Source organism: Microbacterium croceum, from assembly GCF_023091245.1.
Taxonomy (GTDB): domain Bacteria; phylum Actinomycetota; class Actinomycetes; order Actinomycetales; family Microbacteriaceae; genus Microbacterium; species Microbacterium croceum.
Window position 1 is genome coordinate 563750 of record NZ_JAHWXN010000001.1, and the last position, 113175, is coordinate 676924.

General features: G+C 67.7%; 109 protein-coding genes and 3 tRNA genes (2 of these 112 only partly in view). 54 read left to right on the forward strand and 58 right to left on the reverse strand.

The genetic code is table 11. From position 1 onward, the window contains the following. The 8 genes from KZC51_RS02615 to rpmH form a co-directional block, all read right to left on the reverse strand. Nucleotides 1-476 carry the 5' portion of a ParB/RepB/Spo0J family partition protein gene (locus tag KZC51_RS02615; RefSeq protein WP_247628465.1) on the reverse strand. 487 nt of this gene lie to the left of the window's left edge, so only the first 476 of its 963 coding nucleotides appear in the window; it begins with the start codon at nucleotides 474-476; its stop codon lies off the left edge, out of view. Further along, nucleotides 476-1402 (reverse strand): ParA family protein, encoded by a 927-nt coding sequence (locus tag KZC51_RS02620; RefSeq protein ID WP_247628466.1) that lies wholly within the window; start codon nucleotides 1400-1402, stop codon nucleotides 476-478. Before KZC51_RS02620 ends, KZC51_RS02615 begins: the two co-directional genes overlap by 1 nt. Nucleotides 1403-3039: 1637 nt before the next feature. Beyond that, entirely contained in the window at nucleotides 3040-3663 is a 624-nt protein-coding gene (gene rsmG, locus KZC51_RS02625; protein ID WP_247628467.1) for a 16S rRNA (guanine(527)-N(7))-methyltransferase RsmG, read from the reverse strand. A 34-nt stretch (nucleotides 3664-3697) separates the two neighbouring features. Continuing rightward, nucleotides 3698-4189, reverse strand: a complete 492-nt coding sequence (locus tag KZC51_RS02630; RefSeq protein ID WP_247628468.1) for a Jag family protein — start codon at nucleotides 4187-4189, stop codon at nucleotides 3698-3700. Beyond that, nucleotides 4186-5256: a membrane protein insertase YidC gene (gene yidC / locus KZC51_RS02635; RefSeq protein WP_247628469.1), complete on the reverse strand. Its 1071-nt coding sequence runs from the start codon at nucleotides 5254-5256 to the stop codon at nucleotides 4186-4188. The genes KZC51_RS02630 and yidC overlap by 4 nt, the downstream gene beginning before the upstream one ends. A 3-nt stretch (nucleotides 5257-5259) precedes the next feature. Further along, nucleotides 5260-5610 carry a membrane protein insertion efficiency factor YidD gene (yidD, locus tag KZC51_RS02640; RefSeq protein WP_247628470.1) on the reverse strand — a complete coding sequence of 117 codons (351 nt, stop codon included), beginning with the start codon at nucleotides 5608-5610 and terminating at the stop codon, nucleotides 5260-5262. Further along, on the reverse strand, nucleotides 5607-5963 hold the full coding sequence (gene rnpA, locus KZC51_RS02645) for a ribonuclease P protein component (protein ID WP_247628471.1): 357 nt from the start codon (nucleotides 5961-5963) through the stop codon (nucleotides 5607-5609). The genes yidD and rnpA overlap by 4 nt, the downstream gene beginning before the upstream one ends. Before the next feature lie 6 nt (nucleotides 5964-5969). Beyond that, a complete protein-coding gene (gene rpmH, locus KZC51_RS02650; RefSeq protein WP_045278552.1) occupies nucleotides 5970-6107 on the reverse strand; it encodes a 50S ribosomal protein L34 in 138 nt (45 codons plus the stop codon). Between the two features lie 318 nt (nucleotides 6108-6425). On the opposite strand from rpmH, the gene dnaA reads away from it, so the two are divergent. The 12 genes from dnaA (at nucleotide 6426) to KZC51_RS02710 (ending at nucleotide 19919) form a co-directional block, all read left to right on the forward strand. Continuing rightward, nucleotides 6426-7838: a chromosomal replication initiator protein DnaA gene (gene dnaA / locus KZC51_RS02655; RefSeq protein WP_141873581.1), complete on the forward strand. Its 1413-nt coding sequence runs from the start codon at nucleotides 6426-6428 to the stop codon at nucleotides 7836-7838. A gap of 495 nt (nucleotides 7839-8333) precedes the next feature. Next, on the forward strand, nucleotides 8334-9476 hold the full coding sequence (dnaN, locus tag KZC51_RS02660; protein ID WP_247628472.1) for a DNA polymerase III subunit beta: 1143 nt from the start codon (nucleotides 8334-8336) through the stop codon (nucleotides 9474-9476). A 73-nt stretch (nucleotides 9477-9549) separates the two neighbouring features. Next, nucleotides 9550-10773: a DNA replication/repair protein RecF gene (gene recF / locus KZC51_RS02665; RefSeq protein ID WP_247628473.1), complete on the forward strand. Its 1224-nt coding sequence runs from the start codon at nucleotides 9550-9552 to the stop codon at nucleotides 10771-10773. Further along, a complete protein-coding gene (locus KZC51_RS02670; RefSeq protein WP_247628474.1) occupies nucleotides 10766-11275 on the forward strand; it encodes a DciA family protein in 510 nt (169 codons plus the stop codon). The genes recF and KZC51_RS02670 overlap by 8 nt, the downstream gene beginning before the upstream one ends. Nucleotides 11276-11393: 118 nt before the next feature. Further along, a complete protein-coding gene (gene gyrB / locus KZC51_RS02675) occupies nucleotides 11394-13508 on the forward strand; it encodes a DNA topoisomerase (ATP-hydrolyzing) subunit B (protein ID WP_247628475.1) in 2115 nt (704 codons plus the stop codon). Between the two features lie 173 nt (nucleotides 13509-13681). Beyond that, nucleotides 13682-16243 carry a DNA gyrase subunit A gene (gene gyrA, locus KZC51_RS02680; RefSeq protein ID WP_247628476.1) on the forward strand — a complete coding sequence of 854 codons (2562 nt, stop codon included), beginning with the start codon at nucleotides 13682-13684 and terminating at the stop codon, nucleotides 16241-16243. Continuing rightward, nucleotides 16240-16644, forward strand: coding sequence for a DUF3566 domain-containing protein (locus KZC51_RS02685; protein ID WP_247628477.1), 405 nt, complete (start codon nucleotides 16240-16242; stop codon nucleotides 16642-16644). The genes gyrA and KZC51_RS02685 overlap by 4 nt, the downstream gene beginning before the upstream one ends. A 150-nt stretch (nucleotides 16645-16794) precedes the next feature. After that, the gene (locus KZC51_RS02690; protein WP_247628478.1) at nucleotides 16795-18060 is read left to right on the forward strand and encodes a sensor histidine kinase; all 1266 of its coding nucleotides are present in this window, start codon (nucleotides 16795-16797) and stop codon (nucleotides 18058-18060) included. Next, a complete protein-coding gene (locus KZC51_RS02695) occupies nucleotides 18048-18737 on the forward strand; it encodes a LuxR C-terminal-related transcriptional regulator (RefSeq protein ID WP_247628479.1) in 690 nt (229 codons plus the stop codon). The genes KZC51_RS02690 and KZC51_RS02695 overlap by 13 nt, the downstream gene beginning before the upstream one ends. Next, nucleotides 18734-19660: a DUF4097 family beta strand repeat-containing protein gene (locus KZC51_RS02700; RefSeq protein WP_247628480.1), complete on the forward strand. Its 927-nt coding sequence runs from the start codon at nucleotides 18734-18736 to the stop codon at nucleotides 19658-19660. The genes KZC51_RS02695 and KZC51_RS02700 overlap by 4 nt, the downstream gene beginning before the upstream one ends. Nucleotides 19661-19746: 86 nt before the next feature. Then, a tRNA-Ile gene (locus KZC51_RS02705) sits at nucleotides 19747-19820 on the forward strand. 26 nt (nucleotides 19821-19846) lie between these two features. Next, nucleotides 19847-19919: transfer RNA gene (locus tag KZC51_RS02710), tRNA-Ala, on the forward strand. Nucleotides 19920-20003: 84 nt separating this feature from the next. Here the strand turns inward: KZC51_RS02710 and KZC51_RS02715 are convergent. After that, nucleotides 20004-21281, reverse strand: coding sequence for a benzoate/H(+) symporter BenE family transporter (locus tag KZC51_RS02715; protein ID WP_247628481.1), 1278 nt, complete (start codon nucleotides 21279-21281; stop codon nucleotides 20004-20006). A gap of 84 nt (nucleotides 21282-21365) precedes the next feature. Here KZC51_RS02715 and KZC51_RS02720 point away from each other — a divergent pair, with 84 nt between their 5' ends. Further along, a complete protein-coding gene (locus KZC51_RS02720) occupies nucleotides 21366-22790 on the forward strand; it encodes an aminotransferase-like domain-containing protein (protein WP_247628482.1) in 1425 nt (474 codons plus the stop codon). A gap of 96 nt (nucleotides 22791-22886) precedes the next feature. Here the strand turns inward: KZC51_RS02720 and KZC51_RS02725 are convergent, their stop codons facing one another. Further along, nucleotides 22887-23198: a hypothetical protein gene (locus KZC51_RS02725; RefSeq protein WP_247628483.1), complete on the reverse strand. Its 312-nt coding sequence runs from the start codon at nucleotides 23196-23198 to the stop codon at nucleotides 22887-22889. Between the two features lie 106 nt (nucleotides 23199-23304). Then, nucleotides 23305-24132, reverse strand: a complete 828-nt coding sequence (locus KZC51_RS02730; RefSeq protein ID WP_247628484.1) for a helix-turn-helix transcriptional regulator — start codon at nucleotides 24130-24132, stop codon at nucleotides 23305-23307. Nucleotides 24133-24209: 77 nt separating this feature from the next. On the opposite strand from KZC51_RS02730, the gene ilvD reads away from it, so the two are divergent. Further along, nucleotides 24210-26114 (forward strand): dihydroxy-acid dehydratase, encoded by a 1905-nt coding sequence (gene ilvD, locus KZC51_RS02735; RefSeq protein ID WP_247628485.1) that lies wholly within the window; start codon nucleotides 24210-24212, stop codon nucleotides 26112-26114. Between the two features lie 69 nt (nucleotides 26115-26183). On the opposite strand, the gene KZC51_RS02740 is transcribed toward ilvD, so the two are convergent. Further along, the gene (locus KZC51_RS02740) at nucleotides 26184-26762 is read right to left on the reverse strand and encodes a helix-turn-helix domain-containing protein (protein ID WP_247628486.1); all 579 of its coding nucleotides are present in this window, start codon (nucleotides 26760-26762) and stop codon (nucleotides 26184-26186) included. A gap of 35 nt (nucleotides 26763-26797) precedes the next feature. On the opposite strand from KZC51_RS02740, the gene KZC51_RS02745 reads away from it, so the two are divergent. Then, nucleotides 26798-27802 carry a saccharopine dehydrogenase family protein gene (locus KZC51_RS02745; RefSeq protein ID WP_247628487.1) on the forward strand — a complete coding sequence of 335 codons (1005 nt, stop codon included), beginning with the start codon at nucleotides 26798-26800 and terminating at the stop codon, nucleotides 27800-27802. An 85-nt stretch (nucleotides 27803-27887) separates the two neighbouring features. Here KZC51_RS02745 and KZC51_RS02750 read toward each other — a convergent pair whose 3' ends face one another. Then, nucleotides 27888-28916, reverse strand: coding sequence for a LacI family DNA-binding transcriptional regulator (locus tag KZC51_RS02750; protein ID WP_247628488.1), 1029 nt, complete (start codon nucleotides 28914-28916; stop codon nucleotides 27888-27890). Nucleotides 28917-29107: 191 nt separating this feature from the next. On the opposite strand from KZC51_RS02750, the gene KZC51_RS02755 reads away from it, so the two are divergent. Continuing rightward, nucleotides 29108-35134: a GH92 family glycosyl hydrolase gene (locus KZC51_RS02755; protein ID WP_247628489.1), complete on the forward strand. Its 6027-nt coding sequence runs from the start codon at nucleotides 29108-29110 to the stop codon at nucleotides 35132-35134. A 139-nt stretch (nucleotides 35135-35273) separates the two neighbouring features. On the opposite strand, the gene KZC51_RS02760 is transcribed toward KZC51_RS02755, so the two are convergent. Then, nucleotides 35274-36389 (reverse strand): M24 family metallopeptidase, encoded by a 1116-nt coding sequence (locus tag KZC51_RS02760; protein WP_247628490.1) that lies wholly within the window; start codon nucleotides 36387-36389, stop codon nucleotides 35274-35276. A gap of 62 nt (nucleotides 36390-36451) precedes the next feature. Further along, nucleotides 36452-36901, reverse strand: coding sequence for a DUF1801 domain-containing protein (locus KZC51_RS02765; protein WP_247628491.1), 450 nt, complete (start codon nucleotides 36899-36901; stop codon nucleotides 36452-36454). Between the two features lie 147 nt (nucleotides 36902-37048). On the opposite strand from KZC51_RS02765, the gene KZC51_RS02770 reads away from it, so the two are divergent. Next, a complete protein-coding gene (locus KZC51_RS02770) occupies nucleotides 37049-37471 on the forward strand; it encodes an NUDIX hydrolase (RefSeq protein ID WP_247628492.1) in 423 nt (140 codons plus the stop codon). A 4-nt stretch (nucleotides 37472-37475) separates the two neighbouring features. On the opposite strand, the gene KZC51_RS02775 is transcribed toward KZC51_RS02770, so the two are convergent. Together KZC51_RS02775 and KZC51_RS02780 are read right to left on the reverse strand one after the other, a co-directional pair. Beyond that, nucleotides 37476-37997, reverse strand: a complete 522-nt coding sequence (locus KZC51_RS02775; protein ID WP_372491746.1) for an aminoacyl-tRNA deacylase — start codon at nucleotides 37995-37997, stop codon at nucleotides 37476-37478. Further along, on the reverse strand, nucleotides 37994-38494 hold the full coding sequence (locus tag KZC51_RS02780) for a DNA helicase (protein WP_247628493.1): 501 nt from the start codon (nucleotides 38492-38494) through the stop codon (nucleotides 37994-37996). The genes KZC51_RS02775 and KZC51_RS02780 overlap by 4 nt, the downstream gene beginning before the upstream one ends. A gap of 171 nt (nucleotides 38495-38665) precedes the next feature. On the opposite strand from KZC51_RS02780, the gene KZC51_RS02785 reads away from it, so the two are divergent. Both KZC51_RS02785 and KZC51_RS02790 read left to right on the forward strand, forming a co-directional pair. Further along, nucleotides 38666-39223 carry a peptidylprolyl isomerase gene (locus tag KZC51_RS02785; RefSeq protein WP_247628494.1) on the forward strand — a complete coding sequence of 186 codons (558 nt, stop codon included), beginning with the start codon at nucleotides 38666-38668 and terminating at the stop codon, nucleotides 39221-39223. Between the two features lie 21 nt (nucleotides 39224-39244). Further along, a complete protein-coding gene (locus KZC51_RS02790) occupies nucleotides 39245-40132 on the forward strand; it encodes a rhomboid family intramembrane serine protease (protein WP_247628495.1) in 888 nt (295 codons plus the stop codon). Between the two features lie 173 nt (nucleotides 40133-40305). On the opposite strand, the gene KZC51_RS02795 is transcribed toward KZC51_RS02790, so the two are convergent. Then, nucleotides 40306-40545 carry a cell division protein CrgA gene (locus KZC51_RS02795; protein ID WP_029264180.1) on the reverse strand — a complete coding sequence of 80 codons (240 nt, stop codon included), beginning with the start codon at nucleotides 40543-40545 and terminating at the stop codon, nucleotides 40306-40308. Nucleotides 40546-40637: 92 nt separating this feature from the next. Between KZC51_RS02795 and KZC51_RS02800 the strand changes: the two genes are divergently transcribed. From KZC51_RS02800 to KZC51_RS02810, 3 genes are read left to right on the forward strand one after another with little or no spacing between them, the layout of a single operon-like run. Next, the gene (locus KZC51_RS02800; protein WP_247628496.1) at nucleotides 40638-41432 is read left to right on the forward strand and encodes a class E sortase; all 795 of its coding nucleotides are present in this window, start codon (nucleotides 40638-40640) and stop codon (nucleotides 41430-41432) included. Between the two features lie 29 nt (nucleotides 41433-41461). After that, nucleotides 41462-41617, forward strand: coding sequence for a DUF5313 domain-containing protein (locus KZC51_RS02805; protein WP_247628497.1), 156 nt, complete (start codon nucleotides 41462-41464; stop codon nucleotides 41615-41617). Then, nucleotides 41614-42246 (forward strand): anthranilate synthase component II, encoded by a 633-nt coding sequence (locus tag KZC51_RS02810; RefSeq protein WP_247628498.1) that lies wholly within the window; start codon nucleotides 41614-41616, stop codon nucleotides 42244-42246. Before KZC51_RS02805 ends, KZC51_RS02810 begins: the two co-directional genes overlap by 4 nt. Before the next feature lie 3 nt (nucleotides 42247-42249). On the opposite strand, the gene pknB is transcribed toward KZC51_RS02810, so the two are convergent. The 7 genes from pknB to KZC51_RS02845 are packed head-to-tail and all read right to left on the reverse strand — an operon-like array spanning nucleotide 42250 to nucleotide 51131. Next, on the reverse strand, nucleotides 42250-43941 hold the full coding sequence (gene pknB, locus KZC51_RS02815; RefSeq protein ID WP_308194282.1) for a Stk1 family PASTA domain-containing Ser/Thr kinase: 1692 nt from the start codon (nucleotides 43939-43941) through the stop codon (nucleotides 42250-42252). 41 nt (nucleotides 43942-43982) lie between these two features. Then, the gene (locus KZC51_RS02820) at nucleotides 43983-45749 is read right to left on the reverse strand and encodes a protein kinase domain-containing protein (RefSeq protein WP_247628499.1); all 1767 of its coding nucleotides are present in this window, start codon (nucleotides 45747-45749) and stop codon (nucleotides 43983-43985) included. Further along, nucleotides 45746-47200, reverse strand: coding sequence for a peptidoglycan D,D-transpeptidase FtsI family protein (locus tag KZC51_RS02825; protein WP_247628500.1), 1455 nt, complete (start codon nucleotides 47198-47200; stop codon nucleotides 45746-45748). The genes KZC51_RS02820 and KZC51_RS02825 overlap by 4 nt, the downstream gene beginning before the upstream one ends. After that, nucleotides 47197-48582 carry an FtsW/RodA/SpoVE family cell cycle protein gene (locus tag KZC51_RS02830; RefSeq protein ID WP_247628501.1) on the reverse strand — a complete coding sequence of 462 codons (1386 nt, stop codon included), beginning with the start codon at nucleotides 48580-48582 and terminating at the stop codon, nucleotides 47197-47199. The genes KZC51_RS02825 and KZC51_RS02830 overlap by 4 nt, the downstream gene beginning before the upstream one ends. After that, on the reverse strand, nucleotides 48579-49886 hold the full coding sequence (locus KZC51_RS02835) for a PP2C family protein-serine/threonine phosphatase (RefSeq protein WP_247628502.1): 1308 nt from the start codon (nucleotides 49884-49886) through the stop codon (nucleotides 48579-48581). Before KZC51_RS02835 ends, KZC51_RS02830 begins: the two co-directional genes overlap by 4 nt. Before the next feature lie 7 nt (nucleotides 49887-49893). After that, the gene (locus KZC51_RS02840; protein WP_247628503.1) at nucleotides 49894-50418 is read right to left on the reverse strand and encodes an FHA domain-containing protein FhaB/FipA; all 525 of its coding nucleotides are present in this window, start codon (nucleotides 50416-50418) and stop codon (nucleotides 49894-49896) included. Then, nucleotides 50415-51131, reverse strand: a complete 717-nt coding sequence (locus KZC51_RS02845) for an FHA domain-containing protein (protein ID WP_247628504.1) — start codon at nucleotides 51129-51131, stop codon at nucleotides 50415-50417. Before KZC51_RS02845 ends, KZC51_RS02840 begins: the two co-directional genes overlap by 4 nt. Nucleotides 51132-51321: 190 nt before the next feature. Here KZC51_RS02845 and KZC51_RS02850 point away from each other — a divergent pair. Next, nucleotides 51322-51404 (forward strand) — tRNA-Leu (locus KZC51_RS02850). A 174-nt stretch (nucleotides 51405-51578) separates the two neighbouring features. Beyond that, the gene (locus KZC51_RS02855; protein WP_247628505.1) at nucleotides 51579-51884 is read left to right on the forward strand and encodes a hypothetical protein; all 306 of its coding nucleotides are present in this window, start codon (nucleotides 51579-51581) and stop codon (nucleotides 51882-51884) included. A gap of 40 nt (nucleotides 51885-51924) precedes the next feature. Here the strand turns inward: KZC51_RS02855 and KZC51_RS02860 are convergent, their stop codons facing one another. From KZC51_RS02860 to KZC51_RS02880, 5 genes are all read right to left on the reverse strand, one after another. Then, the gene (locus KZC51_RS02860; protein WP_247628506.1) at nucleotides 51925-52245 is read right to left on the reverse strand and encodes a low molecular weight protein tyrosine phosphatase family protein; all 321 of its coding nucleotides are present in this window, start codon (nucleotides 52243-52245) and stop codon (nucleotides 51925-51927) included. 63 nt (nucleotides 52246-52308) lie between these two features. Continuing rightward, nucleotides 52309-53409, reverse strand: coding sequence for an ABC transporter permease (locus tag KZC51_RS02865; protein WP_247628507.1), 1101 nt, complete (start codon nucleotides 53407-53409; stop codon nucleotides 52309-52311). After that, complete coding sequence (locus KZC51_RS02870; RefSeq protein WP_247630574.1) at nucleotides 53406-54050, reverse strand: ABC transporter ATP-binding protein; 645 nt, start codon at nucleotides 54048-54050, stop codon at nucleotides 53406-53408. The genes KZC51_RS02865 and KZC51_RS02870 overlap by 4 nt, the downstream gene beginning before the upstream one ends. A gap of 2 nt (nucleotides 54051-54052) precedes the next feature. Next, entirely contained in the window at nucleotides 54053-55177 is a 1125-nt protein-coding gene (locus tag KZC51_RS02875) for a peptidoglycan-binding domain-containing protein (RefSeq protein ID WP_247628508.1), read from the reverse strand. Nucleotides 55178-55183: 6 nt separating this feature from the next. Further along, a complete protein-coding gene (locus KZC51_RS02880) occupies nucleotides 55184-55819 on the reverse strand; it encodes a hypothetical protein (RefSeq protein WP_247628509.1) in 636 nt (211 codons plus the stop codon). 263 nt (nucleotides 55820-56082) lie between these two features. On the opposite strand from KZC51_RS02880, the gene KZC51_RS02885 reads away from it, so the two are divergent. Beyond that, complete coding sequence (locus KZC51_RS02885; protein ID WP_247628510.1) at nucleotides 56083-56691, forward strand: ScbR family autoregulator-binding transcription factor; 609 nt, start codon at nucleotides 56083-56085, stop codon at nucleotides 56689-56691. 57 nt (nucleotides 56692-56748) lie between these two features. On the opposite strand, the gene KZC51_RS02890 is transcribed toward KZC51_RS02885, so the two are convergent. Both KZC51_RS02890 and KZC51_RS02895 read right to left on the reverse strand, forming a co-directional pair. After that, nucleotides 56749-57141: a GreA/GreB family elongation factor gene (locus tag KZC51_RS02890; RefSeq protein ID WP_247628511.1), complete on the reverse strand. Its 393-nt coding sequence runs from the start codon at nucleotides 57139-57141 to the stop codon at nucleotides 56749-56751. A 290-nt stretch (nucleotides 57142-57431) separates the two neighbouring features. Beyond that, on the reverse strand, nucleotides 57432-57713 hold the full coding sequence (locus KZC51_RS02895) for a DUF3892 domain-containing protein (RefSeq protein ID WP_247628512.1): 282 nt from the start codon (nucleotides 57711-57713) through the stop codon (nucleotides 57432-57434). Between the two features lie 220 nt (nucleotides 57714-57933). On the opposite strand from KZC51_RS02895, the gene KZC51_RS02900 reads away from it, so the two are divergent. The 5 genes from KZC51_RS02900 (at nucleotide 57934) to KZC51_RS02920 (ending at nucleotide 62638) form a co-directional block, all read left to right on the forward strand. Further along, entirely contained in the window at nucleotides 57934-58869 is a 936-nt protein-coding gene (locus tag KZC51_RS02900; protein ID WP_247628513.1) for an ABC transporter substrate-binding protein, read from the forward strand. A 74-nt stretch (nucleotides 58870-58943) separates the two neighbouring features. Beyond that, nucleotides 58944-59909, forward strand: coding sequence for an iron chelate uptake ABC transporter family permease subunit (locus KZC51_RS02905; protein WP_247628514.1), 966 nt, complete (start codon nucleotides 58944-58946; stop codon nucleotides 59907-59909). Then, nucleotides 59906-60967 (forward strand): FecCD family ABC transporter permease, encoded by a 1062-nt coding sequence (locus KZC51_RS02910; protein ID WP_247628515.1) that lies wholly within the window; start codon nucleotides 59906-59908, stop codon nucleotides 60965-60967. The genes KZC51_RS02905 and KZC51_RS02910 overlap by 4 nt, the downstream gene beginning before the upstream one ends. A 31-nt stretch (nucleotides 60968-60998) precedes the next feature. After that, complete coding sequence (locus tag KZC51_RS02915; RefSeq protein ID WP_372491791.1) at nucleotides 60999-61790, forward strand: ABC transporter ATP-binding protein; 792 nt, start codon at nucleotides 60999-61001, stop codon at nucleotides 61788-61790. Further along, nucleotides 61787-62638, forward strand: a complete 852-nt coding sequence (locus tag KZC51_RS02920) for a siderophore-interacting protein (RefSeq protein ID WP_247628517.1) — start codon at nucleotides 61787-61789, stop codon at nucleotides 62636-62638. Before KZC51_RS02915 ends, KZC51_RS02920 begins: the two co-directional genes overlap by 4 nt. A 2-nt stretch (nucleotides 62639-62640) precedes the next feature. On the opposite strand, the gene KZC51_RS02925 is transcribed toward KZC51_RS02920, so the two are convergent. From KZC51_RS02925 to KZC51_RS02935, 3 genes are read right to left on the reverse strand one after another with little or no spacing between them, the layout of a single operon-like run. Next, a complete protein-coding gene (locus KZC51_RS02925; protein WP_247628518.1) occupies nucleotides 62641-63627 on the reverse strand; it encodes a hypothetical protein in 987 nt (328 codons plus the stop codon). Next, nucleotides 63624-64274: an RNA polymerase sigma factor gene (locus KZC51_RS02930; protein ID WP_247628519.1), complete on the reverse strand. Its 651-nt coding sequence runs from the start codon at nucleotides 64272-64274 to the stop codon at nucleotides 63624-63626. Before KZC51_RS02930 ends, KZC51_RS02925 begins: the two co-directional genes overlap by 4 nt. 43 nt (nucleotides 64275-64317) lie before the next feature. Further along, the gene (locus KZC51_RS02935; protein WP_247628520.1) at nucleotides 64318-64749 is read right to left on the reverse strand and encodes a hypothetical protein; all 432 of its coding nucleotides are present in this window, start codon (nucleotides 64747-64749) and stop codon (nucleotides 64318-64320) included. Nucleotides 64750-64994: 245 nt separating this feature from the next. Here KZC51_RS02935 and KZC51_RS02940 point away from each other — a divergent pair, with 245 nt between their 5' ends. Further along, a complete protein-coding gene (locus KZC51_RS02940) occupies nucleotides 64995-65795 on the forward strand; it encodes a siderophore-interacting protein (protein ID WP_247628521.1) in 801 nt (266 codons plus the stop codon). An 8-nt stretch (nucleotides 65796-65803) separates the two neighbouring features. Here KZC51_RS02940 and KZC51_RS02945 read toward each other — a convergent pair whose 3' ends face one another. From KZC51_RS02945 to KZC51_RS02955, 3 genes are all read right to left on the reverse strand, one after another. Continuing rightward, nucleotides 65804-65944 (reverse strand): hypothetical protein, encoded by a 141-nt coding sequence (locus KZC51_RS02945; RefSeq protein ID WP_247628522.1) that lies wholly within the window; start codon nucleotides 65942-65944, stop codon nucleotides 65804-65806. A gap of 96 nt (nucleotides 65945-66040) precedes the next feature. Continuing rightward, a complete protein-coding gene (locus tag KZC51_RS02950) occupies nucleotides 66041-67033 on the reverse strand; it encodes an Abi family protein (protein WP_247628523.1) in 993 nt (330 codons plus the stop codon). 175 nt (nucleotides 67034-67208) lie between these two features. Then, entirely contained in the window at nucleotides 67209-67544 is a 336-nt protein-coding gene (locus tag KZC51_RS02955; RefSeq protein ID WP_247628524.1) for a hypothetical protein, read from the reverse strand. Nucleotides 67545-67663: 119 nt separating this feature from the next. On the opposite strand from KZC51_RS02955, the gene KZC51_RS02960 reads away from it, so the two are divergent. The 5 genes from KZC51_RS02960 (at nucleotide 67664) to KZC51_RS02980 (ending at nucleotide 71452) form a co-directional block, all read left to right on the forward strand. Then, complete coding sequence (locus tag KZC51_RS02960; RefSeq protein ID WP_247628525.1) at nucleotides 67664-68671, forward strand: hypothetical protein; 1008 nt, start codon at nucleotides 67664-67666, stop codon at nucleotides 68669-68671. Then, complete coding sequence (locus KZC51_RS02965; protein WP_247628526.1) at nucleotides 68668-69057, forward strand: GntR family transcriptional regulator; 390 nt, start codon at nucleotides 68668-68670, stop codon at nucleotides 69055-69057. Before KZC51_RS02960 ends, KZC51_RS02965 begins: the two co-directional genes overlap by 4 nt. Nucleotides 69058-69103: 46 nt before the next feature. Next, nucleotides 69104-69349 (forward strand): hypothetical protein, encoded by a 246-nt coding sequence (locus KZC51_RS02970; protein ID WP_247628527.1) that lies wholly within the window; start codon nucleotides 69104-69106, stop codon nucleotides 69347-69349. Then, on the forward strand, nucleotides 69346-70326 hold the full coding sequence (locus tag KZC51_RS02975) for an SRPBCC family protein (RefSeq protein WP_247628528.1): 981 nt from the start codon (nucleotides 69346-69348) through the stop codon (nucleotides 70324-70326). The genes KZC51_RS02970 and KZC51_RS02975 overlap by 4 nt, the downstream gene beginning before the upstream one ends. A gap of 118 nt (nucleotides 70327-70444) precedes the next feature. Then, nucleotides 70445-71452: a LacI family DNA-binding transcriptional regulator gene (locus KZC51_RS02980; protein WP_247628529.1), complete on the forward strand. Its 1008-nt coding sequence runs from the start codon at nucleotides 70445-70447 to the stop codon at nucleotides 71450-71452. Between the two features lie 15 nt (nucleotides 71453-71467). Here KZC51_RS02980 and KZC51_RS02985 read toward each other — a convergent pair whose 3' ends face one another. The 5 genes from KZC51_RS02985 to KZC51_RS03005 form a co-directional block, all read right to left on the reverse strand. Further along, nucleotides 71468-72328 carry a carbohydrate ABC transporter permease gene (locus KZC51_RS02985; RefSeq protein ID WP_247630575.1) on the reverse strand — a complete coding sequence of 287 codons (861 nt, stop codon included), beginning with the start codon at nucleotides 72326-72328 and terminating at the stop codon, nucleotides 71468-71470. A gap of 14 nt (nucleotides 72329-72342) precedes the next feature. Next, nucleotides 72343-73380 carry a carbohydrate ABC transporter permease gene (locus KZC51_RS02990; protein ID WP_247628530.1) on the reverse strand — a complete coding sequence of 346 codons (1038 nt, stop codon included), beginning with the start codon at nucleotides 73378-73380 and terminating at the stop codon, nucleotides 72343-72345. 58 nt (nucleotides 73381-73438) lie between these two features. Next, nucleotides 73439-74707, reverse strand: coding sequence for an ABC transporter substrate-binding protein (locus KZC51_RS02995; RefSeq protein WP_247628531.1), 1269 nt, complete (start codon nucleotides 74705-74707; stop codon nucleotides 73439-73441). 133 nt (nucleotides 74708-74840) lie between these two features. Next, entirely contained in the window at nucleotides 74841-76049 is a 1209-nt protein-coding gene (manD, locus tag KZC51_RS03000; protein WP_247628532.1) for a D-mannonate dehydratase ManD, read from the reverse strand. Continuing rightward, on the reverse strand, nucleotides 76049-77413 hold the full coding sequence (locus KZC51_RS03005) for an ADP-ribosylglycohydrolase family protein (protein ID WP_247628533.1): 1365 nt from the start codon (nucleotides 77411-77413) through the stop codon (nucleotides 76049-76051). The genes manD (KZC51_RS03000) and KZC51_RS03005 overlap by 1 nt, the downstream gene beginning before the upstream one ends. A 166-nt stretch (nucleotides 77414-77579) precedes the next feature. Here KZC51_RS03005 and KZC51_RS03010 point away from each other — a divergent pair, with 166 nt between their 5' ends. Continuing rightward, complete coding sequence (locus tag KZC51_RS03010; protein ID WP_247628534.1) at nucleotides 77580-77903, forward strand: PadR family transcriptional regulator; 324 nt, start codon at nucleotides 77580-77582, stop codon at nucleotides 77901-77903. After that, nucleotides 77900-78904, forward strand: a complete 1005-nt coding sequence (locus KZC51_RS03015) for an LppA family lipoprotein (protein ID WP_247628535.1) — start codon at nucleotides 77900-77902, stop codon at nucleotides 78902-78904. The genes KZC51_RS03010 and KZC51_RS03015 overlap by 4 nt, the downstream gene beginning before the upstream one ends. 136 nt (nucleotides 78905-79040) lie before the next feature. Here the strand turns inward: KZC51_RS03015 and KZC51_RS03020 are convergent, their stop codons facing one another. Then, the gene (locus KZC51_RS03020) at nucleotides 79041-79529 is read right to left on the reverse strand and encodes a MarR family winged helix-turn-helix transcriptional regulator (RefSeq protein ID WP_247628536.1); all 489 of its coding nucleotides are present in this window, start codon (nucleotides 79527-79529) and stop codon (nucleotides 79041-79043) included. Between the two features lie 90 nt (nucleotides 79530-79619). On the opposite strand from KZC51_RS03020, the gene KZC51_RS03025 reads away from it, so the two are divergent. Beyond that, on the forward strand, nucleotides 79620-80405 hold the full coding sequence (locus tag KZC51_RS03025) for an SDR family NAD(P)-dependent oxidoreductase (RefSeq protein ID WP_247628537.1): 786 nt from the start codon (nucleotides 79620-79622) through the stop codon (nucleotides 80403-80405). 55 nt (nucleotides 80406-80460) lie between these two features. Here the strand turns inward: KZC51_RS03025 and KZC51_RS03030 are convergent, their stop codons facing one another. From KZC51_RS03030 to KZC51_RS03060, 7 genes are all read right to left on the reverse strand, one after another. Further along, complete coding sequence (locus KZC51_RS03030; RefSeq protein ID WP_247628538.1) at nucleotides 80461-81027, reverse strand: GNAT family N-acetyltransferase; 567 nt, start codon at nucleotides 81025-81027, stop codon at nucleotides 80461-80463. Nucleotides 81028-81253: 226 nt separating this feature from the next. Further along, the gene (locus KZC51_RS03035) at nucleotides 81254-82207 is read right to left on the reverse strand and encodes a sugar kinase (protein ID WP_247628539.1); all 954 of its coding nucleotides are present in this window, start codon (nucleotides 82205-82207) and stop codon (nucleotides 81254-81256) included. Next, the gene (locus tag KZC51_RS03040) at nucleotides 82204-82848 is read right to left on the reverse strand and encodes a bifunctional 4-hydroxy-2-oxoglutarate aldolase/2-dehydro-3-deoxy-phosphogluconate aldolase (RefSeq protein ID WP_247628540.1); all 645 of its coding nucleotides are present in this window, start codon (nucleotides 82846-82848) and stop codon (nucleotides 82204-82206) included. The genes KZC51_RS03035 and KZC51_RS03040 overlap by 4 nt, the downstream gene beginning before the upstream one ends. Continuing rightward, nucleotides 82838-84067: a D-mannonate dehydratase ManD gene (manD, locus tag KZC51_RS03045; protein WP_247628541.1), complete on the reverse strand. Its 1230-nt coding sequence runs from the start codon at nucleotides 84065-84067 to the stop codon at nucleotides 82838-82840. Before manD (KZC51_RS03045) ends, KZC51_RS03040 begins: the two co-directional genes overlap by 11 nt. A gap of 80 nt (nucleotides 84068-84147) precedes the next feature. Further along, nucleotides 84148-85542, reverse strand: coding sequence for an MFS transporter (locus tag KZC51_RS03050; protein WP_247628542.1), 1395 nt, complete (start codon nucleotides 85540-85542; stop codon nucleotides 84148-84150). Nucleotides 85543-85580: 38 nt separating this feature from the next. Beyond that, nucleotides 85581-86585: an L-idonate 5-dehydrogenase gene (locus KZC51_RS03055; protein ID WP_247628543.1), complete on the reverse strand. Its 1005-nt coding sequence runs from the start codon at nucleotides 86583-86585 to the stop codon at nucleotides 85581-85583. Then, entirely contained in the window at nucleotides 86582-88096 is a 1515-nt protein-coding gene (locus KZC51_RS03060; protein WP_247628544.1) for a mannitol dehydrogenase family protein, read from the reverse strand. The genes KZC51_RS03055 and KZC51_RS03060 overlap by 4 nt, the downstream gene beginning before the upstream one ends. Nucleotides 88097-88268: 172 nt before the next feature. Between KZC51_RS03060 and KZC51_RS03065 the strand changes: the two genes are divergently transcribed. Beyond that, nucleotides 88269-89210 (forward strand): LacI family DNA-binding transcriptional regulator, encoded by a 942-nt coding sequence (locus tag KZC51_RS03065; RefSeq protein ID WP_308194283.1) that lies wholly within the window; start codon nucleotides 88269-88271, stop codon nucleotides 89208-89210. Between the two features lie 148 nt (nucleotides 89211-89358). Here KZC51_RS03065 and KZC51_RS03070 read toward each other — a convergent pair whose 3' ends face one another. After that, nucleotides 89359-90162, reverse strand: coding sequence for an SDR family NAD(P)-dependent oxidoreductase (locus KZC51_RS03070; RefSeq protein ID WP_247628546.1), 804 nt, complete (start codon nucleotides 90160-90162; stop codon nucleotides 89359-89361). Between the two features lie 90 nt (nucleotides 90163-90252). Between KZC51_RS03070 and KZC51_RS03075 the strand changes: the two genes are divergently transcribed. From KZC51_RS03075 to KZC51_RS17600, 3 genes are all read left to right on the forward strand, one after another. Continuing rightward, nucleotides 90253-90858: a TetR/AcrR family transcriptional regulator gene (locus KZC51_RS03075; protein WP_247628547.1), complete on the forward strand. Its 606-nt coding sequence runs from the start codon at nucleotides 90253-90255 to the stop codon at nucleotides 90856-90858. Nucleotides 90859-91016: 158 nt separating this feature from the next. After that, nucleotides 91017-91142 (forward strand): hypothetical protein, encoded by a 126-nt coding sequence (locus tag KZC51_RS17595; RefSeq protein ID WP_281731703.1) that lies wholly within the window; start codon nucleotides 91017-91019, stop codon nucleotides 91140-91142. Between the two features lie 110 nt (nucleotides 91143-91252). Beyond that, nucleotides 91253-91387 (forward strand): hypothetical protein, encoded by a 135-nt coding sequence (locus KZC51_RS17600; protein ID WP_281731704.1) that lies wholly within the window; start codon nucleotides 91253-91255, stop codon nucleotides 91385-91387. Nucleotides 91388-91470: 83 nt separating this feature from the next. On the opposite strand, the gene KZC51_RS03080 is transcribed toward KZC51_RS17600, so the two are convergent. Further along, nucleotides 91471-92289 (reverse strand): shikimate 5-dehydrogenase, encoded by an 819-nt coding sequence (locus tag KZC51_RS03080; protein WP_308194284.1) that lies wholly within the window; start codon nucleotides 92287-92289, stop codon nucleotides 91471-91473. A 137-nt stretch (nucleotides 92290-92426) separates the two neighbouring features. On the opposite strand from KZC51_RS03080, the gene KZC51_RS17805 reads away from it, so the two are divergent. The 4 genes from KZC51_RS17805 (at nucleotide 92427) to KZC51_RS03100 (ending at nucleotide 99328) form a co-directional block, all read left to right on the forward strand. Further along, nucleotides 92427-95864 (forward strand): DUF7933 domain-containing protein, encoded by a 3438-nt coding sequence (locus KZC51_RS17805; RefSeq protein WP_247628548.1) that lies wholly within the window; start codon nucleotides 92427-92429, stop codon nucleotides 95862-95864. Between the two features lie 58 nt (nucleotides 95865-95922). Then, nucleotides 95923-97407 (forward strand): SpaH/EbpB family LPXTG-anchored major pilin, encoded by a 1485-nt coding sequence (locus KZC51_RS03090; protein WP_247628549.1) that lies wholly within the window; start codon nucleotides 95923-95925, stop codon nucleotides 97405-97407. A gap of 74 nt (nucleotides 97408-97481) precedes the next feature. After that, entirely contained in the window at nucleotides 97482-98378 is an 897-nt protein-coding gene (locus KZC51_RS03095; protein ID WP_247628550.1) for a class C sortase, read from the forward strand. 743 nt (nucleotides 98379-99121) lie between these two features. Next, nucleotides 99122-99328, forward strand: a complete 207-nt coding sequence (locus KZC51_RS03100; protein ID WP_247628551.1) for a cold-shock protein — start codon at nucleotides 99122-99124, stop codon at nucleotides 99326-99328. Between the two features lie 215 nt (nucleotides 99329-99543). On the opposite strand, the gene KZC51_RS03105 is transcribed toward KZC51_RS03100, so the two are convergent. Then, a complete protein-coding gene (locus KZC51_RS03105; RefSeq protein ID WP_247628552.1) occupies nucleotides 99544-100209 on the reverse strand; it encodes an HAD hydrolase-like protein in 666 nt (221 codons plus the stop codon). Between the two features lie 153 nt (nucleotides 100210-100362). On the opposite strand from KZC51_RS03105, the gene KZC51_RS03110 reads away from it, so the two are divergent. Beyond that, nucleotides 100363-100692: a response regulator gene (locus KZC51_RS03110; protein ID WP_247628553.1), complete on the forward strand. Its 330-nt coding sequence runs from the start codon at nucleotides 100363-100365 to the stop codon at nucleotides 100690-100692. A gap of 31 nt (nucleotides 100693-100723) precedes the next feature. Here KZC51_RS03110 and nucS read toward each other — a convergent pair whose 3' ends face one another. Beyond that, nucleotides 100724-101419 carry an endonuclease NucS gene (gene nucS, locus KZC51_RS03115; RefSeq protein WP_247628554.1) on the reverse strand — a complete coding sequence of 232 codons (696 nt, stop codon included), beginning with the start codon at nucleotides 101417-101419 and terminating at the stop codon, nucleotides 100724-100726. Between the two features lie 50 nt (nucleotides 101420-101469). Next, nucleotides 101470-102375, reverse strand: coding sequence for a GAP family protein (locus KZC51_RS03120; protein WP_247628555.1), 906 nt, complete (start codon nucleotides 102373-102375; stop codon nucleotides 101470-101472). Nucleotides 102376-102485: 110 nt separating this feature from the next. On the opposite strand from KZC51_RS03120, the gene KZC51_RS03125 reads away from it, so the two are divergent. Continuing rightward, a complete protein-coding gene (locus KZC51_RS03125) occupies nucleotides 102486-103691 on the forward strand; it encodes a histidine kinase (RefSeq protein ID WP_247628556.1) in 1206 nt (401 codons plus the stop codon). After that, on the forward strand, nucleotides 103688-104329 hold the full coding sequence (locus KZC51_RS03130) for a response regulator (protein ID WP_247628557.1): 642 nt from the start codon (nucleotides 103688-103690) through the stop codon (nucleotides 104327-104329). The genes KZC51_RS03125 and KZC51_RS03130 overlap by 4 nt, the downstream gene beginning before the upstream one ends. A gap of 3 nt (nucleotides 104330-104332) precedes the next feature. On the opposite strand, the gene KZC51_RS03135 is transcribed toward KZC51_RS03130, so the two are convergent. Further along, nucleotides 104333-105562 carry an MFS transporter gene (locus KZC51_RS03135; RefSeq protein WP_247628558.1) on the reverse strand — a complete coding sequence of 410 codons (1230 nt, stop codon included), beginning with the start codon at nucleotides 105560-105562 and terminating at the stop codon, nucleotides 104333-104335. Between the two features lie 60 nt (nucleotides 105563-105622). On the opposite strand from KZC51_RS03135, the gene KZC51_RS03140 reads away from it, so the two are divergent. Next, entirely contained in the window at nucleotides 105623-106684 is a 1062-nt protein-coding gene (locus KZC51_RS03140; protein ID WP_247628559.1) for a LacI family DNA-binding transcriptional regulator, read from the forward strand. A 37-nt stretch (nucleotides 106685-106721) separates the two neighbouring features. Here KZC51_RS03140 and KZC51_RS03145 read toward each other — a convergent pair whose 3' ends face one another. After that, nucleotides 106722-108215, reverse strand: coding sequence for a hypothetical protein (locus KZC51_RS03145; protein ID WP_247628560.1), 1494 nt, complete (start codon nucleotides 108213-108215; stop codon nucleotides 106722-106724). Between the two features lie 211 nt (nucleotides 108216-108426). Between KZC51_RS03145 and KZC51_RS03150 the strand changes: the two genes are divergently transcribed. The 3 genes in view from KZC51_RS03150 to KZC51_RS03160 are tightly spaced (each overlapping or abutting the next) and all read left to right on the forward strand, a layout consistent with a single transcriptional unit that may run on beyond the window. After that, nucleotides 108427-111375, forward strand: coding sequence for a Na+/H+ antiporter subunit A (locus tag KZC51_RS03150; protein WP_247628561.1), 2949 nt, complete (start codon nucleotides 108427-108429; stop codon nucleotides 111373-111375). Then, nucleotides 111375-111974 carry a Na(+)/H(+) antiporter subunit C gene (locus KZC51_RS03155; RefSeq protein WP_247628562.1) on the forward strand — a complete coding sequence of 200 codons (600 nt, stop codon included), beginning with the start codon at nucleotides 111375-111377 and terminating at the stop codon, nucleotides 111972-111974. Before KZC51_RS03150 ends, KZC51_RS03155 begins: the two co-directional genes overlap by 1 nt. Further along, nucleotides 111971-113175, forward strand: partial view of a Na+/H+ antiporter subunit D gene (locus KZC51_RS03160; RefSeq protein ID WP_247628563.1) — the 5' portion only. 349 nt of this gene lie beyond the right edge of the window; the window shows 1205 of its 1554 coding nt (coding positions 1-1205); its start codon is at nucleotides 111971-111973; the stop codon falls past the right edge of the window. Before KZC51_RS03155 ends, KZC51_RS03160 begins: the two co-directional genes overlap by 4 nt.

The window sequence follows — 113175 nt, forward strand, 5'->3', positions numbered from 1 at the left end:
GCCTCTTCCAAAGGGTTCAGCTCGGAGCGATGCAGGTTCTCGAGCAGCGCATCGCGCAGCAGATCCTCGTCGGCGGTCTCACGCACGATCGCGGGGATGGTCTCCAGACCGGCCTCCCGCGCCGCGCGGGTGCGCCGCTCCCCCATGATGAGCTCGTAGTCACCCTCGGAGTTCTTGCGCACCACCACGGGCTGGAGCACACCGAACTCGCGTACGCTGTGCACCAGCTCGGCGAGGTCCTCCGCATTGAAGTGGGTGCGGGGCTGTCGCGGGTTCGGCACGATCTTCTGCGGGTCGACCTGCACCAGATGGATGCCGGGAACTGCGGTCAGATCAGGATCCTCGGTCGGCGCCGTGGTCTCCGGCGACGGCCGCAGGCTCGCGCCGGGAAAGAACACGTCCACGGGACGCTCGGACTGATCGGCGGTCGGGATGAGAGCGCCGATTCCACGGCCCAATCCAGTGCGCTTCGCCATCATTTCTCCTTGCTCTGCGACGCTGTGCGCGCCGCGATCTCGACAGCGGCCTCGCGGTACGCGATCGCGCCGGCGGATTGCCCATCGTAGGCGATCACGGTCTGGCCGAAACTCGGGGCCTCCGACACCCGCACGGAGCGCGGGATGACGGTTTCGAGCACCTGAGTCGGGAAGTGGGTGCGGACCTCATCCGCGACCTGCTGCGCCAGCCGCGTACGCCCGTCGAACATCGTCAACAGGATGGTCGAGAGGTGAAGCGCCGGGTTCAGGTGCTTCTGGATCATCTGGATGCTGCCGAGCAGCTGGCTGAGCCCCTCCAGTGCGTAGTACTCGCACTGGATAGGGATGAACACCTCAGACGCTGCAGTGAACGCGTTGATCGTCAGCAGCCCGAGCGACGGGGGGCAATCGATGATCACGAAGTCCATCGGGCTCCCAGTGAGGTAGTCCTCCAGCGCGCGACGCAGTCGATGTTCGCGTGCCACCTGCGCGACGAGCTCGATCTCGGCGCCGGCCAGGTGGATCGTACTGGGCGCGCAGAACAGGTTCGGGTTCTCTGGGCTCTGCTGAATGATGTCAGCGAGGGGGAACTCGTCGATCAACACGTCATAGACACTGGGGATATCCGCACTGTGCGGAACACCGAGCGCTGTCGAGGCGTTGCCCTGGGGGTCGAGGTCGATCACGAGGACCTTGGCACCGAGCCCTGCGAGGGCTGATGCGACGTTGACCGCGGTGGTCGTCTTGCCGACGCCACCCTTCTGGTTGGACACCGTCAGCACGCGTGTGCCACCCGTGAACTCCACTTTGGCGGATTCCAGGGCACGCCGCCGGGCGGAGAGGTCTGCGAGTTCCCGCGCGAGCGGTGTATCCATACCGAACGATTCGTTCGAGGATGCCTTGTCGGACTGTTTCACGTGAAACATCCACTCCTTTCGGGGCCGCGTTCTACTCTAATCGCTGGGACGGACCATGATCGTCGGTCTTCCGTCCTGTCCATCGCATTGCTCCCTGACGCGCGCAGAGGATCGTCCCGTCTGCTCACGCCCCGCCCCACCCTCGGCGCCATTCACCCGCGCCTCCATTCCGATAGGAATCACCTGAAGACTGAGAGGGACACTGCCTCCGAGAAGGCGCGATTCGTGTTGCCGACGTGAGAGCGGGGTATGGACCGCCCGCCGAGCGTCGCGCACTGCGGACACCTCGTGCGATCGCCATGTCCCACACGACTTGCGCCCCGATGCCCAGAGGTGTTTCACGTGAAACGCACCTCTCTTGCGGAGGGCGTGATCGATCGCCCTCCGCTGGAGTGAACTGTATCGATCGCCGATCGGATGGTGTCCGCGCCTACTCAGGTAGCCCGACAGCGAGGAGGGTGTCTCACGTGACGCATCCTCTGAGCGGCCACGGCGTCGATGTCGTGTCTTCGCACCTGCGTTGCTCGTGATGTTGAGCTTGGCACCTCCAGCAGAGCTCACGGTTCCCTGGAGTCCGCCCCTCTCGGCAGCGCGCGCATCACGCTTCCGAGCGAGAACTGCGAGGGGAGACAGCCGGGATGAGCGGAGGAACCCGGCATCCATCAACGCCCGGCAGCCACTTTCTCGCCGACCTCGCGACGTCGAGAGAGGGTGTGTGCTGTGCAAGAGCTTCGGCATCGACGCCCCCGTACTCCCTGACCAGATCACGCAGTCCGCTTCGCGAAGCGCGTGGAGCATGTGTTTCACGTGAAACGCCCCGTCCTGCCTACCCGAGCCCTCACCCGAGACCGGCTCCCGGGCCTGTGGATGGATCTGTGGAGCAACGCCCATTCGGGACGGGACTTGCCGGCTCTCTCCTGCCATCCGCGCCCGCGTTTCCTATCAAACACAGGGAAGCCGACGACGATCCGCGTTCTGCACGACCTCGGACTACCTGTGGATAACGCCCTCAGTCAATGCATAGCCAGGTCATCAGTTCCCTGAGTGCTCGAGCCGCACTCCCGTGTTTCACGTGCAACACTCCACTGCCTCACGCCCCGCGAGTCACGCTCGATGCGGTCACCACACGGCGGTCGAACGTAACCGACCTCTCCTCGCGAGTGACCGTCTCACAACCACCCTCGAGAGCGGCCGCGTACCGCAACGAGGCGCACGCATCGTCTTTCCTCGGCGAGGGACCAACATCTCGACGCCCCGCTCCGCGCTTCCCTCAAGAGCACGTCAGCTCCCGCTACAGCCCCCACGAGGTGTTCGATACGGGTGAGTCTCAGTGAGCACGCCGCCATGCCCATGTTTCACGTGAAACCCATCTTCGCGCGCGGCCATCGTCGGACTCGACCCGCCACCCGAGTCAACCGATGTCGAACTACACGAGTGTCTCGCCACGGCCCCGAGGTCAAGACACGACCGAGGAACGATGGGGATACTCCCGAACTGAGCATCGCGAAGAGCGGCTGTTGCGGGCAGGGCTCCCTCTCCCCTGACAGGAGAAGCGCACCGAAGAGCAACGACAGAGGCGGGTACTCCATCATTGCCCTCACGCATCAGGGCACGAGGCATGTTTCACGTGAAACATGCGACGATAACTATCGAACGACAGCCCGGAGAACCCGGGTCGTCTCCGAGAGCACCCCATCGCCGAGAACCTCGACGCGCACATCTGACAACGTGAACTTCTTGATGGCCTTCTGCGCCGCCGCGATCTCGCTATCGACATTCATGCCCTTGAGCAGCGCGAGCTCTCCCCCGTCTTTCACCAGCGGGGCAGTCAGGGGGATGAGGGTACGCAACGCACTCACAGCTCTCGCTGTCACGACGTCGAATCCGTCGGGGCGGCGTACATCCTCAGCGCGGGCACGGTGAACCACCACGTTCTCCAGGCCCAGTGCCGTCACCTGCTCGTTGAGCCAGGTGACACGCCGCTCCATCGGCTCGATCAGGGTCCACTGCACATCTGGACGTGCGATGGCGAGCACCAAACCGGGAAGGCCGGCACCGGAACCGATGTCCGCCACAGATCCATGGAAGAGCGGAGCTGCGATCACACTGTTCAGGATGTGTCGCGTCCACAGTCGAGGAAGCTCGAGCGGTCCGATCAGACCGCGCTCCTCCCCTTCACGCGCCAGCGCATCCGTGAACTGTCGCGCCACGTCGATCCGATCTCCGAAGAGATCAGCGGCTATCCTCGGCTCCTTCTCGAGAACAGTCACGTGCGCACTCCCCGTTGATGTTTCACGTGAAACATCAACGTCGGCGAAGGACCGTGTGCCGGTCTGCACCCTCGCCGTAGGACTCCGACACCAGGCCACGGTCCGAGGCGATGTCGTGCACCAGCTTGCGCTCGTAACTCGACATGGCCGGCAGCGACGCCTGCGACGATCCCTCATCGAGCTTGACAGCCGCAGCATCGACCAGAGTCTCCAGCTGCCGACGGCGGATGTCGCGAGATCCGCCGATGTCGAGGATCAGACGAGAGAACGCACCGGTCTTGTTCTGCACTGCGAGGCGCGTCAGCTCCTGCAGAGCCTGCACCGTGTCGGGAGCAGAGAGGAGTGCGAGTCCGTCATCCTCCGCTTCGACCGATACGTAGGCGCGGCCCTGACGAACGTCGAGGTTCAGGTCGCCATCGATGTCAGCGATGTCGAGGAGTTCCTCGAGGTAATCCGCGGCGATGTCGCCTTCGTTCTCGAGCTGAGCCACCGTGGGTTCGACGCTCTCCGTCACGCTCTCGGTCATGAGGCGCTCCCCTTCTTCTTCGCACGCTTCTTGCCGACGGGCTGCTGTCGCTTCGGAGCCTCGGCCTTCGCCTTCTCGACTTCCTCGAGCTTGCGCTGCTGCTCCGCCTCGTACACCGACATAGGAACGACCTTGCCCGATGAGTCGATCGCCTTGCCCTTGCGGGCCAACCGCTCCTCGCGCGCCTTCGCCGCTTCAGAGCCGGGGGTCGGCATCTCGCGGATGACGAGGAACTGCTGTCCCATGGTCCAGAGGTTCGAGATGAACCAGTACACGACGACGCCGAGCGGGAAGAAGATGCCCGAGAAGATGAAGCCCAGGGGCAGCACGTAGAGCATGATCTTCTGCATCTGGTACGCCTGGCCGGTCTTGGCCTCGGGCGACAGGTTCTTCGAGATGATCTGCAGCTGGGTGAAGAACTGCGAACCGATCATGAGTACGACGAGCGTGACGAGGATGATGATCGCGGTCGTGTTACCGGTGTCGACGGCATTCCCGAGCGTCTCGTGCAGGGAGGCCACCCCGAAGAGCTTGGCGTCGTAGAACTGCTGGGTCAGCTCCGGGTTGAGCAGGCCCACTCCTCCGATGCTGTCCTTCGCGTGCTTGCTGACGTCGCTCAGCACGCTGAACAGTGAGAAGAAGATCGGCATCTGTACGAGCAGAGGCAGGCAGCTCGACATCGGCGTCGTGCCGTGTTTCTTGTACAGCGCCATGGTCTCGCGGCTCATGGCCTCACGAGAGAGCTGGTCCTTCTTGCCGCGATACTTCTCCTGTACTTTTCGCAGTTCAGGAGCAATTTCCATCATCTTTCGCTGGCTCTTGATCTGCTTCACGAAGAGCGGGATCAGAGCAGCACGGACCACGATGACGAGACCGACGATCGACAGTACCCACGTGAGTCCGGATGCCGCCGGCAGCCCGACCGCCGTGAGAAGCCAGTGCCAAGCGACGAGGATCAGCTCGACGACCCACTTCAGCGGCCACAGAATGGTGCCGAGCAGATCGAAGCCTCCCGCGGCGGGCGCGTCGCTGGGAGTTGTGCTGGCTAGTAGGAGATCAAGACCCACTGATCAGTCCTTTCGGGCAGGGACGACGAAACCGCGAGCAGTCAGGTCGTAGCGGAAGTGCTTGTGCGGCTGAACGTCATCGACGCCACCGCGAGACCAAGGGTTGCAACGAAGGATGCGCCAGGCCGAGACCAGCGATCCCCGCACAGCGCCGTGCTGTTGCACTGCACCTACAGCGTAGGCGGAACACGACGGGTAGTACGCACACACATCTCCATACAGAGGAGAGATCACCGTGCGGTATCCCGCGAGGAATCCCAGCACCAGGTTGCGCGGGATCAGCGGGATGCTCCGCAGCAGATCGCGACCCTGCAGATGCGCGTCGCCGATCGACGAAGCCGGAAGAGCCGTCATGTCGGTACCTCGGCAGGCGCCGGACTCAGTCGGCCGAGGCAGCGGTTCACATCCGCACTCAGTTCCGCATAGGTCGCGGTGGCAGACGCAGGAAGGGCACGGATGACGACATCCGTGCCCTCGGGGACGCGCGGCAGCGCCTCCGCGCAGACGGCTTTGAGCCGTCTGCGTACGGAGTTGCGCACCACGGCGTTCCCCACCTGCTTGCTGATGATGAAACCGAACCGTGCAACGGTGCTCTCGCCCGTCGACAACATCGAGGTCACGACGCGCGCCCCGCCACAACGGGATCCACGTCGAACGACCAGTCGATAGTCGCTCCCGCGGGTCAGCCGATACGGGCGGGCGAGCACAGCGGACTACGCGGAGAGCTCGGTGCGGCCCTTCGCGCGACGAGCGGCGAGGATGCCGCGGCCGGCGCGGGTGCGCATGCGAGCACGGAAGCCGTGCTTCTTGGCACGACGACGGTTGTTGGGCTGGAAGGTGCGCTTAGTCATGGAATCACTCCGGGAATGCTGCCACCGGGTTCACTGCGACCGGAGACATGGGGTACTGCCAAAAATGGCATAAGTCAACCAAGTAAGGGTACGTCTTGGTGGCGCGCAGAGCAAATCTGCGCGCTGAGGCATACGGCGTCCAGAGTGAACCGCACAGCCATTATCCACAACCCTCGTGCTCGGCGCGTGCACAACACGCTCGCGTGTTTTCAAGGGCAGGTTGCCGTTCGAGGCCCGGATGACTACCGTGGCAGAGCAAGTTATCCACAGGGGACCGCAGCATCGAGGACCCCTCACCGATCCCCCGCCCGGAGCGTCATGTCCACACCAGCCCAGCCCGACGTCCCGATCTGGACCACGGTGCAGGAGCTGCTGGAGTCTGATGATCGCGTCACTCCACAGCTCCAGGGCTTCCTCAGCCTCGCCGTCCCAGCCGGCGTGATGGCCGCGACCCTCTACCTCGAGGTTCCGAACGATCTCACCGCGGCGCAGATCAACAAGAGGCTCCGTCTTCCGATCATGGAAGCGCTCACCCACCTGGGCGATGAGGTCACGGCTTTCCGCGTCGTCGTCAATCACGAACTCGCCGAGCAGCCCACCGCTCCGATCCCCGTGTCCGAGTTCGGACGTCAGGACGGTGACTTCGCGCGGCAGGACCATGTGCGCGTCGAGTCCCCCATGGAACAGCCGACGCCGATGCGGCACGAGTCACGCCTCAACCCGAAGTACACCTTCGACAACTTCGTCATCGGTCAGTCCAACCGCTTCGCCCATGCGGCAGCCGTCGCCGTGGCCGAAGCGCCGGCCAAGGCGTACAACCCCCTCTTCATCTACGGAGACTCCGGTCTGGGCAAGACGCACCTCCTCCACGCCATCGGCGACTACGCGCAGTCCCTCTATCCGGGCGTCAAAGTGCGGTACGTGTCGAGCGAGGAGTTCACGAACGACTTCATCAACTCGATCGCGAACAACCGTGGCGCCGCGTTCCAGGCGCGCTACCGCGAGGTCGACATCCTCCTGATCGACGACATCCAGTTCCTGCAGGGACGTGCGGAGACCCAGGAAGCCTTCTTCCACACCTTCAACACGCTCCACGACCACAACAAGCAGGTGGTCATCACGAGCGATGTCGCGCCGAAGCACCTCACCGGTTTCGAGGACCGGATGCGCAGCCGCTTCGAGTGGGGCCTCATCACCGACGTGCAGGCACCCGACCTCGAGACGCGTATCGCGATCCTCCGTAAGAAGGCACAGAGCGAGGCCCTCCACATCCCCGATGAGGTGCTGGAGTACATCGCGACCGTCGTGTCCTCCAACATCCGCGAGCTCGAAGGCGCCCTGATCCGCGTCTCGGCTTTTGCGAGCCTCAACCGGTCGGCGCTCGACATCTCGCTCGCGCAGACGGTCCTGCGCGACATCATCGACACGGCGGAAGACAACATCATCTCGCCGACCGACATCATCACCGCCACCGCGCAGTACTTCAAGCTCACGGTCGACGACCTCTACGGATCGAGCAGATCGCAGCAGATCGCGACCTCGCGCCAGATCGCGATGTACCTGTGCCGTGAGCGCACGAGTCTGTCGCTGCCGAAGATCGGGCAGCTCTTCGGCAATCGCGACCACACGACCGTGATGTACGCCTACAAGAAGATCAGCGAACTCATGAAGGAACGGCGCTCGATCTACAACCAGGTCACGGAGATCACCACTCAGCTCGGTCGCCGCTGAGGGCTCGTCACACTCCCGCAGAGGGGGACACCGCATCCGTTCGGGTGGGGTGTCCCCCTTTTTGCCGACTTGACACGCCGACCGGGCCCCCGGTAAATGCGTCTATGCACATGTGGATAACTTGTGGATGAATGTTGAACGGCGACGCCCGGATGTGGGCCGATCACGCAAACCTGTGGATAACTCCGGGGAAGTCCCCAGGGGCCGGATCGTCCTCCACCCCCGGTTTCCTCAGGGATTCCACAAGTGACAAAGGTGTAGTTCCTTACTCCCGACAGCTATCCACCGAGTTATCCACAGAATCCACAGCTGTTAACACTGTTAAGGAGTTAACCCAGTTAAGGCGCGATCCGATCACCAGACAGTGTGAAAACCGGGATCCGAATCACAAATCCCTCGGGCGTAGGGATACCTGTGACTCTGGGGCTAGCATGGGAAGCCCTGCACAGGGACAGACGACGACACACGTCGAAGAATGACGACAAGGGAGCACCCGTGAGGTTTCAGGTCAACCGCGATGTCTTCAGCGAGGCAGTCTCGTTCGTCGTCAAGCTTCTGCCGCAGCGCAATCCCCAGCCGATCCTCGCCGGCGTCCTGATCGAGGCGGATGGCTCGGGACTCACACTCTCGGCCTTCGACTACGAGGCGTCGGCTCGCACGACCATCGAGGCGACAGTCGATACGCCCGGCACGATCCTCGTGCACGGCCGACTGCTGTCCGACATCGCGAGCCGGCTTCCGAACGCACCGATCGAGATCGCCGTCGAAGAAGACGGCGGCATCACCGTCACCTGCGGATCCGCCCGATTCACCCTTGCAGCGATGCCGGTCGAGGAATATCCCTCGATCCCGGAGGTCTCCGGCTCGTCGGGTGTCGTGCCGGCCGACGATTTCGCCACGGCGATCTCCCAGGTCGGTTTCGCCGCCTCCCGTGATGATGTGACCCCCGTTCTCACAGGTGTGCAGCTCGAGGTCTCCGGTCACAATCTCAGCCTCGTCGCCACCGACCGTTACCGGGTCTCTCTCCGGGATGTCCCGTGGGACGGCGAGACCGTCGAGACGACGGCGCTTGTTCCCGCGCGTACGCTGCTCGAGGTCGGAAAGACCTTCGGGCATGCGGGCACGATCCAGATCGCCTTCTCGGGTGCGGGCGATCGCGAGATCATCGCGTTCACCTCGGGTAACAAGACCGTGACTTCTCTGCTGATCAAGGGCAACTTCCCGCCCGTGCGCCGACTGTTCCCCGAGCAGACGGACCACTACGCGGTCATCAACACGGCAGACCTCGTCGAGGCCGTTCGCCGTGTCGCACTCGTGCTCGACCGCGCCGCCCCGCTGCGTTTCACGTTCTCGAGCGACAGTGTGACCATGGATGCGTCGGGCAGTGAGCACGCGCGTGCATCCGAATCGGTCGACGCGATCCTCCACGGCGGTGACGAGGTCACCCTCGGGCTGAACCCGCAGTACCTGATCGAAGCCCTCGGCGCGGTGAAGAGCGAGTTCGTGCGCGTGACCTTCACTTCGAGCGACAACGCCAACAAGCTGAGCCCGGTCCTCGTGACGAGCCAGACCTCGGTCGACCAGGCCGGCCTGGATTCCTTCAAGTACCTGCTGCAGCCGAACCTCCTCCTGCGCTGACACCGGTTCCTCGCCGGAGACGCTCCCGTCTCGTCGTGTGTCCAGTGTCAGACGCCGAAGGTAGGGTGAAACCGTGATTGTGGAGCACCTGAGTCTGGTCGATTTCCGCAATTACGCGACCGCAGATCTCGTGCTGCACCCGGGACCGAACGTGCTGGTGGGCCTCAACGGGCAGGGCAAGACGAATCTGGCCGAGGCGGTCGTGTTCCTTGCGACGCTCGGTTCGCATCGGGTGTCGTCCGATGCCCCGATGGTGCGCGACGGCCAGGAGTACGCGATCATCCGTGCCCGTCTCTCACACGGTGAGCGCCGAGTGCTGGTCGAGGTGCAGCTGAATCGTCAGGGGTCGAACAAGGCGCGCATCAACGGCTCCCTGTCGAAGACCAACGAGCTCCCCCGTTATGCCCATGTGGTGCTGTTCGCGCCGGAGGATCTGCAGATCGTGCGCGGAGATCCGTCGTCGCGTCGACGCTTCGTCGATCAGCTCCTCATCCAGCGCACGCCCCGGCTCTCCGCGGTTCTGGCCGATTACGATCGTGTGCTCAAACAGCGCAATGCGCTGTTGAAGTCGGCGAGGGCTCGCGGAATCAAGGGCGAGGCGCTGAGCACCCTCGACGTGTGGGACGACAAGTTGGTCGCGCTCGGCTCGGAGATCATCGTGGCTCGTCAGCGGCTGGCGGCAGATCTGCAGAAGCCGGTGGCCGATGCCTACGCGGCGATCGCCGGCGCGGATCATCAGCCGCAGCTCGAATGGGCGCTGTCGGTGCGCGGTGCAGACCCCGAAGAAGAGACAGGGCGCGTCGATGCCCAGGGCGATGCCGTGATCGAGACCTCCGGCGATATCGCCGAGATGTTCCGCGCGTCGCTCCTGGCCAAGCGCTCGAGCGAACTCGAGCGTGGCCTGACGCTCACGGGTCCCCATCGCGACGATCTGGTTCTGCGTGTGCGTTCTCTTCCCGTGAAGGGCTATGCCTCACACGGCGAATCCTGGTCAGTCGCTCTCGCACTGCGCCTCGCATCGGCGGAGCTGCTGCGCAGCGAGTCGCCCGCGGGCGATCCGGTGCTGATCCTCGATGACGTGTTCGCCGAGCTCGACGCCAACCGTCGCCAGCGATTGGCCGACCTCACCGCCGGCTATGAGCAGGTGGTGGTCACGGCGGCCGTGGAGGAGGATATCCCCGAGGTGCTGCACGCTCACGTGGTGCGCATCAGCGCAGGGACCATCAGCGACGACCGCAGTGTGTCGACCGGCGCGGCGACAGCGAACGTCACGGATCAGGAGGCGACGGATGAGTGACATCACCGTGGATGCCGCCGCGGCATCCGAAGCCCCCGAGACCGTCTCCACCTACCTGCGGTTGCGTGGTCTCAAGCCGAGCCCGAACTCGTGGAAGCGCAAGCGCCGCATCCGTGATGATGATGACAACGCCCCGTTCACCCCCGGTCGCGACCCCGGAACCCTCGGCGACGTGCTCGACAAGTTGAGCCGGGACTCCGGGTGGCAGACCACGCTCGCCCGCGAAGACCTGGTGCGTCAGTGGGCGGACCTCGCGGGGGCCGACACCGCGAAGCACTCGGAGCCGGTCTCGTTGGAGCGCGGTCTGCTCACGGTGAAGTGCGATTCGACGGCCTGGGCGAAGAACCTCCAGTACATGCGCGCGACCATCGTCACCGAGATCGGACGACGCTATCCGGATGCCGGCGTGGAGAACCTCCGCTTCATCGGACCGGACGTTCCCTCTTGGAAATGGGGTCCCAGAGCCGTCCCAGGGCGGGGTCCACGCGATACCTACGGGTAGGACACCATCGGCAGGGTCCCGACGGCTCAGAGGGCCACACGCGGCCGTTGAGCGGCATTCCACGATAAAACCCCGCTAGAATGGGAGTTCGTGATATCGATGTGGAGAATGCCCTCTGATGACGCCTGAATCCCCTGCTGACGAGACGGAATCCAACACCGAGGGAACGCCGGACCCTTCGATGGGCTCACAGACCCAGACACCGGCGGACGAGGGGACCCATTCCACGTCGATCTCCCCCAAGATCAAGCAGCCCGGCGAGTACGGTGCGGACTCCATCCAGATCCTGGAAGGCCTCGAGGCCGTCCGCAAGCGTCCCGGTATGTACATCGGTTCCACAGGTCCCCGAGGTCTTCACCACCTGGTCTACGAGATCGTCGACAACTCGGTCGACGAGGCGCTGGCCGGCTACGCCGACACCATCGTCGTCACGATGCTCGCCGACGGCGGCGTGCGCGTGGTCGACAACGGTCGCGGCATCCCGGTCGACCCGCACTCGTCCGATCCGACCAAATCGACCGTCGAGGTCGTGCTGACGATCCTGCACGCCGGTGGAAAGTTCGGCGGTGGCGCCTACGCCGTCTCCGGTGGCTTGCACGGTGTGGGTTCGTCCGTCGTGAACGCGCTGTCGACGCGTTTCGATGTGGAGGTCAAGCAGAAGGGCTTCGTCTGGCGGCACAGCTTCGCCAATGGCGGCACCCCGCAGCAGAAGCTCGAGAAGGGTGAGGCGACCGAGGAGACCGGCACGACGATCACGTTCTGGCCGGACGCCGAGATCTTCACCGAGACGATCGAGTTCGACTACGACACCCTGCGCACCCGCTTCCAGCAGATGGCGTTCCTGAACAAGGGGCTGCGCATCGACCTGCGCGACGAGCGCCCGCAGTCGGCCTACGAGATCGAGGTCGACGGACAGACCGTCACGAAGCAGCCGGGCGACGTCTTCTTCTACGAGCGCGGTCTGGTCGACTACGTCGAGTACCTGAACAAGGTGCGTCACGCCGAGGTCGTGAACGAGGAGATCATCGCGTTCGAGTCCGAGGACACCGCGCGCAAGATCTCGCTCGAGGTCGCGATGCAGTGGACGACCTCCTACACCGAGAACGTCTTCACCTACGCGAACACCATCAACACGCACGAGGGGGGAACGCACGAGGAAGGCTTCCGCGCGGCGCTCACCACTCTGGTGAACAAGTACGCCCGCGCCAACAACATCCTCAAGGAGAAGGACGACAACCTCTCCGGCGACGATGTGCGCGAGGGACTCACCGCGGTGATCTCCATCAAGCTGGGCGAGCCCCAGTTCGAGGGTCAGACGAAGACCAAGCTCGGAAACACCGAGGCCAAGGCGTTCGTGCAGAAGGTCGTGGGCGATCAGCTCGGCGACTGGTTCGACCGCAACCCCGCCCAGGCGAAGAACATCATCCGTAAGGCGCTCGACGCCGCGACCGCTCGTCTCGCCGCCCGCAAGGCGCGCGAGACCGCCCGTCGCAAGAGCGTGTTCGAGTCGGCGGCGATGCCGGACAAGCTCAAGGACTGCACGAGCAAGGACCCGTCGATCAGCGAGATCTTCCTCGTCGAGGGTGACTCCGCAGGCGGTTCGGCCGTGCAGGGACGCGACCCGCACACGCAGGCGATCCTGGCGCTGCGCGGCAAGATCCTCAACGTCGAGCGTGCGCGTCTCGACAAGGCGCTGGGCAACAAGGAAGTCCAGGCGATGATCCAGGCCTTCGGCACGGGCATCGGCGAAGAGTTCGACATCGAGAAGGCGCGTTACCACAAGATCGTGCTGATGGCCGATGCCGACGTCGATGGCCAGCACATCACGACGCTGCTGCTCACACTGCTGTTCCGCTACATGCGTGGACTCATCGAGGCGGGCTTCGTGTACCTCGCGATGCCGCCGCTGTACCGCCTGAAGTGGTCGAACTCGGCACACGAGTACGTCTTCAGCGACGCCGAGCGCGACGCCCTGCTCAAGCACGGCCTCGACAACGGCAAGCGCATCCCGAAGGATGCCGGCATCCAGCGCTACAAGGGTCTCGGTGAGATGAACCCGAAGGAGCTGTGGGAGACCACGATGGATCACTCCACTCGTACGCTCCAGCAGATCACCATCGAGGATGCCGCGGCGGCGGACGAGATCTTCAGCGTGCTGATGGGTGAGGACGTCGAATCCCGACGAGGCTTCATCCAGCGCAATGCCAAGGATGTCCGCTTCCTCGACATCTGATCCCCACCTACATACACACACGCGAATCGGAGGCTGCCGCCACGCACGACGTGAGGACGCAGGGATGCCGCGGAGCGAGCATCGGGAGGGGCCCGCGAAGCGGGAGGGTCCCCGCTCTGCGAGCGAAGCGGCATCCCGGAGTCCGGTAGCCAAGACAGAATCGAAACAGACACATGACTGACGAAGAACGCCCCGAGCCGGTACACGAACACGGCAAGATCGACCAGGTCGACCTGCAGTCGGAGATGCAGCGCAGCTACCTCGACTACGCGATGGCCGTGATCGTCGGCCGTGCGCTGCCTGACGTCCGTGACGGACTCAAGCCGGTGCACCGCCGCGTGATCTACGGCATGTACGACGGCGGGTTCCGCCCCGACAAGTCGTTCTCGAAGTGCGCTCGCGTGGTCGGCGAGGTCATGGGTCAGTACCACCCGCATGGTGACTCGGCCATCTACGACGCCCTGGTCCGCCTGGTGCAGCCGTGGTCGCTGCGCTACCCGCTCGCTCTCGGACAGGGGAACTTCGGCTCCCCCGGCAACATGGGTGCTGCTGCCCCGCGTTACACCGAGACCAAGATGGCTCCGCTCGCGCTCGAGATGGTGCGCGACATCGAAGAGGAGACCGTCGACTTCCAGGACAACTACGACGGTCAGACCCAGGAGCCCACGGTGCTCCCGGCGCGCTTCCCGAACCTGCTGGTCAACGGCTCGGTCGGTATCGCGGTCGGCATGGCCACCAACATCCCGCCGCACAACCTGCGCGAGGTCGCGGATGCGGCGCTGTGGGCGCTCGACAATGCCGGCATCACGCGCGAAGAACTTCTCGACGGTCTGATCCAGCGCATTCCGGGCCCGGACTTCCCGACCGGTGCGCAGATCCTCGGTACCAAGGGCATCCACGAGGCGTATCGCACCGGTCGCGGGTCGATCACCATGCGCGCGGTCGTCAACGTCGAGGAGATCCAGGGCCGTACGTGCCTCGTGATCACCGAGCTGCCGTACCAGGTGAACCCCGACAACGTGGCCGTGAAGATCGGCGATCTGGCCCGCGACGGCAAGATCACCGGCATCGCCGACATCCGCGACGAGTCCTCCGACCGTACCGGTCAGCGTCTGGTCGTCGTGCTCAAGCGCGACGCCGTCGCGAAGGTCGTGCTCAACAACCTGTACAAGCACACGCAGCTGCAGGAGAACTTCGGCGCGAACATGCTCGCGATCGTCGACGGCGTTCCGCGTACGCTCGCGATCGACGGCTTCATCTCGCACTGGATCTCGCACCAGATCGAAGTGATCGTGCGCCGCACCGGCTTCCGGCTGCGCAAGGCCGAGGCCCGGATGCACATCCTGCGGGCGTACCTGAAGGCGCTCGACGCCCTCGACGAGGTCATCGCTCTCATCCGCCGCTCCCCCACGGTCGATGACGCCCGCTCGGGTCTGAAAGCCCTGCTCGACATCGACGACGATCAGGCAGATGCCATCCTCGGCATGCAACTGCGTCGCCTCGCTGCCCTCGAGCGTCAGAAGATCCTCGACGAGGCGAGCGAACTGGAGAGTCAGATCGCGGACTTCAAGGCGATCCTCGCCGACGAGTCGCGTCAGCGCACCATCATCCGCGAAGAGCTCACGGCGATCGTGGACCGCTTCGGCGACGATCGTCGCACTCACATCCTGCACGGCTTCGACGGCGACGTCTCGATGGAAGACCTCATCGCCGAAGAGGAGATGGTCGTCACCGTCACGCGCGAGGGCTACATCAAGCGCACGCGCAGCGACAACTACCGCTCCCAGCACCGTGGCGGCAAGGGGGTCAAGGGCGCGCAGCTGCGTGCGGATGACATCGTCGAGCACTTCTTCGTGACGACGACGCATCACTGGCTGCTGTTCTTCACCGACAAGGGCCGTGTCTACCGGGCGAAGACCTACGAGGTGCCTGAGGCCGGCCGCGACGCGAAGGGCACGCACGTCGCCAACCTGCTCGCGCTGCAGCCGGACGAGAACATCGCGCAGGTGCTCGACATCCGTGACTACCAGGTCGCCGAGTATCTGGTGCTGGCGACGCGAGAGGGCCTGGTCAAGAAGACCCGTCTCGACGCGTACGACACCAACCGTCAGGGCGGCGTCATCGCCATCCGTCTGAACGACGAGGACGAGCTGGTCAGCGCGCTCATGGTGAACAAGGAGGATGACATCCTCCTCATCAGCCGTCGAGGCATGTCGGTGCGGTTCGAAGCCACCGATGAGGCACTGCGGCCGATGGGTCGCGCGACCGCCGGTGTGCGGGGCATGAAGTTCAAGATCGACGGGGACTGCCTGCTGTCGGCATCGGTCGCCGCACTCGGAAAGTTCGTGTTCGTCGTCACCGACGGAGGCTACGCGAAGCGCACCGCGGTCGAGGAGTACCGCGTGCAGGGACGAGGCGGAACGGGCATCAAGGTCGCCAAGCTCAACGATGATCGGGGCACTCTCGCGGGCGGTCTGATCGTCGCTGAGGACGACGAGGTCTTGGTGGTTCTGTCCAGCGGCAAGGTGGTACGCTCTGCCGTGGCCGAGGTGCCTGCCAAGGGCCGAGACACCATGGGAGTGGTGTTCGCACGGACGACGGAAGCCGACCGTATCCTCGCCATCGCCCGCAACAGTGAGCGGGGCCTCGCGAACGACGAGGACGCCACGGAGGCGGAGGGGGAATCCGAAGCCCCCGAGACGACACAGAACCCTGAGGAAAGTACCGACGCATGAGCACAGTAGCCGACAAGCTGGCGAAGAAGTCCACGCGCAAGACCAGCGGGAAGCAGGTCCGCCTGCGTCTGGTCTACGTCGACTTCTGGTCGGCAGTGAAGCTCTCGTTCCTCGGAGCGGTGGCGCTCGCAGTCGTCACGATGGTGTCGTTCTTCCTGATCTTCCTGGTGCTCCAGGCGACCGGCATCATGGCGACAGCCGATGAATTCATCAACAAGTTCTCGGATGGTGCGATCGCGCTGTCGACGCTCGTGGGACTGCCGCAGGTCATGGCCTTCGCCGCGGTCGTCGCGATCCTGAACCTGATCGTGTTCACGGTGCTCGGTGCCGTGATCGCGGGAATCTACAACCTCGCCGTGAAGGTGACCGGCGGACTCCTCGTCGGCTTCATGTCGAACTGATCCTTCGACAGGATCGACGACCCCGTATCGACGAAGGGCGGATGCTGCGGCATCCGCCCTTCGTCGTTCCCGGCGGGGTAGGGAAAACCCGAACGCAGGAGTCCGGTTGACTCGGTGTCGGCGCGCACGGGGCGCCCGTACCTTGGAAGCATGACCACTCAGACTGCGACCGCGCCGCCGGTGACGGCCGCGAAACCGCCGCTGTGCATCTTCACGACCATCCTGCATCTGGCAGGTGTCGGGGTGATCGGCGGCATGATCTTCAGCGCTCTCGGTGGGCTCCTCGGCACCGGCCTCGGACTGCTCTTCGCCGCCGGCGTCGGTGCTGTCCTCCTGGTGGGTCTGGTCTACGCGCTGTTCGGCGTCGGCTGGTTCGAGGTAGCCCGCGTCGGTGAGCTCTACCGCACCCCGATCGCACCGCTCGCTCTGCGCCGTCGCGATCGCCCCGGCTTCGGCGGCTGGCTGCGCTCGCTCGGACGACAGGCCATCGACGGACGCATGTGGCGCGCGGTCGCCAACCTCGCTATCGCCGCGATCCTCGGCCTCATCGTGCTCCGGCTGTTCTGGGCTGTGGTGTGGTCGGTGTTCCTCATCTTCGCGCCGATCACATCGACGGACACCGTGCTCGGCGCTTTCGGCGGCGGGATCCCCGTCGACCTGGCCCCGCTGATCGGCATCCTCGGCATCGCGGTCTCCGTCGTCGGCATGATCGGACTCGCGTTGCTGCACCGGACGCTGGCGCTGGCGATCGTGATCCGCAGCCGCGAGACCGAGCTCACCGAGAAGGTGCGCACATCCACCGCGCAGCGTGAAGGTGCGGTCCGCGCGGCTGATCTCGAGCGCACCCGGATCGAGCGGGATCTGCACGACGGCGTGCAGCCGCGTCTGGTGTCGGTCGGCATGACGCTCGGGCTGGCACAGCAGAAGATCGACAACGACCCGGACACCGCCAAGGAGTTGATCGCCGAGGCGCACACCTCCACCAAGGCTGCGATCACCGAGCTGCGGCAGCTCGCCCGCGGCATCCATGCCTCGGTCCTCGACGATCGCGGACTGGACGCGGCGTTGTCGGCACTCGCCGGCCGCTCGCACATCCCCGTCAGTCTCGATGTGCGGATGGACGGGCGGTGCAGTCGCGAGGCCGAGGCCGCCGTGTACTTCTCCATCGCGGAGTCCCTCACCAATGCGGCGAAGCACTCGCGAGCGAGTGAGGCTCGTGTCACCGTGCGCATCCGCGAAGGGAACACCCTCTGGGCACGCGTCGAGGACAACGGCATGGGCGGCGCGCAGCTGCAGCCCGGCGGCGGACTCGACGGCATCGCCAACCGGGTGCTCGCGGCAGGCGGCACCTTCCGACTCGACAGCCCTCAGGGCGGTCCGACCAGCCTGGAGGTGAACGTGCCATGCGCATCCTGATCTGCGAGGACTCCGTCCTGCTGCGCGAAGGTCTCGTCCGCCTCCTCGAAGACGCCGGTCATGTCGTCGTCGCGGCTCTCCCCGACACCGCCGGTCTGGCCGACGCAGTCGCCGGCAGCGACCCGGAGCTCTGCATCCTCGATGTGCGGCTTCCCCCGACCTTCACGGACGAGGGCATCCGCGCAGCACTCGGATTGCGGTCCACCCACCCGTCGCTGGCGATCCTGGTGCTCTCGCAGTACGTCGAGGAGCGCTACGCGTCGGATCTGATCGCCGCGCAGGGCGGGCCGCTCGGCTACCTACTCAAGGACAGGGTCGCCGACGTCTCGGAGTTCCTCGCCTCGGTGCAGCGCATCGCGGAGGGAGCCACCGTGCTCGACCCCGAGGTGGTCGCGCAGCTGCTGACCCGCCGCAACCGCGACGATCGGATGCTCCGGCTCACGGAGCGGGAGCGCACCGTGCTCGCGCTGATCGCCGAGGGCAAGTCGAATCAGGCGATCGCCGCGCTGCTGTTCCTCTCGGAGGCGAGTGTCGAGAAGAACATCACCGCCATCTTCCAGAAGCTGGGCTTCGAGCAGGACGAGTCGGGAAACCGCCGCGTGCTCGCCGCTCTTGCACACATCGAGAACACCGGAGGCCCGACGCCTCCGACCGGCCAGACAGGAGTGGCACGATGACCACCGAACAGAACGACTTCTCGGGCGGGCACACCCCGCTCACTCCCCCGCCGGCCTCCGGCACGCAGCCCGCTCCGCAGGCCCCCTCGCCGGAGATGGCGGCGCCACCCGCAACGGGGCGCTCTGCCGGCTCGAAAGCGGTGATGATCGTCACGGCCATCGTCGGCGGCATCGCGATCCTGGGCTCCGGTGGTGCCGCCGCGGCCGCCGCTGCCGGAAGCATCATGTCGTCGAGCACTCCCGACTCCGTCCAGACCGTGTCGACCGAGGGACTCACGGGTATCGACGTCAGCGCGGATGCCAGCAGCATGCGCGTCGAGTACGGCAACGTCGACGAGGCGCGGCTCGCGATCACGAACGGACGCGGCGCGGCGTGGACCTTCGAGCGGGACGGAGACGAGCTGGTCGTGCGCAGTCCGCAGGGCGTGTGGGGCTGGTGGTTCGGGAGCTGGTTCGGAGACGAGGAGGTGGCCGTGCTGACGCTGCCGGAGAGCCTGCAGGGAGAGGAGCTCGACGCGGACCTCACCCTCAACGCCGGAAGCCTCGACGTGGTCGGGGAGTTCGGGGCGCTCGACATCGACGTGAACGCCGGAGCCCTCGACGTGCGGGGCACTGCGACCGGATTCGACGTCCAGATGAGCGCGGGGCGAGCCGATGTGCTGCTCGACGGCGTGGACGAGGCCGATCTGGGTGTCTCCGCCGGCGACCTCACCGTGGAGCTCACGGGCACAGCGCCGAGACGGACCGCGGTCGATGTGAGCGCGGGGTCGGTGGATCTGACCGTGCCTGACGTCGAGTACGACCTCACCCAGGATGTGAGCGCAGGCTCGCTCGATGCGAAGGTGCAGCAGTCGTCCAACGCCCGCCGCACCATCGATGTCACGCTCGAAGCGGGCAGGGCGACCATCCGTCCGGGCCGTTGATCTCCTTCGAGGGAGGGGCCTCCGTACGGGTCCTCTCCCTCGATTCGGATTTTCCGCGAAACTCCGGTAAAGTTTCGGAGGTTGACGGGGCTATAGCTCAGGTGGTTAGAGCGCTTCACTGATAATGAAGAGGTCCCAGGTTCAAGTCCTGGTAGCCCCACACTCTCAATTCAATATTTCCCTCACGGGGCCTTAGCTCAGTTGGTAGAGCGCCTGCTTTGCAAGCAGGATGTCAGGAGTTCGAATCTCCTAGGCTCCACACTGTGTTGAGACAGTATGACGAAAGCTCTGGTCGTTGACCAGGGCTTTCGTGTTGTTGCTGCCGGACGGATGCGTCGGCCGCTCAGCCCTTCCTGCGCCCTCGCTGCATTCGCCGCTCGCGCACCTCGCGGCTGTCGACGGCTGCCGTGGCGGGGTCTTGTCGCCCGTCCGGGTGCAGTGCGCTCTGCCCGCGCGCAGCAAGGGCGAGATAGACGACTGTACCGGCGAGCAAGCCCCAGAACGCAGCGCCGACACTGAACAGGACGACGCCCGACATCGTGACCGCCAGAGTCGTGATGGCGGCGAGTCCGGTGCGCGTGTCGCCGCTCATCGCACCGGTGAGGGCGGTGAGCGCGGAGCCCAGCAGGGCGACGGCGGCGATGACGGAGACGGTCTCGGTCGGGATCGCCTGGAACCCCGCGACGAGGATGCCTCCGAACGAGCCGACGAGCAGATAGGTGACTCCTCCCGAAAGCCCTGCGATGTAGCGCTTCGCGTGGTCCGGATGCGACTCGGGCCCGACCGCTATCGCTGCGGTGATCGCACCGAGGTTGATGCCGTGCGCGCCGAACGGCGCGAGGATTGCGGAGACTGCGGAGATGGTCCCCACCAGGAGCCGGTCGTCCGGGCGGTATCCCTGCGAGCGCAGCAGCGCGAGTCCGGGTGCGTTCTGCGCAGCCATCGTGACGATGAACAGCGGCAGTGCGATGCTCACGATGGCGGAGGGGGTGAGTATCGGCATCGTGAACAGAGGTCCGCTCAGAGTGAGCGCAGGAGTCATCTCATGGAGGGAACCTGTAGCCCAGGTCGTCATCAGGCCGACCACCAAGGCCGCGAGAACGGCGAAGCGATCGAAGAATCGCTTGCCCACGAAGAACGTGACGACGATGCTCGCCGCGATCACCGGTGCGCTCGCGAACGCGCCGGCCGCCTTCACGATGAACGGGAGCAGGATGCCCGCGAGCAGTGCCTGCAGTATCGGCCCGGGGATTCTGGAGAGCAGCCACCCGAACAACCCCGTGTACCCGACGATCGCGGCGGCGACCGAGGCGACGAGGAAGGCCCCCACCGCCTCTGCGAACGAGAAGCCGCCGAGCGACGCGATCAGCAGCGCGGCGCCGGGAGTGGACCAGGCCACGATCACCGGGATGCGGGTGAAGAGGCTCAGCGCGATGCTGCATGCACCGTTGCCGATCGAGAGCGCCCACACCCACGACGCGGTCTGCGCCTCATCGAGACCTGCGGCCCGAGTGGCTTCGAGCACGACGAGGAACGGTCCGGCGAAATTGATCAGAGCCGACAGGAACCCTGCCACGATCGCGGACAGCGACATGTCACGCCGCAGAGATCGCCCGGTCATGCCCGAACCGCCGAGTCAGCGCGACGCCGAGGGCGGATCGGTAACAGACTTGAACATAATGGAGAAACGTTATCTACTGGACTCATGTCCAACGATAACAGAGCGGCCGAGATTGCCTCCGCCCTGCAGCGGAGGATCGCCGACGCGCCTTCGGGTGAGAAGCTGCCCGGCGTCCGGGAGCTCTCCAGGGAGTTCCAGGCCAGCGCGGCGACCATATCTGCGGCGCTCTCCCGATTGAGTGCGCTGGGTCATGTGCGTGCCGAGCCTGGCCGAGGGACTTTCGTGGCTCAGCGCCAACATCTGGCGGCGCCGGACTTCTCGTGGCAGTCGCAGGCTCTCGGACCTGTCCGCGTCGATGCCGACCGCGCATCTCGCCTGGGCGGATACGGCACCCCCGAGCACATTCCGCTCTCGTGGGGCTACCTCGCACCCGAACTCCTGCCCAACGACGAGCTCCGACGCATCAGCGCTCGCGCGGCCAAGGGCGATCGCGCGTGGGCGATGACCCCGCCTGCCGGATCCCCTGAACTCCGACGGATCCTCGCCGCCGAGTATCGAGTCGATCCGAACGATGTGCTCGTCGTCTCCGGTGGGCAACAAGGTCTCGTCTTCGCGATGCGTACTCTCGCCGAACCAGGATCCACGGTGATCACCGAGAGCCCGAGCTACCCCGGCGCGATCCTCGCCGCACAGAGCGCCGGACTCACCTTGGCGTCGGTACCCGCCGACGCCGATGGAATCCTGGTGGACCGCCTTGCGGACGAGCTCGAACGCACTCGCGCGCGGATCATCTACCTCCAGCCGAGCTTCGCGAACCCTACCGGGACGGTCCTCAGTCGTGAGCGCCGCGCGCTGATACTCGAGCTCGCAGCCCGACACGGCGCCTTCGTCATCGAGGATGACTGGGCTCGACACCTCAACATCGATGGGCCGACGCCGTCCCCCCTCATCACCGAGGATCCTCACGGGCACGTCGTGACGGTGCTCACCCTGTCCAAACCAGCATCACCAGGACTCAGGATCGGAGCGGTCATCGCACGTGGTCCGGCGGGAGCACGGCTGCGCGCATCCCGCACCGCTGACGACCTCTGCGTCGCCCCCCTCGTGCAGGAGATCGCACAGAGTCTTCTCTCCTCGAGTGTCTGGCCGCGGCACCTCAAGCGTCTGGGTGTCGAACTCGCCGCCCGGCGTGATGCGGTGGTCTCGGCAATCAACACCGCCATGCCTGCCGGTCGCATCCAGGCGATCCCCCGCGGTGGCATCCATCTCTGGGTGCGGTTGCCGCAGGGCGCGGACACGCGGGAGATCACAACCGCGGCCTACGCCGCCGGAGTGCTGGTCGGCGATGGGCGGCACTTCTTCGTGAACGAGCCGCCCGCGCCGTTCCTCCGGCTGTCCTACGGCGCCGCCACCCCACCGCAGATCGTGGAGGGCGTCAGGAGACTCGCCGAGTTGATCCCCGAGGATCCATCCGGGCGGGGGCTCGACGTGGTGGACGACGTGGTCTAGACGAGGCGGCGACTCCGGGTGACTCGACTCCCTCCACAGGTGTTAACAACTCTGTTAACAACTCCGAGGGGCGTGGAAGAGGCGAGAGTCGCCGAGTCATCCTGCCGAAGATGAGCGCGGCAGCCGACGGATTCGGGCGTTGTGCACCGCGATCGCGACCAGCGCGACGCCCGGACCCGCCACCACGATCGCGAGCGCCCACCATACGGAGGTCTGGCCGACCAATACGGCGCCCAGGACGGTCAGACCGGCACCGAGCGCGCGCATGGCCACCGAACCGTGGGGTTGTGTCGCGGGCCGCGTCCCATACGGAATCCGGACGTCGCGGTTCGCGCGCAGGGTGGCCAGAAGAGCTGCAAGGAACAGGACCACTCCGGCGAGAGCGGTCGCGATGCCGAAGACGTTCATGCGCTCGACGGTATCAACCGCACCGGCTCGACGCGAGACGCGGTCGGGGCCTGAACGGCTGGGAGCACCTGGCCGCGAGCCAGGTGTACGGCGTCGAGGGAGGAGCCTACGTTCTCGCGGCGGCGAACCGCTCCTTGGTATCGGCATCCGCGACGTAGACGACGAGCTGGATCTCGGTCTGGTCCGAGGGGCGCAGCTGGTGGTGCTCGAAGACCAGTCGTCCGAGCTCCGGATGCTGGAACACCCGCTCGCGGGACTGGAATCCGCGGATGTCGTGGCTCTCCCAGCGCTCCCGGAACTCCGGGCTCGCCTCCACCAGGCGCGAGACGAGGTCGCGGTAGCGGGGGTCTCCCAGGCGGGGGCCGGCCTCGGCGCGGAACTCGGCCAGGAAGCGGCGACTCGTGACATCCCAGTCGTCGAGCAGCGAGCGCACATACGGATCGGTGAAGATCAGCCACAGCAGGTTGCGCTGTTCGGGCGGGGTCTGCGCCACGTTGGGGTACAGAGCCTCGTAGGCCGCATTCCACCCGGCGACGCCCCAGTCGGGCGCGAGAGCGTACGCCGGATGCTCATCGAGCGCGTCGAGGAACCGCTGCACGTGGGCGGGCGCGGTCTCGACGGCCGCTCCTCCGCCCGGGCGTGCGGGGGCGAAACCGGCGAGCGTCAGCACGTAGTCGTGTTCCGTGACCGTGAGGTGCAGTGTGGTGGCGACGGCATCCAGCACCTGGCGGGAGGGGTTGATGTCGCGTCCCTGTTCGAGCCAGGTGTACCAGGTGACGCTGACGCCGGAGAGGTAGGAGATCTCCTCGCGGCGCAGGCCGACCGTGCGGCCGCGTCCGGCGGGAGGGAGCCCGAAGGCGGCGCGATCGAGGTGCTCGCGGCGGGCGCGCAGGAAGGCGCCGAGTTCCCTCCGCTGTTGCTCGTCGCTCGCCATGGATACAAACCTAGTGCTCTCACTACTAGTGTCAGCGCCGTCTTCCTTCGAGTGCGGGCAGGCGCCAGGGTGGAAGAATGCCCACCCCTCTTCGCTCCCGTACCGTCACGCACGGCCGCAACGCCGCAGGAGCCCGTGCCCTGTTCCGCGCTGCCGGCGTCAACCCCGCCGACTTCGGCAAGCCGATGATCGCCGTCGCGAACAGCTTCACCGAGTTCGTCCCCGGTCACACCCACCTGCAGCCCGTCGGGCGCATCGTCTCCGACGCGATCTCCGCCGCGGGCGGCATCCCGCGTGAGTTCAACACGATCGCGGTCGACGACGGCATCGCGATGGGCCACGGCGGGATGCTGTACTCGCTCCCCTCGCGCGACCTGATCGCCGACTCCGTCGAGTACATGGTCAATGCGCACCAGGCCGACGCGCTGGTCTGCATCTCGAACTGCGACAAGATCACCCCCGGCATGCTCATGGCCGCGCTGCGCCTGAACATCCCGACCGTCTTCGTCTCGGGCGGCCCGATGGAGGCTGGTCGCGCGACTCTGGTCGACGGCTCCGTGCGCACGCTCGACCTGGTCGACGCCATCTCCGAAGCCGCGAACGACACCGTCTCGGATGCCGACATGAAGCGCATCGAGGAGAACGCCTGCCCGACCTGCGGCTCGTGCTCCGGCATGTTCACCGCGAACTCGATGAACTGCCTCGTGGAGGCGCTCGGCCTCGCCCTGCCGGGCAACGGCTCGGTGCTCGCCACCCACACCGCCCGCCGCGCGCTGTACGAGAAGGCCGGTGAGGTCGCGGTCGAGATCACCCGCCGCTTCTACGAGGACGACGACGCCTCGGTGCTGCCACGTGAGGTCGCGAGCTTCGCGGCGTTCGAGAACGCCATGGCGCTCGACATCGCGATGGGCGGATCGACCAACACGATCCTGCACCTGCTCGCCGCGGCCCACGAGGCCGGCATCAGCTTCGGTCTCGACGAGATCGACGCGGTCTCGCGCCGCGTGCCCTGCCTCGCGAAGATCGCGCCGAACCCGGCCTCGGGCCGTATGTACTACATGGAGGATGTGCATCGCGCCGGCGGCATCCCCGCAGTCCTCGGCGAGCTGCGCCGCGGCAACCTGCTCGACGAGAACGTCAGCACCATCCACTCCCCCTCGTTCGCTGCCTGGCTGGACGACTGGGACATCCGCGGGGGCAAGGCGACGGATGCCGCGATGGACCTCTGGTATGCGGCCCCCGGCGGGGTGCGCTCGTCGAGCGCGTTCTCGCAGTCCGAGCGCTGGGCGGCCCTGGATGAGGATGCCGCGACCGGCTGCATCCGCGATGTCGAGCATGCCTACTCGGTCGACGGCGGTCTCGCCGTGCTCCGCGGCAACCTCGCTGTCGACGGCGCCGTGGTGAAGACCGCCGGCGTCGACCCCTCGATCCTGGTGTTCTCCGGTCCCGCCGTGGTGTGCGAGTCGCAGGAGGAGGCGGTGGCGAAGATCCTCGGCAAGAAGGTGCAGCCGGGCGACGTGGTCGTCATCCGCTACGAAGGCCCCCAGGGCGGCCCCGGTATGCAGGAGATGCTGCACCCGACCTCGTTCCTCAAGGGTCGTGGGCTCGGCAAGGTGTGCGCCCTCATCACGGACGGCCGCTTCTCTGGCGGCACGTCGGGGCTGTCGATCGGCCATGTCTCCCCCGAAGCGGCCGCCGGCGGCGTGATCGCCCTGGTGCAGGACGGCGACATCATCGACATCGACATCCCTTCGCGCTCCATGTCGCTGCAGGTCAGCGAGGCCGAGCTCGAGGAGCGCCGTGCCCGCCTGCTCGAGGGCACCGGCTATCAGCCCGTCGACCGTGCCCGGCCGGTGTCGCTGGCGCTGCGGGCGTATGCGGCGATGGCGACCTCGGCCGACCGCGGTGCCGTGCGCGACGTCGAGAAGGTCGAGCGCGCCCTGCGGGCGCAGGAGCTGCAGAGCGCTGCCGCTCTCGTCTGACCGACCCTGCTCGCTGAGGGGTCGCAACACGCCGCGAGTACGCGCGGGCGCACGGCGTGTTGTGACCCCTCACGTGGGTGAGGTTGGAAGCGTGCGGGTGACCGGGCGCTCGCCGTCCGGGACGAAGAGGTGCAGGATCTCGACCGCCAGCTGATCGGCCGGCCCGAACCAGTGCGGGAGTGAGGAGTCGAACTCGACCTGCTCCCCCGGTTCGAGCAGGTGCTCCTCGCGTCCGATGACCAGCCGCAGGTGTCCGGCGAGCACGTGGATCCAGGCATGACCCCGGTGGCTCGCCAAGACGGGCTCCCGTGGCCCCAGCACGTGCTTGAACGCCTGCACACGGCCGGGGTGCTGGGTCAGCGGCACGGCGACTCCGCCCGTGCCGAGTCGCTGCGGTTCGAGGTTCACCCGTGGATCCCCGGTCTCGGGTGCCCCGATGATCCGGTCCAGTGAGACGGCGAAGGCGCGGGCGAGGGGGATCAGCGCGTCCAGCGTCGGCTGCCGGTGTCCGGTCTCGATCCGCGACAGCGCGCTCACCGAGAGGCCGGAGAGCGCTGCGACCTCGGCCAGGGTCAGCTGTCGTGCCGAGCGCAGCCGTCGCAGCCGGGGGCCGATCGCTTCCAGCACGGCGGCGGTATCGGCATCCATGCTCGCCATCTTTGCAGAATCCGCAAACGAGCTGGATGTCGACGGCTCCGTGGTTCGACGATGGAGTCCGCTCGCGACGCACGCGGGGCGGGAAGGAGCTGCATCATGACCGTACGACGTTCCTCCTCTGCGAGCACCCGATGAGGGCGCTGCTGCTGGGCGCCCGCGGCGCGGTCGGCACCGTGATCCGGCGCGAGCTCGAGCGAGCCGATCACACCGTGACTGCGGCCAGTCGCGCTGAGGCGGGCGGGGTGCGTATCGACCTGCGCGGAGACCTCGCGCCTCTGGCCGCTCTCGCTGGCGAGCATGACGTGGTGATCAACGCCTCCGGCATCGAGCGTCCTGAGCTCGCGACCGCGACAGCGCGCACACCCCTGGTCGACATCTCGGCAACCGGGAGCTATCTCGCCGCGCTCCGGGATGCCGCGCGCGGACTCGTGGTGCTCGGTGCCGGGCTCGCCCCCGGACTGACGACGGTGCTCGCCGCTGCGCTCGACACGCGTCCGCGCGACCAGATCGACGTGCTCGTGATGCTCGGCAGCGGGGAGAAGCACGGGCCCGCCGCTGTCGCCTGGACGGCGGGCCTCGTCGGCACCGACATCCACCTGCCGCCGGACGCCGGGAAGGTGCGCAACTTCCGCACGAGCGTGCGTGCCGAGGGTCCGGACGGTCGCACCAGGCGCTATCTGCGGGCGGACTTCCCCGACCACATCCTGCTGGCACCGACCGGGTCGCCCGTCATCCGCTCGTACCTCACACTGGGCTCGGCGGCGATGACGGCATCCCTCGATCTGGTCGGACGCCTGCCCGCCCTGCGCGGGGTGCTCTCGATCGCCCCGCATGTCGGCGGCGAAGACTGGCATGTGGTCGCTCGCAATCGTCGCACGGGCGAGCGTCGACAGGCTGCCGGCTCGGGTCAGTCCGAGGCGACCGGCCGGCTCACCGCCCTCGCCGCCGTCCGCATCGCCGGCTCCACGCGCGGCACGGCCACGATGGCCGACCTGGTCTCGGCCGACGAGGTCGAGGCTGTACTGGCGTGAGGGGTCAAGACACGCCGCGCCAGAGCTCCTTTCCACGGCGTGTTCTGACTCCTCACGCGGGAGAGTTCGAGTCGACCGGACGGGATCAGATCGTCGAACCGGGGTGCGTGGCCGTCGAGCGTCGGGGGATGAGCTGCATCGGGATCACGACGCTCTCGTACGCGCGCGTGCGATCGCTCAGGCGGGCGACAGCGAGGCGAGCGGCCTGACGGCCCAGTGCCTCGACGTCGCCGGTGACGACGCTGATGCCGAGTACCTGCGCCCACTCCGGCTCGTCGAAGCCGATCACTGCGGGTGAGGCCTCGGGGTGCTCGGCGATCTCCTCCATCACACCGAGGAGGATGCGGTTGTTCCCCGCGACCACCGCGGTCGGCGGGGTCTCCAGCGCGAGCAGGTCACGCATGCACTCCCGCGACGATGGCACGTCGTGCGCGTCGGTGCGCAGCAGCTCTCGCCACCCCGAGCTGTGACCGTCGAGCACGTCGCCCATGCCGGCGAGGCGCTGGCGATACGTGGGCAGCCAGGCGTAGTCGCCGATGAAGGCGATGCGGTGGTGGCCGGCGTCGATCAGGTGCCGGGCGGCCAGGCGTCCCCCCTCGCGGTTGTCGAAGACGACCGAGTCCGCGTCGAGGTTCTCGGCCGGACGGTCGACGAAGACCACGGGGATGCCGCGGGCCTGCAGTTGCGCGTAGTCGGAGTGGTCGGTCATGGCGGAGACCGTGATCACGGCCTTGGTCTGGCGGTCGGCGAGGTCGTGGGCGACGCGCTGCTCCTGCTCGGCGGACTCTCGGGAGTTCGCGACCGAGAGGTGCATGCCGCGGGGACGGATCTCGTCTTCGATGGCCTGTGCGAGCGCGGAGTAGAACGGGTTGGTGAAGTCTCCGGTGATCAGTCCGATCGACTCGGCGAGGCGTCCGCTGGCCAGCAGGCTCGCGGCGGCGTTGCGCTGATAGTCGAGCTCGGCGGCGGCGGCCAGCACGCTGGCGAGCGTCTTCGCGCTCACGTACGACTCGCCGCCGAGGGCTCGGGATGCCGTCTTCAAACTGACGCCCGCGCGGGCGGCGACCTGCGCGAGCGTCGGCCGCGGCGTCGCCTCGTCGTCTGTGCGTGTCATGCGTCCCCCTCGCCCGCCGGGGGCGGATAGCTCATTATCGCGGTCGGTCGCTGCGAGATGCACCTTCCCTGCACGACGAACGCTGTGGTAGCGTCCTCATCATATGACAGCGATGTCATATCGTCACGCGGTCTCATCGGGAGACCCGCGGCAGACGGACGACACACAGCAGTGGAGTTTGAGGAGCAACCATGAGGGTCCCCAGCCCGAGGAATGCACGACCCGCCCGCCGATCATGGGCGGCAGCCGGCATCGCGGTGACGGTGAGCCTGGCCATGCTGACGCCGGTCCAGGCGTCCGCCGCGGCAGGTTCGACGTTCGCGTCATCGTTCGAGTCGGCTGATGCGGCGCCCGCGCTGACCGGCACCGGCAACGCGATCAACGTCACCGGCAGTCAGTTCGCCCCCGGCAGCGTGCTCGGCGGCGTCACCGCCGTCACGGCATCCGCCCAGAACACCCCGAACGAAGGCGCGGCCTTCGTCGCCGACGGCAACGCCTCCTCGAAGTGGCTCGCCTTCACGAACAAGGCGTGGGTGCAGTACCAGCTCGCGCAGCCCCAGCCCATGGTGCGCTACACGCTCACCTCCGGCAACGATGAGCCCGACCGCGACCCGAAGGACTTCCGGGTGCAGGGCTCGAACAACGGCACCGACTGGGTGACCGTCGACGAGCGCAGCGGCGAGCTGTTCAGCGGCCGCGGCGAGACCCGCACCTTCACCCTCGCGACACCGAGCGAGGCGTACACGTATTACCGCCTCGACGTGCTCGCCACCAAGACTCCCAGTAAGAACATCGTGCAGTTGGCCGGGTGGGAGCCGATCGCCGTCGATGGCGCGACGCCAGAGCCCGCCGACCTCAAGCTGCAGATCGGCAACGGCCCCACCAGCTCCGACACGGCCAAGACCGGTGTCGGCTTCACCGGCACGAAGGCGCTGCAGTACACCGGACGCCACCTCGCCGCCGGCCCCGCCTCGTCGACCAGCGTCCTGTACGACGACGTCGATCTCGCGGTCGCGGATGACAGCGAGCTGTCGTACCTCGTCTTCCCGGTGCTCGACGGCGAGCAGACCTACGCCGCCACGTTCGTCGCGGTCGACCTGACCTTCGACGACGGCACGTCGCTCTCCACCAGTGGTGCCGTCGACTCCTACGGTTACGGCGCGAACGCGCGGCAGCAGGGTCAGGCCAATGTGCTGTGGCCGAACCAGTGGAACAAGGTGACGGTCGATCTCGGCCAGTTCGCCGGACGCACGGTCGACGACATCCTCTTCACGTACGACCACCCCGGCACCGACGTCACGGGCGTCGAGGTGCCCACCGGCGACACCGCCTTCAGCGGATGGCTGGATGACGTCGCGATCGGTGCAGCGGAGGAGCTCGACACCACCGACGGACTCGTCTCGTACGTCGACACCCGTCGTGGCACGAACTCGACCGGCGGATTCTCGCGCGGCAACAACCTGCCGGCGACCGCGTGGCCGAACGGCTTCAACTTCATCACCCCGATGACCAACGCCGACAACGTCGGAACGATCTACCAGTACCAGCGCGCCAACAACGCGCAGAACCTGCCGGCTCTGAACGGCATCGGCTTCTCGCACCAGCCCAGCATCTGGATGGGCGACCGCAACCAGATCGCCGTGCTGCCCGCCGCGAACGCCAACCCCACGTCGTCGCTGAACGACCGCAAGCTCACGTTCCACCACGAGAACGAGACGGCACGGCCCGACATCTACGGCGTCGAGTTCGACAACGGCATCAACACCGAGGTCACCGCGACCGACCACGGCGCGATCTACCGCTTCGAGTTCACCGGCGACGCCAGCTCCGTGCTGATCGACCAGCTCGTGAACAGCTCGAAGCTCACCATCTCGGGTGACACCGTGAGCGGATGGGTCGACGGCGGATCCGGCTACCCGGGTCGCACGCGCATGTTCGTCTACGGCACGTTCGACCGCGAGCCCACGGCATCCGGTGCGACCACCCGTGGCGACCGCAACGGCACCGCACGCTACGCGGCGTTCGACACCACCACCGACCGCACGGTCGAGCTGCGTCTGTCGTCGTCGTTCATCTCGCAGGACCAGGCGAAGGCCAACCACGGCTTCGAGCTCGAGGGCGTCTCGTTCGACCGGGCTCACAAGGCGGTCCGCGATGCGTGGAACGAGCGGCTCGGCGTCGTGCATGACGTCAAGGGCGCGAGCGACACCCAGCTGGTGACGCTGTACTCGAGCCTGTACCGCCTGAATCTGTACCCCAACTCGCAGTTCGAGAACACGGGCACGGCCACCAAGCCGGTCTACAAGTACGCCAGCCCGGTCTCCGCGACCAGTGGATCGGCGACCGACACGCAGACGAACGCGAAGATCGTCGACGGCAAGATCTATGTCAACAACGGCTTCTGGGACACGTATCGCACGGCCTGGCCGCTGTACTCGCTGCTCTACCCCGACGTGACCGAGGAACTGGTCGACGGTTTCGTGCAGCAGTACCGCGACGGCGGATGGGTCGCGCGGTGGTCCTCTCCGGGCTACGCCGATCTCATGACCGGGACGAGCTCCGACGTCGCGTTCGCCGATGCCTACCTCGCCGGTGCGCTCAGCACCGACACTGCACTCGAGGCGTATGACGCCGCGGTCAAGAACGCCACCGTGCTGCCGGAATCCAACGCCGTCGGTCGCAAGGGGCTCGGTCAGTCGATCTTCCTCGGCTACACCGAGGCGAGCACCCATGAGAGCGCGTCGTGGGGGCTCGAGGGCTACATCAATGACTTCGGCATCGCCGAGATGGCGAAGGCCCTCTCGGAGGACCCGAAGACGCCGTCCGACCGCGTCGCGCAGCTGAAGGAGGAGGCGACCTACTTCGAGGCACGTGCCGAGCACTACGTCGAGATGTACAACCCCGAAGCGGGTACGTTCACCTCGCGCAACGCAGACGGCAGCTGGACCTCCGGCGCCGACTTCGACAAGAAGGCCTGGGGCGGTGCCTTCACCGAGGCCAGCGCCTGGACCTTCGGGTTCCACGCGCCCCACGACGTCGACGGCCTCGCCGCGCTGTACGGCGGACGCCAGGGGCTCCTTGACGTGATGCACGACTTCCTCACCACTCGCGAGAAGGCGGACTACTCCGGCATCCACGAGGCTCGGGAGGCGCGCGACGTGCGCCTGGGCATGCTCGGTATGTCGAACCAGATCGCGCACCACATCCCCTACGTGCTCGCCGAGGCGGGCGACCCCTCCGGAGCGCAGGAGCTGATCCGCGACATCCAGGACCGTCTCTTCGTGGGTTCCGACATCGGCCAGGGCTACCCGGGCGATGAGGACAACGGCGAGTTCTCGGCCTGGTACGTGTTCTCGGCCCTCGGCTTCTACCCGCTCGAGGTGGGATCGGGGAATTACACCATCGGCACGCCGCTGTTCGACAGCGCGACGCTCTCGATCGGTGACACGGACCTGGTCATCAACGCTCCAGGAGCGTCGACGGGCAAGGACTACGTCGCCGGGGTCAGCGTCAACGGCACGGCCATCGACTCCACCACGTTCGACGGAGACCTGGTGCGCGAGGGAGGAACTCTCGACTTCACGATGAGCGCTGAGCCGTCCGCGTGGGGTGCCAAGGACCTCGGCGAGAAGCTGGAGGTTCCCACCACGCTGGTCGACGCCACGAAGGTCGGCCGCGGCACGCTCACGGCCACCGACGGAACGCCCGTCGGCTCGCTGGCCGACGACAACATGAACTCCAAGGTCACGTTCGCGGGCGACTCGACCGAGCTGGTGTGGACCTCGCAGTCCGGACCGGTCTCGATCGGGCAGTACACGCTGACCAGTGCCGCGAAGGCGGATGCCCCGTCGAGCTGGACGCTGGAGGGATCGGTCGACGGCACGACGTGGACCGAGATCGACAGCCGCGAGGGCGAGACGTTCACCTGGGACACCCAGACCCGGCCGTTCACGGCTCAGAACGCGGATGGCTTCACGAGCGTGAAGCTCACGCTGACGTCGAAGAGCGAGGCGCTGTCGCTGTCGGAGGTCGAGCTGTTCGCCTCGGCGTCGGATGCCGACGGACTCCAGATCTCTGCCGGCGCCCCGCAGCGGGTGAAGGTCGACACCGAGTTCACCGGTTCGCTCGCGACGATCGTCGGCACCGAGACGGAGGCCTCCGGCTACACCGTCACGGTCGACTACGGCGACGACACCGAGGTGACCGACGTGAAGCTGGTGCGCGACGACCTGGGCGGCTGGAAGGTGAGCGCACCGCACACCTTCACGGCTCCCGGCACCTACTCGGCCGGCATCACGGTGCGCGACTCGAGCGGCGCGGTGGCCCAGACCACCGCGACCGTCACGGTCTACCGTGATGAGACGCTGGTCGGTGCCTTCAACAACGTCTGCATCGGCGACCTGGGCGTCACCGCGGCCAACTGCGATTCGCAGGGTCACGGCTACTACCGCGACAAGCTCGCCGCGGACGGGTTCGTGCAGGGCGAGACCCTGACGATCCCGGGCACCGAGCTGACGTACGACCTCCCGGCGGTGGCTGCGGGTGCGCCCGACAACATCACCGGCGAGGGTCAGACCGTGCGTCTGTCGCTCGGCGTCGGTGCCACGCAGCTCTCCTTCGTCGGAACGGCGACCGAGAGCAACCGCGATTCGCAGGCCGTGCTGCACTTCACCGACGGCAGCACGCAGACGGTGACGATCAGCCTGGGCGACTGGGTCGGAGCGTCCGGCAACCCGTACAAGCAGAACACCGTGCTGACGATCTCGGAGGGCCGTCTCTCCGGAACGGGGGCGGAATCGGGAGGAGCCAAGAACACGGCGATCTTCGCGACCGCGCCGATCACGCTCGATGTCGATGACAAGGGCGCGCCCAAGATCGTCGAGTCGCTGACGATGCCGAAGGAGCCGGGTTCGTTGAACGACGGACGCGTGCACATCTTCGCCATCGGCTCCGACGGCGACCGCTCGGCCGCCGCACCGCTGAACGTCGAGGCCGGCACCGTATCGGGTCAGATCGCCGGCGAGGCGTTCGACGCGACGCTCGCCACGGTCACCGGCGGTGCCGGAGACAGCACCGCGATCGTCAACTGGGGTGACGGTTCTCCCGTCACCGCGGTCGAGGTCGAAGACGGCGCCGTCGCCGCAGACCACACCTACGCCACGGCGGGTACCTTCACGGTGACCGTCACGGCGGACGACGGTGTGCAGTCGGCGGAGGCGACGCTCGAGATCGCGGTCGAGGAGCCGGAACCCGAGTACGCCCCGGAGATCGCGGCACCCGACGAGGCGCACCCTGGCGACGCGGTCGAGATCACCGGCACCGGCTTCGCCCCCGGCGAGAACGTGTCGATCCGCATCGACGACGAGGAGCCGGTGGTCGTGAAGGCCGATGACGACGGCGCGATCCGCGGCGACATCGTGGTGCCCGCGTATGCGGTGGACGGCGATCACCCCGTGGTGGCGCTGGGCGACGTCTCGAACGTCGAAGCCCGGACGTCACTCCGGGTCACCGCCGAGACCTCGGCCCCGGAGAGCACCTCGGTGGCCCTGGCCGCGGGCTCGGACGATCCCGTCGCCGGAGAATCGGTCGCACTCACCGCGACGGTCACCCCGGCCGACGCGGCGGGCAAGGTCGACTTCTTCGAGGGTGACACCGTGGTCGGTTCGGCCACCGTCACTGCGGGTACCGCGACCGCCGACGTGCTGATCGCGACCTCGGGTACGCACACCTTCGTGGCACGGTTCGTGCCGTCCGACCCGGAGGCCTACCGCGGCTCCGAGTCGGCACCGCTCACGCTCGAGGTCCGCGGCACTCCGGTGCTGGAGGCCGAGATCGTGATCGGGGCGAAGAGCGTGGTGCAGGGCGGTAGCGTCGAGGTCATCGGTCGTGGCTTCGCCTCGGGCGAGAGCGTCTCCTTGACGCTGCACTCCGACCCGATCAGCCTCGGAGAGGTCACGGCGGACGGCACCGGAGCGTTCCGGGTGCAGGTGACCGTGCCGGCATCCGCTCCGGTGGGCGATCACACGCTCATCGCGCAAGGCGCTGACTCCGGTCTGAGCGCCGAGGGTGCGCTGCGCGTGACCGCGGCGGCATCCGGTGGCGGCGACGGACTGGCCGGGACGGGCGGAGCGATCCCCCTGACGCTCATCAGCCTGCTGCTGGTCCTGCTGGCCGCCGGTGGCGTGCTCGTCCTCCGACGGCGCCGCGTGGAGTCCTGACCCCCAGGGACTCCGACCCGAGACCGCCCTCCCCATCCCCGGGGAGGGCGGTCTCGTGTCTCCTCCCTCGTGAGGGGTCAAGACACGCCGCGCCCTGGCGTCCGCCTAGGGCGCGTCGTGACCCCTCACGCGAGTGAGATCAGACGACGGTGAGCCTGTGCGGCGCGACGTTCAGGCGCTCGCACCCGTCGGCGGTCACGACGACGATGTCCTCGATGCGTGCACCCCAGTCGCCGGCGAAATAGATGCCGGGCTCGATGCTGAACGCCATGCCCTCGCGCAGCACCAGATCGTTGCCGGGGGCGATGTACGGCTCCTCGTGCACCGAGACACCGATGCCGTGACCGGTGCGGTGCAGGAACGCCTCCCCCAGTCCCGCGGCGGAGAGCACGTCACGGGCGGCGGCATCGACCTGTGCGGCTGTGGCTCCTGGGCGCGCGGCATCGACCGCGGCCTGCTGTGCGCGCACGAGCACCGCGATGCGTTCGGCGGCCTCCGTCGAGGGCTCCCCCACGGCGTACGTGCGCGTGCTGTCGGAGTTGTAGCCGCTGGGCACCGCGCCCCCGATGTCCACCACGACGACGTCGCCGTCCTGGATCACCCGGTCCGAGACCTCGTGATGCGGATCCGCGCCGTTCGGACCCGAGCCCACGATCACGAACTCGACCGTGCGGTGTCCTTCGGCCACGATCGCCTCGGCGATGTCCGCGGCCACCTCGCGCTCGGTCCTGCCCGCCCGCAACAACTCCGGAACGCGCCGGTGCACGGCGTCGATGGCGTCACCGGCACGGCGCAGCTCCGCGATCTCGGCGGCATCCTTAATCATGCGGCTCTCGCGCAGCACGGGGGTCGCGAGTTCGAGCGTGACGCCCAGCCGCTGCCCGATCGGGATCACATGCAGCGCCGGAAGCGCATCCGAGACCCCGACGCGCGTCACGGCGCCCAGTGCCTCGGCGACCAGGTCGTAGGCGTTCTCGCCGTCGACCCAGTCCGCGAGGCGCAGGCCGAGTTCGCCGACCGCGGTCGAGCGCACCTTCGCCAGCTCCATGCGCGGCACCACGACAGTCGGAGCGAGGCCTGGTCCGAGCACGAGCGCGGTCAGTCGCTCGATCGTGTCGCCTTCGACGCCCACCAGGTACTGCAGGTCCGGGCCGGGACCGACGATGATCGCGTCGAGTCCGGCATCGGCGGCGAGGGCGGAGGCGCGGTCGAGGCGGGCGGCGTACACGGCTGAGGAGAAGGGCAGAGTGCTCACGGCGTCCACGCTACTGCGCGCTCTCGCCGGTGTCTCCGCCCTTCTCGTGCCGACCGGTATCGTCAGCTGATCGCGAGACGAATGCGCTCTGCGAGCAGCTTTCGGTTCGCAGATGTCAACTCGAGCAGGGCGTACGCCGTCGGCCACATCGTGCCGTCGTCGAGGTTCGAGATGGGCTCGAAGCCGAAGGTTCCGTAGCGCACTTTGAACTTGCTGGCCGGCTGGAAGAAGCAGAGCACCTTGCCGTCCTTGCCCCAGGCAGGCATCCCGTAATAGGTGCGCGGCACGAGGTCGGGGGCGACCTCTGTCACCAGCTCGTGCAGCGCGGTGGCGAGCTTCTTGTCGTTGTCGTCGGAGAGCTTGTCGACGGCGGCCTTGAGGTCGGCTTCACCCTCGGCACGCTGCTCCTCGGGAGTCTTCTTCGCGCGGGACCGCCGGGCCTTGGCCTCCTTGGCCGCTGCCTGCATGGCCTCGCGCTCTTCGGCACTGAAGTTCTTCTCGTTGTCGGCCACGGCCGTTCCTTTCGCGATGCGATCTGTGATGCCTTCAGAGTACGGATGCCGCCGCGCGCCGTGCTTCTCGATTCGTGATCGATCGGAACGGGCTGTGGTCTGACTCACAGACGTCGAGGGCCGGTATCCGGGGCTAGGGTGAAAAGCATGGACCTGCGTGTCGCGGCATACGCGGTCGTCACGGACGACGACGGCCGGCTGCTGCTCGCGCGCTGGACCGAAGGACGCCGGGTGGCCTGGACGATGCCCGGTGGTGGGCTCGAACCGGGCGAGCCGCCGGAGGACGCAGTGCGTCGCGAGCTCCGCGAGGAGACGGGCTACAGCGTCAAGGTCGGAGAGCTGCTGGGCGTGCACTCCCGGGTGATCCCGGCCACACAGCGCGTGCAGAAGGCGGCGGAGCCGTTGCACACCCTGCGCATCGTCTACCGCGCACAGGTGACCGGCGGCAGACTGCGGTTCGAGACCGACGGCTCGACCGACATGGCCGAGTGGTTCTCACGCCGGGCGGTCGCCGATCTGCAGCGGGTGAAGCTGGTCGACATCGCCATGCGGATGGCCGGGATCTACTGATCGGTCAGTCCCGACGCTCCTCCGGAACGGAGATGTCGGCGACTGTGGCGCCGTAGGCGGCGATCAGATCGTCCGCGTCGACGAACAGGCTGTAGCCGTGAGCTCCCGCGCCCATGGCGATGCGCTGTCCGACGATCGACTCGTCTGCGTAGATCGGCCAGTCCGTGGTGCTGCCGATGGGTACGATCGTGCCGCGTTCGTACCCGGTCGCGGCCAGTGCGAGCTCAGGTTCGGGCAGCCGCAGCTTGTTCACGCCGACGAGGGCGCGCAGCTTCGGCCACGAGATCGAGCGCCCACCGGGGATGAGAGCGAACAGGTAGGTGTCATCCGCGCGCTTGACGACCAGGGTCTTCACGATGCCGGACGGGTGGATGCCGAGCAGTTCGGCGGCCTCGAACAGGCTGTTCGCCGCGGGGCGCTCCCGGATGTCGATCGTCAGGCCGCGTGCCGCCGCAGCGTCGCGAACCCGGGCGTGCTGATCGCCCCCGTCACCCGAAGGTGCGGAGGCGGGATCAGAGGCGGTCACGCGTCGGGAGCGGACAGCGGGTCATCGGCGACCCAGAGCTCGTCGTCGGCACGAAGTGCCTGCCATGCCGCGTACAGCACGCCGGCGGCGGCTGCGACACCCAGGATGATCGCGACGACCGAGCCGAGGCCGGGTCCGCTCTTCTGGGGCTTGGCGGCCTTGCGCACCTGCTTCTCGATGCCGAGGCGCTTGGCGTTCGCGACGTCCCACGCGGTCAGTGCGCTGCCGACGACACCGCCGACGATCGGGACGACCTTGTCGTCGACGACGTGCTTGCCGATCTTCACACCACGGTCCACCACCGGGGCGACCCGGCGGTTGTAGGTGTCCTGGACCACGGGCAGCACCTGCTCGCGACCGAGGCTGCCGAGCTGGCGGCTCGCCTCGCGGGCAACATCGGCGGCGTGTCCGACCAGAACCTGCTGCGACTCCCAGAGCTGGGTCGCGTCGTTCTGCAGTCGGCGCAGTTCCTTCTTCCGCTTGCGGCTGAGGCTCACGATGTTCTCCTGTCGATTGGAGGTGCGGGTTCCCCATCTTGCCAGAAGAGGCTGGATGCGAGGCGGGAAAACACCTCCCCTTGCCAAGTCGCAGGGTACGCGGTACCTTCTCGTCCCCGTTCGGGAGCGGCAACAAAGCCAACACATGGGAAGCTCTGCGAGAATGAGGGCATGCCTCACGCCTCTCATGTCGCAACCCTGCACACCAACCACGGTGACATCGTCATCAACCTCTTCGGTGACCACGCCCCGAAGACGGTCAAGAACTTCGTCGGCCTCGCCGACGGCACCCAGGAGTGGACGCACCCCGCCACCGGCAAGCCCGGCGAGGGTCCCCTCTACAAGGACGTGGTCTTCCACCGCATCATCCCGAACTTCATGATCCAGGGCGGCGACCCGCTTGGACAGGGCGTCGGCGGTCCCGGCTACAACTTCGACGACGAGATCAACAACGAGCTGAACTTCAACGCTCCCTACATCCTCGCGATGGCCAACGCCGGCCTCCGCCGCAACGCCATCACGGGCAAGCCCGAGGGCACCAACGGGTCGCAGTTCTTCATCACCACCGACCCGACCCCGTGGCTCCAGGGCAAGCACACGATCTTCGGCGAGGTCGCCGATGACGCCTCCAAGGCCGTCGTCGACGCGATCGGTGCCGTCGCCACCGGCCCGGGTGACCGCCCCATCAAGCCGGTCGTGCTGCACTCGATCGACATCGTCGCGGCCTGACGACAGCTTCGGCCGATCCGGATGTCGACGCCTGAGTTCACGAGCAATCGCGACAACTTCTGCTACCGGCATCCGGATCGGCAGAGCTTCGTGCTCTGCCAGCGCTGCCTGCGCACCATCTGCCCGGAGTGCCAGACGCCGGCACCGGTCGGGGTCATCTGCCCCGAGTGCATGAAGGAGCAGCGCAAGAACCGCACCCCCGCGCAGAAGCGCGCCGAGCGTCGCTGGGGCGGCGGTGGATCCGTCACCGCGGTGCGCAGTGGCGCGCCGGTCGTCACGTACGCACTGCTCGCGATCACCTCGTTCATCGGGCTGGTGCAGTTGATCCCGGGCATGGATGGCCCGATCAAAGAGGCGCTCTGGTTCTACGCGCCATACCTCTATCCGAACCTCTTCGCGGTTCCCTTCGAGCCCTGGCGGCTGCTCACTGCTCTGTTCGTGCACGGAAGTTTCGTGCACCTGGCGCTGAACATGCTGGCGCTGTGGATGCTGGGTCAGAGCCTCGAGCCGATGCTCGGCCGTGCCCGCTACCTCGCGCTGTATCTGATCAGCGGCCTGGGCGGCTCCGTCATGGTTGCGCTCATCGCTCCCGGCTCTCCCACGGTGGGAGCATCCGGAGCCATCTTCGGTCTGATGGCAGCGCTGCTGATCATCGGCCGCCATATCGGTGCGAACGTCACCGGGATCCTCGTGATCCTCGGCATCAACTTCGCCTTCGGTTTCTTCGCCGGCGGCATCTCCTGGCAGGCGCACCTCGGCGGAGCGATCGTCGGCGCCCTGGTGGCCTTCATCTTCACCAGGACCAAGCGCCGCGAACAGCGGATCTGGCAGATCGTGCTGCTTGCCGCCACCGCCGTCGCGCTGCTCGTGGTCGTGTTCCTCGTTCCCCCACTGCTTCTTCTGTCCTGATCCCGAGTTGTTAACAGGGTTGTTAACCCCTGTGAATAACACCGGTGTAATTCTCCCCAGGCTGTGGAGAGAACTGTGGATAACTTGTTGAGGGCCTGTGGGGTCCTGGGGAGGGGCAAAAACGAAGGGCCCCTCGCTGTGCGAGGGGCCCTTCGGGAGGTGCGGGTGGCGGATCAGCGCCAGCGGGTGGTCATCAGGAAGCCGATCAGGGCGATGCCCAGGCCGATCGCCAGGTTCCAGTTGTCGAGTCCCGGGATCGGGAACTGCATCCCCGAGATGTAGAACACGAGGATCCACGCCAACCCCAGCAGCATGAAGCCGATCATCACCGGCTTGAACCAGACGGCGTTCGGAGCCGCCTCGCCCTCGGCGCGCTCGACGACGGGCTCTTCACTCTTGCGCTCTCGTGCCATTCCGTCATTGTACCCAAGAGTGCTGTCTCGAATCGATGTCGGTTGCTCCCGCCCTCGGCTTCCGTTCAGCCCGGGGCGATAAGATCGCGCCCATGACTGCATCCGTCGCGCCTGGGGGGCGACGTTCGCATCGCTCCCGACCGCGGTCTCGGGCGACATTCGCGAGCGTCCTCGGGGAGCTCCTGCTCACCGCCGGTGTGCTCGTGCTGCTGTTCGTCTCCTGGCAGATGTGGATCGGCGACATCATCATCAGTGCTCAGAAGAACGAGGAAGGCGCCGCGGTCTCCGCGCAGCTCGCTCAGGCAGAGGCACCCGAGCTTCCTCCACTGGTCGCGGCCGACGACGGCACGACGACCTACGAGCCGGTCATCCCCGCCGCCCCGGCCGACACGGAGTGGCTCGCGCAGATGCACATCCCGCGGTTCGGCGCGGACTACAACGTGGGCATCTACGGTGGCACCAGCCGTGCGCGCACCCTCGACGACCTCGGCATCGGCGTCTACACGAACTCGAAGATGCCCGGCGAGGTCGGCAACTTCGCGATGGCAGGTCACCGCACCACGTGGGGCAAGCCGTTCAACCAGCTCGACAAGCTGCAGCTGAACGATGCGATCGTGGTCGAGACACGCGACGGCTGGTTCACCTACCGCTTCCGCACGCTGGAGTACGTCAAGCCCACCCAGACCGACGTGCTCGCCGACGTGCCGCAGATGCCCGAGGTGCAGACGGGGGAGCGCTACATCACCCTCACCGCATGCTCGCCGCTGTACTCGCTCGCCGAGCGCATCGTCGCCTACGGGGTCTTCGAGAGCTTCCAGCCCCGGGCCGAGGGTCCGCCCAAGGCACTGACCGACCCGCCGCCACCCCCGGCCGCACCGTCGGTATAGGTTGTGGAAAGCGACGAGGGAGAAGACTGATGTATGCCGGACTCTGGCGCCTGCTGCCCGGCCCCTGGTGGGTGCGGCTGCTGATCGTGCTGATCGTGGTCTCCGCCGTGCTCTACGCCCTCTTCTACTATGTGTTCCCCTGGGTGAGCCCGATCGTGTCCCCTGGTGAGATCGACCTCGAATGATCCGGGTGCTCGTGGTCGACAACCACGACAGCTTCGTGCACACTCTGGTCGGCTACCTGCGGCAGCTCGGTGCCGAGGCCACGATGATCGAATCGGATGCCGTCGACTCCGCCGGACTCTCGCAGCTGCTGCCTGCCTTCGACGCCCTGATGCTCTCGCCTGGCCCTGGTTCTCCGGCTGACGCCGGGGTCTCGCTCGAGGCGGTACGGATCGCCGCACGCACGCGGCTGCCGTTGCTCGGCGTCTGCTTGGGGCACCAGGTGATCGGTGCGGCCTTCGGAGCGCGCGTGACCGAGGCGTCCGAGCTCATGCACGGGATGGCCTCACCGGTGCATCACGACGGCTCGTTGCTGTTCGCCGGGCTGCCGTCTCCCTTCGATGTCGGTCGCTACCACTCGCTCGCCCTCGCCGAGGCGGACCTGCCGGCGGAGCTGAGAGTGACGGCGCGCACCGAGAGTGGCACGGTCATGGGGATCTCGCATGTGGACCTGCCCGTCCACAGTGTGCAGTTCCACCCCGAGAGCGTCCTCACCGAGGGCGGCTATCGGCTGCTCGCCAACTGGCTCGACTCCCTCGGCGATACCTCTGCCGTCGAGCGTGCGGAGGCGCTGCACCCGCTGTCGCGCTGAGTCCTACTCGCCGGTGCAGTACCGCAGTTCGACAGCTGATCCGATCGGCACGTCGCCAGGGGCCGCCGACATCGACATGACGGTGGGCGGGTCGGTCGCGGGGCAGTCCGGTGATTCGACGGGGGTCGGGGTGAGTCCGAGCGATTCGAGGTTCGTGGTCGCCGCAGCGAGCGTCCACCCCGCGAGGTCGGTGAGAGTGACCTTTCCGCTGGCGACGACCAGGTTGATGACGGTGCCCGGGGCGACCTCGGCATCTTCCTTCTCGCTCGCGGAGATCACGGTGTCCGCCGCGATCGACTTGTCATTGCGTTGGATCACCGTGCCCAGTTCGAGTCCGGCCGCGGTCAGGGCCTTCTTCGCGTTCGCGAGCGACATGCCCTCCAGCTGGGGCACGGTCGACGTCTCGACGCCGGACGACACATAGAGGGTGACCGTGTCGCCCTCGCTGACCGTCTCTCCGGCCTCGGGATCGGTGCGGATCACGTTGCCCTCGGTGATGTCGGTACTCGTCTCGACCACCAGTTTCGTCGTGAGATCCAGATCCGACAGGTCGGACTGTGCCCGTTCGGACGAGACGTTCACCAGATTCGGGACCACGCGGGACGTGGTGGGCACCTCGGGAGGACGCATGCTGATGGTCCAGACCCAGAACAGCACGGAGGCGAGGAGTACGGCGAGAAGAGCGACGCCCGCCCAGATCCACGCCACGGGCGGCCCCGACTGCGTGCGGGCCATGGTCGTATCGGTGCTGAGCTGTCGCAGGGAGCGCGCGGTCTCCTGCGCCTGGCGCGGGCTCGGGCCGTACAGCTCGCTGGTGAGCGCCCCCAGCTCTTTGCGGCTCGGCGCGTGGCCGCTGACCGCATTGTCGAGCGCGGCGCGGAAATGCGCGGCATCCGGGTAACGCTGGTACGGATCCTTCGCGAGTGCGCGCAGCACCACCGGGTCGAGGGCGCCAGGGGCGTCTTCGTTGACCTCGGTCGGAGGGACCGGCGTCTCGCTCACGTGCTGATAGGCGACGGCGACCGGCGACTCGCCGCGGAACGGCTGTCGTCCGGTGAGCAGTTCGTAGAGCACGACGCCGGTCGAGTACAGGTCGGCGCGTGCATCGACCGGCTCGCCCTTCGCCTGCTCCGGCGAGAAGTAGGCGGCAGTGCCGATGATCTGCGTGGTCTCGGCCACGGTCGACGACGAGTCGGACACCGCGCGAGCGATGCCGAAGTCCATGACCTTGACCTGGCCCTTCTCGGTGACCATGACGTTGCCCGGCTTGATGTCGCGGTGCACGACACCTGCCCGGTGCGAGTAGTCGAGCGCCTCGAGGATGCCGTCGGTGTAGCGGACAGCATCCTCCACCGGCACCGGTCCTGCCGCGATGATGTCCTTCAGCAGCGTGCCGCTGATGAGTTCCATCACGATATAAGGAGGCTCGTCCGAGGAGCTGTCGGTGTTCGAGGGATCGCCGGCGTCGTACACGCGCACGATCGACGGATGCGACATCCGCGATGCAGCCTGGGCCTCGAGACGGAAACGCGTGCGGAACGCGGTGTCCTTGGCGAGTTCGGGGTCGAGGATCTTGATCGCGACCTCGCGACCGAGCGTCAGATCCTGGCCGCGGTAGACCTTGGCCATCCCCCCGCGCCCGATGAGCTCGCCGACGCGGTACCTACCCGCGAGAACGCGTGGCTCTGTGGACACGTACTACCCCCTGGCGAAACTGATGTTGAGCTGGAATAAGGCTACCCGTTGCCGTTGCCGTTGCCGTTGCCGTTGCCGCCGTCACCTTCACCGGGATCGACCGCCGGGGCGGTGATGGTGACCGACAGGGGCGGAGAGGCGTTCGACGTGCGCTGGTCGCCGCCGGAGCAGAGACCCTGGTAGGTGGCGATCAGCTGCTTGCCCACAGCATCGCCGATCACGACCTGCGCGTTGCGCTGGCTGGCCGGGAAGTTCGGCCCCCCGCCGGCGAAGGTGCCGTTGGTGAGCGAGACCACGTACCCCGAGAGCGTCGTGCCGCTCGGGCAGGTGAATCCGGTTCCCCAGGAGATCGTCACCGTGCTGCCGGCAACGGGGTCACCGGTCATGATCGGGGTGTCGCTCGGCACCGGCAGCGCGGTGCGGGCGCCGTACACGGTCAGCGCGATCGCGCGCGTGACGTCGACGTTGCCGGAGGGCTCCACGTTGTACACGCGGCCGACCTCGGCATCGGTGGGTGCCGGGTCGCCGTTCACGCAGGTGATCTCGCTGGTGAAGCCGTTGTCCTTGAGAGTGCTGGTCGCGGTCGCGCAGTCCATGCCCTGCAGGTTGAGGGCGCTCACGTCGACTCGGGTCGGCTCGGGCTCCGGAGTGTCGGATGGCGTCGGCGGCGGCGTGGTCTGCGTGGTCGTCGGCGGGTCCGAGGGCTTGTCGTCACCGCCGCCCTGGTTCATCAGGGCGAAGACGGTGCCGCCGAGCACGATGACGAGCAGCGCGATCAGGGCGACGAGCGGCCAGGTCCACGGGCTGCGCTTCTTCTTCTTGTTCTCGGTCTCTTCCGCCGCGTCGGCGCCCGTGGGCAGCTGGGCGGTCGTCGGAAGGATGCGTGTGGTGCCGTCGTCGCCGGTGGCGGTGAGGAGGCGCGTGGCGTCGTCGTCCGCAGCGAGTCCCCCGGTGGCGATCGCGGGCACGGCGATGGCCGCGGAGTTCAGATCACCGCGACGCAGCGCCTGCGCGGCGCGCGCCACGGTGGCGGATGACGACGGACGGTCGCTCGGCTTCTTGGCGATCATCGCCATCACGAGGTTCTGCACCGGGATCGGCACCGTCGGCGGAAGCGGCGGTGGCTGCTCGTTGATCTGCGCCATCGCGATCGCGACCTGCGATTCGCCCGTGAACGGACGCTTGCCCGCCAGGCATTCGTAGGCCACGATGCCGAGCGAGTACGTGTCGGTTGCGGGCGAAGCCGGGTGACCCGATGCCTGCTCCGGCGACAGGTACTGCACGGTTCCCATGACCTGTCCGGTCGCCGTCAGCGGCACCTGGTCGGCGATGCGGGCGATGCCGAAGTCCGTGATCTTGACCCGGCCGTCCGGTGTGATCAGCAGGTTTCCCGGCTTGATGTCCCGGTGCACGAGACCGGCGGCGTGCGCCGCCTGCAGTGCGGATGCCGTCTGGGCCACGATGTCGAGCGTCTTGTCGGCGCTGAGTGCGCCGTCGCGCTCGAGCACGGTCGACAGGGCTTCGCCGGGCACGAGCTCCATGACGAGGTACGCGCTGCCGTTCTCCTCGCCGTAATCGAAGACGCTGGCGATGCCCTCGTGGTTCACGAGAGCGGCGTGACGTGCCTCCGCACGGAAACGCTCGAGGAACCCGGGGTCCCCCATGTATTCGTCCTTGAGGATCTTGATCGCGACGGTACGTCCGATGACGTGATCCGTCGCCTCCCACACCTCGCCCATGCCGCCGATCGCGATTCGCGACAGCAACTCGTAGCGACCACCGAACGACACACCCTGCGTCGGCCTCATCTGCCCAGCACCGCCTCTATGACCTTCTTCGCAATCGGAGCGGCGATCGTGTCGCCCGACCCTGATTGTCCCTGACCGCCGCCGTCTTCGACGACGACTGCTACTGCGACCGCCGGGTCGTCCGCGGGGGCGAACCCCGTGAACCACAACGTATGCGGCTTGTTTCCGTTCTCGGCTGTACCGGTTTTACCCGCCACGTTGACCCCGTCTATTCTTGCACCCTGCGCCGCGCCCGTAGAGACGCTCGCGACCATGGCGTCAGTGACCTCGTCGGCCGTATCCGCTTCCATCGCGCGGCCGAACTCACTGTTGTCGAACGCCCGGATGACCGAGAGGTCGTCTCCGATCACCGCGTCGACCATGTGCGGGTTCATGACGACCCCGTCGTTGGCGATTCCCGCGGCGACCATCGCGATCTGCAGAGGAGTCGCGGTGACCTGGCCCTGTCCGAAACCGGTCAACGCCGTCTGCGCATCATCGAGTGCGCGCGGGTAGCTGGAGGGCGTCGAGGTGAGCGGAATATCGAAGCTCTTGTTGAAACCGAGCTTCTCGGCCATCTCGCGGATCGCGTCGTCGCCGAGTTCCACGGCGAGCTCGGCCATCGGGATGTTGCAGCTGAGGCGGATGGCCTCGGCGATCGTCACCGTGGCTCCGGGGCCACAGGCGCTGCCCCAGGCGTTGGACACCTTGTTCGACGACCCGGGGAGCGTGTAGGAGGCAGGGTTCGGGAGCGTCGACTGGGGGGTCCAGTCGCCGCTCTCGAACGCGGCAGCGGCCACGACGATCTTGAACGTCGACCCCGGCGGGTTGAGGTCCCCGGCGATGGCGCGGTTCGAGAGCGGCTTGGACGGGTCGGCGGCGAGCTGCGCGTAGGCGGAGTTCGCCGCATCCGCATCGTGGGTCGCGAGCAGGTTCGTGTCGAAACCGGGCGTGGAGACCAGGGCGAGCACGCGTCCGGTCTTCGGCTCGATCGCGACCACAGCCCCGGTCAGGCCGTCGAGCGCCTCGTAGGCCGCGCGCTGCGCCGCGGTGTCGAGCGAGAGCTCGACGCTGAAACCGCGCTGCGGCTGCCCCGAGATGATGCGCTCGATCTCGGCGAAGAAGGCGTTGGAACCGGTACCGGACAGGTCGGTGTTCATGGCCTGCTCGATCCCGGTGCGGGAGTCGAGAGCTGCGTTGAAGTAGCCGGTGACCGGCTCCCACATCGTGGCATCCGCGTAGACGCGCTGGAACTGGTACTGGTCATCGCTCGGCACCGACGTCGCGATGGCGGTGCCGTCGACGATGATCGATCCACGCTGGATCTCGTAGCTGTCCAGTCGCGTGCGCTTGTTGTTCGGGTCCTGTGCCAGGGTGTCGGCTTCGACGACCTGGATCCAGCTGGTCGCGGCGAACAAGGCGATGAACATGAACAGCATCACGATGCTGAGGCGGCGGAGTTCACGGGTCATCCGATCACCACCCGGGGCTGGCGGCGGACGCCGTCGGAGATGCGTAGGAGCAGCGCCACGATGATCCAGTTGGCCACGAGCGAGGAACCTCCTGCGGCGAGGAACGGCGTGGTCAGGCCGGTCAACGGGATGACCCGGGTGACGCCGCCGACCATGATGAACACCTGCAGCGCGATCGTGAACGAGAGTCCCGTCGCGAGCAGCTTGCCGAAGTCGTCCTGACCGGCGAGACCGATGCGCACACCGCGGCTGACGAAGACCATGTAGAGGCACAGGATCGCGAAGAGCCCGATCAGGCCGAGTTCCTCGCCGAGGCTGGTGATGATGTAGTCGCTGTGCGCGAGGGGTGTGACCTCGGGGCGCCCCTGACCCCATCCGGTGCCGATCAGGCCGCCCCGAGCCAGGCCGAACAGGCCCTGCATCGGCTGATAGCCCGCGCCATCCGGGTCGACCTGGTTCGGGTCGAACAGGAACAGCCAGTTGATGAAACGTCCGCGCACATAGCTGAGGATCTGCGTCGCGACGGCGACGCCGGCGACCACCAGGGTCAGACCGATCACGACCCAGCTCGTCTTACCCGTTGCCACGTAGAGCATCGCGACGAACATGCCGAAGATGAGGGTTCCGGTGCCGAGGTCGCGCTGCAGCACGATGATGCCGAGCGAGATGGCCCAGACCACCAGCACCGGGCCGAGCTCGCGCATGCGCGGCCAGGTCATGCCGAGGAAGCGCGTGCCGACCGAGGTCAGACTCTCGCGGGTGCGCACGAGGTAGCCGGCGAAGAAGATCGCGAGACAGATCTTGGCGAGCTCGCCGGGCTGGAACGCGAAGACGCCGCCGAGCGACACCCACACCGCGGCGTTCGCATCGGGGATGCGCAGCCCCGGCACGAAGGGCAGGAGCAGCAGCAGGATGCCGGCGAGGCCGAAGATGTAGGTGTAGCGGAAGAGGATGCGGTAGTTGCGGAGCGCGATCACGACCGCGATGGCGCCGGCGAGCGAGATCGCCGTCCACGCCAGCTGCTTCGTGGAGTACGCATCCCATCCGGTGTTCTTGAACGCGATGTCGATGCGGTAGATCATCGCGATGCCGAGGCCGGTGAGCAGCGTCGCGATCGGCAGCACGAACGGGTCTGCGTCGGAGGCCACGGCCCGCAGCACGAAATGCAGCGCGAATGCCAGCACCGCCAGGCCGCCGCCGATGCCGAGCACGACAGGGTCGATGACGCCGAGGGCGCCGAGCTGCACCAGCGTCAGCGAGGCACCGGCGATGGCGCAGGCGAACAGCAGCAGCCAGAACTCACGATTGCGCTGCGTCTGGGGCAGGCGGATGCGCTTGAGGGCCTTGATGACGCTGGTGTCGGCGGAGACATCGGTACTCATCCGTCACCTCCGGCAGGTGTCTCGGTCGGCATCGGCAGGGGCGTCGGCGTGAGGGTGGGGGTCGGCAGCGCGTTCGCGTCGGCCCCTGCGCGCAGCCGATCGACGATGGCCATCGCATCCGACAGCGAGCGCGCCGAGATCGTGCGCTCCACCGAGGCGCGCTGGTACTCGGGCAGGTTCGCGAGCAGGATGTCGGTGTCCTGCACCGGTGTGGAGAGGGTGATCGGCCCGATGTTCTGCTGCACGCCCTGGAAGATCACGACGCTGTCGTCGTCGGCGCCGATGAAGTAGCGCGTCTGCGTCCAGCTGTAGGCGGCGAAGGCCGCGAAGCCGAGCATGGCGATCACCACGAGCACACCGGCGATCCAGCCGAGGCGGCGGCGCTTCGCACGTCGACGGTCCTCTTCGATGAGCTCCTCGAGATACTCGGCCGCGGGTTCGAAGTGGCTCGGCTCGTTCGCCGCCTGGCGCACCGGGTGCAGCCAGTTCGAACGGGCGGGGCGGGCGGAGGGCACCAGCACGCCGGGCGGGTTCGACGCAGCACCGACGATCGTCGGGGTGCCGGAGGAGAGCGGGTGGTGTCCGCCCACGTCCACCAGCACGATCGTGACGTTGTCGGGCGCTCCGCCGTCGAGGGCCTGCTTGAGCAGGTTGTCTGCCGTGCGGCCGGGAGCCATCCCCAGGCGCATGGCCTTGAGCACGCGCGTCTCGTCGACCACGCCGGAGAGGCCGTCGGAGCACAGCAGCCAACGGTCGCCGGGCTGCGTGTGCATCACGAACAGATCGAGCTCCGGGTCGGAGTCCATGTCGCTGAGCACGCGCATGAGCACGGAACGGCGCGGGTGGTAGCGCGCCTCCTCGGGGGTGATGCGACCGGAGTCGACCAGGCGCTGCACGAACGTATGGTCGGTCGTGATCTGCGTCAGAGCATCGTCGCGGTACAGGTAGATGCGCGAGTCGCCGATGTGGCCGATGACGGCGTAGTCGTCGACCATGATGATCGCGCTGACCGTGGTGCCGAGGCCGGCGAGCTCGGGGCGCTCCTTGGCGGCGCGGATGAGGTCGCCCGCGGCCATGGTGACGGCGGCCTGCAGCGATGCCTGCGCATCCTCGGTCGAGGCGTAGCCCTGGTCGAGCGGCTCGAGGTGCTGGATCGCGATGCTCGACGCGACGTCACCGCCGGCGTGGCCGCCCATGCCGTCGGCGACGGCGAACAGGTTCGCTCCCGAGTATCCGGAGTCCTGGTTGTTGGAGCGGACCTTCCCGGTATGGGAGATCGCAGCGCTCGAGCCTTCGAAGACCATGCCGGGGTCAGGCTCGCAGCTCGAAGGTCGTGGCGCCCACCTTGATGGGCGTGCCGAGCGAGAGGGTGACGGGGGAGCCCGAGACCCGCTGACCGGCGACGAAGGTGCCGTTGGTGGAGTCGAGGTCCTGGATCGCCCAGCTGTCGCCGCGCAGCATGAGTCGCGCGTGGTGACTGGAGGTGTAGTCGTCGCGGATCACGAGAGCCGACTCGCTGGAGCGGCCGATCGTGAGGGAGTCGGCGCCGAGAGGAAGCTCCAGCCCTGCCTTGGGCCCGGACGTGATGACCAGCCGCTTCGCCGTCGCGATCGTCGCCGGACCGGTCGAGGGCTTCGCGGACGCCGGCCGCGGGGCCTGCGCGGGGGCCGGGGTCGCACCCGCGGCAGGAACGCCACCCGCCGTCGCCTCGACGGGAAGCTTGCGCACCTTCACCCCGAACAGGTCGGCGCGCAGGGAGTAGATGACGCCGAAGACGAAGAACCACAGCACGATCAGGAAGCCGATGCGCAGCAGGAGCAGGACGAGTTCACTCATGACAGGGCTCCGAACGCCCGGGTGGAGTCATCCGTCGGACGGGAAGGGGATGCGACAGGGACGATCTTGAACACCAAGTCGGTGCGGCCGATCGTGATCGTGGTGTCGCTGGGGAGGGCTGCTTCGCGGAGCTTCTGCCCGTTGACCTTGGTGCCGTTGGTGGAGCCGAGGTCGCGCATCATGGCGCGCTCGCCGTCCCACAGGATCTCGGCGTGCTTGCGACTGGAGCCGGCATCCGCGATCGTGATGTCGGCATCCGTCCCTCGCCCGATGACCGTACGGGCGCGGGTGATCGAGTGGCGACGCCCGTCGACATCGACCACCGCCTGCCAGCTGACGCGGCCTTCGACGGTGCCGGAGCTGACGCGCACGGTGCCGGTGGCGACCTTGTCATCCGCTTCGAGCGTGATGGCGAGCGGGCCGGCGAAGCTGTACCCCTGCGCCTTCGCGTGCGCGGTGAGCAGAGCGTGCAGCTCGTCGGTCAGCGCGCCGCCGAGGCCGCGCATGCGGTCCGCGTCGTCGGGGCTGAGACGCACGACATAGCTGTTGGGCGCGATGATGCGATCGCGGCTCACGACCGCGGCCTTCGTGTCGGCTTCCCGCCGGAGTGCCGAAGCGATCTCCACCGGCTGGATGCCGCTGCGGAAGGTCTTCGCGAAGGCGCCGTTCACGGCGCGCTCGAGACCCTTCTCAAAGCTGTCAAGTAGTCCCACTGGGCTCCTCTGGCATGCCAACTGGTAGGGACATCGTAGCCAGGTGACCTGGAAGTGCGCCCCGCAGCGGCGCTGTGGGGCGAAATCCGGGCGCGTCCACGGCCCAGAACTGCGCGATGCTGCGCTGATTTCTCCGCGCTCCAGACGCGTGATATCCTCGCAAAGTTGAGTTCTTCGGAGCGAGACGCTCGCGCGAGTGGCGGAATGGTAGACGCGCTGGCTTCAGGTGCCAGTGTCCTTATGGACGTGGGGGTTCAAGTCCCCCCTCGCGCACAGCGAGATGAAGGGCCCGGTCCGGTGGGATCGGGCCCTTCGCCGTTTCCGGACACGTCCGTGGCCCGTCCTCTCACAGCTCTACGAGGCCGGCCTTGACGGCGGCGATCAGCGGCGGAGGCGACCTGGATGCCCGGCCAGTCGCGGACGACGAGCCGGTGCTAGGTTCAGGGCATGTTCGAGACGATGGTCTTCAGTTGGGATCACGCGTTCCCGCTTGAGCAGTACGGTGATGACGATGAGCCCGACATCCGCGACGTGCTACCGGCCGGGCTGGTCGCGCGTCTGACCGAATGGGGCGAGCGCTTCGATGCCGCATGGGACTACGAAGTCGCACTGTTCCGACACAAGCAGGATCGTGAGGAACTCGACCGGGAGTTTCGGCTGCTCGCGGCTGAACTTCGAGCGCTCGGCTATCCGTTCACGGAACGGGCGTGGTGGCGTGAGCTGCAGGAACCCTCGTGGAAGCCAAGCTCCTGATCATCCCCGTGCACGGCCGCGAGGGCGACAGGCATCAGCGTCACCGAAGGTGTGGGGGAACCTTCGCGCGGAGGATCTCGATGAGTTCCGGGTCCATGAAGCCGTAGTCGTCGCGGATGCCGAGGGCCACGACACGGGTATCGCGCAGCTGTGGCATGAACCGTCGGCTGATCTCCGCCTTGTGCTTCTTCTCCATCGCGATGACCACGTCGGCCCAGTCGAGGTCCTCGGCGGTGAGGATCTCGTCGGCGTCAGGTGCGAGGCCGGCGGAGGCGACCTGGACGCCCGGCCAGTCGCGGAAGACGTTCTCGGCCGTGGGGCTGCGCAACCGGTTCCGGCTGCACACGAAGAGCACGTTCATCCCCACAGGTTAGGGGGTTCGAGTGCTGTTGAATCCCCGGCGCCGAGGCTGACGAGCGATCACTCACGGCACGCGAAGCTCGCGGATGGGTTCTCGTCTCGCCGCGACGATGGCGGGGAGCAACGCAGCGGACGTGGCCGTTCCCATCGCGAGCACGCACACGGCGATGGTGAACTCGGCCCCTGGCAGCGGGTCGCCGCCGACGGCGAGCACAGCGCTCGCCGTCGTCGCTCCGATCACCACGCCGATAAAGGCGAGCCCCGCGGTCTGTGTGAGCAGCAGGGACATGATGAGCCCACGGGTGGCGCCCAGTGCGCGACGGCGACCGAAGTCCTTCCGTCGCATCATCACGAGCGCGTAGAGGAGTATCGCCACAAGAGCCCCTGTGACTGCCACCATCACGATGACGAGTCCTCGGGAGAAGGAGCCCAGCTGGCCTTGGATCAGGCTTCTCAGCTCCGCGAGTTCTTCGGACGTCTGCACGCTGACCTTCGTCGTATCGTCCGCGGCGAGAACGGAGAGGACAGCGGTGGACACGGGCGCCACGAGGTCGGGTTCCTCAGCGATGACGACGAGTGCACTCACCGGTTCGTCTCCTGCTGCCCCTGGCTGTGAGACCAGGACGAGTGGTTCGAAACCGGCGAGGAAATCGGGCGTCGTGATCCGCCCTGCGACAGGGTACGACGCTCCTGTCGTGAGACTGATGCCGCCGGCTCCGTCGACGAGTCCGAGCTGCTCCAACGCGAGTGGTGAGCCGTACGCCGTCGGCGCGTCGGCGGCAGGAACGCCCAGGTAGTCGAGCCGGCTCCCGTACGCGTACCTGACGGGTACGCGCGTGCCACCGGGAATCGCAGCGTTCGTGGCATCGATCGCGGAGGAGAACGCGCCGGCCCACTCGATGCCCGAGATGCCCGAGATTCGATCGAGGACGTCGGAGGTGACGCCTGCTCCCGGCTCGGCGCGAACCACGATGGACCGGGTGCCGGCGGAGTCGATGGAGGCGATCACGCGCTGTTCCGCGCCCACGGTCCGTCCCGTCGTCAGCATGACGGTGAGCACCATGCCGGCGACCATCAGAATCGTGACGATGGACGCAACCGGCTGGGAGGCCGCTGTCGACATCGCTTCTCGCGCGATGGCGATGCCACGGGATGCCGTCTTCATCCCAGTCTCATCTCGAGATCGCACGCCTCTGCCACGGCGGGATCGTGAGTCACGACGATGACGGTCGCGCCCGCTGCGGCACGGTCGCGCAGCGCGTGGACGACCATCCGGCTCGTGGCCGGGTCGAGGTTGCCCGTCGGCTCGTCGGCGAGGATGATCGACGGCTCGCTGAGGAGCGCTCTGCAGAGTGCGATGCGTTGCGCCTGCCCACCAGACACCTGACCGGGCTTGCGATGCGCCGGCACATCGACACCGAAGCGCTCGAGCAGTTCGCGCGCTCTGCCGGCCAGGTCGGCGCGCTTCTGTCCGCGGTACAGCGCGACCTCGGTCACGTTGTCGAGCACGGTGCGCGTCGCATCCAACGCGGCGTCCTGGAACACGAAGCCGAAAGTGTCCGCGCGCAGCCGTGCTCGACCTGCGTCATGGAGGTGTGTCACGGGCACGCCGTCGACAGAGACCTGACCGGTGGTGGGCTTCAGCATCAGGCCGAGGAGATACAGCAGCGTGGACTTCCCCGTGCCGGAAGGTCCGGTGATGCCCGTCATGGAGCCGGCCGGGAAGTCTGCCGACCAGCTGTCGAGCACCGTCCGATCGCTTCGTCCGTACTCGAAGGTGATCTCGCGAGCGACGAGAGGGTGCATAGTCACTGAGTCGGCTCCCTGCCGGGAACGCGAACATCCATCCCTTCATCCACGCCTTCGATGACGCTCATGCCTCGCGCCGAAGCGATGACCTTCACAGCGAGCCTGTCTCCGGATCTCGCGATGACGGCGACGTGGCCATCGGCACCTGTCACCAGCGCGGCCGACGGCACGACCAGACCCGAGACCTCCTCGGCTGTCACGATGACAGAATCCAGGAGCGCCTCACCGTTGACGGGGATCTGGGAGCACCCGTCGCCGCAGATGGACCCCCCGTCGAGAGGATCCAGGGAGATGTCGATCGAGCCGGACTGGGAGTCGACGACCTGCTTCCCCGCCGCAGCCGTCCAGAGGTCTCCGCTGGGGGAGGTGATCTTCACTCGAGTGCCCGTCGGCATCGTGGCGGCCTGGGCCTCGGTCACCGGTACCCGGAACTCCGGTGCGGTCGAGAGGGCGCGGACGACAGGTTCGCCGCCGGTCACGAGGTTTCCGCGAGTGATCACCTCGTCGTCCAGGGATACGCGCGTGGGAAGGTCCGGTACGTAGATGACGTCGGAGACGTCGACGACACCGGTCTGCTCCACGTCGAGCGCCTTCTGCCAGGCGCGGATGGCCTCGACGGTGCGCGCGCCAGCGATGCCGTCCATGGCTCCGCCGTAGTGCCCGAGGACGGCGAGCATGCTCTGCAGCTGCGCGACGTCAGCGCCCTCGGCATCGAGGCCGATCGCGCGGAACGCAGGAACGTCCCCTTGGCCGATGACGACCGGGCGTTGATCCACGCGGTACAACACCTCACCGGGGCCCACCTCGGCGCCCGGTTCGAGGGGCGCCTCTGTCACGACTCCGACTGCTCGATTGGAACCGGCAGGAACCGGAGTCCATTTCGCGACCGTGTTGAGCTTCGTCGTCGATCCCACAGCGCCCGACTGCACCTTCACGTAGGTGTAGTCCGCTGCCTCGAGTGGGTCGTCGGCGGGAGTGAGGACGGATGAAGCCGCCCAGCCGATGGCGCCGGCGGCGAGGACGGCCAGAATCATCGCGACGACGAGGAGTGGTGTTCGACGATTGGTGGGGATCCGCGCTCCGCGGCGATCGTCACCGGAGGTCGTGCGGGGGCCATTCTCCATGCGTGGTCAACGTCCGTTCGTGAGCTTCCAGTCGTCGATGCTGACCCCGTCCCAGAGCACTTCGCCGGGCGCTTGCTGCGGGCAGGCATCCTCCAACTCCGTCCACGCCTGATTGAAGTTGTCTTCCGCCACGGCGAGGGAGACCTGCGCAAAGGGGAAGTACGGGTCAGAGAGCCACGAATCGACGAACACGGACTCACTGGGCGGATCCGAGATGGAATGCCCGCGGTCCTCGAGGCAGGGGATGACGAAGTCGACGGTCCAGGCGTACTGCAGACGGATCTGCTTGTCGGACCAGGTCCTCGTGTACCTCTCCGGCACGGGGTACTGCACAGCGCAGGTGTACTGCGCGAGCGCGAAAGCCGCCTCGTTGCCGGACGGGACGTTCACTCCGCCGTTGGACTCCGTCGGGTATCCGGCCTCGGCGAGGCAGTCCCGGAGCGCAGCATCGCGTTCGGGGGTGTCGACGTAGCGCACGACCTCGACAGCCGGCGGATCCTCGACGCCGTAGTACTCGGCCCACTGTTCAGCCTGGCCGCGGAGGTAGTCAGGCGACCCGGGGTCCGTCGTCGCGTCGGAGCCGGGCCGCTCGCCTGATGCGGAGCAACCGGCGAGCAGGACGAGGCAAAGGGCGGCACCCACGAGGGCACCCTTCCGCGTCTCGGCGAGACTCACGAAGCGCAGCTCGCTCCGATGATGGAACGCTTCTTCGTCATGAACACCCTCCGACTTTCTAAGTAATGTGCCCACCTTTATTTTGTGATGTTAGCGCATCCACTGAACGCACGGCGAAGGTCGGCCTCTGCCGGAAGAGGGGGTGAGGGGCGGCGAGTGAGCAACATAGGCTGAATACCCGGATGTGACTGTGGGGCTCAGCTACACACATCGGCCAGAGGAAGATCTCCATGACTGAACGCAAGATGCCGCAGCTCAAGCAGCAGCGCTCGATCGACACTCGGGACGCTCTCCTCTCCGGTGCCGCACGCGTGTTCGCCCGCGCGACGTACGCCGAGGCGCGCTACCGTGATGTCGCAGTGGAGTCCGGCGTGAGCGAAGGGGCTCTGTACTTCCACTTCCGCAGCAAGGCGGACCTCGCACGGGCCGTCCTCGATGAGCAGCAGGAGCGTATGACATCCGTGCTGGTGCGTGTCGAGGAGGAGCCGGGCACCGGACGCGCGCAGCTTCTCCGGTTGATGAGGGATCTCGGAGAGCTCATCGCGCGGGATGAGGTGGTCCAGGCCGGAATCAGACTTGCCGGCCAGCCGTCCTCGGAGGTCATGGCAGAGGCGAGCGAGCCGTACCTGGAATGGGTCCGTGTCACGCGGACATTCCTCGAGCGAGGCCTCGAAGACGGGTCCGTCCGTTCAGATGCGGACATCGACCTGCTCGCCGAGCTCTTCAACACCGTCTTCGTCGGGTCTCAGGTGTTGTCCGGTCTGGAGGACGGCTGGAAGTCGTTGCCCCAGCGCATGCAGCGACTCATGCCGACGCTGGAGGCGCTGCTCGCCGAGTAGTGCCTGCCGCGGGGTGCGTGGCTCCGCCTTGCATGAAGCTCTCTGCCGGTGCTTCGCTCAGGAAGCGGGCTCCACCGCGATCACCGAGACGGTCGCCGGGCCGGTGGGCGCGGTGTAGGTGACGTCGTCGCCCACATATCTGCCGTTGACGGCGGCGCCCAGCGGTGAGCGCGGCGAGAGGGCGCGATCGTCGGCCAGAACAGTACGGTCGCCGAGGAGGAAGGTGTCTGTGCTCCCGTCGGCGAAACGGATGGTCACGAGCATCCCCGGCTCCACCAGACCGTCGTCGGGCTTCACCGTCACGTCGGCGTTCCTCACGAGCGCGCGCAGCTCGATCACACGCGCCTTCTCGGCGAGGGTCGCCTCGCTCCCCTTCTCCTCCAGAGCCGCGATCTCCGCCTCCAGGGCAGCGAGCGTGGCGGGCGGCATCCATACGGCGGGCGTGGTCATGGCAGATCGATCCTTCGGTACGGGGAGCCAGCAGGCGTAACCACCGACCATATCGAGTCGCAGCGGGAAGTCAACATCGTCTCGGCGGGTGCCAGGCAACGCATCGCGCCCTGGCGGCTGATACCAGAGCGCGATGCATCGGCCCGCTGATCAGGTCAGGGGCTTGTCTTCCACCACGGTTCCGGCAGATCACGCCACCATGCTCGTTCCGTGAACGGGTAACCGAGAGCGCGGAGTTCAGCTGCCAACTGCCGAAACCACGGGGCACGGTCGCCTCTGGGTCGTGTGGCTCAGAACGTGTCGAGGGCGACGAGGTTGTTGGCGCCTTGACCATCCGCGTGGGTGCGGAGGTAGGGCTCTCCCCGGCCGGGCCGCACGACGGCGACTCGCACGCGATCCCCGCCTGAGCCCACGGAGGCTTCGCCGCCCTTGACCTCGACCCAGGCGACGAGTGAGGGCTTGTCGATCTCGCCGACCTTTCCCGATTCCGGGTTCACCCAGCGGTATCGGATGATCTCGTCTGCCGTGCGGACTGTGCCACCGAACCGAACATGCGTGATCTCGATTGCCATCACGGCCCCCCATCGCATCACCGCGCCTGTCGCGGACGAGACCCAGTCTTCGTGAGCGCGAGGCTGCGACGGGCGGGTCGGTCGCGGCCCTTTCGTCAGTCCCACGGAATCCTTACCGATTCCCTCGGCAGGAGTCGCTCGTCCGAAAGCCGAAGTTTGTTAGCCTTACCTAAGTAGACATTCGTTCTGCGCATCCTCCGCTCCGAGAAAGGCTCCCGACGTGCCCGCACGCCTCCGACGCCCCGCGACCACCCTCTTCGCCCTCGCCGCTTCCGCCGCGCTCCTGCTCACCGGATGCGCCGCCGCGCAGCCCGCCGATGCGGAGAGCACGACCGCGCCCTCCGGCACCCACGAGGTGCAGCACGCGCGCGGCACGACCGAGGTGCCTGACGACGTGCAGCGTGTGGTGACCCTCGAGCCGCTCGAGCTCGACACCGCAGTCGCCGTGGGCATCACCCCTGTCGGTGCGGCCGTGGCGTCGAACGTCGCCGGGGCCCCGGCCTACCTCGACGTCACGGGTGTCGAGGGCGTCGGCACCGTCCCCGAGCCCGACCTCGAAGCCATCGCCGCGCTCAAGCCCGACCTGATCCTCGGCACCGAGGCACGGCACTCCGCGCTGTACGAACAGCTGTCGGCGATCGCCCCCACGGTCTTCATCGCGACGCAGGCCGACCCCTGGCGCGACAACGCGGTGCTCATCGGCGAGGCACTGAACCGCGAAGACGAGGTCACCGACCTTCTGGCCGCGGTCGACGAGCGCTGCACGAGCCTCAAAGACGAGTACGCGGTCGACGGCGAGACGGCGCAGCTGATCCGCCCGCGCGACGAGACCACATTGAGCCTCTACGGCCCGGTGTCGTTCGCGGGAAGCCTGCTCGAGTGCGTCGGCTACACGATCCCCGCGCAGGACTGGGCGGACGGTCTGCAGGCCGACATCTCTCCCGAGAACATCCTCGACGCGCAGGCCGACCACGTGTTCGTCACGGCGACCGCCGTGGATGACGAATCCGCCGTTCCCGCCGCCATCACCCAGAACGCCGCGGCGTTCCCGTCGGTGACCCTCGTCGACACCAGCTACTGGGTCTCCGGCGTCGGACCGAAGGGCGCGCAGGCCGTGCTCGACGACATCGAGAAGTACCTCGAAGCGAACCGTTGACACTTCTCGCCCGAGCCGGCGCGGAGTCCGTTCCGCGCCGGCGACGTGCGAGGCGAGCAGCGACGGGAGCCGTGGTGCTCGTCGTCGCTCTCGCGCTCGCCGTCGTGCTCTCGCTGTTGATCGGCGCGAATCCGATCCCTCCGTCGGCGCTGTGGGATGCGCTGCACGGGCGTGGCGACGCGGAGACGAACTACGTGCTGTTCGAGCTGCGGATCCCGCGCACGGCGGTCGGCCTCGTCGCCGGCGCGGCTCTGGGCGTCGCGGGCGCCCTGATCCAGGCGTTCACACGCAATCCCCTCGCCGACCCCGGCATCCTCGGCGTCAACGCCGGCGCCGCGCTGGCGGTCGCGCTCGGCGTGGCCTTCCTCGGTCTGCGTGATGCGTCGGAGTTCATCTGGCTCGCCTTCCTCGGCGCGCTGGTGGTCACCGTGGCCGTCTACCTCGTCGGCTCCTCGGGTCGTGGCGCGGCGGATCCGCTCCGGCTCACGCTCGCCGGTGTCGCGCTCGGGGCCGTGCTGTCGGGCATCACCACGGGTCTCACGTTGAGCGACCCCGAGGCGTTCGACTCCATGCGCAGCTGGAACGCCGGGTCCCTGCTCGGCCGCGGCTTCGACGTGCTGCTGCCGATCCTGCCCTTCCTGCTGTTCGGGTTGGTGATCGCGCTCGGCCTGACCGCCGGTCTCAACGCCGTCGGTCTCGGCGACGACATCGCTCGCGCGCAGGGGGCGAACGTCCTCGGCATCCGGATCGGCGTGATCGTCGCCGTCACCCTGCTGGCGGGCGGCGCGACCGCCCTTGCCGGGCCGATCTCCTTCGTCGGACTCATGGTGCCGCACGTGATCCGCTGGACCTTCGGGGTCGACCAGCGCCTCATCATCCCGCTCTCCGCCGTGCTGGCCCCTATCGTCGTCCTTCTCTCCGACGTGCTCGGCCGCGTCATCATCGCCCCCGCCGAGGTGCCGGTGGGGATCGTGACCGCTCTGGTCGGAGCGCCCGTGCTCATCGCCCTGGCCCGACGACGCAAGGCGAGCAGCCTATGACCTCCCCCCGCTTCCCCTCGCTCACGGTCGGCCCGCGGCGTGTGCTCCTCCGGCTCGGACCCGTACAGGCGCCCCTTCGCGTGCGCAGCATCCTGGTCGCCGGCGCCTGCATCGCTGCGACACTGATCCTGTTGATCCTGTCGCTCGGACTCGGATCCTTTCCGCTCTCTCCCGGCGAGGTCGTCACCGTGCTCTTCGGGGGCGGCGACGGCATCGAACGCACGGTCGTGATGGAGTGGCGGCTGCCCCGCGCGCTCGCGGCCATCACGCTGGGCGGTCTCCTTGCGATCGCCGGAGCACTGTTCCAGACCGTCACCCGCAACCCGCTCGCCAGCCCCGATATCCTCGGGCTCTCGAACGGCGCGTTCACCGGGATGCTCCTCGCTCTCGTGTTCGTGTCGGCCGGGGTCTCCGCCCGCACGATCGGCGCACTGGTCGGCGGTCTCGCGACTGCCGCCGTGATCTGGCTGATCGCCGTACGCGGCGGTATCCAGGGGTTCCGTCTCATCATCGTCGGGATCGGCGTCTCGGCGATCCTGGCCTCGCTCAACACCTGGATGCTGCTGCAGATCGAGCTCGAGACGGCGATGTTCGCGTCGGCGTGGGGCGCGGGCTCGCTGAACGGTGTGACCGCCGAAGGACTGGGAGTCGCGTTGCTGTGTGCGGCGCCGTTCGTGGTCGCAGCCGGACTGCTCGGTCCGCGGCTGCGTCAGCTCGACCTCGGTGACGACGTCGCGGCGGCCACGGGCTCCCGGCCGTCCGTGGTGCGCACGATCGCGCTCCTCATCGGAGTGGTGCTGGTGGCGGCCGCCACGACCGTCGCCGGACCCGTCGCGTTCGTGGCGCTCGCGGCCCCGCAGATCGCGCGCCTGCTCGCGCGCACCCCCTCGCTGTCGATGCCGCTCTCCGCACTGGTCGGAGGGATGCTGCTGCTCGCCTCCGACCTGGTGGCGCAGCACCTGCTGCCCGTCACGCTCCCCGTCGGCGTCGTCACCGTGTCGGTGGGTGGCGCCTACCTCGTCCTGATGATCATCCTGGAGATCCGACGCCGTGCCTGACCTCGATTCCCCCGCCGCCGCATCCGCCCGTCTGAGAGCCGAGCGGATCAGCCTGTCGTACGACCGCACCGAGATCGTGCACGAGCTGACCACCGACATCCCTCCCGGCTCGTTCACGGTGATCATCGGCGCCAACGCCTGCGGCAAGTCGACGCTGCTGCGCGGATTCTCCCGTCTGCTCTCGCCCTCGCGCGGCGAGGTGGTGCTCGACGGCAGGTCGATCGCGAGCTATCCCGCGAAGGAGGTCGCTCGCCGACTCGGCCTGCTTCCTCAGAGCGCCGTCGCGCCGGACGGGATCACGGTGACCGACCTCGTCGCCCGCGGCCGCTATCCGCATCAGAGCCTGCTGCGGCAGTGGTCCGATGACGACGAGGCCGCCGTGCGTGACGCGTTGGAGGCGACAGGGACCAGCGATCTGGCCGGACGCACCGTCGATGAGCTGTCGGGGGGCCAACGCCAGCGGGTCTGGGTGGCGATGGTGCTGGCCCAGCAGACGGATCTGCTGCTGCTCGACGAACCCACGACGTACCTCGACGTCGCGCACCAGGTCGAGCTCATGGAGCTCTTCGCGGAGCTGAACGCGCAGGGCAGGACGATCGTCGCCGTGCTCCACGACTTGAACCACGCGGCGCGCTACGCCTCGCACATCATCGCGATGCGCGAGGGTCGTATCGTCGCGGAGGGTGCGCCGGAACAGGTGATCACCAGCGAACGCGTGCACGAGGTCTTCGGGCTGGCGAATGTCGTGATCGCCGATCCGGTCACGGGCGGGCCGTTGGTCGTGCCCCTGCGCGGCACCTCGAAGAAGGAGAAGGGTTCATGAGCACCGAACGTCCCTGGGCCTACAGCGCCTTCCCCGTGCATGTCGTCTCGCGAAAGGTGCTGAGCCCCGGCTTCGTGCGGCTGACGTTCGCCGGCGACGCCCTCGAGAACTTCGCCACCTGGGGAACCGACCAGCGGATCAAGCTCGTCCTGCCTCTGCCCGACGGATCGCTCGCCGACTTCGGTCTGCTCGAGGAACCGACGCCCCACCCCTCGGACTGGTACACCCGGTGGAAGGCGCTGCCGGAGGGCGAGCGCAACGTCCTGCGCACCTACACTCCGGCGGCGATCCGTCCGGAGCAGCAGGAGCTCGACGTGGACTTCTACCTGCACGAGCCTGCGGGTCCGGCATCCGCCTGGGCGGCATCCGCCGTTCCGGGCGACGAGGTCGTGATCACCGGTCCCGACCGGCGGATGGGGTGGACGGGCTACGGGCTGCACTGGGCGCCGGAAGACGCACGCAGGTTCCTGCTGGTCGCCGACGAGACCGCCTTCCCCGCCGTGAGGTCGATCCTCCAGACGCTGGATGCGGCGGAGGTGGTCGACGTGATCCTGGAATGCCAGGACGCAGTGAACGACATCGTGTCGGCGGATGCGCCGGCGAAGGCGCGTATCCGGGTCGTCGCGCGCGGTGACGGCGATGTCTCCGGTGCTGAACGCGCCGTATCGGAGTGGAGCGCCGAGCACGGGCCGGCGGTGCGCGACGACCCCGCGTTCTACGCCTGGATCGCGGGGGAATCGGGCACCACCGCGCGCGTCCGTCGTCACCTCACCTCTGCCGTCGGCATCCCGAAGGAGCGCGTGTCCTTCCTCGGCTACTGGAAGATCGGCGGCCCGCTCGTCGGCTGACCTCAGTGACCGGCATCCCACATCGTGTACGAGATCACGCCGACGGGAAGAGTATCGAGCGGCTCGATCAACTCGCTCTCGGTGCCCGCGAGACGCCCCGTCTCGACGGAGACGAAGACGGTCTCGACCCGCTCGGGGATGGTGGATGCGACCCGCAGGCCGATGACGTCGCGCCCGAGGCGGTCGGTCGTCTCTCCGAGCACCTGCACGCCGCCGGCGTCGACGAGCATGCGCAGCAGCGTCGCGTGCTGGGCGTCGCTCAACGTCCAGTACTGCATCAGGCCGGCGATGGCGGCGAGCAGCTCACCGGATGACGATTCCGGGGTGGCGCCGAAGACGGCCAGTGCGGGCTCGAGATCCTCGGGCGCGCTGCCGGAGAGAGTCGCCGCCGCTGCGGGGAGCGTGAAGTCCTCCGGGGGGATGACGACCTCGTCGATCAGGTCCCCGGGCTGGTACTCGCTCGGTTCGACATCGGCAGGGCGCTCGGCATCCGACCAATAGGAGTCGCCCGCGACGATCGTGCTCGTGGCGGTCTCGCCCGGCGCCCACACGAACGTGATGTCCTGAGGGACCACTTCGACGTGGCCGGCTTCCATCTCGACGCTCCAGCCCCAGCTGACGGAGCGGACCCTCGACTCCTGTGCGACGTCGGGCGGCGCGAGCAGTGCCTGCTCGGCGTCATCCACGACCTGAGCCAGCGACCCGGAGGCCCGGTACTCCAGCGGCGGCGGTGTGAGCGCGACGGCCTGACCGGTCGGGGACAGCACGTTCACGGCGATCACCACGGCGGCCGCGGCCGTCGCGACAGCGGTCGTGAGGCCAGTCCAAAGGAGTGTGCGTCGGGCGCGCTGCGGGCGCGGGCGGCCCGTACCCCGGATGATGCTCTCGCGGATCGCGATGTGTGCCGCGGAGAGTCCGGTGGTGTTCTGTTGCGGTGCAGGATGGGCGGCCCGGAAGAGGCGGTCGAGCTCGTCGACGGAGATGTTCACGATCCTTGTCCACCGCCTTCCAGCTGCTCGCGGAGCTTCGCGCGTGCTCGTGTGAGTGTCGTCCACACGGCGCTCTGACTCGTGCGGAGCACTTCGGCGACCTCGCCGGCGCTCAGGTCATCCCAGTACGTGAGCACGACGATCTGTCGCTCTCGCGCGCTGAGTGCGATGAGTGCCGTGCGCAGCGCGAGCACCTCTAGGGGATCGAGCTTCTCCGACGGTGTCTCGAGCCCGCGGACCAGCGCCTCGAGGGCGAGATCGCGAGATCGGACGCGTCGGGAGCGATCCCGCAGCTTGTTGTTCGCCGCGCGCAGGAACCAGGTGAGGGGCATCGGGCGATCCGCATCGAGCTTGCGCCAGGCCACCGTGAAGATCTCGGCGGTGATCTCGTCGACCTCGTCGCCGTCGTCGATGTAGCACGAGAGGTGGCGATGCACCCGCGGCCAGTAGTCGTCGAAGAGGCGCCGGAAGACGACTTCTCTGCTCTCTGTCCCGAGCGGGCTCGCGGCTCGGGTCGTCGCGCTCTTGTGGCGGCGCCGAGAGACCTGGCGAGCACCCGTCGACGTGCCGGAGGAGGGCGAGACGCTGGCGAAGGCGATCCGCAGCGTACCGACGGCCCCGAACCCGAACATGGGGACCTCGCTCACGATGGTGGGATTGCTCGACCAGACTAACGGCCCACACGCAGCGCTATAGGAGGCAGCGCAGGTTCGTGGTGCCGCCGGGCAGGTTCACGGTCGCCCCAGGGCCGGCGGTTCCGAGCACGGTGCTGGCGCCCTTCCGCGCCTGCACCGTGCCGGACGAGCGCGCGTTGGCGATCGAGCCAACGGTGCTCAAAGCCGCGGTGCTCACCGTCGTGCACGTCGCCCAACTGAGCTTCGTGCCGCTCCTGTTCGCTCCGGCGTATGCACAGTACGATCCGGTAGCGCAGGAGCCGACGGCGCGGGAATCGGGCGATGGAACAGAGAGTTCCAAACCGAGTTCCGGCCAGACCACGGTGTGCGCATCGATGACGGTGCCCCCCGGCACCGCATCGATGGCGTACTGGACATCCGGATGGACGGCAGACTCCTCACTCGCGCGGGCGGGCGTCGCGCTCCCCATCGCGATGTCACTGCCCACGGCAAGATCCAGAGGCCCCTTTTTCATGCTCGTCCATTCGGGTGTCGAGAGTTGCTGATGATGCGCTTCTCATCACACCGCTGCGCAGGCCCCTGTTGCGACAGAAGACGCGCGCCCTTTCGGATGACGAACCACTTCCTTACCGACGACATTTCCTGCCGTGCCGTCGCGGTGGCACGGCGGCCCCGAGCCGCTCCGGCACCGGCAGACTGGGGGTGGACCATCCGCAGATTTCCGGAGAAGTGATGAATCAAGAGCAGCCCCGCAGAGCGCCCAGTCAGGCCGTCCTCACCGTGCAGCGGGTGGAACAGGTGAGCCCGGATCTGATCCGGATCACGGCGGGCGGTGACGGATTCGCCGACTACAACGACAACCTCTTCACCGACAAGTACGCCAAGATCCTCTTCTCCGATCCGCGACACGGGCTGACTCCTCCCTACGACCTCGCACAGCTGCGCGCCGAGGAGCCCGAGAAGCTCCCCACGCGACGCACCTACACGATCCGCTCGGCCGATGCGGAAGCGCGGCAGATCGTCATCGACTTCGTCGTGCATGGTGACGAGGGCGTCGCCGGCCCCTGGGCGCGCGCCGCTCAGCCGGGTGACACGATCGTCGTCAGCGGCGCCGGCGGCGGCTATCGTCCGGATGCCGCCGCGCCCTGGCATCTGCTGATCGGAGACCACACCGCTCTTCCGGCGATCTCCTCCGCCGTCGAGGCGATGGATGCCGCGGCGCAGGGCCATGTGCTGCTCAGCGTGGCCGATCCGGCGGATCGCATCCTTCCCGCGGTGCCCTCGGGTGTGAGCATCCGCTGGACGCAGGACGACGACGAACTCCTCGCCGCCCTTGCCGACCTGCCCTGGGCCGAGGGCACTCCGGGGGTCTTCGCGCACGGTGAGCGCGGCACGATCAAAGAAGTGCGCGCTCTGCTGAAGCAGCGCGACGTGCCGCGGGAGTCGCTGTCGATCTCGGCCTACTGGGCGCGTGGACGTGCGGAGGATCAGTTCCAGGCGGAGAAGCGGGAGCCGATCGGGCAGATCGAGTAGCCGACCTGTCAGCGCAGGTCGGACACGTTCGCGACGACGGTGGCGTAGAGGTCGGCGATGCCGGCCAACGCCGAGCGGTGCAGCTGTTCCGCCGGCACGTCGCCCGCGACGGACGGCAGGCTGCGCGTCGCCGTCGCCGCAGCGACCACGGTGGGGCGGTTTCCGCGACGGTCTTGCCGCGCGGGCGCATCTCAGCCGCAGCTCCTTCACCCGCGCGTTCCGCGCCCTGAACGCAACTTCACCGGCTAACCCAGGTGCCGCGACCAGAACTCATCCTCTGCCCAGTCTGCAGGGATGCCCATGCCGGCGAGGTTCATCGGCGGTCGGGTGCTGAGCAGCTGATGCAGTCGCCGCGCCCAGGTACTCCGGGGCGACACCATGTCGAGCACCGACTGGAGTGACACCAGCACTGGGTAGAGGCGTTTCTCTGAGCGTGTCGGTAGTGCAGCATCGCCCTTCAGCCAGGAGATCGCAGGTGAGGCTGGAATCGCGGGGTACACACCCAGACCGACGTTCCAGAGTCGACCGTGGTGGGCGCAGATGTTCCGAACACGCACGTAGGTGCGAAGCCACGACGTCAGCACCGGATCGTTGAGGCCGAGACGCCTCGCTATGGCAGTCCGATCGGCACGTACGCGCAGGTTGTCGATCACGTTGTTCAGTTGACCGAGGGTGAGGGTCTCCACCATCAGCCACGAAGGCGGCAGCTCGGGCTCACCGTAGGTGAGTAGGTAGTGCTCGAGCGCTGAGCGATAGACAACGCTGGAGGGGTGGCTGATTGGCTCCGGGGTGCCGGCGAGACGAGTATCGGAGGTGTCGCGCACAATCTTGAGGAGACCCGTGTGCTTCCCGTGGTTCTGAAAGTGGGCAGCTTCGACGTACCAGTGAGGGTCTTCGTATGCGGTTGACATGTGATCCGTCAGCGCCGCGCGCACCGCGACTTCGACCCGCTCCAACGCATCCATCACCAGCAATCTGAGCGCCCGGTCGAAGACGTAGATATCCAGTACGTCATCGAACGCAACCCCAGCGCGGAATGCATGGTCGGGCCGACCCCGTTGGAACGGGATCGTGTACGGCGAGAGCCGGAAGTAGCCGATGTGCCGCAGGTACCGCGCGGCCCGTTCGCGATCCGGTATCTCAAGCCCGCGTTCAGCCAGCCGAGTGACGAGGTCGTCCAGGCTCAGTGCCGGCTTGTCGTAGATCAGAGCGCCCCGAGGCCGGGGTGGTCGGGGCATCGATGCTCCTCTGGCAGGGAGAGAAAAACCTCCCAAGTGCGCATCCAGGAGAGGCGTGGGAGGTGTAGTGGTACGAATGTAGCACGGAGGTGGGACAGGGCGCTGGGTTGTGTGCAGACCGGTGCCGTGGGTCGGTGCACTTCCGCCGAGGCTCCGCCAGCGGCCGAGCCCCTGCTCACCGATCGCGAAGAGCCTGAGCGATGAGCGCGCGCACCTCGGCTGAGGTCGAGTCCGTCGAGTACGGCTCCCAGCGGTCGAGCTGCTCGAGGGTCCACTCCCAGTGCGCGGCGCGCAGCACGATGGGCAGCGGATGGTGCTGCGGGGGCCATCCGTACTGATCCCGCTCGCCGTCGAAGGCGGCGGACGCCCGCCATCCTGCATCGCGGACGCAGGAGCCGGCCATCGTCGTCATCACGACGCCGTCGACCACATCGATCGCCATGCTGTTGTCGACGCAGCCGTCGACCCGCCACCAGAGGTGGACCGGGATCTCGATCGTCACGTACTCCATGGCTCCATTCTGTCTCCCCTGCTTGTATCGTGTTCAGAGCACAAGTTGTGATAGACATATGGCACAACTTGGAGATCGGAGACGAGATGTCACAGAGTGAAGCACCTACATGGGGCCTGATGGATCTGGTGAGAGCGGCGTTCTCGCTGCCGCTGTTCTCGCTGTTCCTCGCCGCGGTGGTCGTCGCCGTGATCCTGATCTTCGCGTCCCGGCCGCAGCTCGCCCTACGCGAGGCGCAGGGCGGGAGCGCGGAGCTGCTCAGAACCGTCCAGGCGCGCTACCGCAGCGAGCGTGTGGTGCTCGTGATCGCCGCGATCCTGGTCATCGTCGTCTTCGCCGTTGAGAACGTGCTGCGCGGCTACGTGCTGCACCTGGGGGAGCTGCTGCCGTGGTGGCGCTTCGCGACGGCGCTCTTCGTCGCCGCGCTGGGCCTCGGCGTCGTGGCGGCGATCGAGGTGCGCGGTGCGAAGCCCTCGGAGGTGCCTGTCGTGTCCGGCGCTCGGCGTACCTGGACGAGCTTCGGGCCGCGGATCGGGCTCATCGGGGCAGTGGTCGCGCTGGTCGCCATCGTGGCGACATCGATCGCGGCGGGGCTGGCTGCCTATGCCGACAGCCGAGGTGATTCCGCATGGCTCGAGATCCCGATCCCCAACGAAGAGGCGATCGATCCCGTCCGGGTGCATTTCTACGGATGGACCTACGGGGTGCCCGTCCTGATCTGCGTCGCTCTTCTGGCTGCGGTCACCTGGGGTGTGCTGCATGCCAACGCGGCGCGACCGTACATCCGCCCGGAGACGGTCGCCGCCGAGCGGGACGCGCGCCGTGCCGTGGCGCGGGATGCCGTACGCGTTGCGACCGCCGCGATGCTGCTGGGGCTGGCAGGTGCGTGGCGGCTGATCGCGAGCAACGGCACCGGGTCGGAGCTCGTGATCGAGGGTCAGAACGGCGGCGCCCCCTACGAGGCGATCTGGCGCTACGCAGAAGTCGCGGCGGTGGCGGGCTGGGCTGCGCCGGTGCTCGAAGTCCTCGCCTTCGCGCTGCTGCTGCTCGTCGCCGTGCGGCTCCGTGCGCCCAAGGTCCCGGCAGGAGCGGAATCCGACATGGCCGATGTGGAGGTCGTGCGGTGACCGCGTCTCCGATCCTGTCGGCGGCCGACGAGGGGAGTCCTACGCAGGACATCTATCGGCAGCTGCGCGGGCTCATCGTGTCGGGTCAGCTCGGCGCGAACGAGCGCCTGCCCACCGTGCGCCAGACCGCGGCCGACCTCGGCGTCGCCGCAGGGACGGTCGCCAAGGCGTACAAGATGCTCGAGCATGACGGACTGGTGGTCACTCGCACCGCCGCCGGCACGCGCGTCGCGGAGTCGGCGGGGCTGCTGCCGGCATCCGTGCTGAAGCGCATCAGGGATCTGGTGGCAGAAGCGGCCGGCACCGGCGCCGCACAGGACGACGTGATCGACGTGCTGCGGGCGGTCTGGCGGGCGGAGGCGGGGGTGGCGCCGGAGGCCAAGTGAGCAACCAAGGTTGACAAGCGGGGGATTAGCAACGTAGGTTGACGACATGGAATCCGTTCAGATCGCCGATATCGCCGCCGATACCTCCGACCCGCGCGCAGGCTTGCGCGCCGTCGCCTCGCTGCGACGTCTCGCCGACACTCTCGAACTGCGGCAGGTCGAAGCGGCACTGCGTGCGGGGATCGGGTGGCAGGGCATCGCCGATGCGCTCGGCGTGACGAGGCAGGCCGTCCACAAGAAGCACGCGAAGCGGATCGACCCCTCGATCGAGATCCCGAGGAGGAACGCATGAGCAAGCTCATCCGCGCCGCCGCGACGAGTCAGACCCTCTCGCTGGCGGCCATGGAGGAGGCGTCCCGGTTCGGACTGCGGGATGCCGACATCGAGCACCTCTTCCTCGCACTGACGATCGACGCGGGAATCGGAGGCCAGGTGCTGCGGAGCCTCGGTATCACCCTCGATGCGACGCGCGCGGCGATCGAGGAGCAGCAGGCGGACCAGCTGGGTTCGCTCGGCGTGCAGGCTGACAGTACCGGCGGCCGCATCGTCTATCCGGAGACCGGAGGATACGACTGGACGGAGCGGGTGCTCGCGGTGATGAGGGCGGCCGTCTCCGGGGACCGTGATGGTGATTCGGCCGCCGTGCTGCGCGCGCTCCTCGCCGAGCCCAGCGGACTCATGACGGATCTTCTCGAGCGGATGGACGTGGAGCCCGAGCGCATCATCGACGCGCTCGACGACGCCGCAGCGATGATCGCTGAACACCGGAGGACGGCGGGCGAGCAGCCCACCATCCACGGCACGCACACGGCATTCGTGCCGGCGGATCCGCTCGACGTGTGGACGCTGCTGGCCGACGGCGTACGCCTCGCGGAGTGGGAGCCGACCATCGGGGAGGTCGTGCGGAGGGATGCCGCGACCGGTCGCTGGGAGGCGCGGACGCGTACGGAGGGCTCTGGTGGCAAGCCGCTGAAGATCCGCGACGGCATCCGTCGGCAGTACGCCGAGTCCGTGCGGAGCGAGCGGCCGTCGCACGTCACCTGGCACTTCACGTACCCCGATGAGCCGCGATCGAATGCGCGCGTCGTCTCAGTCGAGATCGAGCCGGCCGCGGGAGGAGCGCAGCTGCGTCTCTCGTTTGGGTGGGAGCTGCACGCGAGTCGCCGCCGCCGGAGGGTCATGGGGGCACTGCTCAGGCCGGTTTTCCGTTTCCTGTGCTTCGTGCAGCTGACGCAGATCGCCGCGGGCATCAGTCGCGCGTTCCGCTGACCGCTCAGGCGAGGATCGACTGTTTGTCATGCCTCACCATCTCGGGCATTGTGGAGACGGGTCGCCGACAGCTCCTCACGCTTGTCTCGCAGCGACAGAACGAACACATTGAGAGAACATGCTCCCTCGGCACAGCGCAGTCACACTGGAACAGGTCGCCCGTCAGGCGGGGGTTTCGCGCGCCACGGTGTCGCGCATCGTGAACGGGGTGTCCACGGTCGACCCTGCGCTCGCCGAGCGCGTCAACGTGGTCGTGAAGCAACTGGGCTATGTGCCCAATCTGTCCGCCCGTTCGCTCGCGAGCCGCCGGGCGGGAGCTGTGGCCCTCGTCGTACCGGAAGACGTGGAGCGCTTCTTCGGCGATCCCTTCTTCGGGGCGCTGGTGGCTGGAATCCAGGGAAAGATGCGGGGCTCCGGTTTCCTCCTCGACGTGCTGATCGCGGCGGACGACCCTCGACAGACGTCGGATCTGCTGCTCGGGGGCAAGGTCGATGCAGCCATCCTCTTCTCGCACAGGATCGAGCAGTCGTTCATGTCGATGATGTCGGCTTCGCTTCCTGTCGTACTCGCAGGACGACCCTCCGACGCAACCGAACCGACGTGCCACTACGTCGATGTCGACAACCGGGGAGGCGCGGAGTTCGTCACCCGTCATCTCCTGGAGAGGGGCCACCGCCGGATCGCGATGATTCGAGGGCCGGAGGATTCGCCGGCCGCGGCCGATCGCCTGCAGGGGTATCTCGACGCGCACGAGGCGGCGGGCATCGAGCCCGGGCCGATCGTGGCGGGGGACTTCACGAGCGCCGGCGGCGTCGCCGCCGCTGAACGACTGCTCGATGAGGGTGCGTCGTGCACAGCGGTCTTCGCTGCGAACGATCTGATGGCGATCGGAACGATGGGTGTCCTCAGACGACGGGGGCTTCGGATCCCAGACGACATCGCGGTCGCCGGCTTCGACGACGTGCCGTCAGCGGCGGATACGGTTCCGCCGCTGACGACCGTGCGTCAGCCCTCGCGTGAGCAGGGTGCGGCCCTCGCGGAGGCGGCTCTCGCGCTGGTCGCGGGGGAGCAGGTCGAACAGGGACAGGTGCTCGCGACCGAGCTCATCGTCCGCGAGTCCACCTGAATCCCGGGGTCGTGGTCAGCCCTTGACGGCACCCGCCATGATTCCGCTGACCAACTGCTTGCCTGCGAAGACGAACAGGAGCAGAAGGGGCGCCGTGGCGAGGAGCACTCCGGTCAGGACGACCGAGTAGTCGACGAAGTAGCCCGACTGCAGCAGGGATAGGGCCACCGGCAGCGTCGGGTCCTGCCGGTCGAGCACGATGAACGGCCAGAAGAAGTTGTTCCACGCGGAGACGAAGGTGAAGAGCCCGAGCATCGCCGCTGCCGGTCGCGCCGCGGGGACTCCGACCGTGAGGAACGATCGGAACGAGGATGCGCCATCGACCCTGGCCGCTTCGATGAGCTCGTCGGGTACGGCCTGTCTGAGGTACTGCGTCATCCAGAACACGCCGAAGGCGCTGGTGAGCGACGGGATGATGATCGCGCCGATGTTGCCGGTCCAACCGAGCTCGCTGAACATGATGTACAGCGGCACCACACCCAGCTGCATCGGCACGGCCATGGTCGCCACGACCATCACCAGCAGTCGTCCCCGCCCGCGGAAATGGAGCTTCGAGAAGGCCCACCCTGCCAGGGTCGAGAAGAAGACGACCGAGACGGCGATCAGAGTCGAGCTGTAGATCGAGTTCCACAGCGCACGCCAGAAGTTGACCGACGGGTCGTTGACGACCTTGTCGACATTCGTCCAGAAGTTGCCCCCGGGCAGCCACGACATGTGCGGGTCTCGCACCGTGTAGGAGTCGCCGGATCCGATCAGGAACGACCAGTAGAAGGGGAACACGCTGGCCAGCAGCACGACGCCCAGGAAGAGGTAGACCCACGGGCTCGGTCGCGAGAACCGTCGCGCGCGACGGACGTTCTTCGATGGGCTCGGCATCGGCAGGTGACGGCTCATCGGTTGGCCTCCTCGACCGGTCGTGCGTTGTCGTGGGTGGTACGGCGTGGGCGAAGGACGCGACGCCCGGGGTTCTCCGCGACCGCCGCAGCATCGTCACGGACCAGCCCTCGCGTGACGATCAGGTTGATGAGCCCGACGAGCAGGATGAGCGCGAAGAGGATCCACGCCATCGCGGCTGCTCGACCGAAGTCCCACTCGCCCCATCCGACGTTGTAGAGGTAGAGCGCGATCGTGAGCCACTGGTTGTCGGGGCCGCCTGTGCCCGTGTGGTCGTACATCCGAGGCTCGTCGAAGACCTGGAGCCCACCGATCGTGGAGGTGACGACGACGAAGATCAGGGTTCCGCGCAAGCCGGGGATCGTGATCGACAGGAACTGACGGATCGCCCCGGCACCATCGACCGTCGCCGCTTCGTAGTACTCCCGGGGAATCGCCTGCATGGCGGCGAGCAGGATCAGCGTGTTGTACCCGGTCCACCGGAAGTTGACCATTGTGGCGATCGCGACGTGGCTGGCGAACGGATCGGTGTGCCAGGGGATCGACGTCATTCCCAGTTGCGTGAGCAGCGAGTTCACGAGCCCGAACTTGTCACCGAACATGTTGCTGAAGATCAGCGCGACCGCGACGGGAGCCATGACGTAAGGGACGAGAACGCTCATGCGCCAGAAGGTGCGTGCTCTGATGTTGCGATCGAGGGCGGCGGCGATGATGATCGCTGCGACGAGCTGCGGAATCGTGGAGAGCAGGAAGATGCTCACCGTGTTGCGCAGCGCGATCCAGAAATCGGGTGCGGAGAGCACGCGCCAGTACTGGTCGAATCCCACGAACTCACCCGTGCCGCGAACCATGTCCCACTCCATGAGCGAGATGACGGCCGTGTAGCCGATCGGGAAGAGGCCCGTGGCGACGAAGATCAGGAAGAACGGCGCGATGTACAGATACGGCGCGGACTTCACGTCCCACCGGGTCAGCTTCTCCCGGAGAGCGGAATCGCCGTTCCGCTGCGGCAGGATCGAACGATGTGAAGGCATGAACGAAGTCTCATTTCGTTGAGAAGCCCCCGCCCGTGACCCGGGCGGGGGCTGTGGATTACTCGATCGAGTTCACCTTTTCGACCCACTGGTCCCAGGAGGCTCCCGCGTCCTGCGTGCCGTCTTCGACGCGGGCGATCGCGTCGCCCATCGCGGTCGCGACCTGGAAGTACAGCTCACCCTTGAACGGAGCGACCTCGACCGCCTGCGCCCGGTCGGAGAAGATCTGCCCGATGGGGGCGTCGTTGAAGAACGGGTTGGTCGCCTCGAGAAGGATCGGCGAGCTCATCGCCTCGACCTGGCTGGGGAAGAGGCCCGCGTTCTCGAAGTACTTGAGCTGCTGTTCCGGCGCCGTCAGCCAGTCGGCGAGCTTCTGCGCCTCTTCGACGTTGGCTCCGGAAGCCGGGACGGTGAGATACGAGCCACCCCAGTTGCCGCCGCCGTTCGGGAAGACATTGGCGACGTCCCAGGTGGTGACGTCCTTCGCGTTGCCCTCGATGACGCCCAGCATCCAGCCCGGGCAGAGCATGGTCGCGAAGCCGCCGTTGGCCATCGCCGCGTACCAGTCGGTGCTCCACTGGCTCAGATGAGCCGACTGCGTCGAGCTCGCGGCCAGCAACTGGTCGTAGGACTTGCGGACCTCGTCGTTCTCGGTCGCGATGATCTCGCCGGTCTTCGGGTCTTCGTAGGGAACGGCGATCTGGTTGATCATCCCCTGCCAGACTCCTCGCGCCGAGTCGAAGAAGGGAAGCCCGGTCGCTTCGACGTACTGGTCTCCGATCTCGAAGTAGCGCGCCCAGTCTCCACCGAGAAGCTCGGCCACGGCGTCACGGTCCGTGGGAAGGCCGGCGCCCTCGAACAGATCCGAGCGGTAGCAGATCGCCAGCGGACCGATGTCCGTGCCGTATCCGATGAGGTTGCCTTCGGGATCGGTCGCCTCTTCGACCTTCCAGTCCAGCCAGCGATCCTTCAGGTCGGCAGGCACGGGTGCGAGCAGGTCCGCGTACTCCATCACCTCGGGCAACCAGTCGCCCTCTACATACTCGATGTCGGAGAGACCGGTCTTGCCGAGCTTCTGGAAGAAGTTGGTGCGGGCGTCGTCGGTCGTGGCGGCCTTGTTGTGAACGATCTTCACCCCCGGGTTGAGCTCTTCGTACTCGGCGAACATCTCGTCGGCGAAGCCCGAATCGTTGAACGTCCCCACCGTGAGGGTCACGTCGCCCGATGCGGCGTCGTCCTCTGCGGCCGGCGCGCATCCCGTCAGCAGCAGACCGACCGCGGCCGCTCCTGCCCCGAATCGGATGATGTTGTGTTTCCTGGTCACCACTTGACACTCCTTTGCGTGTGGATCTGCGTGCGTGTTCCTGGCGGCGGATGCCGTCAGGAGCGCCAGCGACTGATCGCACCAGTCGTCGGCGGACAGCCATGGACTGTTCATCGCATGGCGGGCTTACGAGGGGTCACCAATCGATCGGAGTACCGTCTTCACGTTCCGCGACCGGCAGGTACGAGCGTTCATAGGGAAAGGCGCGTGCGGCGACCTCGTCGAACTCCACGCCCAACCCCGGTGCATCACCCGGGTGGAGGTATCCCCTGTCGAATGAGTAGTCGGCCCGGAACACGGAGAGCGTGTCGGGGGCGTACCCCATGTACTCCTGGATGCCGAGGTTCGGTGTGGCGATATCGAGATGCAGCGAAGCCGCCATCGTGATCGGCGAGACATCCGAGGGGCCGTGAGGGGCGACCTTGACCTGGTAGAGCGACGCGAAGTCGTTGATCCGGCGAGACGGCGAGATCCCACCGGCGTGCATGACGCTGGTGCGGACGAAATCGATGTACTGCCCGGAGATGAAGCCCATGCAATCCCAGATGGTGTTGAACACCTCTCCGATCGCCAACGGGGTCGTGGTGTGCTGGCGAACCAGGCGGAGCGCTTCCTGGTTCTCGCCCGGTGTGACGTCTTCGAGCCAGAACAGCCGGACCGGCTCCAGATCCCTGCCGAGACGCGCTGCTTCGATCGGTGTGAGTCGATGGTGGGCATCGTGGAGCAGCCGTATGGAATCCCCCACGTGTGAGCGCACCGCCTCGAGAACGCCGGGGATGTGGCGGAGGTAGGCGTCGGTGTCCCAGACCTCGATCGGGGGGAAGCCGTTGGTCGGTTCGTCCGGTTCGGGAGACGCGACCGCGTACACGCTGCGTCTTCCGGGAATCCCGGACTGTGCGCGCACGGCGAGGTAGCCCGCTTCGAGCTTCTCGTCGACGGCGTCGAGAAGCTGCGGCACCTCCCAGCCTGATGCGTGGGCGTAGGTCAGCACTCCCTCCCGCACCGCGCCGCCGAGCAGCTGGTACACGGGCACGCCCAGCTCCTTGCCCTTGATGTCCCAGAGCGCGAGATCGACGGCTCCGATGGCGGCCATCGTGATGGGCCCGCGTCTCCAGTACCCGCCTTTGTAGAGCCACTGCCAGGTCTGCTCGATCCGCTGAGCATCGCGCCCGACGAGCAGCGGGCACACATGATCGCGCAGGTAGGAGGCGACGGCCAGTTCGCGCCCGTTCACGGTGGCGTCTCCCCAGCCGACGACGCCGTCGCTCGTGACGATCTTGACGGTGACGTAGTTGCGGCCGGGCGAGCACACGATGACTTCGGCGCTCTCGATGGTCGACGGCATCAGACACCTTCTCCCGAGATGCGTGTGCGGACGATGTCGGTTCTCTCGGCCAGATCCGATATCGAGACACGGTCGTAGCCGAAGATCGCGGAACGGACGAGGTCATGCAGGGGAACCGTCCATCGCTGATCGATCCCCTCGGGCCCCGCGAGCACACCCGCGACGGCTCCGACGGTCGCGGCGTTGGAGTCCGTGTCGAATGCCCCTCGAACGGCCAGTTCGATCGACTGGCTGAAGTCGCCATCGCCCCACAGCAGCGCGGCGGTGATCACCCCGGCGTTGTTGATGCTGTGCACCCAGTTCTTCTCGCTGTGTCTCGTGTGCAACGCGACGAGCGTCGTCTCCCAGGTCTCCCCGTCCGTGAAGGCGTTCAGCACGGTACGAACTTCGCTCGCGAGCCTGCTGTGCGGGGGAATATGACGCAATGACTCGTGGATGAGTTCGGAGACATCGTGGATCCCGAAAGCCCCTGCAACCAGTGAGGCCGCCCACATCTCCGCATAGATGCCGTTTCCTCGGTGGGAGACGACCGCATCTTTCCAGGCCAGCTCGGCCGCCCTCCGCGGATCTCCGGGGCACACCATGCCGAAGACGTCGGCGCGGATGAGTGCACCGATCCACTCCCGGTACGGATTCTCGGTGCCGCCGGCAAGCGTCGGCGGCACCCCGCGAACGATGTTCCGGTAGGCCGCGCGCTCCGCCGTGAACGTCTGGCGATAGGGGAGTCGCTCGAGCCAGGCGGCAGCGATGTCAGCGGGAGCGAATGCTGCGCCATGCTGCTCGAGAATGTGCAGGTTCAGGATCGTGTAGTCGATGTCGTCGTCTCTGCTCGACCCGTCCACGCGTCCGCGCGTGCTCTCGGTCCAGTTGGGCAGGAAGCCCCACTCGAGGGCAGCTGAGCTCGACACGGGGATGTAGTCGACGAGAGGCACGGCGTCGACGGACGCCAGGTAGGCGTTGATCTTCTCGTAGCTCCAGTGTGTGCCGTCCTCGATCGGCTTGCCGAGCATGTTGCCCACGATGCGCCCCGTCCAGGCCGCGTGGATTCCCGCTCTGGCGATGTCGTCGCTGACCGGCGTGGTGTGCGGTGCGGGAAGCAGCGCGCGGATCGCGTCGAGCTCGGAGGGTTCGCTCGCCGAATAGTTCGGGTTCCCGAGGGTCTCGAGTTCCGCGGTGAGGGCGAGGAAGTCGGCGTCGGATGCTCCGCTCCGCTCGAGGAGCCGGAACCGCTCTCCGTGAGTCGTCACGTCGTGACCGCTGTCGGATGCGTGCCGCAGCTCGTGGCGAGCAAGATCACGAGGGATCGCGTCGTCACCGTTGACCGTCGAGGGCAACGCCTGCGGCTGGGCGTCGGAAGTCAGCATCTGTGATGGCTCCAAGTCTGTGATCACTGGGAGAGAGCGCTCTCTCAGTGATCCGACGATAGCTGCCGACTCGCGCTCGCGTCAACTCGAAGGAGGGCATCTCGGCGGACACTTCGGGGCGGCATCCGCTCTGTGAGCCTTGTTCTTTATATGTAGAATAAGCCGCATGGCGAAGCTGACACGGGTCACGGCACCCACTCTCGACGTGGTGCAGGTACTGCTCGGATCCGCGGATCCGATCTGGGGGCTCGCGTTGGCCAAGGAGGTGGACCGCGCACCCGGAACGGTGTATCCGATCCTCTCCCGGCTCGAGGAGCTCGGGTGGATCGTCGGCGACTGGGAGGGGGAGTCCGATCATTCAGGACCGCGCCGCCGGTACTACCGCCTCACGGATGAGGGACGCGTGGAGGCGGCCGCGCTCGTGGCGGCGCGTGCTCGCCGGGTCGTGTCGGCGCCGACGCCGCGACTCGCCTTCGGGGTCTCGGGATGAACGGTTCCGAGGCGCTCATCCGCATCGCCGCGGCGCTTCTTCCGCGGTCGCGGCGGGAGGTGCGCCGCGAGGAGTGGCTCGCCGATCTCGCCGGAGCAGAAGAACTCGGCATCCCTCGTCTGCAGGTGGCGCTCGGCGCTCTGCAGGCCGCGCTGTCCGAGGGGGTGAGCGCGCGGCGCGGAACCTTCACGCGCCGTCGGGTCTTCGCGGTCGGCGCGATCCTCGTCGGTGCGGTCGTGGTGGGTGCCCCGGCGGCGGCCATCGCGGTGATGCTCGTCTCCGATGCACGCGGTGTGGTGACGGTCGAGGCCACGGAAGACGGACAGCGCGAGGTGTTCTGGCGGGACTACCCGGGGATGCCCGGCCTCGATCCCGACGACGTCCTCTCCGGCCCCAGCCTGGAAGAGGGAGAGGCCGCCGGACGGGCGTTGCTCGAAGAGATCGAGACGGCGCTGACCGCCGAGTTCGGTCTCGAGTGGGCACCGCCGTCCACGGGCAACGGAGACCAGGTCGCCTTCCCCGCGCAGAACGACTATGGCGGGCCGTCGATGCTCCGCACGCTCAATGTGCAGGGGCGCCAGTCCACCCGTGTGCCCACGACCTGGGCAGAGAAGGAGCGGGCGCTGGAGATCATCGCCAGTGTCGCGGCACGACGCGGCTTCACGGAGCTGACCCTCGATCACGACGCCGAGTACATGACGGCCGCCGAGGTGGAGCAGGCCTTCGGCGCGGTGACCCCGGAGGAGTCGGTGATCGTCTCGGGGATCATCGAAGGCCCCACGGGGCAGTGGCTGATGTTCGCGATGCAGGATCTGTCACTCGACACTGACGGGCGCTTCACGGAGCAGGCTGAAGCCTCGGCAGAGTACGGCTCGCTTCCGAACACCATCTCTGTCATGTACGGCGCGAATGGGCTGCTGCCGGATGCCGATCGGGCAGAGTTCGAGCGCCGGCTGAAGCCCTACGTCGGCCTCGCGCGTCCGGAGCCGTTGGAGAGCTGAGCCCCGTCGAGGTCGGCGTCGTGCCCGGCCGCATCCAGGGGGCTGCGGTGCGGTTGCCGTCTGCAGGAGAAGTTGCCGGATGCAAGATCGTTCGCTGGAGTCTTCTCCTGCAGGCCGCGAGATGTCCTGCACGACGTCACGCCGGCGGCACCCAGGTGCCTTCGTCGCGGATGGCGCCGGTGATGCGTCGGCTCACGGTGCGTAGTTGCTTCGCCTGGGTGGGCGTGAGCGCATCGAAGACGAGGCGCCGCACGAGTGCGGCATGTCCTGGTGCGGCGGCGCGCGCGGCAGCTGCTCCTTCGTCGGTGAGCGTTGCGAGAGTGACGCGGCCGTCAGTGGGATCGGGCGCGCGGTGCGCCCAGCCGCGGGCTTCGAGTCGTGCCACCGCGCGGGAGAGGCGGGACAGCGTGCTGTTGGCGTAGCTCGCCAGTTCCGTCATCCGCAACGTGCGCTCGGCCGCCTGGGAGAGGGCGAACAGGATGCCGTAATCGAAATGACTGATGCCGGAATCTCGCTGCAACTGGGTGTCGAGCGCAGCCGGGAGCCACTCGAGCAGGGTGGCGAGAGCTGACCACGTCTCGAGCTCCTCGTCGCGGAGGGCGTCAGATGGTCCGAGGTCGGTCATGCCCCCACCCTAGATCATGACTTGCTCAGGAAACTCATCGCGCCTAAGCTTAACTTTCCTAAGAAAGTAAAACCACGAATGGATGTAGCAGTGAATCTCGAACTCGATGACAAGAAGGTCTTCGTCAGCGGCTCCACGCAGGGCATCGGCTTCGCGGTGGCCGCTGCCTGCGCGTCCGAGGGGGCAGCGGTCGTGCTCAACGGGCGCTCGCCGGAGCGGGTCGCAGACGCCGTCGCGAGGCTGCGTTCAGAGGTGCCGGAGGCGGATGTGTCCGGCATCGCCGCCGACCTCTCGGATGCCGCGGAAGTGCACGCGCTGATCGAGGAGCTCGGCCACGTCGATGTGCTGGTCAACAACGCGGGCATCTTCGATGTCGTGCCTTTCGCGGAGCTCGATGACGCGGCGTGGACGCGTTCGTTCGATGTCAACGTCCTGGGCGCCGTTCGGCTGTCGCGTCAGCTCCTGCCGGCAATGCTCGCCGAGGGGTGGGGTCGGATCATCTTCGTCGGCACCGAGTCGGCGGTCGATGTTCCAGCCGACATGATTCACTACGGGGCTTCGAAGGCCGCGGCGCTCGCGGTCGCGAACGGCCTCGCCAAGCTGACGCGGGGCACCGGGGTCACGGTCAACACCGTGCTCGGCGGTCCCACGTACTCCGACGGCGTCTCGAGTCAGGTGGAACAGATCGCCGCAGCGAACGCGGTGTCCGTCCGCGACCTGAAGAGCTCACTGGTCCGCGACACGTCGCTTCTTCAGCGGTTCATCGAGCCGGCGGAGATCGCGCACTTGGTGGCCTATCTCGCCAGTCCCTTGTCGTCAGCGACCAACGGTGCGGCTCTGCGCGCCGACGGCGGGGTTCTCACGACCATGCTCTGAAGGCAGAGCCCTCGTGTTGATCCTCGCCCTCGGGCATGGGCGGGGAGAGAGCGCGTCATTCACCCGTGTCGATGACTTCCCACGCGCCTAGACGAGTGAATCCCGATGCGAGCGCGAGCGCGACCGAGGCAGCGTTGTCGAGCTGACAGCGATACTGCGGTTCGTATCCTCGCCGCAGTGCCTCTGCACTCATCGCTCGGACAGTCACGCGGCCCAGCCCACGACCACGGAACGCGGGGAGCGTGATCACTCCGAGATCAGCGAGGCGCGTTCCGCTCCACGGGTACATGCTCGCCGCACTCACCAACCTGTCGTCGATGAACGTTCCGAACACGAGCCAATGGTCGAGTTCGACGAACGCTTCGTCGAGGTCCTCCTCGGGCGCTTCGCTTGCGAAGTCCTCGAAAACCGACGCGTCCGCGGCAGTGAGCTGGCGCGTCTCGGCACCGAAACTCTCGCTGAGAAGAACTGCCTGGCCTTCGAGTGCCAGGTAGAAGAGATGATCCGGATCGTTGAAAGAGATTCCCACGCGCTCCATCCGTGCGGAGAGATCAGCCGGGTCGACGCGCTCCTCGCCAACGAGCTCGAGCTCCCTCGCCCGCTCGAGCGAGACCGAGAGCACGGCGCTCCCATCTTCTCGCCGCAGCAACGACACCGATCTGTTCGCCGACAACGCGGGATCGACCGACACCGCGACCTCGCCCGCCGGCAGACTGCGGACTTCGTCCGGCACCCATTGGGAGAGCACAACCGATGAGAACACGACCAGGACCTTTCGGGCGGGCGACGACTTCCAGTTACGACCTTAAGTGGGCGCCCTCCCTGCAGTCCATCGGCTTATCTGCGCGTCAGCGTCGCACCGGGTCGGCGTCGCCTGTGAGGAACCGGTCGAGTTCGCGCAGGGTGGGCGCGGCTTCCCAGTCGCCCGGCACCAGGCAGGCCATCGCGCCGCAGGCGTTGGCGCGGCGCAGCAGGGCGTCCGTGTCGGCTCCGTCGAGCAGGGCGCTGAGGTACCCGGCGACGAACGCGTCGCCGGCGCCGACGGTGTCGACCACGTCGATCACGAACCCGGGCGATGTGATGACCCTGTCGCCGATGTGCACGGCTGCGCCCTTCGGCCCGAGCTTGACGACGACGGCAGCGCACCCGGCCGCGTGGAGCAACGCAGGAGACTCCTCGGGCGCCGCCTCCGGGTACAGGATGGCGAGTTCCTCGGCCCCACCGAACACGATGTCGGCCCGCTCGGCGATCTCGCGGAGCACGGGCCCTGCGACTGCCGCCGAACCCAGTGCGGACCGGTAGTTGATGTCGAAGCTCACGGTCACGCCCGCGGCTTTCGCCTGATCCAGGGCCGCGTGCACGGTATCCCTGGCCGATTCCGACAGCAGCGGTGTGATGCCGGTGAGGTGCAGCAGCGCGGCGTCTTCGACCCAGCCGTCCGGGAGATCGGAGGCGGACAGCCGCGACCCCGCGGACCCCGCCCGGTAGTAGTGGACGGCGGTCGATGAGACCGACGGCTTCTCCTTGACCATGAGTCCGGTCGGGGCATCCGCGTCGACGACCGCGTGCACCTCGATGCCCTCGCCGCGGATCTCCCGCGCCACTCGCTCACCGAGAGAGTCGTCGCCGACACGGCCCAGCCACGACACCGCGGCGCCGAGCCGAGCCAGTCCGATCGCGACGTTGCTCTCCGCTCCGCCGATGCCGAGACGCAGCTCGGAGGCGTGGCGCAGAGAACCGATCTCGGTCGTACGCACCAGCGCCATGGTCTCGCCGAGTGTGACCACCGCAGGTCGAGTCATGGTGTGCAGACCTCGACGAAGGCCTGCGCCCGATCGTGCAGTGCGCCGAGATCGCCACCGCTGAACGCATCGCCGAGCAGCGGGCCGCCGACGCTCACCGCGACCGCACCCGCCGCCAGCCAGGCTTCGGCTCCCGCCAGGTCGACGCCACCCGAAGGCACCGCGACGATGCCGGGGAACGGGCCGCGCAGGTCCTTCAGATACCCGGGGCCGACCTGGCCGGCGGGGAACACCTTCACGGCTGATGCGCCAGCCGACCACGAGGCGAACAGCTCGGTCGGGGTGAGGCCGCCGGGAACGATCGGCACACCGGCATCCGTCGCCTGCTGCACGAACGCGGCCGAGGTGATGGGGGTGACGATGTACGCCGCTCCCGCATCGATCGCGCGAGCGAGGTCGTCGGTGCCCGTCACGGTGCCGATGCCGAGGTCCACCGCGTCACCGAAGCGCTCGCGCAACCGGGGGAAGTGCGCGAATGTGCCCGGTGTGGTGAGCGTCAATTCGACACTGCGGATGCCGGCGTCCACCAGCACGTCGAGCACGGCGTCGTAGTCCTCGGCACGCTGTGCGCGGGCGACGACGATGAGCCGCGACTCGACCGTGCGCGTGGGCAGTGCGCGGCGTGCGACCTCACCAGTCATGGACGGTCCCGTCGAGCAGGCGGTTCACGGGCAGGTATGCCTTGGTGTACTCGTATCCGGCCGCGGCCTCTTCATCGAGCTCGACGCCGAGGCCGGGCTGCTCGCCGGGGTGCAGGAAGCCCTTGTCGAACGTGAACGACGTCTGGAACACCTCGAGCGTCTTCTCGTTGTGCGGCATGTACTCCTGGATCCCGAAGTTGTGGATAGCGAGGTCCAGGTGCAGCGCGGCGGCCATACCGACGGGCGAGATGTCGGTCGGGCCGTGGATGCCGGAGCGGATGCCGTAGATCGCGGCGAAGTCGAGCAGTTTCTTCATCGCCGTGATGCCGCCGGTGTGGGTGACGGCAGAGCGCACGTAGTCGATCAGGCGTTCGGTGATGAGCGTCTGGTAGTCGTACACCGAGTTGAAGACCTCGCCGATCGCGAGCGGAGTGGTGGAGTGCTGGCGCACCAGGCGCAGTGCGGACTGGTCTTCGCCGGGCGTGCAGTCCTCGAGCCAGAACAGGTCGTAGGGCTCGATGTCCTTCGCGAAGCGGGCGGCCTCGATCGGAGTCATCCGGTGGTGGCCGTCGTGCAGGATTCGCAGGTCGGTGCCGAAGTCCTCGCGGATCTGCGAGAAGATCCCCGGCATGTGGTTCAGGTAGTTGCGGGTATCCCACCGCTCCTCGCTGGGGCGGCCGTTCTCGACGCGCTTGGCGGGCTCGTAGTCGTAGCGCACGCCCGGGCCGCTGGACGAGACGCCGTAGATCTGGCCGAGGCCGGGCACACCGGTCTGCACGCGCACCGCGGTGTAGCCGAGCTCTTCGTACCCGGTGATCGCGTTCTTGAGCGCCGCATAGTCGGTGCCGGAGGCGTGCGCGTAGACCCGCACACCCTCGCGGCTCGCGCCGCCGAGCAGCTGGTACAGCGGCATCCCGGCCTTCTTGGCCTTGATGTCCCACAGCGCCATGTCGACCGCGGCGATCGCGGCCATCGTGACGGGTCCGCGGCGCCAATACGGTCCGCGGTAGAGGTACTGCCAGGTGTCTTCGATCCGGTCCTCGTCGCGGCCGATGAGCATCGAGGCGACGTGGTCGGAGAGGTAGGAGGCGACCGCGAGCTCGCGACCGTTCAGCGTGGCGTCGCCCCACCCGACGATGCCGTCGGAGGTCGTGATCTTGAGCGTGACGAAGTTGCGTCCGGGGCTGGTGATGTTGACGTCGACGAGCTCGATGGTCATGGCAGAGGTTCCTCAGGAGTGGGGGTGGAGGTGGGGTGCGGCCGTTCGGGCGGCCGCACCCCGAGTGGGTGTCGGTTCGGTCAGATCGCGTCGCGCGGGTCGGTGAGGTCGCGACCGGCGACCTCGGGCATCCAGATCGACGCGATCAGTGCGCTCAGCGTGAAGATGAAGAGCATGATGATGATCGGGATGAACGAGCCGGTCACGGCCGAGACCCACGCGGCGGCGATGACGGGGCCGGCGCCGGTCGCGATGATGGCGGCGATCTCACGGGCCATGGCCGTGAAGGTGTAGCGGTTGCGAGCGCCGAACAGCTCGGGCAGCGTGAGGTTCTCGAGCGACGCGAAGCTCATCACCGCGAGGTTATGCAGCACGACGTAGCCGATGAAGACCTGCAGCGTGACGCCGCTGCTGATCATGAGCATCGTCGGGATGATGATGATGAGCGCGATGACCGCCCAGACGATGTACATGCGCTTGCGGCCGAAACGGTCGCCGAGCCAGCCCGACAGCGGCACCGTGATGAAGGCGACGAGCGACGAGACGATCACGGCGTTGACGCCGATCGAGCGGTCGAGCAGCAGCACGACGGTGATGTAGCTGATCAGGTACGTCTGGATCATGCCGGAGTTGCCGGCCTGGCCGAAGCGCAGCAGGAGGGCGATCGAGAACGCCTTCCACGGCTTGCGTTCCATCGCCTCGAGCGTGCGCACGTCGCCGGTCTCGGTGGCGAGCTGGATCGTCTCCTCGCGGGAGAGCGCCTTGCCGTCGACCACGTCGTCGCGCTCCTCGAAGACCGGGGTCTCCTTGAGGTTGAAGCGCACCCAGATCGCGAAGAGCATGATGATCGCGCTGCCGATGAACGGGATGCGCCAAGCCCAGTCGATGACCTCCTGCTCGCTGTACGCGACGAGGAGGATCGCCCAGATGGCGGAGGCGAGCAGGGTTCCGCAGTTGGTGCCGAGCGCGACGAGCGACGCGATGATGCCGCGGCGCTTGGCCGGTGCGTACTCGGCGAGCATGACGCCGGCGCCCGAGATCTCCGCGCCGGCGCCGAAGCCCTGCGCGATGCGGAGGATGACGAGCAGGATCGGCGCGAGGACGCCCACCTGGTTGTACGTCGGCAGGAAGCCGATGAGGGTGGTCGCGAGACCCATCAGGAGGATCGTGTAGAAGAGCACCTTCGTGCGGCCTGTCTTGTCGCCGAGGCGAGCGAAGAAGAAGGCGCCGACCGGGCGGGCGACGTAGCCGACGCCGTAGGTCGCCATCGCCGCGACGACGGCGACGGCCGGGTTCTCGGAGGAGAAGAACAGGTCGGCGAAGACGAGAGCGGCGGCCAGCGAGTAGAGCTGGTAGTCCATGAACTCGAGGGCGGTGCCGAGCCACCCGGAGATCGCGGCGCGGACGAGGTCCTTGACCGATCTCTTCGCGGTGGGGTCGTCGACGGCGGGTGCCGTCGTCTGCGGTTCTGACATGGGAGGTACTCCTTTGGACCGGGAACAGGGGGGTAGTGCTAGAGGGAGAGCAGGACCTTGGCCGAGGCGGACGAGTCGCGAGCGAGCTCGAACGCGCGCACGGCGTCGGATGCGGGGATGACGTGGGAGATGACCGGGTCGAGGGCGTCGGACTCGGCGAGCATCGCCACCGCGTCGTCGATCTCGGTCGAGAAGCGGAAGGCGCCGCGGATCGTGAGCTCCTTCGCCAGCAGAGGAGCGAGGTTGACCCCGATCTCTGCGTTCGGGAGCATGCCGACCTGCACGATGGTGCCGGCACGGCCTGCTGCGCGGACGGCCTGCGTCAGGGCGACCCCGACACCGGAGCACTCGAACACCACGTCGTACGACTCGTTCGCGATGGTGTCGCGGCCGACGAGCGAGAGCTCGGTCGCGCCGAGGGCCTGTGCACGGTCGAGAGGCTCGGTGCGCACGTCGCTGGCGCCGACGACGCCCGCTCCGGCGTGCACGGCGGCCGCGACCACGAGCAGGCCGATGGGCCCGGCGCCGATGACCAGCACCCGCTTGCCGCTGATGTCGCCCGCGAGGCTCACGGCATGGATCGCGACGGCGAGCGGCTCGGCGAGTGCGGCGCGCTCGAGCGGGAGGTTCTCGGGGAGCACGCGCACCATGTGGTCTTCCACCAACAGGTACTCGGATGCCCCGCCCTGGCGGTGCGGGTTCGCCGCCGCGCTGCCGAAGTAGTCGCCACCGGGGCGCAGGTGCGGGCGGTTCTCCAGGCCGGGGACGCGGGGGCCGTAGCGGGCCGGGTGCACGGTCACCGGGGTGCCGGGAACGAGGCGGCCGGACGGATCGAGGTCGACGACGCCTGACAGCTCGTGTCCGGGGGTGAGGGGTTCACGGATCGTGTACTCCCCGTTCGCGCCGTGGAAGTAGTAGTGCAGGTCGGATCCGCAGATGCCGACGTAGTTCACCCGCAGGCGCACTTCGCCGTCACCGGGCGTCGGGACCTCGCGGTCCTCCCAGCGGATGTCTTCCTTGCCGTGGATGGCGAGAGCCTTCATCGTCGCCCCTCCTTCGTGATCGTGTGCGATGCCGAGACGGCGTCGGAGATGGCCGCGTCGACACCGGGACCGCGGATGATGTCGATCAGTTCGCCGACGCGGGTGATGAACGCGTCCTGCCCAGCGAGTTCATCACCGAACAGCTGCAGCCCGGCGATCACACGCTCGGCGAGGTCGCGTCCGTGGCGCGCGCTCGCAGCCAGGGCAGCCAGGCGCTCGCGTGCGGCATCCGTCATGGCGGCGGCATGCAGGCCGGGGTCGAAGCCGGGCAGCGGTGCGAGGCACGACAGATAGCCGGCGACCGTCAGCGCGATCAGCTGCGGCATCTCGCCCTGACCCAGCGCGAGCATCGCCGGCTCCGGGATGCGCTGGCGCAGCTTGACCGAGCCGTCGGTGCCGACCTGGCTCGTGCGGTGGCCGAGCGCAGTGTTGCCCCAGCGTTCGAAGAGCTGACTCTCGTACTCGCGGATGTCGACGCCGGACGGCACATCGACGGACGGCTCGTACTCGCCGCGCAGGAGGGACCGTGCCGCTTCCTCGATCTCGTCGAGACGGATGGCCTCCGGGATCGTGGCGACGCCGCGCAGGGCGCCGAGGTAGGCGATGAGGGAGTGGGTGCCGTTGAGCAGCCGCACCTTCATCTGCTCGTAGCGCCCCACCTCATCCGTGAACACGGCGCCGCCGGCTTCCCACGCGGGGCGTCCGCCGGCGAAATGGTCCTCGATGGCCCACATCGTGAACGGCTCGGCGGGCACCGGAACCTCGTCGCGGACGCCGAGGAGCGCGCTCACCTGCTCGCGCATCTGCGCCGTGGTCGACGGCACGATCCGGTCGACCATGCTGGACGGGAACGTGACCGACTGGTCGAGGAAGGCGAGCGTGTCGGCTCCTTCGCCCTGGGGCAGTGCGTCGAGGAACTCGCGCACCAGCTTCTCGGTGTGCTTGCCGTTGGCGGCGAGATTGTCGCAGCTGAGCACCGAGAGCGGGCCGCCGCCGGCCGAGGCGCGCGCCTGGAGACCGCGGGCCAGCTGGCCGATCGTGGAGCGCGGTGCGCCGCCGCGCAGGTCGGCCTGCACGGCGGGGTCGTCGAGGTCGAGGCGCTGCGTGGCCGCCGAGTAGCTGTAGCCGTTCTCGGTGACGGTGAGCGTCGCGATGCGGATGCGCGGATCCGCGAGGTGTGCGACGATGCGCTCGGGCTGGGCCGCGCCGACGAAGGCATCCGTGTGCACGCCGGGAACGGTGAGCGAGGTGCCCGCGGGCGAGATCGTCGCGACGGAGTAGAGCATGTCCTGCGCGTGCATCGCGTCGACCACTGTGCGAGAGCGGGAGGCGACGCCGATGATGCCCCAGTCGCCACCGGTGCTCTGCAGCGCGGCCGCGGTGTACACCGCCTGGTGTGCCCGGTGGAAGCTGCCGAGTCCGAGGTGCAGGATGCCGGCGCCGGAGGGAGCGGTGGGAAGCGTTGCCGTGCCGGACGATGCGCGCCCGAGTGCGGGGCCCTGGGCGTTCACGGGGTGGTCCTCTCACGGGCTTCGGCGCACCACTGGGGGTGATCGGCGATGATCGTCATGTAAAGCAGTGTGTATGAGTTGTACAAACTTGTCAACCTGTTTTACATCACGGGCGGTGATCGTAGGATTGCGGGACAACCGGAAGGCGACAGTGGCAGCGACATTGACAGACGTGGCGAGGCGCGCAGGCGTGTCCATCGCGACGGCATCCCGCGCCTTCGGTGAACCGGAGCGTCTGGCCGACGGCACGCTCGAACGCGTGCTGCAGGCGGCCACCGATCTCGGCTATTCCGCGCCGCAGTCGGCCGTCGCCACCCGCACGTTCGGCGTCGTGGTGCCGGACGTCGCCAACCCCGTCTATGCGACTCTGCTCAAGGCCATCCAGGGGCAGGCGTGGCATGGGCGCCACCGCATCGTGCTGTTCGACGCCGATGAGGACCTGCGGCGCGAGCGCGAGCAGATCGAGCAGGCCCGCAAGCTCGACGGCATGCTGCTGTGCTCGCCGCGACTTCCCGATGCCGATGTGCTCGCGCTCGTCGGAGACACCCCCTACGTGGTGGTCAACCGCCAGATCGACGGAGCGGCCTGTGTGTTGATGGACACCGAGCACGGGCCCAGTCAGGCGATCGAGCACCTCGCTGCGCTGGGCCACACGCACATCGCCTATGCCGCCGGACCGCGCGGCTCCTGGGCGGATGTGCGTCGCGCCGACACCATCGCACGGGCCTGCGAGCGCCACGACATCCGGCTCACCCCGCTGAGTCATCATGCGGCATCGATCCAGGGCGGTCGCGCGGCTGCCGCGCCCGCTGCGGCGAGCGGAGCCACGGCCGTCGTCGCCTACAACGACCTCGTCGCGCTCGGCCTCGAGGCGGGGTTGCTCGAGCTCGGTCGCCGCTGCCCCGCCGACATCAGCATCGTCGGGATCGACGACATCGACCTCGCCAGCACCGTGACTCCCGCTCTCACCACCGTGCGGATGCCGATCGAGCGCAGCGGCGCACTGGCGGTCGATCTGCTGCTGCAGGCCATGGCCGGGGGCGTGATCAGCGACGTCGTGACACTCGGGTCGCAGTTGATCGTGCGCGCATCGACGGCGGCTCCGCGCGCCTGACGTGCACCGCCGTGCGGGCTCCCGCCATGGCTATCGGTCTTCCCGGTCGTGCATCCGTCGTGTCGCGACTTTTCCGACCGCTGAGGGGTCAAGACGCGCCGCATCATGCGGCCCGGCTACGGCGCGTCTTGACCCCTCACGGCTCGGTTCAGCGCTGACCGAGCCGCACCTCGCCGAGCAGGCGCGCGCTCGTGCGTGCGAGCGCACGCCGCGACAGCAGACGGGTGCCGAGCGCGAGCAGATGGTTCCTGGTTCCGGAGATGACGCTGGGTGCGCCGTGCGCGCGATCCAGCTCCCGGAAGGCCGTGTCGATCACCTGCGCGGAGGTCTGCTGGCGGCCCACGGATGCTGCGTCGCTGCCGACGACGTCGAAGAACTCGGTCTTCGTCGAACCGGGGCTCACGGCGAGAACGCGCAGGTCGGTGCCGCGTGCCTCCGCCCACAGCGCCTCGGTGAAGCTCAGCACGAACGCCTTGGTGGCGCCGTAGACGGCCATGCCGGGTGTGGGCTGGTACGCCGCGGTGCTCGCGACCGTGACCAGAGCGCCGCGTCCCTGCAGCAGCTGCGGGAGGAAGGCGCGGGTCAGCTCGACCAGCGTGACCACGTTGAGCTGGATCTCGCTGCGGGTGCGGGCGGGGTCGGCCTGATCGAAGGCGATGTGCGAGCCGAAGCCTGCGTTGTTGATCAGCGAGGTGATGCGGATGCCGCGCCTGTCGATCTCGTCGCGGAGTGCGGCTGCGGCGCCGGCGACGCCCAGATCCGCGGGCACGACCTCGACGTCGACGTGAGTGCTCGCTCGCAGCTCGGCCGCGAGCGCCTCGAGTCGGTCGACGCGTCGGGCCACGAGCACCAGGTTCGAACCGCGCGCCGCGAATCGTCGGGCGAACTCCACGCCCAGTCCTGAGCTCGCTCCGGTGATGAGTGCGGTGCCTCCGTGCAGGTCGAGCGTCATGATGGTGCCTTCCTTGATGTTGTCAGTGTCATCATTGTGCACGTGTCGCCGGGTGTTGTCAATGTCTACATCTGCTCGTAGGATGGGAGGGTGCCCGAACAGCGCTATCACCACGGCGATCTCCGCCGCACGCTCCTCGAAGCCGCCCGCGCGAGCATCGAGGTCGATGGCGTCGAAGCGCTGTCGTTGCGCCAGCTGGCCCGTGACGCCGGGGTCAGCCATGCGGCCCCCAGTCGCCACTTCCGCGACAAGCAGGCTCTGCTCGACGCGCTCGCCGAAGACGGTTTCCTCCGCCTGAGCGCGGCGCTCGACGAGGTCGCGGGTGCAGAGGCGACGACCGTGGCGGACGTGCGGCAGCGATTCGACGAGCTCGCTCGCGGGTATGTCGCCTTCGCGCTCGCGCAGCCCACGCTGCTGTCGCTCATGTTCGGGTTGAAGCATGCGCCGGACGCCCGTGCCGAACTCATCGAGGCCGGGCACGCGTCGATGGCGATCACGATGCGCGTCGTCGAAGCGGCGCAGCGGCTCAGCGCGATCGGCCCCGGCGATCCTCAACGCATCGCGCTCACCGCCTTCGCCACCTTCCACGGCGTGGCGACGCTGAGCTCGGGTGGGCTGCTCGACGGCGTCGCGGCGGAGGACCTGGTCGAGACCGCGGGCGAGATCTTCTGGCGAGGGCTGCAGCCGGCGGCCTGAGCTCCTCCCGCCCTGTGCACGCCCTGAGGGGTCAAGACGCGCCGCATCACGGGGCCCGGCTGCGGCGTGTCTTGACCCCTCACGGCTCGGGGGCCTTCCCTTTCCGCCGCGGCCGTATGACTCTGGAGGGGAGAGATCCATCGACGAGGGAGTGCACGATGTCGAATCCAGATGCCTTGATCAACAGCTTCGAGGACTTCTCCGGCCTTCCGGAGGTCCCGGAGGAGCCGGAGGTTCCGGAAGAGGTCGAAGAAGAGATCGCCGCGGCTCGCGAAGACGAGTGAGCGCAGATGAACAGGATTTTTTTCCTGTTCAGCGGTAATTTGACTTCCCCTGGGAAGTGGCTATGGTCGGGAGTGTCAGCCGCCAGCCATCAAGGGGAAGCGAGTTTCACATGTCCAAGAAGTCACCGCAGGCACGCGACGGCAAGAAGGTCCCGCAGCTCTCGCTGAAGGAGAAGCGCCTCGCGAAGCGGTCGAAGCAGGAGCCCGAGGCGTTCATCAAGCCGCGCAAGCGCGCGAACGCCTGATCCGCGCCTCTCGCGGGGTCGGGGTCGCGCCGATCCGGTTCGTCTCCGACCCCGCGGCACGCGTCACCGTCACGGCATGACCGCTACTGCGCGCGCATGTAGTCCTCGGCCGCGCGGACCTGATCAGCGGAGGGACGGATGCCGGTGTAGAGCACGAACTGCTCGAGCGCCTGCAGCGTCGCGACCTCGGCGCCGGTGATCACGGTCTTGCCGGCCGCGCGGCCCGCCGCGACCAGGGGTGTCTCCGCCGGCAGCGCCACGACGTCGAACACGACCGATGCCGCCGCGATTGCAGCGTCGTCGAACGAGAGCGCGTGCTCATCGGGCCCGCCGGCCATGCCGATGGGCGTCACGTTCACCAGGACGTCCGCCTCGAGGCCCGCGGCATCCGCCCGCCATCCGAAGTCGTACTGCGCGGCGAGTGCGCGGCCGATGCCCTCGTTCCTGGCGACGATCGTGACTCTGGTGAAGCCGGCGTCGCGGAACGCGGCGGCCGTCGCTTTCGCCATGCCCCCGGAGCCGCGCAGCAGCACGGAGGATGCGGGGTCGAGGCCGTTCCGTTCGATCAACTGCGCGATCGCGGAGTAGTCGGTGTTGTACGCCACGAGAACACCGTCATCGTTGACGATCGTGTTGACGGAGTCGATCGCGGTCGCGGAGGCATCCATCCGATCGACCAGGGCGATCACATCCTCCTTGTACGGCATCGAGATCGCACACCCGCGGATGCCCAGGCCGCGGACACCGGCGATGGCCTGCGCGAGGTCGGTCGGCGCGAACGCCTTGTAGATCCAGTTCAGCTCGAGTGCCTCGTACAGGAAGTTGTGGAAACGGGTTCCATTGTTGCTGGGGCGCGCTGACAGCGAGATACAGAGCGTCATGTCCTTGTTGAGCATCGTCACGGCTCCAGGCTACTTGCGCGACCTCGCGCTCGAGCAGCTTCGTGCGCGCACCTGATCGGCGGAGCGATCGAGAGGGGTCCGGTGTCCCCCTGTAGACCGCGGCGAAACGCCGCGAATCCGACGTCGATTTCGGCGTAGTGCGACGTGAAGCCCCGCCGTTCCGCGGGTTGCGGGGGCGCAACGAAGGCGGAACCACGGCGCCGTTCCATCCGCTCTCTGCCGCGCGTACCGTCGACCCCGGCTCCGCACCTCGGGTGGACATCTCCCCCGAGCGTCGCGATCAGCGCCACGTGACCATCGGGGAGAACGTCATGGATTCATCGGAAGCGCCGTTCCGTGTCGACGGCGACCGTCGTCGCCTTCGCCGCCGTCGAGTGACCCGTCTGGGGGCGATGGCGTGCACGGCGATGCTCATCGCCTTCTTCGGCGTGGTCGGCGCGACCGGCGGAGCAGGGAGCGCTTCGGCAGCCCCCGGTTCGCCGGGGGTGCCGGGCGCTCCTGCTGTTCTCTTCCAGGAGGACTTCCAGCAGGGCACCGGCATCACCGAGCTCGAGAACTACGTCTCCGCATCCGGGGCGACCTACTCGGCCGATCCGTTCTGGCTCGACGCCACCGCGTGCAACGGCTTCATCCTGAGCCAGCCCGACCCTTTCCCCGGCGGCACCGTCTGCGGGGGACGGGCGACCGAGTGGACCGAGGTGCAGCGTAAGGCCGCAGCCCTCGGACTTCTCAACAGCCCGCAGAACTCGACGACCAACCGCGCTGTCTCGAGCAACACGTCCTCGAACGGCCCGGCCAATGCCCGCCAGTTCATCAGCTCTCAGCTCTCGGTGCCGTCGAATGGGCGTTTCATCACCTTCTCCGTGGATGCAGCCGCGACGAACTGCGCCACCGGCAACCAGCCGTCGCTCCGGTTCTACCTCACGAACGCGGCCGGCACGGAGACGCCGGTGTCCAGCTCGGCCATCAACCCCTGCACCGACTCGCGACGGCTGACCACGACCGCATTCGGCGGCTCCGTCAGCTACGGCCGCTTCCCGGCGAACGGCTCGATGCTCTACACGAGCGCCACCCTCGGCATCACCATGCGCAATGTTCAGGGCAACGGGATCGGCAACGACGGTGCGTTCGACAACATCCGCGTCCTGGACGTGACCCCGCAGCTGGACAAATCGTTCAGCCCGGCTTCCGTACCGACGGGCGGCACCTCCACCCTGACGCTCACGGTCACCAACACGAGCGAGCTCGCCGAGAAGGTCGGCTGGTCGTTCACGGATTCCCTCCCCACCGGCCTCGCTGTGCGTTCCCCCGCGAACGTGGGGGGCACGTGCACCGCGACGGTCGCCGCCGCAGCCGGGGCGACATCCGTGGTCGTCTCGAACGGAAGGCTCAACGCTGGACAGGCGTCGTGCACCATCACCCTGGACGTCACCTCGAACACCGCGGGGACATACGACAACTGCGCCGCGAACATCACCGCGCACGTGGGCATCGACCTTCCCGCCTGCGCATCGGTGAGGTTCTTCCCATCCGACCCCTGCGTGGCGGTGCCGGTGTGGACGAACACCGCGAATGCGCTGCAGCAGTACAACCCCACGACCTTCCAGCTCGTCTCCTCGACCCCGCTGGCGCGTGAGTACGGGGACATCGCGTGGAGCAGCAACGGAAGTGCGCTGTACGGGGTGGACTATGACGGTGGCACGGGTCGGGCGCCGGTGTTGAGGCGGATCGATCCGGTGACCGGTGCTGAGCTCGCATCGGTTGCGATCACGGGGCCGATTCTGACGCAGGCGACGGTTCCGGGTCCGAGTGCGACTCTGTACAGCCTGAACGCGCTGGCGGCGCTGGATGCGAACACGTTGCTGGTGGGGTCGTACTCGTCGAGGGCGATCTATCGGCTGGATGTGAATACCGGGGTCACGACGCTGTGGACGCAGTTCCCGAGCCAGATCAGTTCTGCGGGCGACTTCACGGTGCTGCCGGACGGCGACATCCTCGCCTTCGGTGTACGCCCTCTCGATGGAAATCTGTCGAACTCGCGGGTCTACCGCATTCATCCTGACGGGTCGATGACGCAGATCGGCACCGTACCGGCGATGTGGGGTGGTGCGCAGTCCGGAGGCAACTTCTTCATGGCCGCCCCGAGCGGTCAGCTCAATCGGATCTCGCTCGCGTCTCTGCCCACGGCGGCGAGCACGGCGATGCTCTCCTACACGACGGTGCTGTCGGGAGGACCGCAGTTCTACGGGGCGAGCGCCGTTCAGGATGCCGGTCAGTGCGTCGGTCTGACGATCACGAAGGCACCGAGCCCGGCAGTCATCACCGGACCGGGGCAGACCGTGACCTACAGCTTCACCGTGAAGAACATCTCCGACGTGCGCATCCAGAACATCGTGGTGACCGATGTGCAGCAGGCGCCTGCGGGGGCGTTGACGTCTGGTCCGACCTGCCCCGTCACGGTGCTGAACCCGGGGCAGAGCACTGTGTGCACGGGCACCTATATCGCCACGAACGCGGACGTCGCTCATGGTCGCATCGACGACACGGCCACCGCGGCCGGCGCGACGCAGGAGGGCCGCGAGGTCATCTCGAACCAGGCGACGGCGACGGTGCCGATCCAGCCGGTTCTGACCTGGTCGTTGTCGAAATCAGCGTCAGTCGCCGGAGTCCCCCTTGCCCAGGGCGCCGTCGTCGAGCCCGGGGACGAGATCTCCTACACGGTCACCGCGGTCAGCGCGGCCACGGTCGACATCACCGGCGTGACGCTGTCGGACGACCTTGCCGAGGTATTGGATGACGCGACGTTCGTTCCGGGGTCGGGGCAGCTCGTCATCGGCGCAGGCACTCCGGTCGCGGTCGCCGATCCTGCAGGGGCGGTCCTGACAGCAGGACCGTTCACGCTCCCGAAGGGTGCGACGGCGACTCTGACCTACCGGGTGACCGTGGGGGCGGACGCGTGGTCGTCGACGCTCACGAACGTGGTCACGGGAGCGGCAGGAACTCCGGCCGCGCCGATCGATCCGGAACCGTGTGACGAGGACTGCACGACGTCGCAGGTGACGCCGACGCCGGTGCAGATCCAGAAGGTCGGTGAGGCGTCGACCGGGGCTGTGGTGCCGATGGACGGGTCGTCGTGGGCGATCTTCTCGGCGGAGACCGGGGGAACGGCGCTCGTGGACCCGGTGCCGGCGGCGGTGTCGGGTGGGACTCCGGTGACGGGTCTGTTCCGTGACGTCACCCTCACGGCGGGGACGTACTGGTTGGAGGAGACGCGGGCGCTGGACGGGTTCGCGCTGCTCGCAGGGCGGGTGCCGTTCACGGTCGCCGCCGACGGCACGATCACGCTCGGCGCCGGTGTCTCCTCGAATGTGCAGCTGGTGGATGTCGACGGCATCCGCACGATCCGTGTCGAAGACGTTCCCGCTCTCGATCTCCCGGACGCCGGAGGGCCCGGCACGGCCTGGATCTCCCTGATCGGCCTCACCCTCCTCCTCACCGGCACCACCGCCGGCACCCTCAACCTCGCGCGACGACGACGAGCACTCGCCGTCACCTCACGCGGTCCCCGGGCGTGACATGCGCGCCCACCCGAATACCCGAGAAACGCAAGACCAGACCCAAGGGGGAAGAAACATGAAGACCATGAATCCGGCACGACGCGGACTCCGCGTCGGCCTCGCAGCGAGCGCCGCCGCGGTGCTCCTGGGGCTCGGCCTCGCGGCACCGGCGGCAGCGGCGCCGCTGGTCGGCCCGAACGCCACCGGCTCGATCACCGTGCACAAGCTCGAAGCGCCCGACACCCCCACCGGCCTGCCGAACAACGGCACGGCCGTGGACACCGCCGGTCTCACCCCGCTCCCCGGGGTCGAGTTCCAGGTGCGGCAGGTCACCGGCATCGACCTGTCGACCAACAGCGGCTGGACGAACGCCTCGACGCTGTCGGGCGTGTTCGACGCCGCAGATCCCGAAGGCTCGATCACCGGCGCGGGATACACGCTCGCGGCGGGTTCGTCTCTGGTGACGGATGCCGCAGGTCAGGCGTCGTTCACGGGCCTCCCCGTCGGCCTGTATCTCGTCGAGGAGACCAGCTTCCCGGCGGGGGTGACGCCATCGGCACCGTTCCTCGTGTCGGTGCCGCTGACCGATCCCGACAACCATGACGCGTGGCTGTACGACGTGCACGTCTACCCGAAGAACGCCGTCACGTCGGCGACCAAGACCGTGGAGGATGCGGATGCCGTGCAGCTGGGCGATGAGGTGACGTTCACGATCACGTCCGATATCCCCAACGTCGACCCGATCGACGGCTACAAGATCGTCGACGTGCTCGACAGCAAGCTCGACTACGTCGCCTCCACCGTGACCCTGGCTGACGGCACGACGATCGCCGAGGGCACCGACTACACGATCACGCATGACGCCGCGACGAACGCCGTCACCGTCCAGTTCACCGCTGCCGGACGCGCAGTGCTCGCCGCCCACAACACGACACGCGTGGTCGTGGACATCATCACCACGGTGAACACGATCGGCGAGATCGTCAACCAGGCGCTCGTGTACCCGAACCTGCCCAGCTTCGACATCGAGCCCGGTGAGCCCGGCGGGCCCACCACGACCCCCGAGGTCGAGACCCGCTGGGGCGGCCTGACCGTGGAGAAGGTCGGACCGGGTGGCCAGGCACTCACCGGTGCCGTCTTCCAGATCTTCACGTCGGCCGCCGATGCGGCAGCGCAGACGAACCCGGTCACCCTGAACGGCGAGACGGAGTTCGAGGTGACTGACGCCGATGGCACGCTCACCATCACCGGCCTGCGCTACAGCGACTTCGCCAACGGGGCCACGGTCGCACCGGGTGACGCCGGGTACCTGCAGTACTACCTCGTCGAGGTGAAGGCACCTACCGGTTACGAGCTCCTCGCCCAGCCGATCGAGTTCACCGTCACCGCCGCCACCACCGCCGCGGGCATCGACCTGACCGTCACCAACGTGCCTCACAACGGCGGCTTCCAGCTGCCGTTCACCGGTGGCACCGGTACCGGTCTGCTCTACCTGGTAGGCCTCGGCCTCGTCGCCGGTGGCATCGTGTTCCTCGTCATCAAGCGACGTCGGAACGCCTGACCCGCATCGTGAGGGGAGGGCGGCCGTCGCCGGCCGCCCTCCCCTCACCCCCACCGCTGCATCAGGAGGAGATCATGACGACCACAGACGCGGGAGTCGCCACCCCGGCGCGGCGTGCCGAGCGGCGATGGTCGCGGGCCAACATCGTGGTCGGTCTCGTCGTCGTCGCCGGCACCTGCCTGGTCGCGTATCCGTCGGCAGGCGCGTGGGTCACCGACCTGACCCACGCCTCCACCGTGTCGGGATACGCGCAGGAGGTCGCTGCGACGGACGCCGACGAGCTCGACGACATCCTCGCGGCCGCGCGGCAGTACAACGCCGACCTTCCGGACGGCCCGCTCCGCGATCCGTACGTGCTCAATGCCGAGGGCGGTGCCGATGACACCCGCGATCAGCATTCGGACTACCTCGCCCAGCTCTCCCTGCGTCCGGACGCGCCGATGGCGCGCATCCGCGTCCCGGAGATCGATGTCGATCTGCCGGTCTACCACGGCACGGATGAGAGCACCTTGGCGAAGGGCATCGGGCACCTCTACGGCTCCGCGCTTCCGGTCGGGGGCGCGGGCACGCACGCCGTGCTCACCGGGCACTCCGGAATCCCTGGCGAGACCCTGTTCACCCGACTCGGCGAGGTGGAGATCGGCGATGCGGTCGTGGTCGAGGTCGCCGGCGAGAAGCTGACCTACCTCGTGGACCAGATCAAGACCGTGCTGCCCGATGTCGGCGATGACCTGCGACAGGTCGCGGGCCACGACTACCTCACGCTGCTCACCTGCACGCCCATCGGCGTGAACACGCATCGACTGCTGGTGCGGGCGGAGCGAGTGGAATCCACATCGGATGACGCGGCGCAGATCGCCCTGCCTGCGTCGGCGACATCGCCCGCGTTCCCCTGGGATGCCGCACTCATGCTGATCGGCGGATTCGCGATCGCCTTCGCCATCGCCCGCCCTCGCGCTGTGTCCTCGTAGTCCCCCGACCCCCACCCGCGAGGCACTCTCCTCTCCCCGGAGCCTCGCGGGTGGGCCTGTTCATGCATCGCGCGATGGCGCGGTGGACCATCCGTGCAGCGCGGCGGAACTCGCGGAGTCGGGGGAGACGGGCGAGCGGAGGTGCCTCCGTGCTGTGATGCCCTGTCTCCTCCCGAAACCTGCGATCCTCGCGGATCCTCTCCCCGACCTTCGCAGTTCTCGCCGTCTGAACGAATCGTCCGTGGCGGGATCGTGCATCCTCCCCTAGGGTGAAGGTGCATGCACAAGGGGATTAGATCGTCTCCGTCACCCCCAGATGACGGGCAGCCTTCCCCAGAGGCAAGACGATCCGTGCATGCGATTGGGCCCTCTCGAGTAGTTCAGTCCCCAATGGACTATTCGAGGGGGCCGCTCTCAAACATCTTCTCACTTTTTTTCGATTTGTCCCCCAAAAGGGGGACAAGATCTCGAAAAAAGGGTTAGGGTTGTTCCTGACGCACCCTCCGGTCGTCTTCGGCCCTCATCGCTCCCCCCGCGGTGAGGGCCACACCATTTTCCGGGGCCGGTGTCACCGCAGACCTGTCTTCCGATCGTCGACATCCGCGGATGTCGCTGAGATTCCGCTCGTGCAACATTTGGATTACCATCTGGCCGCGGCTATTCCCTTGAGGGCCTCCTCCACTAGCGTTAGCGATGTCGGGGCATACCTGCGTCGGCTTCTTCACCAGCAGAACAGGCAGTACATGAGCACCCAGGGCACGGTCAAGTGGTTCAACTCGGAGAAGGGCTTCGGCTTCATCTCCCCCGACGACGGCGGCGCTGACGTTTTCGCGCACTACTCCGCCATCGACTCCTCCGGCTACCGGTCTCTCGAAGAGAACCAGCGAGTCGAGTTCGACGTGGCGCAGGGCCCCAAGGGCCTGCAGGCTGAGAACATCCGCGCCCTTTGAGGCGGGCAGAGCACTGAGCTCCCCGATCGGAATCCGCGTCTTCGCGGCATCCGTCGGGGAGTTCTGTGCTTAGCGGGACTGATCCGGGTTCGGGGCGCGCGCGATGGAGCCGTCATGCGCCACGTGCAGGAGAAGGCGCGGAATGCAGGAGCTGCGCGCGGCGTCTCGTCCTGCGCGTCGCCGATGCCCCTGCACGTGGCGCTGCCGCGCGACGATCAGCGGAGAAGCAGTGCCCGGAGCTCGTCGACCGTGGATGCGCGGAACGCCGCGTCGTCGCCTTCGTGCGCCTCGCTGAAGCCCCATTCCACGAAGATCACGGGCACGCCGTTGGCGTTGCCTCCCTCGACATCGTGGTGGCGGTCGCCGATCAGCACCGGGAGCGACACGTCGGCGCCGAGCGCGGTCAGCCGACGCAGCGCCTCGGCCACGATGTCGGTCTTCGAAGCCAGCGTCGACTCGTCGGGCGTCGCGCCGACCGTGGTCAGGAACGACGAGCGCAGGTGGAAGTGGTCTATCAGCGCGTCGACCTGGTTCTCGGGCTTGGAGCTCGCCGTCGCCTGGGCGACACCGGCCGCATGGAGATCGTGGATGAGGTCTGTCACGCCAGGGTACGTCGCCACATCGGTCGTGTAGCCGTCGGCCTTGCCGAGCGTGCGATAGAAGGAGACCGCCTCGGCCGATTCCTCCGGGCTCATGCCGGCCTGGTCCTGGAACGACTGGAACATCGGCGGGCCGATCCAGTGGATCAGTTCTTCGCGGGTGGGGGCCGGCTTTCCGAAGTGCGTGAGCGCGACGTTCAAGCGACGGAGGATGCCGATCGAGGCGTCGACGATGGTGCCGTCGACGTCCCACAGCACGCAGGAGTAAGGGGAAGTGGCCATGCCTTCCAGCCTATGGGCTCGGCAGGTGCCGCCGACTCCTCCTGCACAGGTGTGCATCGCCAGACTGCCTCCACCTGACGGGTGGTTGCGGGGAACCCCTGGATCCGGGGCATGACAGGCTCGGACTCACAGAGCGAAACTGGAGGGGTGTTCGTGTCGGTGGAAGTCATCACGATGCTGGCGTGCGCCGTATCGATCATCGTCGCCTTCGTGAGCGGATGCGGGTGGCTGATCAGTCGTATGGACGCGCGGTTCGAGCGCATGGATGCGCGGATCGATGAGAAGTTCGCGGCGCAGGATGCGCGGATCGATGAGAAGTTCGCAGCGCAGGATGCGCGGATCGACGACAGGTTCGCGCGGATCGACGAGAGGTTCGCGCGGGTCGACGAGAGGTTCGTCGTCGTGGAGCACGAGCTGGCTGAGCTGAGGATTGCGATCGCGCGACTGGAAGGACCGCCGCGACGGTTGATCGGCCTGCACTGATGCCGCCGATGAGGCCGGAAAGGCGAGGGGATCAGAACAGTCGGGGGATACCCGACTCGATGCCCTTCATGTCGTCGTAGTCGAGCACGAGGCAGCGGATGCCACGGTCCTCCGCCAGCACACGAGCCTGCGGTTTGATCTCCTGCGCGGCGAACACCCCCTGCACCGGAGAGAGGTGCGGGTCGCGACCGAGCAGTTCCAGGTAGCGGGTGAGCTGCTCGACGCCGTCGATGTCGCCCCGGCGCTTGATCTCGACCGCGATCGCAGCGCCGTCGGCATCCCGCACCAGCAGGTCGACAGGTCCGATCGCCGTCGGGTACTCGCGGCGCACCAGCGTCGCCCCGTCTGCGATCCGGTCGACCTGCTCCGCGAGCAGGCGCTGCAGGTCGGCTTCGACGCCATCCTTCTGCAGGCCGGGGTCGACTCCCAGCTCGTGGGAGGAGTCGTGGATGATCTCGTAGATCTGCACGCGCAGCGCATCGCCGGTCTTCTTGTGGGTCACGCGCCAGACTTCGACGACGCCGGCGCTGGCCTCTTCCTCGCCGGGGTCCTCGGTGGAGAGCGAGCACGGAGGGCTCATCCAGTTCAGCGGCTTGTAGCTGCCGCCGTCCGAGTGCACGAGCAGACTCCCGTCGCCCTTGTGCACGAGCAGACGCGTGGCAAGCGGGAGATGGGCATTGAGCCGACCGGTGTAGTCGACCGAGCAGCGGGCGATGACGAGACGCACCCGTCGAGCCTAACCGCATCCGTGCACCCGGTTCGACGCTGCACGGCGGGTCAGCCGCCGAGCTGCCCGAGTGTGTCGAAGATCCCCAGCTCCGTCGCCGCGGATCGCGCGATCAGGAAGCCGATGATGCCGATGATCCACGCGGTGTTCTCGGCACCGGTGCGCTCCATCCACGCTGCGAAGCGCTCGAGGGGCCGCTGCACGAGCCGGGCGGCCACCAACCGCAGCACCAGCAGCACCAGCGCAGGGACGATCATGAGCACGCAGTAGCCGACGAGCGAGAGCACCCGCAACGGAGTGCTGACCCCTGCATCGGCGAGCATGGTCATCGCCACGATGTACGGCAGCATCGTGGCCACCTCGACGAGTCCTGCCGCGATCGCCACCCCCATCACGGCCGTGGCGCGCGTGCGCGGGTCGAGCAGACGCTCGCGCCACCGGGTGACGCGTCCGGGCGAGGACGTGCGTGGAACTGCGGGTCCTGTGTCAGCGGGGTGTGCCGCGGTGGGCGGTGTCGACGCCACCGTCGGAGGAGCGTCGACACCGGCTGTCGGTGCCGCAGCGTTCACCGACATCCCCGTCCCGGGGGAGATCCGCGCGGGCGGCACCGGTGCAACCGTCTGTCTCCCGGTGCCGGTACTCGAACCCGTGGGCATCACGAACGCCGTGATCAGCAGCGCCGCGCCCACGACGAGTCGGATGACGAGACCGAGCGGTGAGGAGAGGAAGTCGGCGGCCACGTCGACGACGTTCACGAGCCCCCACAGGAAGAGGAGACCGATCAGGAGGTAGAACGCCGCGATCGTCACCAGGTAGAGCAGGATCCGTCCTGCCCGCACCCGACCGGGGCTCAGGAGGAGGAAGACCGGGATGAGAAGGGTACCGACGCTGAGGCCGTCGAGCAGCGCCAGTACGGCCAGCGAGAGGGGCAGCGGGAGTCCGCCGAAGAGTTCCATGTCACCAGCGTGGGCGCGCGGACCGCATCAGCGGATCGGGCGAAAGTCTGGTCGTACATCGGCGTGCTCATCCTTTCGGCGGATGCGACGCAGGGAGATGTCGTGGTTGCATGAAAGACATGGAGCAGGCCACGGGGGAGCGGATCCGCAGCTGGTACCGCGCGCACCGTCCGACGGCGGATGCGCTGCTCATCGCCCTGTTCAGTGTGCTCGGTGCCGCGCTCGGGTTCGGCGGGATCTGGGGCATGTTCTCGCTGATCCCGACCGGTGCTTCGGCGTGGTGGACGCTCGCGACGGCACTCCCTGCGTGCCTGCTGGTGCTGACGAAGCGGCGCATCCCGATGATCTCGCTGGTGGCGGCCGCGGTGATCTTCGCGATCGACCTGCTGACGATCGGCGGCCTCGGACCGTTGATCGTCCTGCTCGATGTGCTGTGGACTGCGGCCTTCGTCGCATCGCCCCGAGCCCGAGTTCGCCTCCTCGGCGCGATCGCCGTCTCCGTGATCGCGATGTTCGGGGTGGCCGTGATCGTCTCCGACGCCTCGCTGCCCACCGCGTTCCTGGTCGCTGTGCAGTTCGGTGCGTTCGTCGGCACGGACTATTGGTGGGCGGTGGCGGTCTCGCAGGCGAACGAGCTCGCGGAGCTGCACCGCCAGCGCGCGGATGACGCCGCGGCGGCGGCGGCCCGCGACCGTGTCGAGGCCGTGCGTCGTGAGCGCGAGACCATGGCGAAGGAGCTGCACGACGTGGTCGCGGGCCACGTGCTGGCCATGGCGATCCGTGCCGAGGCGGCGCTGTCGAGCGCCCCTGACGAGGCCGGCGATCGTGAGGCCCTGCGTGCCGTCCGCGGCGCCGGGCTCGATGCGCACGCCGCGCTGCGTTCTCTGATCGCCGTGCTGCGGCGCGGCGACGGCGAGCTGTCTCCCACGCCGCGGCTCGCCGACCTGCCGGGGGTGCTGGAGGACGCCGAGCGGGCCGGACTCGACATCCGTTTCTCGGCGCCCGACCTGTCTCCCGTGAGCGATCCCGTCGAGCAGGCGATCGTGCGCATCGTGCGGGAAGCGCTGGCGAACTGCATCCGTCATGCGAGCGGAGCCGAGGTCGACGTCGCGATCGGCGAAGACGAACGGGGGATCGGTGTCGCGGTGCGGTCGCGGGGCGGTGCCTCTCTCGTCGTGGCTGACTATGCCGGCGGCGGATGGGGGCTGGCGATGCTCAGGGAACGGGTCGATGCGCTGGGTGGCGAGTTCTCGGCAGGCCCGGCGCCCGGCGGATGGACGGTGCAGGCGAGGATTCCGATGACGGTGCGCGCATGAGCGGGCCGACCGTGCTGCTCGCGGATGATCATGCGGCCATCCGCGCGGGGCTGCGCATCATCCTGGAGGGTCAGGGGATCGTCGTGGTGGGCGAGGCCGCCGATGGTGACGTCGCTGTGCGCAATGCGGCGGCTCTGCGTCCGGACGTGGTGCTGATGGATCTGCGCATGCCCGGTCGGGACGGTGTCGCGGCGACGCGCGAGATCGTCGAGCGAGGGCTCAGCGAGGTGCTCGTGCTGAAGAGTTTCGACGAGGACGAGCTCGTGTTCGGTGCGATCCGTGCGGGCGCCGCCGGCTTCCTCCTCAAGACGGCTGATGCGGCCACCCTGACCCAGGCGGTGCGGTCGGTGGCCGCGGGCGACGGCGTCCTCGACCCGAGGGTGACACGGCGGGCGCTCGCCGCGGCGGCGCTGAGCGTTCACGATGCGCCTGCGCGACGCCGAGAGCATCCCGAACTCACCTCACGTGAGCGCGAGGTGCTCGACGGCATCGCGCAAGGATGGTCGAACGCCCAGCTCGCCGAAAGGTTGAGCATCTCGGTGCCGACCGTGAAGACTCACGTGTCGAGCGTGCTCGCGAAGCTCGGTGCACGCAGTCGCGCGCACGCCGCTGCGCTGACGCGGCGTCCGCAGAGCTGACGGTCAGCTGGTCGTCACCGGAGTCTTCTCGTCTTCGCGGAGCGGGCGGGCGGCGCCGGAGAACAGGCCGGACGCCACCACCAGCGCGACCAGGATGAAGAGGGTGTTCAGCAGGCCGATGTGCTCGCTGATGAAGCCGAGCACGGGCGGTCCGCCGAGGAACGCCACATAGCCGATGGTCGCCGCCGCGCTGACGCGGGCCGCCGCCTTGGCGGGGTCGTCGGCGGCGGCCGACATCCCGAGAGGGAACCCGAGAGAGGCGCCGATGCCCCAGAGCGCGGCTCCCACCAGCACGAGAGGGAGGTTCGGGGCGAGGATGAAGAGCAGGATGCCGGATGCCGCGGCCACCGCGAGGATGCGCAGCACCGCGACGCGGCCGAAGCGATCGACGAGCGGTCCGCCGAACAGCCGCACCACGGTCATGCCCACGGAGAAGATGGCGAGGGCGACCGCGCCGGTTCCGGTCGTGAAGCCGTGGCCCTGCTCGGTGCCCAGGGCGATCCAATCGTTCGCGCCTCCCTCGGCGAACGCCATGCCGAGCATGACCACGCCGATCAGGTAGGTACGGGGTTCGCGCCACGCCTCGAGGGCGACGTGCATCCGCTCCCGCCAGTGCGGCTTCTCGGATGGCTCCGGATCGAGCGCGGCTTGCCGCGAGGGCACCTGGGAGAAGCAGGCGAACGCGAGCACGGCGATCAGCGCGCCCATGATCGAGGCGTGCACCGCGACGGTGAGCGAGAGCAGTGCGGCGAGAGCGCCGAGGCCGGCGCCGATCACGGTGCCGAAGCTGAAGAAGGCATGGAAGACGGGCAGGATCGTCTTGCCCATCTGCTGCTCGATCGCCGTCGCCTCGACGTTCATCATCACATCGAGACTGCCGTTGCCGAAGCCGAACAGCGCCATGCCGATGAGCACGATGGGCACCGATGCGAAGACGGTCGACCCGAGTCCCACCAGGGTGATGCCGAGCGCGAACAGCAGCGTCGTCAGCAGCATCCCCCGGCGAGCCCCGGTGCGCGCCATCACGGCGGGGCTGGTCGAGATGCCGATGATCGATGCGACGCCCATGCCGAGGAGGATGAGTCCGACCTGTGCGTTGTCGAGCGCGAGGTCCGCTTTGATGCTCGGCACCCGGGAGGCCCACGTGGCGATCGAGAGGCCGCTCGCGAAGAAGATCGCGAAGATGGCGGCGCGCCACCGGGCGAACTGGGAGCGAGTGAGAGCGGAGTCCATGTGGCACAGCATATCGAATCGATTCGACTCTGCCAGGCCGAGGGGAGCTATCCTCGAAGCATGAGCAGTCACGAGACGCCGCGCCGAGCGACGATCGCGGACGTCGCGCGAGAGGCGGGCGTGGCGACATCGACCGCCTCCGTGGTGTTCAGCGGCAAGGCCAAGGTCGCTGCAGCGACGCGCGAGCGCGTCCTCGCTGCGGCGGCGGCGCTCGGCTACGCCGGCCCTGACCCTCGTGCCGCCTCGTTGCGTCGCGGACGCAGCGGCATCGTCGCGGTGGTGCTCGAAGGTCATCTGCGTGCGGCGTTCCTCGATCCGGTCACCACCGCGATGATGGACGGCCTCACCGACGGTCTCGCCGAGCTCAGCGCCGGCATCCTGCTGATGCGCGACGAGCCCGGCGAAGACGGGTCTGCGCTGGCGAGTGCACCGGTCGATGCCTTCGTGCTCATCGGATGCTCCGGCCGCACCCGTGCCTCGCTCGAGATCGTGCGCGGGCGCGGCCTCCCTGTCGTCGTGATCGAGGGCGATGCGGGCGGCGACATCCCGCGCATCACGCTCGACAACGCGGCCGCTGCTGCCGATGTGGCGCGGCACGTGCGTGATCTCGGTCACCGCGACGTCGCCCTCGTCACGCTCGCCCTCGACGCCGAGCGCGAGCGCGGTCTCGTGACGCAGGAGCGGATCGCCACGGCGACGGTGGATGTGACCATCGACCGGCTGGCCGGGATGCGTGAGGTCTTCCCCGATGCGTCGGCGATCTCGGCATCCGGAAGCCTCATCGACGAGGGAGCGATCGTCGGACGCATGCTGCTCGCCGACCCTGCGACGCGCCCCACGGCTGTTCTCGCGCAGAGCGACCTGCTCGCGGTCGGAGTCATCCGCGCTGCGGAGGAGCTCGGTCTGCGCGTGCCGGAGGATGTCTCGGTCGCCGGATTCGACGGGATCGCGGTCGATGGGCTCGGCCCGCAGCTGCTCACCACCAGCGTGCAGCCCGCGGTCGAGAAGGGGCGCGCAGCCGGCGAGCAGGTCGCCAGGATGCTGCGCGGAGAGTCGGGCATCACGCAGCACCTGACGTGCCGTTTCCGCCAGGGCACGACGACGGCTCCTCCTGCGCGCTGAGGCGGGAGAGCCGTGGAGCCGGAGGCTCGCGCGGACGTCAGCTGTGCGGCGGGCCGAGCGGGAGCGACATGCTCCCGAAGTCGACGATCCGATATCGACCGCAGTCGATGACCTCCTCGGGCATGACGTCGAGCGGGAGCTGCCAGGCCACGGTCTGCGCATCCTCGACCAGGAACGACACCGCGCCGACGTCGAGATCGGTGCGGTTCACCAGCCACGCGTATCCGTTCAGCCGGTGATCCACCTGTACCAGCTGGGCGGGGTCGGCGAGGTGCAGCTTCGGGAGCCGCACGGTCCAGAACTGACCGGCGCCGGTGCGGCCGGAGGCGTCGACCCAGTCGGTGACGCAGGTGAGGTCGGCGTCGGGGGTGTGCACGGTCGAGGCGAGACGCGGGACGCTGAACGCGGATGCCGCCAGCAGCAGAGCTGCGCCGATCGCGATGAGCGGGCGGGGATGCGGGATGACGAGAGCGCGCGGCGCCGCCACGAGAGCGAGCACCGGAGCGAACGCGAGCGGCTGCAGGTAGCGGGCGGCATGGGTGCCCAGAGCGATCGCGCCGAGGACGACGAGCACCGGGATCACCCAGGCGGCCAGGGCGACCAGTCGCTCCGAGGGGTCGCGGCTGCGCGCCGAGCGGATCACCGCACCCGCGAGCAACGCCGCGGTGAGGAGCGTGCCGACGACCCCCAGTGGCGTGGACAGACGGTCGGCGAGAAGCCCGGTGTAGTAGCCGATCGATTGCGCCCAGAGCTCGGGTTGCGCATAGCCGGCCCCGGTGTTGGCGATCCATGCCGCGAACGGAATGCGTCCGACGAAGCCGAGTGCGGTGCCGCCGATGAGGACGCCGAGGGGAAGCAGCATCTGCGATCGAGCGCTCGATCGCAGCGCGAGCGCGGCCAGCACGACCGTGAGCGGGACGGTTGCCCAGACCGCGAAGAGCGGGTTCGACAGCGTGGAGAGCGCCGCGACGGCTGCCAGTGCGACGAGGAGGCCCGTTCCCTGCCGTTGGCGTACGAGGAAGCGGCGGATCAGGCCGATCGTGAGCACCACGGCGATCACCGTCGCGGAGTAGTAGGTCGTGGTGAGCAGGAGGGAGGCGAGTTCGAGCGCATCGCGCGAGGAAGACGTCTCGGTCATCGCGAGCGCCCCGAACACGGCCAGCCCGATCAGCGCCCAGGCCACCGGGGCTCCGTCGTCGCGCCGTCGACCGGCCACCAGTCTCAGCGCGCCGTACAGGGCGAGCAGATTGACGACGGCGTTCGCCGCGAGCACGCCGTTCACGTCGAAGGGGAGGGCGGCGTCGAGGCCGGCGAACACGGCCGCCTCCGGCAGGAACAGCACGCTCGACATCGCCCAGTGCGCGGGGGTGCCGGTGAGCCAGGACTGCGCGAACAGCGCGACGACGAGCGAATCCCCGTCGCGGAACAGCAGCTCGGAGCGACCGGATGCCGCGACCTGGCCGGTCACGATCAGGGCGATGGCGAGGGCGGTGAGCCAGCCCGCCAGCTCGCGCACCCGGACCCGTGTCATGTTCGATACTCTGCCACGACCTGCATCCTCGTCTGAATGATCTCTTTTCGTCGATTTCGATAGGCAGAATGCTGCGTCAGGACGGCGAAACCGGCCATTTGATCGACTCGGGATCGAACACTGCGCACCTGAGCGCCTCGATCGCCCGGTAAACTAGGGGTGACCTGCCCGCCTGTGCCATCTGGCCGACGAGCCCCAAGGAGCCGCGTATATGCTGACGCTCCTCGCCGTGTTCCTCCTCGGGTCGCTGTTGATGCCCGTTCTGGTGCGCTGGCTCGGAGCCCAGGCCTTCGCGATCGCCGCCCTCGTCCCCGCGGCCGCCTTCGTCCACGCGCTCGTGCTGACACCGCAGGTGCTCGACCCCGATTCGTCGCCGTTCGTGTCGGTTGCATGGATCCCGCAGCTCGGCCTCAACCTGTCGATGCACATGGACGTGCTCGGGTGGGTGCTCACTCTCATCGTCACCGGTGTCGGCGCCCTCGTGCTGCTCTACTGCCGCTGGTACTTCCACGACGACTCTGTCGGGATCGGTCAGTTCTCCGCCGTGCTGCTCGGGTTCGCCGGGGCGATGTACGGCCTCGTGCTCACCGACGATCTCGTGATGCTCGTGATGTTCTGGGAGGTGACGAGCATCCTCTCGTACCTCCTGATCGGTCACTACCGCCGCCGTGCAGCCAGCCGTCGTGCTGCGCTCCAGGCTCTCCTGGTGACGACGCTCGGCGGTCTGGTCATGTTCGTCGGCGTGGTGCTGCTGGTCGTGGATGCCGGCACCTCCAGCATCCGCGAGATCCTCGCGCTCGCCCCGACCGGTCCGCTCGTTGATGCCGCGATCGTGATGCTCCTGATCGGCGCGATCAGCAAGTCCGCGCTGTTCCCCTTCCACTTCTGGCTGCCCGGCGCCATGGCGGCGCCCACGCCGGTGAGCGCCTACCTGCACGCGGCGGCCATGGTGAAGGCAGGCATCTACCTGATCGCACGGTTCGCCCCGATCTTCGCCTTCAGCGCCCCGTGGCGACCGATCGTGATCACGCTCGGCATCGTGACCATGCTCCTCGGCGGCATCCAGGCGCTGCGCGAGACGGACCTCAAGCGCATCCTCGCCTTCGGAACCGTCAGTCAGCTCGGCTTCTTCGCTGTGGTCGTCGGCTACGGCACGCAGGCGGCCGCCCTCGCGGGGCTCGCGCTGGTCATCGGTCACGCGCTCTTCAAGTCGGCGCTGTTCCTGATCGTCGGCGTGATCGACCGCCAGTTGTCGACCCGTGACATCAACGAGCTCTCCGGAGTGGGTCGTCAGGCACCGGTGATGGCGACGGCGGCGTTCATCTCGGTGGCATCCATGGCTGGCGTGGCCCCGACCATCGGATTCGTGGCCAAGGAGTCCACCCTCACCGCGCTCCTCGACGATGCGCTGGCCGGCTCGCCGTGGGGACTCGTCGCCATCATCGGTGTCGTGCTCGGTTCCATGCTCACTGCGGCATATGGCCTCCGCTTCCTTTGGGGAGCGTTCTGGACCAAGCGCGACCCGCAGGGCGCACCGATGCCGACCACGGCGTGGCCCGATCCTCCGGTCGGCTTCCTCTCCGCGCCGATCATCCTCGCGGGCGTGACTCTCGCCGCGGGCATCGGTGCCCCGGCACTCGACGTCGCGCTGCACGGCTATGCGGCGACCGCGACGCCCGGACTCGACGCGGCGACGGGAGAGGCGACTGAAGGACCCGGTCACCTCGCTCTCTGGCACGGCTTCGAGCCGGCGCTCGGCATCTCGATCCTCTCGATCCTGCTCGGATTCGGGCTGTTCCTGCTCACCCGCCGCACCGGCTGGGACCGCAAGCCCCGCCTGCTGCGCTTCACGGCGGCGGATGTCTACTACCTCGTCGTCCGCGGTGTCGACCGGCTCTCTGTGCTCAGCACCACACTGACCCAGCGCGGTTCGCTGCCCGTGTACGTCGGAACGATCTTCGTGGTATTCGTCGCGGCGGAGGTCACGGCGCTCGTCGCGAGCGACATCGACCGTTTCCAGCTGTCCGCGTGGCACACGCCCGCGCAGATCGTGGTGGCGCCGATCATGGCCGCTGCGGGCATCTTCGCCGTCCGCGCCCAGAAGCGGTACACCGGCGTGGTGCTGGTCTCGGTGACCGGCCTGGGCATGGTCGCCCTGTTCGCGACCAGCGGCGCTCCCGACCTCGCCCTCACGCAGATCCTGGTCGAGACCGTCACGATGGTCACCTTCGCCCTGGTGCTGCGTCGGTTGCCGGCACGGATGGGCGAGCACAACGCCTCGGTCGGTCGCATCCCTCGTGCGCTGCTCGGCATCGGCGTCGGCCTGACGATGGCGCTGATCGCGGTCGTCGCCACCCAGTCGCGCGTCGCAGACCCGATCTCGGCCGCGTTCCCGAAGCTCGCCTACGAGATCGGCCACGGCAAGAACGTCGTCAACGTGGCGCTGGTCGACCTGCGTGGCTGGGACACCATGGGGGAGCTGTCGGTGCTCGTGCTCGCCGCGACCGGCGTCGCCTCGCTCGTGTTCGTCACGCACCGCGCCGACCTGCTCGCCGCCACCCGCACCCTGCCCCGCGCGACGCGGAAGTCCGCACGCAGCAGACCGCTGGTCGAGACCACCGAGGGCATCCGCTTCCAGACCATCGAGAACCAGGCCAGCCCGCGCGCGTGGCTTGTCGGCGGTCAGAAGATGAAGCCGGAGAACCGGTCGATCCTGCTCGAGGTGATCGTCCGCATCCTCTTCCACACCATCATCGTGGTGTCGATCTTCCTGCTCTTCGCCGGACACAACCTCCCCGGCGGCGGCTTCGCCGGCGGACTCGTCGCCGGCATGGCGCTGGTCATGCGCTACATCGCGGGCGGACGCTGGGAGCTGGGCGCCGCTGCGCCGACGGACGCAGGACGCCTTCTCGGTGCGGGTCTGATCCTGGCTGTCGGCACCGCCGTCATCCCCCTCTTCTTCGGCCTTGCGCCCCTCACCAGCTCGTTCTGGGAATGGGAGATCCCCGGTATCGGGCACATGGAGTTCGTCACTTCGACCATCTTCGACATCGGCGTGTACCTCGTCGTGATCGGACTCGTGCTCGACGTGCTCCGCAGCCTCGGGGCCGAGGTCGACCGACAGGCGCAGGACATGCGTGAGCGGGCGGTGAGCAGCTGATGGATGTCTCGCTGACCCTGATCGTGATCATGGCTGTGCTCTTCGCATGCGGCGTCTACGCGATGCTCGAGCGCAGCCTCACCCGTGTGCTGATCGGCTTCCTGCTGCTCGGCAACGCCACCAACCTGCTGCTGCTGATCGTGATGGGAGTGCCCGGCAACGCCCCGTTCTACGACGCCGAAGGCAGCGTCAGCGACCCGCTCCCCCAGGCGTTGACGCTCACAGCGATCGTGATCACCTTCGCGGTCTCCGCATTCCTGCTCGCGCTGATCTACCGCTCCTGGCAGCTCGGGCAGGCCGACACGGTCGAGGACGACGAAGCCGACATCGCCCTGCGCGAGCGCACCGACGCCGACGAAGACGTCATGGACGACGAGGGCGACACCGAGGACGACGAAGCCACCACCGACTTCGTGGGCGTGCAGACCGCGCCCATCACGGTGCTCCACATGCGCGACCACGCCTCCATCCAGGACGACGCCCCGACGGATCTGCCGTCCCGGCCTTACACGGGGACGGATTCAGAAGACGCCCGGCCTGAACGCCCCTCGGCGGACTCAGGACCCACGCAGCACGACGAAGGAGAGGACCGCACGTGACCGCGCTGGTTCCCCTGCTCGTCGGACTGCCACTGCTCGGCGCCGCCATCACGCTGATCTTCGGACGCAACGCCCGGCTCCAGGTCGCCGTCACGGTCCTGACCCTCGCCGCTGTCTCGGTGATCGCTGCCGTGCTGCTGGTCGTGGTGGATGCGGGTGAGCCGCTTGCCGTCTCGGTCGGCGGCTGGCCGGTGCCGTTCGGCATCGTGTTGTACGTCGACCGTCTGGCGGCGCTGCTGGTGCTCATCTCGAGCATCGTGCTGCTCGCGGTGCTCCTCTTCTCGATCGGCCAGGGTGTCGCCGACGGCACGGACGAGACCCCGATCTCGATCTTCAACCCTTCGTACCTGATCCTCGCGGCCGGTATCTTCAACGCCTTCATCGCCGGTGACCTGTTCAACCTCTACGTCGGCTTCGAGATCCTGCTCGTCGCCTCGTATGTGCTGATCACCCTCGGCAGCACCGAGTCGCGCATCCGTACGGGTGCGGTGTACATCGTCGTCTCGCTCGTGTCGTCGATCTTGTTCCTCGCCGCGATCGCCATGATCTACGGAGCCCTCGGCACCGTGAACATGGCACAGATCGCCGAGCGGATGACCGAGCTGCCGCAGGAGACGCAGCTGGTGCTGCACCTGATGCTGGTGATCGCCTTCGGCATCAAGGCGGCGATCTTCCCCGTCTCCTTCTGGCTGCCGGACTCCTACCCGACGGCGCCGGCCCCGGTCACCGCGGTGTTCGCGGGATTGCTGACGAAGGTCGGCGTGTACGCGCTGATCCGCACCGAGACGCAGCTGTTCGCCGACAACGACATCGACACGCTGCTGCTGATCGTGGCACTGGCGACCATGATCGTGGGAGTCCTCGGCGCGGTCGCACAAGCCGAGCTCAAACGGATCCTGTCGTTCACCCTCGTGAGCCACGTCGGCTACATGATCTTCGGTTTGGCGATAGCGACGCCGGCGGCGATCGGCGCGACGGTGTATTACATCGTGCACCACATCGTCGTGCAGACGACTCTGTTCCTCGCGGTCGGGCTCGTGGAACGTCGAGCGGGCAGCACCTCGATCCTGCGCGTGAAGGGGCTGCTCAAGGTCGCGCCCGTGATCGCCGTGCTCTACTTCGTGCCGGCCATCAACCTCGGCGGCCTGCCCCCGTTCTCCGGCTTCATCGGCAAGTTCGCTCTCTTCGAGGCGGCGGCATC

Bases quoted from the DNA above. Each gene is read 5' to 3' on its own strand.
- KZC51_RS03015 (WP_247628535.1), top strand. From the start codon at position 77,900: ATGAACGGTTCCGAGGCGCTCATCCGCATCGCCGCGGCGCTTCTTCCG.
- KZC51_RS02910 (WP_247628515.1), top strand. From the start codon at position 59,906: ATGACCTCCCCCCGCTTCCCCTCGCTCACGGTCGGCCCGCGGCGTGTG.
- KZC51_RS03155 (WP_247628562.1), top strand. From the start codon at position 111,375: ATGGATGTCTCGCTGACCCTGATCGTGATCATGGCTGTGCTCTTCGCA.
- KZC51_RS02690 (WP_247628478.1), top strand. From the start codon at position 16,795: ATGACCACTCAGACTGCGACCGCGCCGCCGGTGACGGCCGCGAAACCG.
- KZC51_RS02890 (WP_247628511.1), bottom strand. From the start codon at position 57,141: ATGACCACGCCCGCCGTATGGATGCCGCCCGCCACGCTCGCTGCCCTG.
- KZC51_RS02975 (WP_247628528.1), top strand. From the start codon at position 69,346: ATGAGCAAGCTCATCCGCGCCGCCGCGACGAGTCAGACCCTCTCGCTG.
- KZC51_RS02980 (WP_247628529.1), top strand. From the start codon at position 70,445: ATGCTCCCTCGGCACAGCGCAGTCACACTGGAACAGGTCGCCCGTCAG.
- KZC51_RS02725 (WP_247628483.1), bottom strand. From the start codon at position 23,198: ATGAACGTCTTCGGCATCGCGACCGCTCTCGCCGGAGTGGTCCTGTTC.
- KZC51_RS02720 (WP_247628482.1), top strand. From the start codon at position 21,366: ATGTCCAACGATAACAGAGCGGCCGAGATTGCCTCCGCCCTGCAGCGG.
- KZC51_RS02755 (WP_247628489.1), top strand. From the start codon at position 29,108: ATGAGGGTCCCCAGCCCGAGGAATGCACGACCCGCCCGCCGATCATGG.
- KZC51_RS02950 (WP_247628523.1), bottom strand. From the start codon at position 67,033: ATGCCCCGACCACCCCGGCCTCGGGGCGCTCTGATCTACGACAAGCCG.
- manD (WP_247628541.1), bottom strand. From the start codon at position 84,067: ATGACCATCGAGCTCGTCGACGTCAACATCACCAGCCCCGGACGCAAC.
- KZC51_RS03050 (WP_247628542.1), bottom strand. From the start codon at position 85,542: ATGTCAGAACCGCAGACGACGGCACCCGCCGTCGACGACCCCACCGCG.
- KZC51_RS03130 (WP_247628557.1), top strand. From the start codon at position 103,688: ATGAGCGGGCCGACCGTGCTGCTCGCGGATGATCATGCGGCCATCCGC.
- KZC51_RS02630 (WP_247628468.1), bottom strand. From the start codon at position 4,189: ATGACCGAGAGCGTGACGGAGAGCGTCGAACCCACGGTGGCTCAGCTC.
- KZC51_RS02825 (WP_247628500.1), bottom strand. From the start codon at position 47,200: ATGACCCGTGAACTCCGCCGCCTCAGCATCGTGATGCTGTTCATGTTC.
- dnaA (WP_141873581.1), top strand. From the start codon at position 6,426: ATGTCCACACCAGCCCAGCCCGACGTCCCGATCTGGACCACGGTGCAG.
- KZC51_RS02730 (WP_247628484.1), bottom strand. From the start codon at position 24,132: ATGGCGAGCGACGAGCAACAGCGGAGGGAACTCGGCGCCTTCCTGCGC.
- KZC51_RS02770 (WP_247628492.1), top strand. From the start codon at position 37,049: ATGGACCTGCGTGTCGCGGCATACGCGGTCGTCACGGACGACGACGGC.
- KZC51_RS03005 (WP_247628533.1), bottom strand. From the start codon at position 77,413: ATGCTGACTTCCGACGCCCAGCCGCAGGCGTTGCCCTCGACGGTCAAC.
- KZC51_RS03090 (WP_247628549.1), top strand. From the start codon at position 95,923: ATGAAGACCATGAATCCGGCACGACGCGGACTCCGCGTCGGCCTCGCA.
- KZC51_RS03135 (WP_247628558.1), bottom strand. From the start codon at position 105,562: ATGGACTCCGCTCTCACTCGCTCCCAGTTCGCCCGGTGGCGCGCCGCC.
- KZC51_RS02695 (WP_247628479.1), top strand. From the start codon at position 18,048: ATGCGCATCCTGATCTGCGAGGACTCCGTCCTGCTGCGCGAAGGTCTC.
- KZC51_RS03120 (WP_247628555.1), bottom strand. From the start codon at position 102,375: ATGGAACTCTTCGGCGGACTCCCGCTGCCCCTCTCGCTGGCCGTACTG.
- KZC51_RS02800 (WP_247628496.1), top strand. From the start codon at position 40,638: ATGACTGCATCCGTCGCGCCTGGGGGGCGACGTTCGCATCGCTCCCGA.
- KZC51_RS02820 (WP_247628499.1), bottom strand. From the start codon at position 45,749: ATGAGGCCGACGCAGGGTGTGTCGTTCGGTGGTCGCTACGAGTTGCTG.
- gyrA (WP_247628476.1), top strand. From the start codon at position 13,682: ATGACTGACGAAGAACGCCCCGAGCCGGTACACGAACACGGCAAGATC.
- KZC51_RS03020 (WP_247628536.1), bottom strand. From the start codon at position 79,529: ATGACCGACCTCGGACCATCTGACGCCCTCCGCGACGAGGAGCTCGAG.
- KZC51_RS02670 (WP_247628474.1), top strand. From the start codon at position 10,766: ATGAGTGACATCACCGTGGATGCCGCCGCGGCATCCGAAGCCCCCGAG.
- KZC51_RS02960 (WP_247628525.1), top strand. From the start codon at position 67,664: ATGGATCTGGTGAGAGCGGCGTTCTCGCTGCCGCTGTTCTCGCTGTTC.
- KZC51_RS02785 (WP_247628494.1), top strand. From the start codon at position 38,666: ATGCCTCACGCCTCTCATGTCGCAACCCTGCACACCAACCACGGTGAC.
- KZC51_RS02990 (WP_247628530.1), bottom strand. From the start codon at position 73,380: ATGCCTTCACATCGTTCGATCCTGCCGCAGCGGAACGGCGATTCCGCT.
- KZC51_RS02830 (WP_247628501.1), bottom strand. From the start codon at position 48,582: ATGAGTACCGATGTCTCCGCCGACACCAGCGTCATCAAGGCCCTCAAG.
- manD (WP_247628532.1), bottom strand. From the start codon at position 76,049: ATGCCGTCGACCATCGAGAGCGCCGAAGTCATCGTGTGCTCGCCCGGC.
- gyrB (WP_247628475.1), top strand. From the start codon at position 11,394: ATGACGCCTGAATCCCCTGCTGACGAGACGGAATCCAACACCGAGGGA.
- KZC51_RS02795 (WP_029264180.1), bottom strand. From the start codon at position 40,545: ATGGCACGAGAGCGCAAGAGTGAAGAGCCCGTCGTCGAGCGCGCCGAG.
- KZC51_RS02810 (WP_247628498.1), top strand. From the start codon at position 41,614: ATGATCCGGGTGCTCGTGGTCGACAACCACGACAGCTTCGTGCACACT.
- ilvD (WP_247628485.1), top strand. From the start codon at position 24,210: ATGCCCACCCCTCTTCGCTCCCGTACCGTCACGCACGGCCGCAACGCC.
- KZC51_RS02745 (WP_247628487.1), top strand. From the start codon at position 26,798: ATGTCGACGGCTCCGTGGTTCGACGATGGAGTCCGCTCGCGACGCACG.
- KZC51_RS02955 (WP_247628524.1), bottom strand. From the start codon at position 67,544: ATGGAGTACGTGACGATCGAGATCCCGGTCCACCTCTGGTGGCGGGTC.
- rpmH (WP_045278552.1), bottom strand. From the start codon at position 6,107: ATGACTAAGCGCACCTTCCAGCCCAACAACCGTCGTCGTGCCAAGAAG.
- KZC51_RS02885 (WP_247628510.1), top strand. From the start codon at position 56,083: ATGACTGAACGCAAGATGCCGCAGCTCAAGCAGCAGCGCTCGATCGAC.
- KZC51_RS03070 (WP_247628546.1), bottom strand. From the start codon at position 90,162: ATGACGCTCGACCTGCACGGAGGCACCGCACTCATCACCGGAGCGAGC.
- KZC51_RS02920 (WP_247628517.1), top strand. From the start codon at position 61,787: ATGAGCACCGAACGTCCCTGGGCCTACAGCGCCTTCCCCGTGCATGTC.
- KZC51_RS02700 (WP_247628480.1), top strand. From the start codon at position 18,734: ATGACCACCGAACAGAACGACTTCTCGGGCGGGCACACCCCGCTCACT.
- KZC51_RS17595 (WP_281731703.1), top strand. From the start codon at position 91,017: ATGTCGAATCCAGATGCCTTGATCAACAGCTTCGAGGACTTCTCCGGC.
- KZC51_RS03140 (WP_247628559.1), top strand. From the start codon at position 105,623: ATGAGCAGTCACGAGACGCCGCGCCGAGCGACGATCGCGGACGTCGCG.
- KZC51_RS02620 (WP_247628466.1), bottom strand. From the start codon at position 1,402: ATGTTTCACGTGAAACAGTCCGACAAGGCATCCTCGAACGAATCGTTC.
- KZC51_RS02805 (WP_247628497.1), top strand. From the start codon at position 41,462: ATGTATGCCGGACTCTGGCGCCTGCTGCCCGGCCCCTGGTGGGTGCGG.
- KZC51_RS02855 (WP_247628505.1), top strand. From the start codon at position 51,579: ATGTTCGAGACGATGGTCTTCAGTTGGGATCACGCGTTCCCGCTTGAG.
- KZC51_RS02870 (WP_247630574.1), bottom strand. From the start codon at position 54,050: ATGCACCCTCTCGTCGCTCGCGAGATCACCTTCGAGTACGGACGAAGC.
- KZC51_RS02835 (WP_247628502.1), bottom strand. From the start codon at position 49,886: ATGGTCTTCGAAGGCTCGAGCGCTGCGATCTCCCATACCGGGAAGGTC.
- KZC51_RS02985 (WP_247630575.1), bottom strand. From the start codon at position 72,328: ATGCCGAGCCCATCGAAGAACGTCCGTCGCGCGCGACGGTTCTCGCGA.
- KZC51_RS02860 (WP_247628506.1), bottom strand. From the start codon at position 52,245: ATGAACGTGCTCTTCGTGTGCAGCCGGAACCGGTTGCGCAGCCCCACG.
- KZC51_RS02895 (WP_247628512.1), bottom strand. From the start codon at position 57,713: ATGGCAATCGAGATCACGCATGTTCGGTTCGGTGGCACAGTCCGCACG.
- KZC51_RS03010 (WP_247628534.1), top strand. From the start codon at position 77,580: ATGGCGAAGCTGACACGGGTCACGGCACCCACTCTCGACGTGGTGCAG.
- KZC51_RS03100 (WP_247628551.1), top strand. From the start codon at position 99,122: ATGAGCACCCAGGGCACGGTCAAGTGGTTCAACTCGGAGAAGGGCTTC.
- KZC51_RS03035 (WP_247628539.1), bottom strand. From the start codon at position 82,207: ATGACTCGACCTGCGGTGGTCACACTCGGCGAGACCATGGCGCTGGTG.
- KZC51_RS03105 (WP_247628552.1), bottom strand. From the start codon at position 100,209: ATGGCCACTTCCCCTTACTCCTGCGTGCTGTGGGACGTCGACGGCACC.
- yidD (WP_247628470.1), bottom strand. From the start codon at position 5,610: ATGACGGCTCTTCCGGCTTCGTCGATCGGCGACGCGCATCTGCAGGGT.
- KZC51_RS17600 (WP_281731704.1), top strand. From the start codon at position 91,253: ATGTCCAAGAAGTCACCGCAGGCACGCGACGGCAAGAAGGTCCCGCAG.
- KZC51_RS02875 (WP_247628508.1), bottom strand. From the start codon at position 55,177: ATGGAGAATGGCCCCCGCACGACCTCCGGTGACGATCGCCGCGGAGCG.
- KZC51_RS03125 (WP_247628556.1), top strand. From the start codon at position 102,486: ATGAAAGACATGGAGCAGGCCACGGGGGAGCGGATCCGCAGCTGGTAC.
- KZC51_RS02970 (WP_247628527.1), top strand. From the start codon at position 69,104: ATGGAATCCGTTCAGATCGCCGATATCGCCGCCGATACCTCCGACCCG.
- KZC51_RS02865 (WP_247628507.1), bottom strand. From the start codon at position 53,409: ATGAAGACGGCATCCCGTGGCATCGCCATCGCGCGAGAAGCGATGTCG.
- KZC51_RS02685 (WP_247628477.1), top strand. From the start codon at position 16,240: ATGAGCACAGTAGCCGACAAGCTGGCGAAGAAGTCCACGCGCAAGACC.
- KZC51_RS02790 (WP_247628495.1), top strand. From the start codon at position 39,245: ATGTCGACGCCTGAGTTCACGAGCAATCGCGACAACTTCTGCTACCGG.
- KZC51_RS02840 (WP_247628503.1), bottom strand. From the start codon at position 50,418: ATGAGTGAACTCGTCCTGCTCCTGCTGCGCATCGGCTTCCTGATCGTG.
- KZC51_RS02740 (WP_247628486.1), bottom strand. From the start codon at position 26,762: ATGGATGCCGATACCGCCGCCGTGCTGGAAGCGATCGGCCCCCGGCTG.
- KZC51_RS03055 (WP_247628543.1), bottom strand. From the start codon at position 86,585: ATGAAGGCTCTCGCCATCCACGGCAAGGAAGACATCCGCTGGGAGGAC.
- KZC51_RS03145 (WP_247628560.1), bottom strand. From the start codon at position 108,215: ATGACACGGGTCCGGGTGCGCGAGCTGGCGGGCTGGCTCACCGCCCTC.
- KZC51_RS03150 (WP_247628561.1), top strand. From the start codon at position 108,427: ATGCTGACGCTCCTCGCCGTGTTCCTCCTCGGGTCGCTGTTGATGCCC.
- KZC51_RS02940 (WP_247628521.1), top strand. From the start codon at position 64,995: ATGAATCAAGAGCAGCCCCGCAGAGCGCCCAGTCAGGCCGTCCTCACC.
- KZC51_RS03095 (WP_247628550.1), top strand. From the start codon at position 97,482: ATGACGACCACAGACGCGGGAGTCGCCACCCCGGCGCGGCGTGCCGAG.
- KZC51_RS02715 (WP_247628481.1), bottom strand. From the start codon at position 21,281: ATGACCGGGCGATCTCTGCGGCGTGACATGTCGCTGTCCGCGATCGTG.
- KZC51_RS02750 (WP_247628488.1), bottom strand. From the start codon at position 28,916: ATGACACGCACAGACGACGAGGCGACGCCGCGGCCGACGCTCGCGCAG.
- KZC51_RS03040 (WP_247628540.1), bottom strand. From the start codon at position 82,848: ATGACTGGTGAGGTCGCACGCCGCGCACTGCCCACGCGCACGGTCGAG.